This is a genomic window from Bacteroides congonensis, from assembly GCF_900130125.1.
GTDB classification, from domain to species: Bacteria; Bacteroidota; Bacteroidia; order Bacteroidales; family Bacteroidaceae; genus Bacteroides; species Bacteroides congonensis.
Genome location: NZ_FQXY01000010.1, coordinates 1,384,114 through 1,499,456, shown reverse-complemented (window position 1 = coordinate 1,499,456; position 115,343 = coordinate 1,384,114). Strand labels below are relative to the sequence as shown.

Annotated in this window: 75 protein-coding genes, 2 tRNA genes and 3 pseudogenes (2 of these 80 only partly in view); 38 read left to right on the top strand and 42 right to left on the bottom strand. The window is 42.4% G+C overall.

Translation table 11 applies throughout. The features are described from left to right. Together BQ7997_RS16805 and ahcY are read right to left on the bottom strand one after the other, a co-directional pair. Positions 1-2,067 carry the 5' portion of a YfhO family protein gene (locus BQ7997_RS16805; RefSeq protein WP_073347489.1) on the bottom strand. Its footprint begins 456 nt before the window's first position, so the window shows 2,067 of its 2,523 coding nt (coding positions 1-2,067); it begins with the start codon at positions 2,065-2,067; its stop codon lies off the left edge, out of view. A 106-nt stretch (positions 2,068-2,173) separates the two neighbouring features. Then, complete coding sequence (gene ahcY / locus BQ7997_RS16800) at positions 2,174-3,604, bottom strand: adenosylhomocysteinase (RefSeq protein ID WP_097677815.1); 1,431 nt, start codon at positions 3,602-3,604, stop codon at positions 2,174-2,176. Between the two features lie 268 nt (positions 3,605-3,872). Here ahcY and BQ7997_RS16795 point away from each other — a divergent pair. Next, a pseudogene (locus BQ7997_RS16795) lies at positions 3,873-4,589 on the top strand (sensor histidine kinase); the annotation flags it as partial. A gap of 76 nt (positions 4,590-4,665) precedes the next feature. Here BQ7997_RS16795 and BQ7997_RS16790 read toward each other — a convergent pair. Both BQ7997_RS16790 and BQ7997_RS16785 read right to left on the bottom strand, forming a co-directional pair. After that, positions 4,666-6,354, bottom strand: coding sequence for a S41 family peptidase (locus tag BQ7997_RS16790; RefSeq protein ID WP_073347314.1), 1,689 nt, complete (start codon positions 6,352-6,354; stop codon positions 4,666-4,668). Positions 6,355-6,399: 45 nt separating this feature from the next. After that, positions 6,400-7,389 carry an adenosine kinase gene (locus tag BQ7997_RS16785; RefSeq protein ID WP_044653745.1) on the bottom strand — a complete coding sequence of 330 codons (990 nt, stop codon included), beginning with the start codon at positions 7,387-7,389 and terminating at the stop codon, positions 6,400-6,402. Positions 7,390-7,466: 77 nt separating this feature from the next. Here BQ7997_RS16785 and BQ7997_RS16780 point away from each other — a divergent pair. Further along, positions 7,467-7,540: transfer RNA gene (locus BQ7997_RS16780), tRNA-Asn, on the top strand. A gap of 26 nt (positions 7,541-7,566) precedes the next feature. After that, positions 7,567-7,643, top strand: a tRNA-Asn gene (locus tag BQ7997_RS16775). Here the strand turns inward: BQ7997_RS16775 and BQ7997_RS16770 are convergent. Continuing rightward, positions 7,606-9,165: a recombinase family protein gene (locus BQ7997_RS16770; protein ID WP_073347313.1), complete on the bottom strand. Its 1,560-nt coding sequence runs from the start codon at positions 9,163-9,165 to the stop codon at positions 7,606-7,608. The genes BQ7997_RS16775 and BQ7997_RS16770 overlap by 38 nt on opposite strands. 307 nt (positions 9,166-9,472) lie before the next feature. Then, positions 9,473-10,093 (bottom strand): recombinase family protein, encoded by a 621-nt coding sequence (locus tag BQ7997_RS16765; RefSeq protein WP_073347312.1) that lies wholly within the window; start codon positions 10,091-10,093, stop codon positions 9,473-9,475. Between the two features lie 119 nt (positions 10,094-10,212). On the opposite strand from BQ7997_RS16765, the gene BQ7997_RS16760 reads away from it, so the two are divergent. Continuing rightward, on the top strand, positions 10,213-10,566 hold the full coding sequence (locus BQ7997_RS16760) for a helix-turn-helix domain-containing protein (protein ID WP_159436777.1): 354 nt from the start codon (positions 10,213-10,215) through the stop codon (positions 10,564-10,566). Positions 10,567-10,663: 97 nt separating this feature from the next. Here the strand turns inward: BQ7997_RS16760 and tnpC are convergent, their stop codons facing one another. The 4 genes from tnpC to BQ7997_RS16740 form a co-directional block, all read right to left on the bottom strand. Then, on the bottom strand, positions 10,664-12,229 hold the full coding sequence (gene tnpC, locus BQ7997_RS16755; protein WP_159436740.1) for an IS66 family transposase: 1,566 nt from the start codon (positions 12,227-12,229) through the stop codon (positions 10,664-10,666). 77 nt (positions 12,230-12,306) lie between these two features. Further along, positions 12,307-12,714: an IS66 family insertion sequence element accessory protein TnpB gene (tnpB, locus tag BQ7997_RS16750; RefSeq protein WP_235817251.1), complete on the bottom strand. Its 408-nt coding sequence runs from the start codon at positions 12,712-12,714 to the stop codon at positions 12,307-12,309. Next, complete coding sequence (locus tag BQ7997_RS16745; RefSeq protein ID WP_235817250.1) at positions 12,662-13,039, bottom strand: hypothetical protein; 378 nt, start codon at positions 13,037-13,039, stop codon at positions 12,662-12,664. The genes tnpB and BQ7997_RS16745 overlap by 53 nt, the downstream gene beginning before the upstream one ends. 74 nt (positions 13,040-13,113) lie before the next feature. Further along, complete coding sequence (locus BQ7997_RS16740; protein ID WP_007479969.1) at positions 13,114-13,332, bottom strand: helix-turn-helix domain-containing protein; 219 nt, start codon at positions 13,330-13,332, stop codon at positions 13,114-13,116. 106 nt (positions 13,333-13,438) lie between these two features. Between BQ7997_RS16740 and BQ7997_RS16735 the strand changes: the two genes are divergently transcribed. Beyond that, positions 13,439-13,978: a porin family protein gene (locus tag BQ7997_RS16735; protein ID WP_073347311.1), complete on the top strand. Its 540-nt coding sequence runs from the start codon at positions 13,439-13,441 to the stop codon at positions 13,976-13,978. A gap of 2 nt (positions 13,979-13,980) precedes the next feature. Further along, entirely contained in the window at positions 13,981-15,006 is a 1,026-nt protein-coding gene (locus tag BQ7997_RS16730) for a Kelch repeat-containing protein (protein WP_139260922.1), read from the top strand. A gap of 139 nt (positions 15,007-15,145) precedes the next feature. Here the strand turns inward: BQ7997_RS16730 and BQ7997_RS16725 are convergent, their stop codons facing one another. The 14 genes from BQ7997_RS16725 to BQ7997_RS16660 all read right to left on the bottom strand — a co-directional run bounded on the left by BQ7997_RS16725 (position 15,146) and on the right by BQ7997_RS16660 (position 40,398). Continuing rightward, on the bottom strand, positions 15,146-16,030 hold the full coding sequence (locus BQ7997_RS16725) for a phage/plasmid replication domain-containing protein (protein WP_139260920.1): 885 nt from the start codon (positions 16,028-16,030) through the stop codon (positions 15,146-15,148). Positions 16,031-16,168: 138 nt separating this feature from the next. Next, positions 16,169-16,351 (bottom strand): hypothetical protein, encoded by a 183-nt coding sequence (locus tag BQ7997_RS16720; protein ID WP_073347308.1) that lies wholly within the window; start codon positions 16,349-16,351, stop codon positions 16,169-16,171. Positions 16,352-16,744: 393 nt separating this feature from the next. Next, on the bottom strand, positions 16,745-17,452 hold the full coding sequence (locus BQ7997_RS16715) for a ComF family protein (RefSeq protein ID WP_022139996.1): 708 nt from the start codon (positions 17,450-17,452) through the stop codon (positions 16,745-16,747). Between the two features lie 36 nt (positions 17,453-17,488). Then, on the bottom strand, positions 17,489-18,292 hold the full coding sequence (locus tag BQ7997_RS16710; protein WP_022139997.1) for an inositol monophosphatase family protein: 804 nt from the start codon (positions 18,290-18,292) through the stop codon (positions 17,489-17,491). Between the two features lie 89 nt (positions 18,293-18,381). Beyond that, positions 18,382-19,407 carry a GntR family transcriptional regulator gene (locus BQ7997_RS16705; protein ID WP_073347307.1) on the bottom strand — a complete coding sequence of 342 codons (1,026 nt, stop codon included), beginning with the start codon at positions 19,405-19,407 and terminating at the stop codon, positions 18,382-18,384. A 132-nt stretch (positions 19,408-19,539) separates the two neighbouring features. Then, the gene (locus tag BQ7997_RS16700) at positions 19,540-21,792 is read right to left on the bottom strand and encodes an FAD-dependent oxidoreductase (protein ID WP_229127292.1); all 2,253 of its coding nucleotides are present in this window, start codon (positions 21,790-21,792) and stop codon (positions 19,540-19,542) included. Positions 21,793-21,865: 73 nt separating this feature from the next. Beyond that, a complete protein-coding gene (locus BQ7997_RS16695) occupies positions 21,866-24,361 on the bottom strand; it encodes a beta-glucosidase (protein ID WP_235817313.1) in 2,496 nt (831 codons plus the stop codon). Between the two features lie 16 nt (positions 24,362-24,377). Further along, positions 24,378-26,435, bottom strand: a complete 2,058-nt coding sequence (locus BQ7997_RS16690) for an SGNH/GDSL hydrolase family protein (protein ID WP_073347305.1) — start codon at positions 26,433-26,435, stop codon at positions 24,378-24,380. Positions 26,436-26,437: 2 nt separating this feature from the next. Then, positions 26,438-29,866, bottom strand: coding sequence for a hypothetical protein (locus BQ7997_RS16685; RefSeq protein WP_073347304.1), 3,429 nt, complete (start codon positions 29,864-29,866; stop codon positions 26,438-26,440). Positions 29,867-29,869: 3 nt separating this feature from the next. Beyond that, complete coding sequence (locus tag BQ7997_RS16680; protein ID WP_073347485.1) at positions 29,870-32,482, bottom strand: glycoside hydrolase family protein; 2,613 nt, start codon at positions 32,480-32,482, stop codon at positions 29,870-29,872. Positions 32,483-32,500: 18 nt separating this feature from the next. Further along, positions 32,501-34,207 (bottom strand): DUF5017 domain-containing protein, encoded by a 1,707-nt coding sequence (locus BQ7997_RS16675; RefSeq protein ID WP_083589274.1) that lies wholly within the window; start codon positions 34,205-34,207, stop codon positions 32,501-32,503. A gap of 30 nt (positions 34,208-34,237) precedes the next feature. Then, on the bottom strand, positions 34,238-35,845 hold the full coding sequence (locus BQ7997_RS16670; protein WP_073347302.1) for a RagB/SusD family nutrient uptake outer membrane protein: 1,608 nt from the start codon (positions 35,843-35,845) through the stop codon (positions 34,238-34,240). Positions 35,846-35,868: 23 nt separating this feature from the next. Further along, on the bottom strand, positions 35,869-39,063 hold the full coding sequence (locus tag BQ7997_RS16665) for a SusC/RagA family TonB-linked outer membrane protein (protein ID WP_083589273.1): 3,195 nt from the start codon (positions 39,061-39,063) through the stop codon (positions 35,869-35,871). Between the two features lie 297 nt (positions 39,064-39,360). Beyond that, complete coding sequence (locus BQ7997_RS16660) at positions 39,361-40,398, bottom strand: LacI family DNA-binding transcriptional regulator (protein WP_073347300.1); 1,038 nt, start codon at positions 40,396-40,398, stop codon at positions 39,361-39,363. 211 nt (positions 40,399-40,609) lie between these two features. Between BQ7997_RS16660 and BQ7997_RS16655 the strand changes: the two genes are divergently transcribed. The 3 genes from BQ7997_RS16655 (at position 40,610) to BQ7997_RS16645 (ending at position 44,772) form a co-directional block, all read left to right on the top strand. Beyond that, entirely contained in the window at positions 40,610-42,298 is a 1,689-nt protein-coding gene (locus BQ7997_RS16655) for a sodium:solute symporter family protein (protein WP_073347484.1), read from the top strand. A gap of 97 nt (positions 42,299-42,395) precedes the next feature. Beyond that, on the top strand, positions 42,396-43,955 hold the full coding sequence (locus tag BQ7997_RS16650) for an ATP-binding protein (RefSeq protein WP_073347483.1): 1,560 nt from the start codon (positions 42,396-42,398) through the stop codon (positions 43,953-43,955). Between the two features lie 214 nt (positions 43,956-44,169). After that, a complete protein-coding gene (locus BQ7997_RS16645) occupies positions 44,170-44,772 on the top strand; it encodes an HU family DNA-binding protein (RefSeq protein ID WP_044654245.1) in 603 nt (200 codons plus the stop codon). A 52-nt stretch (positions 44,773-44,824) separates the two neighbouring features. Here the strand turns inward: BQ7997_RS16645 and BQ7997_RS16640 are convergent, their stop codons facing one another. From BQ7997_RS16640 to BQ7997_RS25625, 3 genes are read right to left on the bottom strand one after another with little or no spacing between them, the layout of a single operon-like run. Continuing rightward, entirely contained in the window at positions 44,825-45,100 is a 276-nt protein-coding gene (locus BQ7997_RS16640; RefSeq protein ID WP_073347299.1) for a glycoside hydrolase domain-containing protein, read from the bottom strand. Continuing rightward, a complete protein-coding gene (locus tag BQ7997_RS26155) occupies positions 45,024-45,299 on the bottom strand; it encodes a glycoside hydrolase domain-containing protein (RefSeq protein WP_353935652.1) in 276 nt (91 codons plus the stop codon). Before BQ7997_RS26155 ends, BQ7997_RS16640 begins: the two co-directional genes overlap by 77 nt. Next, entirely contained in the window at positions 45,257-45,631 is a 375-nt protein-coding gene (locus BQ7997_RS25625) for a hypothetical protein (RefSeq protein WP_162494035.1), read from the bottom strand. The genes BQ7997_RS26155 and BQ7997_RS25625 overlap by 43 nt, the downstream gene beginning before the upstream one ends. Between BQ7997_RS25625 and BQ7997_RS26150 the strand changes: the two are divergent. The 20 genes and pseudogenes from BQ7997_RS26150 to BQ7997_RS16535 form a co-directional block, all read left to right on the top strand. Continuing rightward, positions 45,564-45,725, top strand: a pseudogene (locus BQ7997_RS26150) (response regulator); the annotation flags it as partial. The gene BQ7997_RS25625 and the pseudogene BQ7997_RS26150 sit on opposite strands and share 68 nt — an antisense overlap. Further along, entirely contained in the window at positions 45,718-45,864 is a 147-nt protein-coding gene (locus BQ7997_RS26145; RefSeq protein ID WP_394333743.1) for a helix-turn-helix domain-containing protein, read from the top strand. The pseudogene BQ7997_RS26150 and the gene BQ7997_RS26145, both read left to right, overlap by 8 nt. A gap of 193 nt (positions 45,865-46,057) precedes the next feature. Continuing rightward, the gene (locus BQ7997_RS16620) at positions 46,058-46,531 is read left to right on the top strand and encodes an HU family DNA-binding protein (protein WP_073347296.1); all 474 of its coding nucleotides are present in this window, start codon (positions 46,058-46,060) and stop codon (positions 46,529-46,531) included. Positions 46,532-46,667: 136 nt separating this feature from the next. Next, positions 46,668-48,209 (top strand): hypothetical protein, encoded by a 1,542-nt coding sequence (locus BQ7997_RS16615; protein WP_073347482.1) that lies wholly within the window; start codon positions 46,668-46,670, stop codon positions 48,207-48,209. Between the two features lie 227 nt (positions 48,210-48,436). Beyond that, complete coding sequence (rbsK, locus tag BQ7997_RS16610) at positions 48,437-49,360, top strand: ribokinase (protein WP_022140012.1); 924 nt, start codon at positions 48,437-48,439, stop codon at positions 49,358-49,360. Between the two features lie 41 nt (positions 49,361-49,401). Then, positions 49,402-50,337 carry a ribokinase gene (gene rbsK / locus BQ7997_RS16605; RefSeq protein WP_073347295.1) on the top strand — a complete coding sequence of 312 codons (936 nt, stop codon included), beginning with the start codon at positions 49,402-49,404 and terminating at the stop codon, positions 50,335-50,337. A gap of 12 nt (positions 50,338-50,349) precedes the next feature. Then, complete coding sequence (locus BQ7997_RS16600) at positions 50,350-51,528, top strand: hypothetical protein (protein ID WP_073347294.1); 1,179 nt, start codon at positions 50,350-50,352, stop codon at positions 51,526-51,528. A 25-nt stretch (positions 51,529-51,553) separates the two neighbouring features. After that, positions 51,554-54,499, top strand: a complete 2,946-nt coding sequence (locus BQ7997_RS16595; RefSeq protein ID WP_073347293.1) for a SusC/RagA family TonB-linked outer membrane protein — start codon at positions 51,554-51,556, stop codon at positions 54,497-54,499. Positions 54,500-54,512: 13 nt separating this feature from the next. Continuing rightward, complete coding sequence (locus BQ7997_RS16590; RefSeq protein WP_073347292.1) at positions 54,513-55,928, top strand: RagB/SusD family nutrient uptake outer membrane protein; 1,416 nt, start codon at positions 54,513-54,515, stop codon at positions 55,926-55,928. Positions 55,929-55,945: 17 nt separating this feature from the next. Beyond that, entirely contained in the window at positions 55,946-57,568 is a 1,623-nt protein-coding gene (locus BQ7997_RS16585; protein ID WP_073347291.1) for a DUF4832 domain-containing protein, read from the top strand. Between the two features lie 45 nt (positions 57,569-57,613). Continuing rightward, entirely contained in the window at positions 57,614-60,136 is a 2,523-nt protein-coding gene (locus BQ7997_RS25925; protein WP_235817312.1) for a nucleoside hydrolase, read from the top strand. A gap of 10 nt (positions 60,137-60,146) precedes the next feature. Beyond that, a complete protein-coding gene (locus tag BQ7997_RS16575; RefSeq protein WP_073347289.1) occupies positions 60,147-61,151 on the top strand; it encodes a GRP family sugar transporter in 1,005 nt (334 codons plus the stop codon). Between the two features lie 2 nt (positions 61,152-61,153). Next, positions 61,154-63,103, top strand: coding sequence for a glycoside hydrolase family 97 protein (locus BQ7997_RS16570; protein ID WP_073347288.1), 1,950 nt, complete (start codon positions 61,154-61,156; stop codon positions 63,101-63,103). 368 nt (positions 63,104-63,471) lie between these two features. Continuing rightward, the gene (locus BQ7997_RS16565; protein ID WP_073347481.1) at positions 63,472-64,026 is read left to right on the top strand and encodes a DUF3575 domain-containing protein; all 555 of its coding nucleotides are present in this window, start codon (positions 63,472-63,474) and stop codon (positions 64,024-64,026) included. Positions 64,027-64,053: 27 nt separating this feature from the next. Beyond that, positions 64,054-65,472, top strand: a complete 1,419-nt coding sequence (locus BQ7997_RS16560) for a tetratricopeptide repeat protein (protein ID WP_073347287.1) — start codon at positions 64,054-64,056, stop codon at positions 65,470-65,472. 40 nt (positions 65,473-65,512) lie between these two features. Beyond that, positions 65,513-66,649: a hypothetical protein gene (locus tag BQ7997_RS16555; protein ID WP_073347286.1), complete on the top strand. Its 1,137-nt coding sequence runs from the start codon at positions 65,513-65,515 to the stop codon at positions 66,647-66,649. A 17-nt stretch (positions 66,650-66,666) separates the two neighbouring features. After that, positions 66,667-67,626 (top strand): FimB/Mfa2 family fimbrial subunit, encoded by a 960-nt coding sequence (locus BQ7997_RS16550; protein ID WP_083589271.1) that lies wholly within the window; start codon positions 66,667-66,669, stop codon positions 67,624-67,626. Between the two features lie 26 nt (positions 67,627-67,652). Then, a complete protein-coding gene (locus BQ7997_RS16545; protein ID WP_073347284.1) occupies positions 67,653-68,756 on the top strand; it encodes a DUF5031 domain-containing protein in 1,104 nt (367 codons plus the stop codon). A 22-nt stretch (positions 68,757-68,778) separates the two neighbouring features. Continuing rightward, positions 68,779-69,978: a hypothetical protein gene (locus BQ7997_RS16540; protein ID WP_073347283.1), complete on the top strand. Its 1,200-nt coding sequence runs from the start codon at positions 68,779-68,781 to the stop codon at positions 69,976-69,978. An 11-nt stretch (positions 69,979-69,989) separates the two neighbouring features. After that, positions 69,990-70,883 (top strand): FimB/Mfa2 family fimbrial subunit, encoded by an 894-nt coding sequence (locus BQ7997_RS16535; RefSeq protein WP_073347282.1) that lies wholly within the window; start codon positions 69,990-69,992, stop codon positions 70,881-70,883. An 80-nt stretch (positions 70,884-70,963) separates the two neighbouring features. Here the strand turns inward: BQ7997_RS16535 and BQ7997_RS16530 are convergent, their stop codons facing one another. The 3 genes from BQ7997_RS16530 to ahpC all read right to left on the bottom strand — a co-directional run bounded on the left by BQ7997_RS16530 (position 70,964) and on the right by ahpC (position 75,126). Then, a complete protein-coding gene (locus BQ7997_RS16530) occupies positions 70,964-72,790 on the bottom strand; it encodes an endonuclease/exonuclease/phosphatase family protein (protein WP_073347281.1) in 1,827 nt (608 codons plus the stop codon). Between the two features lie 132 nt (positions 72,791-72,922). Further along, a complete protein-coding gene (gene ahpF / locus BQ7997_RS16525) occupies positions 72,923-74,473 on the bottom strand; it encodes an alkyl hydroperoxide reductase subunit F (RefSeq protein WP_073347280.1) in 1,551 nt (516 codons plus the stop codon). A gap of 86 nt (positions 74,474-74,559) precedes the next feature. Beyond that, positions 74,560-75,126, bottom strand: coding sequence for an alkyl hydroperoxide reductase subunit C (gene ahpC / locus BQ7997_RS16520; protein WP_022136546.1), 567 nt, complete (start codon positions 75,124-75,126; stop codon positions 74,560-74,562). Between the two features lie 896 nt (positions 75,127-76,022). Here ahpC and BQ7997_RS16515 point away from each other — a divergent pair. The 9 genes from BQ7997_RS16515 to BQ7997_RS16475 all read left to right on the top strand — a co-directional run bounded on the left by BQ7997_RS16515 (position 76,023) and on the right by BQ7997_RS16475 (position 94,857). Then, positions 76,023-79,094, top strand: a complete 3,072-nt coding sequence (locus BQ7997_RS16515; protein ID WP_073347279.1) for a SusC/RagA family TonB-linked outer membrane protein — start codon at positions 76,023-76,025, stop codon at positions 79,092-79,094. Positions 79,095-79,112: 18 nt separating this feature from the next. Next, positions 79,113-80,906 carry a RagB/SusD family nutrient uptake outer membrane protein gene (locus BQ7997_RS16510; RefSeq protein WP_073347278.1) on the top strand — a complete coding sequence of 598 codons (1,794 nt, stop codon included), beginning with the start codon at positions 79,113-79,115 and terminating at the stop codon, positions 80,904-80,906. A gap of 30 nt (positions 80,907-80,936) precedes the next feature. Further along, positions 80,937-82,040 (top strand): DUF5017 domain-containing protein, encoded by a 1,104-nt coding sequence (locus tag BQ7997_RS16505; RefSeq protein WP_073347277.1) that lies wholly within the window; start codon positions 80,937-80,939, stop codon positions 82,038-82,040. 18 nt (positions 82,041-82,058) lie between these two features. Further along, entirely contained in the window at positions 82,059-86,189 is a 4,131-nt protein-coding gene (locus BQ7997_RS16500; protein WP_073347276.1) for a hybrid sensor histidine kinase/response regulator transcription factor, read from the top strand. Positions 86,190-86,208: 19 nt separating this feature from the next. Then, complete coding sequence (locus tag BQ7997_RS16495; protein ID WP_073347275.1) at positions 86,209-87,795, top strand: glycoside hydrolase family 31 protein; 1,587 nt, start codon at positions 86,209-86,211, stop codon at positions 87,793-87,795. Positions 87,796-87,828: 33 nt separating this feature from the next. Beyond that, a complete protein-coding gene (locus BQ7997_RS16490; RefSeq protein ID WP_073347274.1) occupies positions 87,829-89,298 on the top strand; it encodes a DUF4832 domain-containing protein in 1,470 nt (489 codons plus the stop codon). Between the two features lie 133 nt (positions 89,299-89,431). Next, the gene (locus BQ7997_RS16485; protein WP_073347273.1) at positions 89,432-89,953 is read left to right on the top strand and encodes an NUDIX hydrolase; all 522 of its coding nucleotides are present in this window, start codon (positions 89,432-89,434) and stop codon (positions 89,951-89,953) included. A 132-nt stretch (positions 89,954-90,085) separates the two neighbouring features. Then, complete coding sequence (locus BQ7997_RS16480) at positions 90,086-93,103, top strand: tetratricopeptide repeat protein (protein ID WP_073347272.1); 3,018 nt, start codon at positions 90,086-90,088, stop codon at positions 93,101-93,103. A gap of 29 nt (positions 93,104-93,132) precedes the next feature. After that, complete coding sequence (locus BQ7997_RS16475) at positions 93,133-94,857, top strand: TonB-dependent receptor (protein ID WP_073347271.1); 1,725 nt, start codon at positions 93,133-93,135, stop codon at positions 94,855-94,857. 126 nt (positions 94,858-94,983) lie between these two features. Here BQ7997_RS16475 and BQ7997_RS16470 read toward each other — a convergent pair whose 3' ends face one another. From BQ7997_RS16470 to BQ7997_RS16415, 12 genes and pseudogenes are all read right to left on the bottom strand, one after another. Beyond that, on the bottom strand, positions 94,984-96,195 hold the full coding sequence (locus BQ7997_RS16470; RefSeq protein ID WP_073347270.1) for a hypothetical protein: 1,212 nt from the start codon (positions 96,193-96,195) through the stop codon (positions 94,984-94,986). Between the two features lie 25 nt (positions 96,196-96,220). Then, entirely contained in the window at positions 96,221-98,221 is a 2,001-nt protein-coding gene (locus BQ7997_RS16465) for a glycoside hydrolase family 97 protein (protein ID WP_073347269.1), read from the bottom strand. Between the two features lie 32 nt (positions 98,222-98,253). Next, positions 98,254-99,339, bottom strand: a complete 1,086-nt coding sequence (locus BQ7997_RS16460) for a hypothetical protein (protein WP_073347268.1) — start codon at positions 99,337-99,339, stop codon at positions 98,254-98,256. A 9-nt stretch (positions 99,340-99,348) separates the two neighbouring features. Then, complete coding sequence (locus BQ7997_RS16455; RefSeq protein WP_083589270.1) at positions 99,349-101,547, bottom strand: glycoside hydrolase family 3 N-terminal domain-containing protein; 2,199 nt, start codon at positions 101,545-101,547, stop codon at positions 99,349-99,351. Next, on the bottom strand, positions 101,544-102,980 hold the full coding sequence (locus tag BQ7997_RS16450) for an MGH1-like glycoside hydrolase domain-containing protein (protein WP_083589269.1): 1,437 nt from the start codon (positions 102,978-102,980) through the stop codon (positions 101,544-101,546). Before BQ7997_RS16450 ends, BQ7997_RS16455 begins: the two co-directional genes overlap by 4 nt. A gap of 244 nt (positions 102,981-103,224) precedes the next feature. Continuing rightward, a pseudogene (locus BQ7997_RS16445) lies at positions 103,225-104,670 on the bottom strand (alpha-L-fucosidase); the annotation flags it as partial. A 10-nt stretch (positions 104,671-104,680) separates the two neighbouring features. After that, positions 104,681-106,795: a GDSL-type esterase/lipase family protein gene (locus tag BQ7997_RS16440; protein WP_073347265.1), complete on the bottom strand. Its 2,115-nt coding sequence runs from the start codon at positions 106,793-106,795 to the stop codon at positions 104,681-104,683. A 52-nt stretch (positions 106,796-106,847) separates the two neighbouring features. Beyond that, entirely contained in the window at positions 106,848-108,881 is a 2,034-nt protein-coding gene (lacZ4, locus tag BQ7997_RS16435) for a beta-glucuronidase LacZ4 (RefSeq protein WP_073347480.1), read from the bottom strand. A gap of 129 nt (positions 108,882-109,010) precedes the next feature. Next, positions 109,011-110,681: a DUF6055 domain-containing protein gene (locus BQ7997_RS16430; protein WP_073347264.1), complete on the bottom strand. Its 1,671-nt coding sequence runs from the start codon at positions 110,679-110,681 to the stop codon at positions 109,011-109,013. A gap of 121 nt (positions 110,682-110,802) precedes the next feature. Further along, positions 110,803-112,926 carry a BT_3987 domain-containing protein gene (locus BQ7997_RS16425; protein WP_073347263.1) on the bottom strand — a complete coding sequence of 708 codons (2,124 nt, stop codon included), beginning with the start codon at positions 112,924-112,926 and terminating at the stop codon, positions 110,803-110,805. 65 nt (positions 112,927-112,991) lie between these two features. Further along, on the bottom strand, positions 112,992-114,425 hold the full coding sequence (locus tag BQ7997_RS16420; RefSeq protein ID WP_073347262.1) for a DUF1735 domain-containing protein: 1,434 nt from the start codon (positions 114,423-114,425) through the stop codon (positions 112,992-112,994). Positions 114,426-114,442: 17 nt separating this feature from the next. Then, positions 114,443-115,343, bottom strand: the 3' end of a protein-coding gene (locus BQ7997_RS16415; RefSeq protein WP_073347261.1) for a RagB/SusD family nutrient uptake outer membrane protein. It continues 1,082 nt past the right edge of the window; 901 of the gene's 1,983 nt are visible here — the last part of the coding sequence; its start codon lies beyond the right edge, outside the window; the stop codon is at positions 114,443-114,445.

Genomic DNA, 115,343 nt, shown 5'->3' with positions numbered 1-115,343 from the left:
GTATTGCACTTTATCCACAAACCAGGCATTGCCGTAAGCATACGGATTTTGAACAGGAACAGGTTGGCCTTGTTCTCCGGCGGGGAAGATAAAGTATTTCGTGTTCAACATATTCAGCACACGAAATTTGGAAGCATCCACGCTGTCCATCTCACCGCCGGCAGTCGCCACAGCCTGATAAGTCTCCTGCATTTCAGGAACGATATGATGGTCGATCATTTCCTGATAACGGCGCAGTTTGGCAGCATGGTAACCACCGACACTCTTATGCCAGTATGCCGTATTATTCTCATTAAATGTATTATTTGGGAAGCCTATAAAGTTCAGCACACGGTAATCCAAAGTAGTATCCTGAAGGATGATTTCATCCGCTTGTGTCTTGACAAACGCTTCCGCTTGTTTGGACCTCGGGACAAATTGTTCGTCATTCAAATAGCGTTTGTTGACCGTCCACATGTCTATCAGACATAGAAGTGCGATACCTGCCAAAGTAAAAGTAGCTTTCAACTTTCTCTGTTGATACAGGAATAAGAGGAAGCATCCCACAATGATAATGAAGAAGCTGCGCCATGCATCCGAAGAGATAATCGCTTCGCGCATTTCCGTCAGATTAGTAACGACCGGAGTAAGATGTTCTGCCGGAAGTCCCTGCTTCAATGCGCCCATCTCTTGTGCCGTGATGAAACTGGAGAAGAAAACGCCCGGAGCAACAGCCAAAATCAACGCAACACCAACCGTAAGGAATAATGTAACAATGATACCTGTGCGGTTCTCTTTCAGTTTCAGGATTTCCGGCTTACTGAATATTTCCTTCAACGCAAAAATCGCCAACAGAGGAATTGTAAATTCGGCAATCACCAGAATAGAAGATACGGCACGGAACTTATTATACATCGGGATATAATCTATGAAGAAATCCGTCAGTCCCATGAAATTCTTTCCCCAGGAAAGCAAAATCGAGAAAATGGTAGCTCCCAACAATGCCCATTTGAGCGGGCCTTTCACAATAAAGCAACCCAAGATAAACAGGAACATGACAAATGCGCCTACATATACCGGGCCGGCAGTCCACGGCTGGTCACCGAAATATTGCGGGAACTGCGAATAGATACTGCCATACATCGGGTTCGCCTTTGCCATAGCCGCTTCGCTCTGCGACATAGTAGCCGATGACGCCCCGCCTTTCACATTCGGGACCAGTAAGGTCAATGTTTCGCCAATTCCGTAACTCCAGTTCGTAATATAATCACGATCCAGCCCGCTACTGGTCTGATTGGCGGCTGGTCCTTCCTGCTTCAATTCGCTTTTGCCGCGCATCGTCTCTTTGCTATACTCATACGTGTGGTACAGGTTGGAAATATTGATACACACTCCCACTACGGCAGCCAATGCCAAAACCACGCTGGCTTTGAAGAAATGCGGCAGTTCTTTCTTCTTATAAGCATCTTCGAAGTAAGCCCCTACAATAAACAGGATGACAAACATGAAGTAATAGCTCATCTGAATGTGGTTGGACTGTATCTGAAGAGCGATAAACAAAGCCGTGATAATTCCTCCCAACAGGTATTTCTTTCGATAGGCCAGGACGACACCCGCAATCGTAGACGGTATATAAGCCAGTGTCACAAATTTCCAGATATGTCCCGCAGATATCAGGATAAAGAAGTAGGAAGAAAAAGCCCATATGACTCCGCCTAACGCCGCCAGCCAGGCCGATATGCCGAATGCCCGCAAGAGGATATAGAATCCGAGCATCATAATAAAAGTCAGCACCACATAGTCGGGCAGATAAAGCCGATAAACTTTTTCAACCCAATTCAGTGGTTTCGTCGAGTCGTAACTCGGAGACATCTGATAGGTAGGCATACCGCCGAAAATTGCATTTGTCCAGCGTGTACGTTCTCCGGTACGGTCGCGGTACTCTTTCGATTCCTGTCCGGCACCGACTCCGGCTACGGAATCATGCTGAAACAAAATACGGCCTTCAATATCAGCCGGGAAGAAATAAGCAAAAGAAAGAATAATAAAGGCCAGAATGGCGATTAAATCGGGAAGAAGTTTCTTCATATAATTAAGAATTGAGAATCGAGAATTAAGAACTGGAAATTGAGAACCACCACGCTTCATACCGCGCAGCGCATTCTCAATTTTCAATTCCCAATTCTCAATTTAATTAATATCTATAATGGTCGGCCTTATAAGGTCCGTCTACAGATACACCTATATAAGCAGCCTGTTCAGGAGTCAGCCTGGTCAGTTCCACACCAATCTTTTCGAGATGCAGGCGGGCAACTTCTTCGTCCAGATGCTTCGGCAAGCGATATACATCGACTTCATATTTCTTGTTGAACAACTCAATCTGAGCCAATGTCTGATTGGTAAATGAGTTACTCATAACGAATGACGGATGTCCCGTCGCGCAGCCGAGGTTTACAAGACGACCGTCAGCAAGCAGGATGATACTGTGTCCATCCGGGAAATAATAGCGGTCTACCTGTGGCTTGATGTTCACACATTTGATACCCGGATAATGCTTCAAGGCGTCCACCTGGATTTCGTTATCGAAGTGACCGATGTTGCAAACAATGGCCTGGTCTTTCATTTTCTCCATATGGTCGATACGGATAATGTCAATATTACCGGTGGTAGTCACGAAAATATTACCTTCAGCACAAGCATCTTCCATAGTTACCACTTCAAAGCCTTCCATAGCCGCCTGCAATGCACAGATAGGGTCTACTTCCGTCACCAACACACGTGCTCCGTAAGAACGCATGGAGTGGGAACAACCTTTACCTACATCACCATAACCACATACCACCACGACTTTTCCGGCAATCATCACGTCCGTTGCACGCTTGATACCGTCAGCCAATGATTCACGGCAACCATAAAGGTTATCAAACTTGGATTTCGTTACCGAGTCGTTCACATTGAATGCCGGGAACAGCAGTTTGCCTTCTTCCTGCATCTGATACAAACGGTGTACGCCTGTCGTTGTCTCTTCAGACACACCACGCATTTCTTCAGCTACACGATGCCAACGGGTATTATCTTCTGCCAATACTTTCTTCAGGATGGCATTCAGTTCGATTTCATCTTCGGCATGTACTTCCTTATCTAATACAGCCGCGTTATTCTCTGCGTCATAACCTACGTGAATCATCATCGTAGCGTCACCGCCATCGTCCACAATCACATTAGGGCCTTTACCATCAGCAAAGCTCAATGCCTGCAAAGTGCACCACCAGTAATCGGCCAGTGTTTCACCTTTCCATGCGAACACAGGCACACCTGAAGCGGCAATGGCGGCAGCAGCATGATCCTGCGTTGAATATATATTACAAGAGCACCAACGTACTTCAGCTCCTAAAGCAACCAGTGTTTCAATCAACACGGCTGTTTGAATAGTCATGTGCAACGAGCCCATAATGCGGGCACCTTTTAACGGTTTGGATTCTCCATACTTTTCGCGAAGAGCCATCAGGCCGGGCATTTCTTTTTCTGCCAAATCGATTTCCTTGCGTCCAAAATCTGCAAGCGTAATATCTGCCACCTTATAGGGCAGAGTAGAGAATAATTCTGTAGACATATTGTAAATCATTTAATATATAATGGTACAAAGATAGAACATTCTGATTAGTAGGGCAAAAGCTATCTGTTTTTTTTATATTATAATAACTTGGAAGGTCACCCGGTTTATCAATTTATTGTCTTATATTTGCAACAGATAAAACAGTTTATACAACATTTTAGTAAATAGCAGTAAGCCCTCTATGCGAAACTACGACAACAAAACAAAAGAAGAGTTATTAGAAATAATCGAACAATTAGAGAAGAAGGCAGAATCTCTTTCTTCTCAACATGTATACGCAAAACAACAAAAGGAACTGGATGCCGCCAGGATAAAAGCCGAAGAGTCCGACCGGCTCAAATCTGCCTTTCTTGCCAATATGAGCCATGAAATCCGTACTCCACTCAATGCCATAGTCGGATTCTCCAAATTGCTCGCATCTGCGGAATGTACAGAAGATAAAAAGCAATATTCCGAAATTATTGACAGAAACTCGGAGATACTATTGAACTTGTTTAATGATATCCTTGATTTATCATCGCTTGAAGCCGGATCGCTCAAGTTCAATATCCGCCCTATCAAGTTAATTGATATTTGCCGGCAACTGGAACAGCGATTCCATTATAAAACTCAAAGTAACGTCAAACTCATCCTGGATGATGTAAATACGGATATGTATGCTTCCGGCGACTGGAACCGTATCATACAGGTTATAAGTAATCTGCTTAGCAACGCTACCAAATTCACTCCCAAGGGAGAAATTCACTTCGGCTATCGTGAAAAAGAGGATTTTGTGGAATTCTATGTCAAGGACAGCGGCATCGGTATTGCCGCAGAAAGGGCAGCTACCATCTTCCGCCGTTTCGGTAAAGTGAATGATTTCATACAGGGAACCGGACTGGGACTGGCACTCTGCAGAATGTTAGTAGAAAAGATGGGCGGACGAATCTGGCTGCGTTCCCAAGAAGGCAAAGGAAGCAGATTCTACTTTACTCTCCCTCTGGTTCACGTCTAAAGGCACTTTGATAAATAAAAAACGGTGGATAGCTCTTGCAATATAGCTATCCACCGTTTTTCTTATCTATTCAATCTCATTTCTTTGCAACCGGCGCACTCAGCATTTCTTTATACTTCACCGGATCGTTCAGGACTTTCACTGCTTCCTTCAACCCGTCATCATCTTTCAACTGCTGGATGATATTACCGCGCTGATAGTAGTAACGCTTGATAATTTCAGAAGCAATCATTTTCTTTATATCACCGGAGAAATAATCCAAATCACGTTCCAAGTCATGGTTCAGCTTCTTTTCGAGTGCCTTGAACTCTTCCGAAGCATCCGTCATATACCCTTCAAACTCCGCAGCTTCCTTCAACGTTTTCAGAATCTTCTCGCTTTGCTGGTCATATTTGAAATCGGCTTTCTTCACCAATGCTTTAAAGGCATTATAATCAGCGTCCGTCACTTCAAACTTTTCAGGAGCAACGACGGTAGGATGATCCAGACAATATTGGGTTGCATAATCGAAAATCAGATTATCACGTACCAGATAGAACAGGATATTCGGCAATTTCTCCTGCTTGATGACAATATCCGGCATTACACCGCCGCCGTCACGGACTTCACGTCCGGCTGCCGTATGAAATACTTTAGTCAGACTATCGGGAATAGTCCCTACACTTCCGTCTTCATTGCGATGCTTGTAGTCGATGGCCTGCACGCAGCGTCCGCTAGGAATATAATATTTGGAAGTAGTCACCTTCATCGTTCCGCCATAAGGCAGCGAACGGGGAACCTGTACCAACCCTTTTCCGAAAGTACGGCTGCCAATGACTACCGCACGGTCAAGGTCTTGCAAAGAACCTGACAGAATTTCGGAAGCGGAAGCTGTCCCGCTATTAACCAACACTGCAATTGGAATATCCAAATCCAGCGGTTCGCGCAATGTCTTATACGTATTGCTGGCTTGCTTGATTTTTCCCTTAGTCGTCACAATCACCTTTCCACGCGGCAAGAAATAGTTGGCAATTTCCACCGCTTCATCCAGCAGGCCGCCGCCGTTTCCACGAAGGTCGATAACCAGCGAAGTGGCTCCCTGTTTCTTCAAATCCAAAAATGCTTTCTTGAAATCTTTGGAAGGATTACCGGAAAAAGTACTCAAGTTGATGTACCCTACCTGATTATCGAGTACGGCAGCATAAGGAATGGAAGGATTCTGAATAGATTCACGCACAATCGTGAATTCCATCGGAGTGCGTCCGCCTTTGGCGTTCGGACGTTCCACTTTCAGCTTGAAACTGGTACCCGCCTGTCCGCGCAACATCTGGCTGACTTCCGCATTGTTCTTGCCTGCAAGGTCTGTCCCGTCAATCTCCATCAGAATATCTCCGGCTTTCAATCCGGCTTTCGCTGCCGGTGTGCCTTCGAACGGTTCGGAAATCATCGAGCATTTCAGTTTGGTATTATAAGCAATGTAGGAGCCTATACCACCGAATGAGCCCTTAATCATCTGTTCCAGTTCGCTCTGGTCTTCTTCGGGGAAATATTCCGTATAAGGATCCAGCGTGAAAAGCATATTGTCGATTCCTTCCCTGATTGTCTTATTCGGGTCGATCGTATCTACATAGAACATATCCAGTTCCTTCACAATCGCGTTAAATATATCCAGATTCTTTGCAATCTGGAAATTGCGGTCGTCGCCACTCTTGAAACTAAAGAAAGCTACGGCAGCCATTACAGCCACTATAACGACAGCTACCCGCCCATTCAGCAATTTTTTCATACTTCTTTCAATATAAATGAGTTGTAAAAGTAACTCAATCCTTGGTTATTCCGCTAGAATCCTGTTAATATTTAACTTAATTTCATCCCAGCGTTCTTCCGGTATTGTTGTTCCAATTACCTGAATAACATTTCCCGAGAGAATGGAACCTATTTTAGCACACTTCTCCAATGAATATCCGCAAGTCAAACCGTATAAGAAACCGGCAGCAAAATAGTCACCCGCTCCGGTTGTATCTATCACTTTCCCTACCGGGATAGCGGAAACTTTGATTTCTTCCGTTCCTTTACGAATATAAGAACCGTTTGCTCCTACTTTCACAATGGCAATGCTGCACTTCTTGGCAATAATTCCCAAAGCTTCTTCCGGCTCTTTGCCTGTAAATGCTTTCGCTTCTTCTTCATTCGCAAAAACAATATCCACATACTTATTTATTAATAAGGAGAAGAATTCCAGATCATTGGCTACAATATTATAACTTGCCATGTCAAGACAAATCTGCAAGCCTGCTTCTTTTGCCAATTCAATGGCATGGAGAATCATTTCGTGATCCTGAACCAAATATCCTTCAATAAACAAGTATGCATACCCTTTAAACATATCGAGCGTGAGTTCTTCCGCTTTCAAGGAAGCGGCTGCTCCCAGGTAAGTACCGAAAGTACGTTCCCCATCCGGTGAAATAAAAGTGGATGCGACGCCGGAAGGAAGTTGTTCTGAGGTCAATAATGAGTCCTCAATCTTATTTTTCTGAAGATTTTTGCGAAAATATTCTCCATAATGATCATTTCCTACTTTTCCAATAAAACCTGTTCCGGCACCCAAACAGGCCAGTCCGAGGATGGTATTTCCAGCCGATCCCCCCGTTGCCAAATGGGTTTTCATTTGCGAAAATCGTGTGTTAATCTGCTGTAACTTAGCGTCATCAATGAGTTGCATGCTTCCTTTGGGTAATCCCATTTCATCCAGGAGCGTATCATCCTTTAGGGTTGCAAGTACGTCTACCAGGGCGTTGCCCAATCCTATTATTTTGTCCATTTCAAATATTTTTTTTGCAAAGATATTGCATATTTCAAAAAAACCTAGTACTTTTGCATCGCAATTGAGAAAAACATTCTTCCTTAGCTCAGTCGGTTAGAGCATCTGACTGTTAATCAGAGGGTCCTTGGTTCAAGTCCAAGAGGAAGAGCAAAGTTAAAAATCTCGGTTGCACATTCTTCCTTAGCTCAGTCGGTTAGAGCATCTGACTGTTAATCAGAGGGTCCTTGGTTCAAGTCCAAGAGGAAGAGCCAGATTAGACAAGCCACCTATTTGGGTGGCTTTTTCTTTTTCAAGCCTTTGTAATTCACTGGAAATCATACCTATTTTATTAAGAACTTCATTCATTTCAGCGGTTCGATAACTATTTTCCAAAAATTGCATTTTTCCAACTATTATCGAACCAACCAACTTTATTTTAGTTTCCGCATCTGCTTTTTCAAAATAATCTCCTAAATGAGTTAAAATATTAGTAGAGTATTCTATCTTTTCTTGCACCTCTTTTATATCACTATTTTTTAAAAGGTTTTGTTTGTCTCGTAATTCAATAATACACTGTTTGTGGCGAGCGATTATTCTTTTATGTGTATCTATATCAATCGCCTTCTCTATCAACATATCATCAGTCTCATTTATTTTATTCTCCAATTCCACTATCTCATCATCCATACATTGAATCTGTTTGTTTATATCCGATTTTAAAACCTGCTTTAAATCAGCAATAACCAATTTGAATAATTCCAAGATAGCCTCATCAGGAATAAAACTATTAAGAAATTGAACAAACGTCCTATTCGCCTCCTCTGCTTTTATCCGTTGATGACCTGAATGGTTGCAATGGTAATACGGATAACGACTTCCATTACGGCTTCTTGAAAAACTACCTGTCAAATTGCCATTGCAAACAGGACAAACCAAAAAGTTACGTAGAAAAAGTTCGGGCACGACTTTTGCTTTTGCTTTAGGATGGTTTCTCTTCTTACCATCTAACAAAGTTTGTACCGCATTAAACAACTCTCTATCTATCAATGGTTCATGAATCCCTTTTACCCATTCATCCTTGCTACCATTATAGCTCGGCACATGTACCTCACCAATGTACAACCTATTTCGGAGCATGTTAAGAAAGCTCTGCTTTTGCATTTTCAGCCCCTTTTCAGCCATCATTTGCCGCACTCTGTCGGCTGAATACAGACCTGTCGCAAACAAGTTGAAACTTTCTACTATAAGATTAGCCACAGGTCTGTCAATCAGCAATTCCGATTCTTCGTTCTTTGCGTGCTTCTTCCAGCAATATCCTTTAGCTGGATGTCCATTCGTATATTTCCCATTTTTCCTTGCTGCAAAATTACATTCTTTCACTCGTCGAGATATTTTCAATCTTTCCGAATGTGAAGTTGAAAGATACATGGAAAGCATAACAATATAATCAGGTTGCCCATAATCAATATGCTGCTCTACACTATTTACTTCAATCCCCTTTTCTTTAAACTTCTCAATCTGCACTAATGCCTGCGTCAAATTACGAGCAAATCTATCCCAACGAGTGACTAAAATCATATCCACATGATTTGTCTTTTTAAAAGCATAAGCCTTCATCTCTTTAAAACGTGGTCGATTGAAATTCTTTGCACTGCAATCCTCATCATAGATTGCTATTAGATTATTTTTCTTTACTTCACAATGTTGCCTTATATACCTGGTCTGAAATTCAAGACTAAAACCTTTCTCTGCTTGTTCGTCCGTACTTACGCGAACATATCCTAACACATTCATATCATTTAGCTATTTTACGTTCAACTTCTATTTGAATCTCACCTATTTTATACAGAAACTCTCTTATTCTTTCTATGTCTTTATCTGTATAGTCCTTTTTGCCATTCTTGTTTAAAATCTGTCTGCATAATTCCAATGTTATCATTAACATACATGGTATTTCCCTCTGCTCAAAAGGCAGTTATTTTTGTATTTCAGCCTCATCAGGATAAATCAACATTTCTTAAATGTATACAAATTAATTTATCCCGCCTCTCTCAATCTATATAAGAATAAGGTACACTCATGGATGAGGCCATAATCACTCTTACATAAGCGTTTTTATCTTTCTTAACGTATTGACACTTGTTCCCGTTAAAGCATAAATATTTCTGAGACTATAATTCTTTTTTAACAATTTGGTCTCTTCTTTGTATTCCTCCAACATGACATTTACATCTTTTCGATACCCTGCCTTACGCCCTACTTTGCCGCCATTGGCACGATAATTATGATAGCCACTTTGTACCCGTTCACGAATAGTCTTCCGCTCCATTCTTGCCACTTCTGATAAAATTGTAACTAAGAATTGACTCATAGGATTCACTTTGCCTTGTGCTGTAAGCGTTTCGATATGGTAATTCTGTATATACAAAGAAATCCCCTTATTATTTAACATCTCAATAACTTCAAGTACCTGCAAAGTATCACGTCCCAATCTTGATAATTCTGTAACTAAAACTTTATCTACATCATTCGCCTCAATATACTCCATCATACGTAAAAGTTCTTTTCTCTCTGAATTTGCTCTTGCCCCACTTACTTTTTCTGTAAAACAAGCACATACCTGCCAATTGTTATTAGCAGCTAAAGCTGTCAATTCATTCACTTGTCTATCATAATCTTGGATAGTTGTTGAAACTCTCGCAAATATTACTACTTTTTTCATATTATCTCTAAAATTGATTTATAATATCATTATTTACGATGCAAATATACGTATAATATCAATAAAAACAAAATGAAATTGATATTATATGATAATTATTGATGCAAATATTGATACTTATGAATATTTTGAGTATGTTTGTCGAAAAAAAGAAAAGTATGGAAGATGTTTTGGCTATTAATGTAAAGCGAATTTGCAAGGAAAAGGGATTATTAATGAAAGAATTAGCAGCTAAATTAAATATTACTCCTGAATCGCTTACAAGAGCTATCAAAGGACAAACGCAACTGTCTACAATACGTAATATAGCAGCAGCATTAAATGTGTCTGTTACTGAATTAGTGAAGGAAAGGGAAAGTACATCGCAAATATTACGAGGATATGTTGAAATAGGTAGTAATAATATATATTATTTTGATAGTCTTGCAAAACTGCGTAATATATTACATAGAGAAGGGATAGATTTAGGATGATATTAATTAGTCGTAAGCATTCGGTAAACCACGTTGCAAATATTGTGAATTAGTTCCGAATCGGTGCTATTCGTAGTTAATTCGGAACTAATAGTATCTATTCGGAACAAGTTTGATTGGATTTTGCCCAATTACGTGGTAGAAGTTCTGTCATATCCTTTTTATCCCTTTCATAATATGGGATTTTACTCAGGACATCTTCCATCCAGATTCTAGGGTCTACTTCTGCAGACTTGCAGGTGGCTATCAGAGAGTACACGATGGCAGCCCTGTATGCGGATGCGTCGTTGCCGCAGAACAGATAGTTCTTTCTTCCCAAAGCCAAAGGTCTTATGACATTTTCTATGCGGTTGTCATCAATTTCTATTCTTCCATCGTTTACGTATCTGGAAAGCCTGGGAAGAAGCGCGTACGTATATTCGATAGCTTTACCCATGCGGCTTTTAGGAAGCACTCTAAGATAAGCATCCTGCAGCCACTTTTCAAATTCAAGTATCAGCGGATAGGCCTCACGAATACGTTTTTCCTTACGCTCTTCAGCTGTGAGTCCGGCTTCACCGGCATCAGACTCTACCTTGTACAGCCTACCGATGTAATGAATCGCCTGTGTGGCCAGCGTCCTGTTTTCTTCCAGGGCATCCACGTACTTCCTTCTGACATGTGCCCAACAGCCGACCAGAGTGATTCCTTTCATCTGCTCAAACTGTTCGTAAGCTGCATAGCCATCGCATTGCACAATGCCATGGTAGCATCCCAGCAGTTCACGGGCTACCATACCCGAACGGCTGCCACGGTCATAATGGAACATGACGTCTCCCGTGATGCCGTCGCGCACGCACCACTCATACCCCTTTTTCGCTTTATGTTTCTCATTGTCCATCACAGGAATGACACTCTCGTCCACTTGTATATAATCACTGGAGAGTATCTTCTGTTTGAGCAGGTTGTACAGCAGCTTGAGTTTCTCCACCGCCATTTCATACCATCCGCACATGGTAGATTCGCTTATGCTAATTCCTGATTCGCGATACTGCTGTATCAAACGGTAGAACGGGAGATGATACATGAACTTGCCGATGATAATGTCTGTCAGAACCGAGGAGTCTGCCATACATTTGCTGACCGGAACAAGAGGTAGCGGGTGAATCAGAATCTGCCTTTCCTCGGGGTATTTCTCCATATCGGATTTACTTATCACTTTGTGACGGACGGTCTTCAGAATATATACTTTTGCCGGAACACGTTCCAGGCGTGAACTCTCTTCCTTTCCGATTTCAATGAAATCATCCTTAAGCCTGCCTTCCTCGTCTGTTGTCCCTTCGGGGTAAAGATCAATAATCTCTACAGGCAGTGAGGAAGTGTCCAGAGACTTGCGGACCGGTTTTTCCTTTACTTTTATAGTTCTGGTGATTTCTTCTTCACTCTTGCGGACTTCCTCCTCAAGCCGGGATATTTCCATGGAGGACATTGCTTCCTTTGAGAACAGAAACAGCTGGTTGGGATCAAGCGGAAGACTCTTCTCGCTCATCCGGCCAAAGACTTTTTTCCGGAGCCAGTACAGGGATTGTTCCAGCGAGGAAACCCTGCTGATAAGCGCCGCTTTATCCTGACGGAGCTTCTCAATTTCTTCCAATAAGGCTTTTTCCTGTTCTTCTGTAAGCATCTGCATCTCATTGTTTCACAATGTAAATATACTAAAATCCCATGGCATACAAAAGCGAACGGAGTAAAAAGCCGGTACTATTTTCGAAGCTTTTGCAGGTTTTCAAGTCTCGTGCGTCGCGAATCGCGGGCTTCCATGATACCCTCCACAATCATGACAAGTTCTCGCCATTCTATATTTGCACAGACCTCATTATCGCTGGCAGAATCAGGCTTACCTAAAGTGCCGGCTTCCAGAAGTTTGGAATACAGCACCATGCCGCCTGGCTCCCAATGCAGGAGTTTTATACGGTCACGGGTACGGTTTATGAAGATATACACGTTGCCGTTGCAGGGGTCCTGACCCATGGCGTCTGTGATGATACCGCTGAGGGTATGGAAGCTTTTGCGCATATCAGTCGGGCGGTTATACAACAGATAGCGCATACTGTCATTAAGGCTGAACATGGTTGCAGGACTGGATGATTGAAAACAGTTCCTTTTCATTTAGCTCACCGCAAATGCGTATGGCACTACCACCCGGTGTACGTATTTCTATCTCTTTCAATCCGCTTGGCGTAGCCGGTGTACTTTTCTGTTTCCGTCCGGTTGTACCGGCAAATGAAGGAACCGGAACAAAAGATCCACTGTGCGGGAGCTCGATAAACTCACCTTGAGCCGTTTTACCCGATGATTGCTCGCCGGCATAACGGGATTTGCTGTCATAAAACCGCCATACAGGGATGTTGAGTTCCTCTAATCTTGACTTATAAGTCACTTTGTGCTCTTTGCAGTAGTTCATTATCTCTACTACTTCTTCTCGTGTCATCATAACTTTGCTTTTTGGACGTAAAGTTAATGACGGAAGTTTGAGGAAAAAATACGTGGTTTACCGAATGCTTACAATTAGTCAATACTAACTAAATCTTTCAATGGAACTTTCAGTGCATTACTTATTTTGAATAATGTCTTAATTGTCAGATTGGTTCGACCTGCTTCAATTCGTGACATATTCGATTTCTCGAAATTGCATAAAGCGGCTAAATCTTGCTGACTAAGATTCTTTAATTCTCTTAACTCCTTTATTTTATCACCTATCTTAATAAAAAGTTGTTGTTCGTTCATCTTTTTTAAGTTATCATTTGTGATAACAAAGGAAAGTGATTACTTTTGCGATATGGTTATCATATATGATAACTGAAATAGTATTAATTTAAAAACTTAATGTATTATGAGAAAAGTATTATTGCTTGTTGTGACTTTAGTGTCTTTGTGTTCTTATGCACAAAAGGGAGAAAAAAGTGTAAACTTACAGTTGGGCTATGGAACTGAAATCAAAAATGTAGGTTTGGGAGCTAAATTTGCGTATAACGTAACTGATGCAATTCGTCTTGCTCCTTCTTTTGATTATTTCTTTAAGAAAGATTTTGTGAGTAACTGGGACATTAATGTAGATGCACATTATTTATTTCCAATAGCAGATAAGTTTAAAGTATATCCTTTGGTTGGTTTAACATATTCATCTTGGAAAGTCGATTTAGGTGGGGCTATAGAAGATGCTATTGAAGATATGGGTGGTTATATTGAAGATGACGGTGAAGATGATGGAGGAAGTTTGAATGTAACAGAGGGACGTTTTGGTATGAATATTGGTGCGGGTATTCAATATGATATTAATCAGACATGGGGTCTCAATTTTGAATTTAAATATCAAATAATCAAAGATTTCAACCAAGCGGTTTTCAATATTGGAGTAGCTTATAAATTTTAGAAATGATGAGGCTTTTAAAAATATTATATATATTCTTATGTAGTACTCTTTTTGCCTGCGGGGATGATGATGAAAATTCTAATTTAGGCGATTGGGAAAGAGTTGATTGTCCTTTTGCTGTGTCGGCTATATTGGATTTTGGGAATTATATCCATGTAGTAAGAACTGATGGCGTTCTTTTCTTATATGATGGCAAAAATTTTGAGCAGACAAATGTTAGGATGGATTTAGAAGGGAAGTATGCTTCCGTATTTCCTGAGTATGGTGTAAATATTTTCAAGACTTCTAATAAGCTATTTATTTTAGGTGAAGATAGTTATTATGTCAGGAGTAATGATAGTAAAGATTTTAAGAAGTCATTCCCGATACCTTCTGATTCAGAAAATATCGTTTGTTGTGCTGGAAAAGTTTTTACGTATTCTTTTGGAAGAGTTTATAATCATACTTCTGATAAATGGGAAGATATTACAGAGTTGAAAGTGTATGATGAAAACAGTCATTCTTGGATTTCCGTAGCAAATGAAAGTAAGCTTTTCTATGCTCTGTATACTGACGATAAATATCTGTATGGTGCAGAACTATATTATGATGAAGGATATAACAGATACACAGGAAAAATCTTAGTGTCAAAAGATGGAGGTAAAACTTTTGTTGATATGCCTCAACTTCCTTCTAACAACTACAATACATATATAGACTGTCATTCCACGAATGGGTATTTGTTCGTTAAAAGAGATAAGGATTCATATTATAAAGAAATCTATGTATATGATTCCAAAGCGAACAAATGGACATTAGTAAATCTTGGAACCCCTGAAATTGAATTTTCTGCTAGATTTCAGGCATGGAATGGAAAGGCTTACATAGATAAGGCTACAATGCCGTCTACAGGATTCGTATCTTCTGACGGGAAAAGTTGGCATGAAACAGATGTTGAGTATATAACGGATATTGGTGAACAGTATATCTATAATACATTCGTACGAACCTCTGATAATTGCTTTCTGAGATGTAAGATTACATGGTGATATGAATCTATATATCTGTTTGAAAATAACATTTCATTTACGGAATATTAGTTTAATCTTTTAGGTTAATTCAACACAAAATAGAATGTGTCAATATGGTCTATATCAGATTAAATTGACACATTTTATTTTTGATACACTAAGCTAACAAAGTTCTAATGTCAAAATCCGATTTTGAAGAGGAGCTTAAACGTTGACACAAATCCCGATAAGGTTGCATTATCCTCCTAATCGGAGTCTTTTTGGATATTAGTCCTCGGATAGTCATTTCAACTTTGGCTAAATCATAATCGCATAATTTTAGCAATAGTTCACGTTCAAAATCTCTCAATGTCCTAGAAACATGATTTTCCGCAGACGGTCTTTTTAGAGCCTCATCTATAATTGTAAGAATCGGGTTTGCTGTTGAGGCTAAAACGGATTTCAATCTATTATCTTCTACCAAAAGCAAAGTTCGTATTTGTACCATTGTACAAATATTTAGTTCAAAACGTACTTTCTTTTGAAAGTAATAAATAACTTTATCTTTATTCAATAGAGAATTTAAGAAGTGAGAATTAGTAGCCTTTTTAAGCTCCTTTTCTTTGTCATATATTACTAAACGCTTTTTATAACGATTAGTACTAACAACATTCTCTATAACAATTCCATCGTTGAACTCTCGGACTACCCACTTTTTAAAATTAGATAGGTTTTTCCTGATATTCCCAACAACATTTGCCAAATCATCCATAAAAATATCTTTAGTCACATCACACTTAACAACTTTAGCAGACATAAGAATGTCATCTATATCTAGTCGACAAATCCCTAAAGCATTTATATTTATAAGACATTGATGTATATTTGTCTGATTGATGAGACTTACACAATCATCTCTCAATATTTTAGACGTAAACTCTAACATCAACTCATTTTTCCTATAATCAATTAAAATTAATAATGAATATGGAGTAGTTTGTTGATACTTATAATAGAGCAACTCTTCTCCTCTATAATGGGATATAAATACATCTTCTTTCATTTCAGTTATATATTCTATGTTATCACATACTAATCTAAATTTATCAAAACATAACATTAAGATTTAAGTTCTTTAAAATATTATTCATCCTTGCCAAATGACAAGTTTTGTCACCTTTATAAGTGATAAGATAAAGGATTATTCATCCTCTACTCTATCCTCATTCTTAGGTTTGTTAGGAATCTCTTTCCAATACATAATCATCGACTCCGAAATAGCCTGTCTATGGGCTTCACTTTTGCTCTGATTTTTGAGCTTCCTACTAATTTTCTGCTTCGTAGCATCGCTTAACTCACGATATTGACGTTTACCTTTACTCATACTTTAGACCTCCTCTTTTTGTATATAAATAGTAGGAATAATAAGAAAGTAAAGTATAGTAAACTAATAATCCTTCCATTTCTTCATGAAGAAGTAAAAGGAACAGTATACCACATAACACGCCTATATCCCCACCTTACTGGAGAATAAAGTTACACAGCAAAAGCCTGATATATCAAGATATACAAAGAAAAAGAGGTTTATAACGTCTGTATTACTGGAGGTGTCTCCATTAAGAAATAGGAAGGAACTTTCTTAGTTCCCAAATCCTATCCAAATCTTTTAAAAAGCGGTGCGAGAAAAGTCCTGAACGGAGAGCAAAAGAAAGGTTCACTATTGAAGTGAACCTTTCTTTTTTGCAATATTATTCTATTGGAGCTGCTTTGCCCTACCCTACTCCGCCATCGCCAAAGTAAGAATACTAATCCGTATTCCCTCAATCTCTGCCAAGCAGGAAGCACATTCTACCGTAGTAGCCCCTGTAGTCAAAACATCGTCTACAATCAGCACATGCTTTCCGGCCAGAGATTCCGCATGATGCAGTTGAAAGATTCCTTCTACATTTTCCCAGCGTTCAAAAGAGGATTTGCGTGTTTGCGTTTCCGTGTTCTTCTGGCGCACTACGGATTCCGTATCAATAGAAATACCTGTTACGGCGGCAATTCCACGGGCTATCCACTCACTTTGGTTGTAACCACGAATCTGTTGTTTCTTTTTGTGCAACGGTACAGGAAGTATTACATCTACTCCCTCAAAGAAACCGGATGCCAGCAGTTCCGCCGCCATATATCGTCCCATTATCGCACCAATATCCTTTTGGCCGCCATATTTAAGTTGGTGGAGAATTTGCCGGAAGTCACTTCCTTTTCTATAAAAGAAGAAAGAGGTAGCGCGTTCCAGGGGAATCTTTCCCCAAAACAGTTTTTCTACCGGGTTATCTTTTCGAAGATGATAATCCGTGCGCGGGAGATTGATGTTGCACATAGTACAAAGGCATTCTTCACCTTTTGCCAACGGTCTGCCGCAAACAACGCAGCAACGGGGAAATAACAAGGACAAGAATGAACTAAGCCAGTCTTTTATAAGGAGTGTGTGTTTCATAATAGTAGTAAGGATTTAATAAACAGGCCGTTTCTTCTACATATCCAACGGAGGAACCTCCGCTAAAAGTCTCTGAAATAAAGGATGCAGATAACCGTTCGTGGCAATGATATGATGACCCTCAATAAAATGATCTTCGCCATAGAAATTGGTTACGCGACCGCCGGCTTGCTGGACAATCAAGGCAGCCGCGGAATAATCCCATTTGCCTAGAAATGCTTCCGCCCAGGCATCAAAACGACCGATAGCCACATAACAGATGGCGGCAGCGGCCGAGCCATTCATACGGATACCGCCAACCACACCATACAACTTATCTATCAAGTGGAGAGCAGTTTGCTTATATTGCAGATGATTATAAGGTAATTCTGTGATAACGAATGCATCTCTGGCATCCTGAACATTCGAAACATGAATTTCTTCACCATTCATAAAGGCTTTGCCACCTTTCCAGGCATAGAAACATTCATCCCGACAGACTTCATAAACGACGCCTAAAAGAAGCTCGGTGCGGTTGCGTAAAGCAATACATACACAGTAAGGAGCCTCATCATGAATATAGTTCGTGGTTCCATCCAACGGGTCAATCACCCAGCAGTAAGATTCATCCTGATAGGTGGCAGAACCTTCCTCCGTTATAAATCCCGCTTCCGGCAATAAAGCAGTAAGCGCCTTCACTATCCGCACTTCAGATTCTTTATCTACATAAGATACGTAATCATGCGCATGTTTCTCAATCACACGTTCACGACGAAAAGCTTTCCGCTCTTCTTTCAAAAAATGTCCGGCTTCAGTTGCAATGCGACATACCTCGGCTGTAAGTTGTTTCAAATCTAACATTTCTATCTATTGTAATTTAGGCTACCCACAAATCCATGCCAAAATTATTACTTTTTTTGATAGAAATAAGAGTTTTATCTAATTTTCTTCTAAAGAGAATTACGTATAATCACCTTCGTCGGATTGCGTTTATAAACCGTATTCCTGTCCAGGATAACAGAAGCAGCAGTTTTTCCCATCATCTCAAAGTCTGTAGAAATAACAGTAATTCCCCCTTCCAATATTTCCTTAACGGCAGTGTCATTATAAGAAATCAGGCCTATCTCCTTACCTAATTCATATCCCTTCTTTTTTGCTAATTTAATCAGCGCCACATCATCCGTATCATATCGGCTGAAAGTAATATAAGCATTCCCCTTACGAAAATTCTTCTCTTCTATATTTGATTCAATGGAATAAGGCAGTTCGCTTTTTACACAGTAGTGCAGAAAACCATTGATTACTTGTTGGGCATGAATGGCTTCCGGACGCGCTATTAAAATCAGCTTCTCATAATTCTTCAGCCTATCCTGCAATTGCATAAGGCTACAGAAAATATCATAGCCGTAATCCTGATAAATACAACTGTAATTACCGCTCAATCCTTGTTGATTATAATCTATGATGATTCTTTTTTCCGCCGGAATCAAGTTTAAAACATCCGTCACATCTTCTTTAAGAAAAGTAGCTATAATATAATGGGTATAATTACCCAGATTCTCTTTAATGAGCTTTTCAAAAACCTTATAGTTATGATGATGAAAGTAAATATCAATATCCCCGACATCTTTCAAGGAATTGAAAATCGAGCGATAAATCTGCTCGCGCATCACGTTCATCTTATCCAATAACAGAAACACATGATAAGAATGATCTATAGATACTTTTTTTACAAAATACCCCTTCCTGTAAATCGCCTCGATAACCCCCATCTCCAATAAGTAATTCAATCCTTTCAATAAAGTTTCCTTACTCATGTGCAACTGTGTCTGTAATTGGTTCAATGAAGGTATCTGGTCACCGATCTGAAGTGTACCATCTTCAATCAGCGAATTAATATAATCCACCAACTGAAGATACTTCATCCGTGAAGCAGGTTTCTTCTGTTCTGTTATATCAAGATTCTGGTTCTGCATTATTGGCAATACTAAATAAAATTTTAGCAAATATACTTAAATACCATTGATAAAGCAAACGATTGGACAGACAAAATATCAGACCTTTCCATTACTTTCGCAAGAATCCTATTTTATTCAAAATATATTGAACTATTCATAGCATTTTACAGCAAACAAGGCCGCCGGGATTAAACCTGATGGATGCTCCAAAACAATCTTAACCTCATCGGTCACGAGTTTCTCAGGAAAAACCAGTTCATTTATCGACTGATGATTGTCCACGCTCTCATAAATCAACTGATTCTCCCCGTCATATATTTTATATTTCTCCACACAAAAAGGCATTTTATTCTCCGGATGTGTCATCTGGACTGTCTCCATCGGTTGGTCATAATCCGTATCAAAAAAGAGAGACATCTTGCCGATATGCACAGCCGAATCCCATTTGATAGTCAAAGCCGGAGCCGGGTCATTCAACTCCGCAACCCAGGCATTCGGAGACTGGACGGGGCGGTCAATACCATTAGTTATAGTTGAAACAGAAAAAACATGAGAGTCTTTTTCTAACTGAACAGCAATATTATGTCCTCCGGGTCGCCGCTTCGGGCACCAAAATTCAAATTCCTCAATTCCTATATCTTCTTTAGGAGACTGCTTTCCAAAATTGGATACAGCTTCATTAATGGTGTTAAATACAGACAAGACTCCGGTTATCCTTTCCCGGGTATATCGCAATTGTATCAAAGGATTTTTCTTGAAAACAAGGAAAGCATACTGTTCTTCCGGCATCACCGCTTCGAAAACCAGTTCCAACAGTTGCTTGCCTTGACACAAGGAGACTGTTTTCGTTTCCAAAGTAACATCCGGAGTATGATTAAACGATTTACTGCTCACACGAAGCTCTACTTCCAACACCGTATCTTCAGAAACAAATAGTTCAACTTTCACCTTTCCTAATTCATCTCCTTTGCGTAAAGGTATCATTTGAGCTACAGACTCATCCAGAACCTGCATCTCCCCATCAGCCGGGAAGCCTTTAAAATGACATTCACTGGATGCAGCTAAAGTAGCTTTCGTTACTAGATTTTCTTCATCCCTGATAACCATATCAGGAATATACTGCCCCATCCGCGATAGTTTCACTTGTAATTCAGGTATTCTTCCTTGGGAATATACTTCTCTCGGAGAGATATTTTCTTTCAGACAGATCGCCGCAGCCATCGCAACAGCTTGGGCGCTATGAGCAGATGTAGCCATCACACGGGTAGAACCAAAAGCCACGTGCGAAGAACTAATGATTCTCCCGGCAAGGAAAAGATTCTCAATCCCCCGGCTATAAAGACAACGGTAAGGAATCTGATATACCCCCTTTGAATGCCACTGGTTACAAGCAGACTCCTCACCGAACACGCCGGCCGCCGGATGCAAGTCAATACTCCATCCACCATAAGAAACCGCATCCTCATGATGCCTTTGTTCTATGACATCCTGCTGAATCAGCATATAGTCGCCCTCAAACCTTCTGCTCTCCCGTTTTCCGGGAATACAGCCTACCCATTCCAGCGTCATTGTTTCCGCTTCCGGATATTTACCCGAGTTCTTGATATAATCCCAAGCTCCATAAATAACCTTCCACAGTTCCCATTTAATCTGTTCCGTATCATGTACCGTATCCAAATCGCCACCATATTCGACCCACCACAATTTACAGCCATGTTCTTTTGCATTGAAGCTACGAAATCGGGGAACAGTCTTCGTTACATCCATTGCATAAGAAGGAGCTACGTATTTCACCGGCTGACCGGTATCCTTTGTATAAAAATACAAGCTATGTCCCAAGAGCTCGCCATAATCCTCAGCCGGCGCAAACTTCTCGCCAAACTCCTCCCTGCTCTCAGCCCCCATACGGTAAGGAGCTCCGGCAAGGAAACCTACAACCCCGTCACCGGAAGCGTCACAAAACAAGGGAGCGGTTACTTCGTACATAGTGCTGTTCTGGCTACAAAACCCTCTGACACTTTCTATTTTATGACCGGTACTCTTTTTTACCTCATAGACACAAGTGTTCAGCAACAAGGTTATATTCGGTTCGCTCACCACCTTGTCAAGCATAACAGAATCGAAAATTACCGGATTTCCTTCCGGATTGCGGAACGTATTTTCCACCATAATTTCATCTATCACGCCGCCCTCACGTGCCCAGCGATTATTATTCCCCATGTGAGAAGTCGCTCCGAGCATCCACAGCCTTATTTCACTGGAACCATTCCCCCCCAATACCGGACGATCTTGTATAAGTACCACTTTCAGACCTTGGCGAGCTGCGGTTATAGCAGCGCAAACCCCTGAAATACCTCCGCCTACTATTACAAAATCAGCTTGCAGGATATCCGTATTAAACATTCTCACACTATTAAACTTATCAAGTACCATCTTCTCGTATCTAATTAATTTTACTTCTATTTTAGTTCCAAACCTACTTCTCTATCTGTATTACCTTACGTAACCGAATGTCGTCGGACGCACTTCCTACAAGCACTTCATAACTTCCCGCATCATAATCAAAATCTTTCAAGTCCGTCTTGTAATAAGAGAAAGCATCCTTATTCAATGTTATTTCCATTTCCTGCCCGGCATTTTTTCTGATAAAATGCTTGGCAAATCCTTTAAGCTCCTTATAAGGTCTCTCAACTTTCGGATTTACAGGTCGGATATATACCTGAGCCGTTTCCGCCCCGTCATACTCCCCTGTATTCTTAACAGTAAACCGGACCTTAACCGCCAAATCTTTGCCTTTTTCCCTGTTTATACGTAAGTCAGAGTATTTAAACGTGGTGTATGACAATCCGTATCCAAATGCAAACTGAGGTTTCGTGTCACTGATATCATAATGCCTGTACCCCATGAAAAGCCCCTCTTTATATTCCACCCGCTTATCACCGTCCGTATCGTAATAATATGGATAAGCCGGATTATCTTCCCATTTCTTTTCAAAAGAGACAGGTAGTTTTCCACTGGGGTTCACCTTCCCGAACAGCATTTCAGCGACAGCCGTTCCACCTTCCTGGCCGGCATACCACAAATGCAACAAAGCAGGAACCTTATCTATCCACTTTGACATATCCACATTTCCGCCTGCATTCAGCAACACAACCGTATTGGGATTAGCGGCAGTAATACACTGCACTAAACTATCCTGATATTGGGGCAACTCAAAAGGACGATCATTACTCTCACGTTCGCTGCTTTCATTAAAGCCAATGTTCACAATAGCCACATCAGATTTCCGGGCAATTTCCACAGCCTCATCAAAGAGTAACTTATCCTCTCTCCATCCGAAAGAAATATCAACTGGATGCACATTCGCAAAGTATTCAAGTACAACAGGATACTCTTTTCCGGCTTCCAGCGGTAATACAACTTCACGAGTCGTTATCCCCTGATCTCTCCACTCATTAATCACCATTTCCGTACCGACCTTCAAACGGAACCCGTCGAACCCTCTGACTATGAACCGATAATTAGCAGTCTTCTCCGGACGCACGACTCCACTCCAACGCACGGAACAATGGTCATACGGAATACCTTTATTTTCGGCAGCAATATGCCAGCCGTTACCGATATTAACAATCGTATCTATCACGGTTTTTGCCGGTGTCCCCTTTAAACGGATATTATCAAAATATTCAGCTTTAAGCCCTTTTGTGTGGCTTCCCGCTTCCGTATAAAAAGCAGCGTTAGCAACAGTCTCTGTCAAGGTAGGCACTCCGGGCGCATAAGAAATCTGAAGTTCCTGTCCGGCATTCTTCAATCCATCCAATACCGAAACAGAATGGAACGGGAATGTATAAGAACTTCCACCTCCCGATATATAAGAGTTTGCATTAGGCCCGATCACGGCAACCGACTTCACTTTTGACGGATTCAACGGAAGTAAACCTTTCTCATTCTTCAATAATACAATACCTTCCCTGGCCAGTTGCAATGCAACTTTCGCCGCTTCCGGATTATTGTATGGAATAGAAGTATCCAACTGTTCATTATCAAAAAAGCCGAACCGGAACATGATTCTCAGGATTCTCTTCACTTTCTCGTCAATAGTCGCTTCCTTCACTTTCCCGGCTTTTATCGCAGGAATCAGATTCTCCTTATTCATCCACTTGGCACGCGGCATTTCCAAGTCCAAGCCACCATTAGCCGCCCCCACAGCATCATAAGTAGCCGACCAGTCACTCATTACAATCCCGTCAAATCCCCATTGCTTTCTCAACACCTGATTGTTCAGATAATCATTCTGCGTGGCATGCACTCCATTTACCGGATTATAACTGTCCATAACAGCACCCGCACCCGCTTCCTGAATGGCAGCTTTATAGACAGGCAGATAAATTTCATGCAACACCCGTTCATCAATATCACTGCTTACATTGTTCCTGTCCCACTCCTGATTGTTCGCGGCGTAATGTTTCAAGGTAGCCACCACTTTCTGATCCTGCAATCCTTTTACGTAGCCTATGGCTACCTGAGAGTTCAAATACGGGTCTTCCGTGAAATACTCAAAATTTCTTCCACACAAAGGGGAACGAAGAATATTCACACCCGGGCCCAATAATATATGTACGCCACGCGCCTTGGAGTCTCTCCCCAATTGTTTTCCCAATTCATATACCAGTTCCCTGTTCCAAGTCGAAGCTGTGAGTACCCCTGCCGGATAAGCCGTAGATTTACCATCCTTATGCGTACCGACAGGCCCATCCGTCAACTTTATCTCAGGCACGCCCAGACGTTCGATTCCCCTTATATAAAAGCCTTTATAACCTCCTATATAATCTATTTTTTCTTCCAATGTCATGCGGTGGAGCAAATCATTCGTCCTGTCCTCCACAGAAGCTGTTTTATCTTTGTATATCTGAGCAAAGCCGCTCATAGAAAAACAACTCAAAATCCCAACGATCACTAAATGCTTCATCATTCTATTCTACTATTTGTTATTTAATATACCTGGAGATAACCTCTTTCCACACTGCGTAACCTTCAGCCGTCAGATGCAACCCATCCTCCCGATAATGCTCCGGATATAATTCCCCCTTTGCTGTAAACATCGGATGATATACATCAGCATAAGCAGCATTCGTTTGTTGTTCTGCAAACTCCTTTATCAATGCATTTGCCTGCTCAATCCTCTCTTTGTCCTTCAACCTCCGCACGGAAGGTTTGATAGAAATGAAAATAATCTCCGCTTCCGGTTTTTCTTTCCGGAGAATAAGGAACAATCTCTTGATCTGCGCCAGTATTTCAGCCGGAGTCCATTGGTAGCCAATATCATTATCCCCTTCATAAACAAAAATCTGTTTAGGATGATAAGGGCTTATCAGACGGTCTTTGTAGTTAATCAAATCTATCGTTTTCGTACCGGAGACTCCCCGGTTCAGAACCGGCTTTCCGGGAAAATCATCCGCTAAGGATTTCCAGTTCTCCATTGTCGAACTGCCCACAAAAAGAATCAAATCCTTTTCCGGCGGATTGATGGAATCCGCTTTTTCATACCGCCTCATCTTCTGATCCCACTTCAGTTGTTGTGCCAGTTTAGGCACTCCCTTTATGCGTTCGCACGGAACCGGTTTTCCACGTAAAAGTATCCTTCCCAAATAAATTGTAGACTGATCATACTTTTCAGGATGGGCTGTTATATCCTCCTGTTGTTTATTTCCGAGTATTTTCTTCTTGTCAGCTTTCTCCGAAGAGATCCGGATTGTTACTTGATGAACACCTTTTTCCAACTTTATTACGTCATATTGTCCCCGGTAACGATTGTTACACCAGGAGTTAAAACGATTCAAAGTGTAATTTCCTATACGGTCATTCGCTTCATACAGATGAAAACCTTTAGTACTAACCTCTTTCAACTGAACAAATTTTCCGTCAACCAAAACTTCCACCTGCCCCACTTCCGGGCCGCCAATATCAAACAACCCGAGCATATCTCCCTCAAAACCAAAAGAAAATGATGCACCTTCCTTACTACTGGTCATCACCGTATCAAACCAGCCGGAAAACTTCTTTAAAGAAGGGTTCTCTGATGTATCAACCTCTTTCCATGACTTGTCAAAAGAAGCAATCCGTGAAGGGATATACATTTCCGCTTCGTCCCATTCCGAACCGATAAGCGGTTCAGGAAGTGTATGTGCCTGCGACAAGCTCTGCGAAGCACTATTCCCTTTCCGTATCTTCTCCAGTCCGCGTGCAATGGCGGAAGCATATAAGTTTCCTCCATCGGCACCAGGATGCACTCCGTCATTGGAAAACAAAATCTTTCCGGCAGCAGCCGCTTTAGTTCCTTTCCAAAGTAGCTTGCCATCCTTCTCAAGTGCTGCCGCTTCCATACCCAGATGAATAGAAGGGAGCTGGTAATGTGCGGCAATGTCTTCCAGTCTTTTAATCACCTGCGAGACATCCCCTTTCTGATAGGCAGCAGTCTGATTCGTATAAATCGTGTAAATCAAACAAATATCCGTATGAGGGTTCTCTTTTATAATCTTTCGGATCATCCCCTCCATACCGTCCGGATAGCCGCCATTTACCGCAAATTCAATAAAAACGAGATCCGGTTTGTACTGCAATACCTGTTCCCGAATCCGGAAAGCGCCCAAATCCGTACCCGTGCCGGACACTCCGGCATTAATCCATTTAAAACGGGTATCAGAAAACGTATTTTCCATGTATCGGGTAGTTTGCAAACGATAGCAATAATCTCCTTGTGTAATACTACCACCAATAAAAGCAACCGTAATTTCCTGCCCTTTCCTTATTTTTGAATAAAAGACAGGAAGCCCCTTTCTTACTGTACATTCTTTCTCATTATAATAACTTCCGGGCTGTATCAGTGGAATTTCCTTATCTGCCGTTGTGTACACCAAAGGCGAAGCCCCTCCCTGCGAAGCCGCAATCTTATCCAAATCGGCACAGCTTTGCCCATAAGCGCAGGGAAGCACTGTCATCAGTACCATTCCCGCAATTACAGCTCCCAATTGTCGTATCTGTATCATTGTCATTTTGAATTAAGTATGATTTCCTTCGTTTTATCTGTCTGTCCTTTCGAACTCACCGTTACTTTAACAACGGCTTTCTCGTCCATTCCCAACTTATAGAAACTCCATTCAAAGGGATAAGAAGCGACCCTGCAGGATTTTCCATTACATTCCACCGATACGGACATTTCTTTATCCCTAGCCGGTGCAGTTTCTGCAAACCCATATACAGAATCCCATCCGAATGGTGAACGGATACGGAATAAGAATACCTTGCCGAAAGGTTCTCCCATATCAACCACTTTCATTCCATTCTTTAGTACAGGATAGCGGTTCTCCTTGCGAGGTTCAGCCAAAGGAAACGCCAAAGCCCTGAAACCTTTTCCCGGAACAGACACCCTGACCGTATTTCCAGTCCGGTTTATTTTCATCGTTTTACCTTTTTCGGTGTATTGTACGATATCCCCTTGCCCGACCAACCCGGCAGCCTCATCCAAGCGGATAGTAAGGGATTCTTCCTGTTCGGACTCACCGGATAAAATCACCCAGAAATATTTGTCGGAAACCGCAGTCAGATAGTTTATCGTCGGATTATCCACCTGTACCAACCCTCTCTTTGTCCAAAGTTTCGCCTTGCTGTCTCCGAATATTTTTCCTTTCTCATTCCCGTAGATACGGTTGGTAAACCAGACAAAGCCTTCTTGTTTGCAGAATGGAAAATAAATATTCCCATTGGAACGTTCTATGGCTTCAGACACCAGATAATCCCATGTAAACGCCAGATGGGGCGGAATATGATGATAATAGATAGAACTCACATCCGGGCCCTTATAAGGGAAATCCGGCGACAGGGTTATATCCGTATATCCCGTAGCATAATAGCCCGGATAGTTTGTAAACCGCCCGATCACTCCATTCCGGGCATAAGTCTCGTAAATAGGCTTATGAGTATATTGGTAGAGGCGGAGAAGATGAGGAGTCCAGTTACTCATAAAGACCGGACGCACCTGTTTTCCCTTTGTCCGCAGGAAATAAGTCGATGGCTGTTCAAAACCCAGTCCGACCGGTGAGACAAGCCATTCAGACACTTGCTTCTCTTTCGCATCGTTCGCCACGCGGGGAAATCCCAGACGGTATTTCTCTTTCCCTTTCCACCACAGGTTTGTATTCCCGTCAAAACGGTTTCCCGGATGAATCGTCTGTAAATTCTCTGTTACGGCAGGGAAAGACCTGATTCCCGCAATGGTATTGGAAGCCCCATATTGTGCCGCTTTCAAATATTTCTCGTCTTTTGTCAACTCATACAAGTCGATCAAGTCCCACCACGGAGCATACACGTTCGTATTATAAAAAGCCATCAGTCCTACCGGTTGAGATGAGTTCTTATATATCTGCAAATCTATATACCGGTCGGCTGTGGAAGTGGCCAGCCGTTTCCATTTCTCATCTCCGGTCAGGTTATAAGCGGAGATAGCCTGCACCCAGGAGAGAACTTGCGTAGAATATCCTTTTGTTCTCCTCAATGTATCCCCCGGCAAAGCAATAGAAGACAGCCACGGGTTCAGTCCTCCCAAAAGGCGATGCAAACCTTCATAGTAAGAAGTGTTGAACTGCGAATTAAAAGGGTTGAGCCGGAGTGTTTCAAGCGTTTTGTTGTATCCGCCCGGAACCAGATCCGTAGCCCATCTGTATCCACTCCGGGACAATGTATATTCTATCGTCGGCAAAGAGCGTGACAGATAGAACTCTTCATCTTCCGAAAAGACAGAAGCTGCGATAATAGCCAAAGGGGCAGCGTGCACTACCGTCGGAGCCGTCGCCGGATCTCCTTCAATATCATAGAACCCTTTAAGACCGGCATCCCATCCGCCATACTCTTCATTACGCATCAAATCCAGAATATTGAACATTGCCTCAGTCAGTGATACATCTTTTTGTTTCCTGTAATCTTTCACCTTATATACTTGATCCGAAATATATTCCACCACCTCATTCCAGCCTGCCGGAAGTATGCCCACCACAAACTTGCGTTCAATCACCTGTCCTGCCTTCACGTGGGAGTCCTTCATCCCCATAACGGGAGCAAAGGCCACAGGCTGAACCACATTCTGCTCATTCTTGACAGAAAATCCCATCGGAGAAAAATCCACACTTCCCCATTCTTGCGGGAAAGTCGTATCATCCCCACATATAAATGATGACATTACCCCACCCAAAGGGGTAGTAGACTCCGCAATAGCCAACGGTTGTTGCATCATTGATGAAAGCATCATCACCGGATGCGGAGAAATCCGCTTATACTGAAACATCGGCGGGAGAAGTATATTACTCACATTGGGCTGGGGGACAGGCTGAAAAGCTGAAAGCCCCATACTATACATTCCGTCGGTAGCCGGACGGCAGGACAATCTCACCTCAACATGATTACCTTCGGCGGGCAACGTCCAGTATCCCGTGATAGCAGAACCGTTCTTCGTGATATATTGTACTTCAATACTCCTATTGTCCTTGTTCACCGCTTTCACCGGAATAGCTTCACTGAGCACTCCTGCCACATAAGGATTCAAATAATCCTCGTCAGACTGTACCGTATATTCTTTTCCACCGACAGTAAACGAACGTTTTGACACTGCATTCTTCCAGGAAGGGAAGAACTTATCATTATCTACCGGACTTTGTTCCGCAGTGACAAGAAATACCTTATGGTCTTCCATGGTAGACAAGAAACGACGCCAGATTCCCTTCACCTTGATTTCTGTCCGGCAGGCAATCGCCTGATTGTTCGCTCCGGCTTTTACAAAGCTCACGCGGATATTCGGATTCTCCATATCAGCCACCACCTCCGCATCGGGCGATAATAAAAGCGGGGTAGACACATTATCAAAGCCCGAACCTTTCGTCTCTATCTTAACGGGATTTTTTCTCCACTTTCCCACTTCTTTCCTATCTATCTCATTGGGGTTGATAGAATGATCTTTCACCAACAGGATTGCGTCACATCGACCGAAATTCCTTTTCGTATCATGCAACCGCAATAACACCTGCTTTTTCGCCAGTTGCACACTGCCTGCATTTTCCCAATAAAATCCGACTTTTCCATGTTTTCCGGATTCCTTCATCGGTTTCTCGTCTACACTTAAACGGAACAGACGTGTCCCCGGCAATTTCTCATAATCCGCCGACCTCACCCATACATTATAGTTTCCTTCTTCCATTATATTGACGACCGTAAGCGCGTCAAACTGTCCGTCAAGACTTCCGCCACCGTTCAAACGAAGCATGGCACTCCCCATGCAATCAGCCGACCTGTCCGTTGACCATTTTCCCTTGAATTGAAAAGCCTCGGCCTCAATCAAATATTTATCTTTCTGCGCATACATATCCAATCCTCCAACCGCAAAAAGAAGGGTGCAAACAAGACTCTTTACTATCCAGTGATTTATGTTCATATCCTATTTATATTTTATCTTTAAAACAGTCAATCCATACGCATCAGTCGTTACATTCCAGTTCTCCACCCCGTCTATGGGTGTGGAATAACCTTGATTATCCAGGCAAGCCACGTTTTTCACCCAGATCTTTTTTCCGGGGAACAAACATTCCGTATCCATTTCAATCTGTGAAGTCTGCTTTTCATCATCATTGTTCAGCAAGATAAGGAAAACAGTTTTCTCCTTCCCGTTCACAGCAGTCATATACTCCATAGCCGGATTATCCAGTTTAAATAATCCCGGACGCATTATCAAATCCGCCTTTGTACCAAACACAGTGCCGGGCGCAAAGCCATAAGTCTGATGAGGTCCTACTTTAGGAGTAATAAATCCCCCCGGATAAGTTATCCTGCCATTGGAACGCAGGGATATTTCAGACAATAAATAGTCGGTGATCCATCCCACCTGCCACCAGGCATGATGCGGATAAGGCCCTGCCCCATTATTCATCGAATCCCAATAATAGGAAGCGACTCCCGTTTTCAAATCCACAAACGCATCTCTTCCTATGGCGGCCGCACGTGCCATGTTCAGGAATAACGAGTCTTTTGTCAACCCATACATCCGTACGAACATTCCGGCATGACTGGCCAATAATATCGGTCCGCGATGATTGGCAGAACCAGCCACTCCACCATGCTCGAAACTCAGTCCTACCTGACTGATTTCCCAATCTTTCCGTTCTACCCCTTTCACCCGCTTTACTGCTGACGTCGGTATAGGATGCGTATAAACCGATGCTGTATAAATCTTGGCTGCCGAGACAGCGGCTTCTTTATATTTGTCGTTTTTCGTCACGTTATACAGCTCCAATAAAGCTTGTACACTTTGGGCTGTTGCAAAATCCGGCACAAAACGGGTATCACCGCAAACACCCAGGAAATGTCCTTTCTTCACAGCGTTCTCCACGTACCAGTCTGCTCCTTGTATAGCTGCTTGCAGATATTTTTTGTCTTTCAATATCTCGTAAGCAATCAACAATCCATAAAACGTCGGTCGTAAATCCGCAATATCGGTAAAAGTGGGTTCCAACGTTTTGTTCTCATAAGCCACTTCCCATTGTCCGTTAGGTTTCATCCATTCCAACAAGCGGTCGGCAGCCAGTCTGACGTGCTGTTTCAATTCCTTCTGTTCCGGTTCAAAAAGCAGGATATTACCCATATCCATCAACATATAATAAGTAGTTGCAATGGGTTCGGTATAAGGCCCCCACTCTTCGGTAAACCGTTTGCTTTTATACAAATAATACTGTCCGGCAGAGGAACCATAAAGAAAATCTTTCTCCGCGTGCTGCTGCATCAGTTTAAAGTTCAACGCATACGGCAGTCTTTTCTGTGTCAGGCGAGGATCATCCGTCAATTTTGCCAGCATCCACATAGCTCCGTAATCGGAGTTCTTCATGGCATCTTTCTCCGAATCATACACGCCGCCCAGATAGTCCTGTGCTCCAATCGTCACTCCTTTATATACATGGTTGTGCCATTTGGAAGTGCTGTCATTAGTAAGATATGCGTGCATATCATAAAGCCTTTGTGTCAATGAATACTTTGTCTGTTTCAACTTCAGGAAGTCCGTGAAACGATAAATATCATTTATCGCATGTTTCAATACAGCATACCAATCCGCTTTCTGAATAGTATAGCGGAAAGAGAAAGAAAGGCTGTCCCCTACATTCGCCAATGAATTCTTCTCTCCCAATACAGGATGGTAAAGCGTGGGCGAAAACTCCCCTTCACGATTCATGACCGACAATCCGAGCAACCATTCCGCATGCATCTTTTTATCCTCCGGCCAAGGATCTCTACCTGTACCCGGCTCGGCGGTGACGGCAACGGACACCCCCTTTTTGTCCGTTACCAGTGAGGATAATGTAGAAGCGGTACGTTCTCTTGCCACTACCGGAACGTCAGGGATTCCCTGACCATAGCCATACGCTTGTACAAAGTCCGTGTTTATAGCATTCCCCTGAAATATTCCGGGGACAGTAGCCCATTGGAAATTATATTTGTCTATTGAAACCAGCGAAGGAGTTGCCAAAGAATAATAACCTGCCTTCCTGGGATATACAATAAAATCAACCTTGATATCATTCTGATGAAACGAATCCAGACACCACTTTTCTGTAATCCGCATCGTTTCATTTTCATAGTAGAAACAGATTTCCGTATCGGAAATACGTTTCACGGCAGAAGGTTGATAAACCAGATTCTCCCCTGCTTTATTCATGGCAACAGCGTTAGTGTTCTGCTGCCATGAAGGGATAATGTAACGATATTGCGGAGCCGGGAAAAGAATTTCTTTTCCCGTTTTATCATATAGTTTCTGTGGTGTCGTTTCAGGTTTGGATGAAGCATATAAAACATTGTGCTGATACTTGGCTGTTTCCATAACATCCCAACCGTCCGTTCCCTTCACTTTCAGCGTTTCCAATGCATATCCGCCGGCACCCTTTTTCCATCCGAGCTCAAGTTGGTCGTTAGCCAATCGTACAACGGACTGTTCCTGGGCTGATAAAGCGACAGATAAGCTTAGTGCTAGGCCTGTAGAAAAATATTTAATGAAATTCTTTGGCATCCCTTTCATTTTTACCGGTTATTCTTTAACTACAATATTTAATTTCACTTGCGAATAATTACTTCCGTCATACCAGTCAAATACAGCTTTATAAGTGCCGGGAGTATTGTAAGTATATATGTAATCTCTGGAAGTAACACTATTTAAAGAGACTCCTTTATCGGGAGTGCCTTTTCTGATATAAACAGGCTTGGAGATAACCCAGTCATCATTAGCCGATTTATTAGCACCTCCAGTCAACACTAATTGTTGAAGAGTGACAGTCCAGTTCCGGTTTGTATTTAAACAATCAACCGCTGTCCACCAATCCTTTGTAGCCATCTTCGCTAAATTACTCCTAAATCCTTCCGGAGAAATCAAGTCCATTTCAAACGTTCTGACAATCCAATCATTCCGTTTCTCTACGACTTCCTCTTCATCTTTATGATGAAAAGCTACAAATATGCGGGCATTAGGATCATCACCGGCAGCTTCTTTCAAACTAACTTCACCTGAAGGAGTTTTATCCGCTCCTGTCGAGAAAATGAATTTATCTGATAAATCAATCCATGTAGCAGCTTCTACATGTTCCTTTTCATACACGCCATTAAAATCTGTTGACATTTTAAACCTTAAAAGCTGATCCACATCATAACGCACCCATGTTGAAAAATTCACCACCATGTCATTATCCGCATAGAACCTTTCCCTGAAATCAAAGTTATGTCCGCTTTCCCCTGAATAGAAAACTACATTGTTGGCATTATTCCCCGTCAAACTAAATGTTATAGGCTCTCCCGCCTTACATTCCACCTTATCCGGCAAGACGCTCAACGAAGCGGGAATCTCTTCTTCAACCGTACCTTGTACCTCCACAGTAACTCTCGTCAATCCATGGTCACTGCCATTATACCAGTCGGATGTGGTTTCGAATACAACCTCATAGGTTCCCGGTTTCGTATAAACATACTGGTATTCATCCATCGTGGTACTGATATTCTTCAACGCAACACCCGTATCAGGAGTTGTTTTCCGAACATCAAAAGCCTGTGAAATCACCCAATCGACATTCTTCGGCTGATTAGTTCCCCCATCAATCAATATCTGACTGGTAGAAGAAACATTCCATGTCACTGCCGGATTTTCAAAATCAACCACCTTCCAACCCATAGTAGGCATCGTGGCCAGACTGCTCCGTACCCCTTCGGCAGAAACACAATCAAGCGCAATGGAACGAATAATCCAGTTGTTCTGGCGTGCTTTCTCTTCATCCTCATAACGGAAGGCAACAAACAACCTGGCATCCTCTGCCGCACCGACATACTCTTTCAGATTCACCTCTCCGGAAGGAGTCTGATCATCCCCTACCGAAAAGCGGAACTTGTCAGACAGGTCAATCCATGTAGCAGCTTCCACATTCTCCTTGTCATAAATTCCACTAAAATCAGAAGAAACCAGGAATTTCAGGTTATGATAAATATCTCCATAACGCACCCAAGAATTGAATTTAACCAACAGGTCACCATCCGCATGATATCTTTCCTTATAAGCATAATTATGCCCGACCTCTCCCGAATAGAACACTATATTATCCGGATTTCCGTTCAGTTTGAATGTTACAGGCTCACCCACCTGATAAACCTGTTTATCCAGTGCCACATTCAGCTTCACACTTGGAGCTTCGTCTTCCATGCAGGCAGCCAGCCCCACAAGTAACAAACCGCAATATCTTATTATATTTTTCATGTTCGATTATTTTAAAAAGATAAGAATCAATTACCAGCCCTCATTCTGAGTCATTAGTTTGTTGACGGTAATCTCTGTATTCGGAATCGGGAAGAGGACATTACGGTCTGTCGTATTCTGTCCTACCCTGCTTGCATATTTAAATTCCGATGGAGCAGTCGTTGAAATTTCCGTTCCAAAGGCCTTCATGGTAGCTACATATTCCCCCCAACGAAGCAAGTCAAGCTTACGCTGCCCTTCAAAACACAGTTCTCTAAACCGTTCTTTCTTTACTTCTTCCAGAAAATCCGTCTTTGCCAGATCTGCCGGAAGATCCACTGTGGCATCAGCAGTATGAACCGGCTTCCCATAGGCTCTTCTCCTCACCTGATTGATTGCGTCATACGCTTCATCGGTAGGCCCGTTAACCGCATTCTCCGCCTCAGCTTTCATCAGCAGGACATCACTGTAACGGATAACAGGGAAATTGGTGGAATTGAAGAGCCGCGCTTTCTGTCCTGTTTCATACTCCCTTCTCCATTTTCCCGGATTACGGTTATATATCTGAGTAGCCGAGAACATTACTTTCTTAGTAACCTGAACCACTTCCGTCTCCTGAGTTTCCTCATTGACCTTTGTTTCTTCCACTACATTATAGTAATAAGGGGCAACATTCCAATCCTTGCGCAAATCACCTTCTCCATACGAATCATAAAGCCTTTTAGAAGCCTTCATCGGACCGCCTGAATAACCTATCGACTCGTCACGGCACAGAATACCATTCTCCACTCCTACGGAACCGGCCAAATCTACTGTACCTATTTTGTTGCCATACATACCTATCTCCCAAATACACTCTCCGCTTTCATTGATATCTTGTGAATGATTGATAAAGATTTGCGCATAATCCGGATTCAACTCATGCCTTGCGGAAGTAATCACCTTGTCGGCATATTCCAAAGCATCCGCATAGCGTGTCTCGTCTTTCAACGGTTCACCCGCCATTTTCAGGAACACTCTTGCCAGAACAGCCTGAACACCCGTTTTGCTAATCCGCTCGTTATAACCAAGCGCGTCAATATCAAATACCAGTTTTTCCGCCTCCTGCATATCCTTTACAATCTGCTTGTAAATATCCGCCAACGGCGATTTCGCCAGATAGTTATCATTGGCAGACATTGTAGGAGTAAGTTTCAAGGGCACTTCACCAAAGAAAGAGGTCAGCAGATAATAGAAATATCCTCTCAGGAAAAGAGCCTCTCCCTTCGCCGCTTTCATCACATCCGTCTCCAGTTCTTTACCTTCGACGCTGTATAGCAGAAGATTGGCCCTGTTCACTCCTTCATACAGCACTTCCCAAAAACGTCCGACATCCAGGTCTGCGGCGTCCATTACACCCGCACGGATATTAGTGTTATTGAAGTTATTGGTATAAAAAGACTCGTCACTCAGTACGAATAAGCTGAAAAGCCCCTTACTGTACATTCTTCCGTTTGTGTCAATCAGACGGTTATACACTCCGTTCAACGCCTGCAACAGTTCACTTTCCGTATTATAATAATAATCAGGAGAAACGAAATCAGGTTCTTTATCCAGTATGTTCGAGCAGGAAGTTGCCAGCAGACATACGGTCATCCATAACAATATATTATGCTTCATATATACGGTTTGATTTTAAAGGTTTAAAAAGAAATGTCAACTCCTAATGTCAAAGTTCGCGGTCTTGGATAAGGAGACCAGTCGAAAGAGGGCGTCAAAGCCGTGGGACGAGTGGAAACTTCCGGATCCGGCCCTGAATATTTAGTCCATGTAATCAAGTTCTGCGCAGAGGCATACACTCTCAATGACTTGATGTTTATCTTTTTCAGCCATGCGTTCGGCAGCCTGTATCCTAATGATACCGTTTTCAGGCGCAGGAAAGAACCGTCTTCAATGGTGCGCGACGAATATACGGCCGGCCCTTGTCCACCTATCCGGTAGAGCTCGTTCGTCTGGTTCTCGGGAGTCCAACGGTTTGCAAACGAGGCAAACATGTTAAGTGAAGTACGGGCATTGGGATCGCCCCCTTCAAACTCAATACGGTTGGCATTCAGCACATCACCGCCATAGCTCCATTGGAAGAATACGTTCAAATCAAAATTCTTATACTGGAAGTTGTTGCCAAAACCACCGATATGCTTTGGATTCGGGTTACCGATAATAGTCAGGTCATAGTCGTTCACCACTCCGTCGCGATTGATATCCTTGAATTTGATATCTCCCGGCTGAATCTTCTCACGTGCATTTCCATTATTGGGAACACCGTCTTTCAATATATACGATTCTCCTACCTTATCGAAATCCGTGTACTGGTAAACCCCGTCAAAGATATGTCCGTAGAACATAGCAATCGGATGTCCCGGAATGGCAATATAAGGATAAGCATTATTGAAATTACCCCAGTTCACACGGCTTGCCAGACTCGGTTCATCATCGTTCAATGATAATACCTTGTTACGGTTGAACGAGATATTGAAACTGGAAGTCCAGGAGAATTCTTTCGTCTGTATGTTTTTTGTGTCGATGGTCAATTCAAGTCCTGAATTGGAAACCGATCCTACATTTCTGTAAGCTGACAAATATCCCATGCTCGGCGCTAATGTAGCATTCAGCAGCAGGTCTTTCGTTTTCTTATAGTAGTAATCCGCCGTTAACGAAATCCGGTTGTCCAGGAAAGACATATCCAATCCGATGTTGGTTTGTACGGTAGTTTCCCATTTCAGTTTGGGATTTCCCAACGTTTTCGGCACCACCCCTTTGCCCGGCGTATTACCTGTGCTGTATCCGGAGTCTGCCGTTATCTGCAAGGCTGTCAACGCCGCATAGTCCGTCACGCGGTTGTTACCCGTCGTACCGATACCTGCCCTCAACTTGCCACTACTAATCCATTTTATATTTTTTACGAATTTCTCTTCACCAAATCCCCAAGCAGCGGAAGCGGACGGGAAATAAGCCCAACGGTTATCTTTCGGGAATTTCGACGAACCGTCCGCACGGAATGAAACGGTCAGCAGGTATTTGGACTTATAATTATAATCTGCTCTTCCCAAATAAGAGACCAAGCCGTTGGCTGTCTTGCTGATAGTAGCGGAAGTCAGTTCACCTTCATCTATTCCGGCAATCCCCAGTGCCTCGTTAGGAACATTGATCGCCCTGATTTCATCAATAAACGTACCGTTATCCTGCACGGTAAAACCACCAAGTACTTTCAGGCGATGTCCTTTCTTTAAAGGGACGTCATAAGTCAGCGTATTTTCGTTCAACAGGCTTGTCCGCTCCGTGTTAGTAATCCAACCGTTCACCTTATTGTTACTATAGCGATGTCCACCCCGCGAGTTGGAGTTGAAAAAGACTTCTTTCCGTTGATGTATCTTGTTATATCCACCGGTAATCTTAAGAGTCAGATTCTTCAAAATCTTATATTCAAGATAAGCGTTGCCGATGAAGTTGTAAGTGAATAACGGGTTATACTCGTTCTCGGCTGCCATCAGGGGATTGATACGAAGGTCGGTAGTCGGGTCGGTTGACTCATCATACAAATCGTTCAACAAGTCACTATCGTTGACACCTGCTACCGGACGATATCCCCACAATGCATACATCAAGCTCGCCGTCGGACTGGTCTGCGATTCGGATACAATAGTGCCATATTTCTTTGAATACGTATAGTTGGCATTAATACCCACTTTCATTTTCTTATTGATTGTCTGATCGAGCACAAAACGACCTTGATATTTTTTATAACCGCTGTTCAACATAATACCTTGCTGATCCACCAACGACCCTGAAACAGAATATCTTGTCTTCTCAGTACCGCCTCTGACAGCTAAATTGTGGCTATGTACCAAAGCATCCCTGTACACCTTGTCCTGCCAGTTGATACCTTCGATATTGCGATAATCTTCCAATGTCCTTTCACCAGCCAGATAACGCTTGCTGTAAACGTTGTAGTCCGCTTCCAACTGATAACGTACAAACTCATAAGGGTCAAGCATTTCCTGCTTCTTGATAATCTGCTGTACACCTACCCAGCCACTATATGTCACGGTAGGCGAACTGACCTTTCCTTTCTTTGTAGTCACCAGAATTACCCCATTCGCACCTCTCGCACCATAGATAGCCGTAGCCGACGCGTCTTTCAAAATTTCAATAGACTCGATTTCTTCGGGATTCAGCATATTTCCCACTGCCATCTCCAGTGGAAAGCCGTCCACTACATATAACGGGGAATTATCCTGAGTCACCGAGTTATTACCACGGATGACAATCTGCAAGTCACTGCCCGGCTGTCCGTCGGACGAAGTAACCTGTACACCTGCCACACGCCCTGCAAGACTTTCTTCAAAGTTAAAAACCGGCGCTTTGCGCATATCTTGCACATTCGCCTTCGCGATAGCTCCCGTCAAGTCCTTACGAGGGCCGGAACCATATGCAGTAATCACTACCTCATCCAGCAATTCTGAGACGGCACGCAAGCGAACAGTCAGCTTCTTTCCATCCGCTACCGTCACTGTCTGCTTTTCGTATCCAATAAAAGAAATCTCCAAGTTTATATTATCCCCATCTACCCGGATAGAAAAATTCCCATCCAAGTCACTGATAGTACCCACACTTTTCCCGGCGACCGCCACAGAAGCCCCGATAATAGGCTCTCCTGTTTCAAAATCAATCACCGATCCAACTACCGTCCGCGTTTTTGCCTGTTGGGCAATCGCCACACTGTTCATTTTTGAAACATCCTCTGCCGAATATACTACAGAAGAAAAGGAAACAGATAAATACACAAGACTACAGCATCTAATGTACCACTTCGCTTTTGAAATAATTGCGTTCTTCATGGTGCAATACTTAATTTCTCGTTAACAATTTAAATGGTATATCTAAGTTTTCAATCTTAGCAACTGGTCTACTCTGGTCTGCTAGACTTTGCAAACATAGCGATTATTTATTAAACTCCAAATAAATTTAAAGAAAAAAGTATAATCATTCTTGCCGGATGCCCTGGGAAGCCCATAAACAAAGGAAAGTACAGTTTTATTTTTTTTCAGAAGTAGAAATAAAGAAAAGCGGGACACACCTCTTTAATATAGAAAAGGCTATGTCCCGCAAATAATCCGATACGAGAAAACGAGGTTTCAACTCGTCTTTCTAAGAGAAGATTCCCTGATATTCAGTTTGGCATCCAGAATGATTGACTTCGAAAGCATTTTATCTTCATTATTGATATTATGCTTGATTTGCTCCAGTAATAATTGCGCGGCATTCCGCCCCATCTCAAAAGTAGGCTGCTCCACACTAGTCAGATTGGGTTCCACAATAAATGCCGCTTTCGATTCGGAAAAACCGACTACCGCCATATCCTCCGGTATTCTGATTCTGTTTTTCTGAAGAGTTTTCATCGCCCCTATCGCCACCGGATCGTTCACCGCAAAGATTCCATCCGGCATTTTCTCCATTTCAAGAATCTGGTGAGCCGCCATTATTCCTTTCTCCATCATTATTCCGCAGTCGATAATCAAAGATTCATCAACCGCCAAGCCATACTTCCGCAAGGCATCCATATATCCACTCTTGCGTTTCTGCGCGATAAGCAAATCCTCAGAGCCTGCCAAATGGACAATCCGGCTACACCCCTGCCGGATCAAATGTTCGACTGCAGCAAAAGCCCACTTATAATCGTCAATAACCACATGGGGGGCATTCAACCCCGCACAAATCCGGTTGAAGAAAACCACCGGAAAATTATTCCGGATCAAATCAGAGAAGTAACTGGTGTTTTCCGATTCCTGAGTAACCGAAATCAGAAAGCCATCTACCATCTGCGCTTCCAATGCCTTCATATTCCGCAATTCATTCTCATGCGATTCATTAGACTGCATTATCAGCACATGATACCCTTCGGGATTCAGCACACTCTGAATGCCCATAATCACTTCAGAGAAGAAAGAATTGACAAATTCAGGGACAATCACTCCGATAAACATGGACTGGCTTTGTTTCAGGCTCAGAGAAATCGGATTCGGCTTATAATTCCACTTTTCCGCAAGCTCCAGAACAGCTTTGCGTGTCTCAGGATTCACATCCCATTTATCACACAAGGCTCTGGAAACAGTAGAAGTCGAAATCTTCAATTCCTTGGCCAAATCCTTGATAGTCACTCTTGGTTTACTCATAAACTGCTCCTCATTCTAAAAAATTTCCCGAATATAATCAAATTCCGGTAATTGGAAGGTTAAAACTCCAAGAGTTTAATTTCGGGAACGTTTGCGGTAACGTTCCCGATGATTTATATTCCGAATTGCTTGTTTATCTGTAGAATCGAAAATATATTTGCTGCCGGCTTAGATGTTTTTCAAGCCTGTTTTGTTAACTAAATCATTTGATATGACTACTCTTGACATCATTACTATCGTACTATTTTCCCTTGGAGTTGTTTTAGTCGGACTGGCTTTCTCCAGAAAAGGTAAAAGTATGCAATCTTTCTTCGCCGCCAACGGAACCATGCCGTGGTACATGAGCGGCCTCTCACTGTTTATGGGATTTTTCTCTGCCGGCACATTCGTCGTATGGGGTTCTATTGCTTATTCCATGGGCTGGGTGTCAATCACTATCCAATGGACAATGGCAGTTGCCGGTTTCATTGTAGGGTTACTCATCGCGCCCAAATGGCATAAAACGGGAGCGCTCACAGCAGCAGAATACATACATAAGAGACTGGGCAAGTCCACGCAGAAGATATATACCTACCTGTTCTTGTTTATCTCTGTGTTTCTTACCGCTTCTTTCCTCTATCCGGTAGCCAAAATATTAGAGGTTTCCACCGGACTGCCTTTAAATACCTGCATTTTATTATTAGGCGGGCTATGCATTTTGTATGTGTCCGCAGGCGGATTATGGGCAGTAATCTCAACGGACGTACTTCAGTTCGTCATCCTGACAGCGGCGGTTATCATCGTGGTTCCTTTATCTTTCGATAAAATCGACGGAGTCACTGCCTTGATAGAGCAGGTGCCCGACACATTCTATAATCTTCTGAACGATGAATATACGTTCGGCTTTCTGATAGCCTTCGGTATCTACAACACTATATTCCTGGGCGGCAACTGGGCATACGTGCAGCGATATACCTGTGTCAAGACGCAGAAGGACTCCCGGAAAGTAGGTTACCTGTTCGGAGCTTTATATATAATCAGTCCGGTGTTATGGATGCTCCCGCCAATGGTTTACAGAGTATATGACCCTTCGCTCTCATTGCTTGACGCAGAAGGCGCATATCTGATGATGTGCAAGGAAGTACTTCCCAACGGGCTTTTGGGCTTAATGATCGGCGGCATGATTTTCGCGACCACCAGTGCGCTGAATTCAAAACTGAACATTGCTTCGGGGGTCATCACCAATGATATATTCAGAAACCTGAGACCGAAAAGTTCCGACCGTACCCTTATGTACGTTGCGAGGATTTCGACTATTCTCTTCGGGGTATTCAGCATATTGATAGCTATGCTCATTCCTAAAATGGGGGGAGTCGTCAACGTTGTTATCAGCCTGGCGGCATTGACAGGTGTCCCTTTATATCTGCCCATCGTCTGGACACTCTTTTCTAAAAGGCAGACCGCAGTCTCTAATATCACTACCACTTTACTAAGTCTGGCTGTCAATGGTTTATTCAAATTCATCACTCCGTCAATGGGCTTCTCCCTCAATCGTGCCGAAGAAATGATTCTCGGAGTTACTTTCCCAATCCTATGCCTGGCTATTTTTGAGGTATATTATAAAGCAAAGAACAAGGAATCGGAAAGGTATCAATCTTACTTAATATGGAATAAGGAGAACAATGCCCGGAAGTTGAAAGAAATCGAAGAAAATGAATCGGCAGAGAAAGCGGGCAATAATTTCAGCAAACGGGTAATCGGTTATGGTATCTTCGCTTCCGGAGCCGGCATTGCCATATTGGGTGGCATGGCAGATAACGGACAGCAACTTATCATCACAACGGGTGTCGTTTTTGCCTTACTCGGATTAGTGATGACAAAAAAGCCAAAATCATTCATAAAAAGGGGAACTCCTGAATAAATCCATTCCATGTAAAAGAAAATACAGGCTGATATATTCATATTCTCATATAATGCTTATCTTTGTCTATGTTTCATTCACAAAACAGCCGTATATTATGGATATGAATTTCAGAAGATACCCGATAGGAATACAGAATTTCGAACAGTTGCGTAATGATAATTACGTATATGTAGATAAAACGCCCTTAGTTTATAAATTGGCGAATACCAATACGACTTATTTTCTGAGCCGCCCCCGACGTTTTGGAAAAAGTCTGCTGGTATCCACACTCGAAGCTTATTTTCAGGGAAAGAAAGAATTGTTCACCGGGCTGGCAATGGAAACTCTGGAAAAAGAATGGACAGTATATCCGGTGTTGCATATAGATTTCAGTATAAGCAAATATGTAGTTGCCAGCAGTTTACGTGCATATCTTCATTATCAATTAGCCCTTTGGGAAAAGGTCTATGGAAAATCTGAAGATGAAGGAACATTCAGCCTTCGCTTCGGTGGCGTCATCCGCCGTGCTTATGAACAGACAGGAAAGCGGGTTGTGATATTGATTGACGAATACGATTCACCGATGCTAGACAGCAACAATAACGAAGAAGTTCAATCGGAAATCCGGAATATTATGCGGGACTTTTTCAGCCCTCTCAAAAGTCAAGGGCAATATTTACGCTTCCTATTCTTAACAGGTATCAGTAAATTCAGCCAGATGAGTATTTTCAGCGAACTGAATAATCTGCAAAATATCAGTATGTGGGATGAATATAGTGCGATTTGCGGCATCACAGAAGAAGAGTTGCGTTCTCAAATGCAAATTGATATCGAACAGATAGCACAGGCTAACAGCGAAACATATGAAGAAGCCTGCGCGCATTTAAAACAACAATATGACGGTTATCATTTCAGTAAAAATTGTGCAGACATTTACAATCCTTTTAGTTTAATCAATGCATTTACTCAGAAGAGTTATGAGAATTTCTGGTTCTCAACCGGAACCCCTACATTCCTGATAGACCTTCTGCAAGAAAGCGACTTTGATATACGCGATTTGGATGCCACTACTGCCACAGCGGAACAGTTTGACGCCCCCAGTAATAGAATTACCGACCCGCTTCCGGTGCTCTACCAGAGCGGTTATCTCACCATAAAAGGTTACGACCCGAATTTTCAAGCCTATACATTGGGATATCCCAACAAAGAGGTAAGGAAAGGGTTTATCGAATCTCTCATGCCTGCCTATGTACATTTGCCTGCACGCGAAAATACATTCTATGTCATATCGTTTATCAAAGACTTACGTGCCGGGAAATTGAACGAATGCCTGGAAAGGATGAAATCTTTCTTCGCTTCCATCCCTAACAAACTAAACAATAAAGAAGAGAAACATTATCAGACTATCTTCTATCTGTTTTTCCGCTTGATGGGACAATATATAGATGTGGAAGTAGACACAGCTATCGGTAGAGCCGATGCAGTCGTCAAGATGCAAGATGCCATTTACGTCTTTGAATTCAAGGTGGACGGGACACCGGAAGAGGCGTTGGCACAGATTAACAGTAAGGGGTATGCCATTCCTTATCATGCTGGAAACTTGAAAATAATAAAGATAGGCGTGAACTTTGACAGTGCAACAAGAACCATAGGCGACTGGAAGATTGAAGAATAATATTCTTGTTTGATGCACCAATCAGTTTCTTTCTCCGAAAAAAGTAATAACTTTGAGTGCATAAACTAATCCGTCCGGCTATAGGCAACCTTTCGTCCGCCTATAGGCAAACGCAAGATTACCTATAGGCGAATTTTCGTATGGCTATAGGCGGACGAATTAGTCTATGAAGAAAAAAGAATTACTTATAGAACAAAAAACAACAAATTTAGCTATGAGCGTCTATTACGATTTATACACAAGCGGAAATCCGCAAAAACACGATGAACAGCAACCACTTTACGCGCGGGTCATTCCCTCAGGAACCATCGACGCCAAAAAGTTTGTCGAAATGGTATCAAAAGCAAACGGGTTCAGCGAGGCAACCATAGAAGGCTGTCTGCAAGCAGTCACGAATGAACTGCAACATTGGCTCTCCCAAGGTTGGACAGTAGAAGTTGGTGAACTAGGACATTTCTCCTTATCACTGAAATGTGAACGTCCGGTAATGGAGAAAAAGGAAATCCGTTCTCCTTCTATCCATTTAAATAAGGTAAACTTACGTATCAACAAAAAGTTCCGCGAAAGTCTGGAGCCTTTACAACTGGAACGTATGGAATCACCTTATCGGTCTAATAATAATCTTACCGAAAATGAATGCCGTACACGATTGATACAACATATAAACGAACAAGGTTGCATCACCCGCTCCGATTTCATGAGATTAACAGGAATCAGCCGGAACAAGGCTATCGAATTACTCAAAGAGTATCAGGAAGAGGGGATTATCCGGAAATATGGCGGTGGCAAGACAGTGGTATATCTGAAAATACAATAATTTTGCAGCCACTATTCACTAGCGGCTGCAAAATATCAGTTACATTTTTTCATCAATTTGCTGAGATTTGTTTAAGGATATGTTGTGTGTTAAGTATTGTCTTTTCTGCTGTCCGGCCACTGGCTATATCTACGCTCTTTAGCGCAGCATCCAAAGCCGGAGCAGATACTATTTTAATTTTCTCATAATCCTGGATACCTTCGCGAAGCATCTCAAAACGTATACTGGCTACTGCCTTGCTTGATGCCGTGTTATCCGTACGGTATATCATATGGAAATCTCCGGCAGTATTGGTTCCATCCTGTATATTCAGGGGGGCAGAACTCAACGGTTTTATCAAACCAGCCTTTAGCAGTCAGATGTGCACGGAATGAGGTGAGAAATGTTGTCCAGACTTCATTATATTCATCCGTTCCTATCGGTAGCTCTTTGGTCTTGCAACTTGAAGCCGTTCTATCAAAATACCCTATTGAGTTGTTCCAACCTACTTGACAGCCAGACGACAAGCACGGGCTCTGGATAGCCATTTATGCTCAGGGGCTGCACCGTTTCTATCCGGACATACAAAATACCTGCGATGAAACGGGGAAGTCCATTCCCCGGCATTTCGTTTCCCACAATGTGTCTCACTGGCTTCAAACTGTTCAGCAAGCCTGTAGCCATAAATGCCCGAAGTGTGCTGAAACAACAGATATGTTTCGAGAAGAAAATAACTCTCAAACATAACCAGACCGTATTTTCCATAGAATATGCCGCTTTGGACTATTCTTTCTCCAAAAATATAAACTATGAGTTCAAACGGGCAGGAAGGTTTCGAAAGGGCATTGGAGCTTGTTCCCGACATTATTATAAGTGACATTATGATGCCCGTCATGGACGGCATTACTTTTTACCGAAAACTAAAAAGTGATATGAGAATCAGTCATATTCCTGTTATTCTATTAACTGCCAGAACTCCAAAACCAACTGAATGTTACCGAAATCGCCTATATGGTAGGTTATTCGGAACGACGCTATTTCAGCGATGATTTTAAAAAGAGATTCGGGCAGAGTCCTAAAGAGTATATGGAGAAACATAAAATCACGAATTAACATAAGGAAACATAGTGATGTAAGTATAAGAGAACGGATAAATATGTATAGTTCAATTCATTACACCAATATTCACGATTTTATTCACGCACTTCTTCAAAATTACTTGCCTGGTAAATTCAGTTACCCTATCTTTGCATCGTGATCACAAAATAAGAACTAGAATTACTAACGATTAAAACTATTAAAGATTATGGCACTGAAATATGTAGTCAAGAAAACAACCTTTGGCTTTGATGAGAATAAAGCCGAAAAATATGTAGCACGCCCGTTCAATGTGGTAACTGTGGATTTTAAAATGTTATGCGACCAGGTAACCAAAGTCGGGTTCGTTCCACGCGGTACAGTAAAGTCTGTGCTCGACGGATTGATTGATTCCCTGAAAACATACATGGAAATCGGGGCATCCGTCAGCCTTGGAGAATTTGGTACTTTCCGCCCTTCCTTTGGATGTAAAAGCCAAAATAATGCAAAAGGGGTAACTACGGAAACATTGAAAAACCGTAAAATCATTTTCACTCCGGGCAGTCTATTGAAAGGGATGATAAAAACTGTCAGTATTCAAAAACTAGAGCTACCGGATAGTGAGACTTCTACTCCGCCTAGTGGCGGCGGAAATGAAGGTGACGGTGAGAATGGCGGTGAAACGCCAGACCCGGCAGCATAAACATTCTCTTGTTTATTAATATTTAAAAGAATCCGGTTTGGGAGTACTCAAGCCGGATTTTTTAATATACCTGAAATTTGCTTATTTCACAGAATTTCCCGAATATTGCAGCATAAATACTAATCGAAAGGGCTTCATGAAAAGAGTCGACTCCGTTATTTCCCTGGTATACTCACTATCGAAATCAGAAAAGAAACACTTCTCCTTGCAGGTCGTCAAAGACAAGGAAGAGAAGGATTATCTGGTGATTTACGATATTATAACAAAGAGTAAGCAGCCTGACGGAAATGCGGTGAAAGAAGAGTTTTATAAGCGCAGGCCGAAAGGTTCTTTTGAAGTGTCCATTCAATACTTATATGAGAAACTGGTAGATACATTACTCACATTAAGAAAGAAGAAAGATATCTACTATGATTTGTTGAACGACCTGTGCAAAGCCCGTATGCTATATGAGCGTTCCTTGTTTGAAGAGTGTTTCGAGATACTGTCCAACACAATAAAGCAGGCGCAATTCTACGAAAACAATGAGATTCTGACTATTGCACAGAAACAGGAACTGGAATATCTGCTACGGCTGAATTTCCCCAATATGACAGAGCAGGAACTGTTTCACAAACATTTTATCCAAAATGAATCTTTAAAAAAAATTCGGAAGATAACGGAGCAATCTTCTCTGCACAATTTATTGAAATACCGTCTCTCTCATATCGGAGCCATACGTACTGCGAAGCAAAAACAAGATATGAACGACCTTATGGTCAACGAGCTGTATATAGCCGCTTCTTCAGACGCGGAAGGGAATTTCGAATTGACACGAAATCATAAACTTTTTCAAGCAAACTATTTAATGGGAGCGGGAGATTACAGAGCTGCTCTGAACTCATACAAAGAGCTGAATTCTCTGTTTGAACAGAACCAACAATTCTGGTCGAATCCACCTATTTATTATTTGTCAGTGCTCGAAGGGGTACTCGGCAGTTTACGTTCAGTGGGCAACTACAACGAAATGCCGTATTTCCTGGAGAAATTAAAGAAACTAATCGTAGCGGACTCTTCACTGGAGTTTAAAGTGAACGCCACCTGCCTGCTCTTTCAATACGAGCTGTTCCCGTATTTGGATAAAGGTGATTTTTCCAGTTGCACAGAGCTCATGAATCATTATCAGGAATTACTATACGACAAAGAAGCATGGTTGAGTCCTATACGCAAAAGCGAGCTATTACTCTACACAACTCTTATACACATCGGCAATCAGAACTACAAGGCAGCGAAGAAATATATAAGCAACGCCATTATAGATCATAATATCAAATACTTGCCGCTAATGAGGACGATTCGTCTGGTTCGTCTTATAGCATACTATGAAACACAGGAATTTGAACTGATAAAGCACGAATCACGCTCCATTACGCGCAGTCTGTCTTCACCGAAAGAGCAGACATTCAAGACTGAACACACGGTTTTATGGTTCTTGAATAAAAGTAATCTGCCTATTCTAAGAAAAGACCGGGAAGCTTTCTGGGAAAAGTTATCTCCGGAAGTTCAGGAATTATATAATGATAAATACGAAAACCAGTTATTACGCATTTTCGATTTTACTGCATGGATAGAATCAAAAATACGAAAAGAAAAACTGTCTGAGGTTCTTAAACGGCACACAAATGCTAAAGAAATCTAAAAATGGAAAGCAGTTCATCTGAATTCACAGCACAAAAACATTCTCTTTATTTCTAGTTTATTCATTTGAAATTATATAATTCTACACAACAATACAATCCAAATTTTATTTTTAAACAGGATATTTTATTCTGAATATATAATTTGAAATTATATAAATGAAATATTAATGTAAAAAACGAAGCATTATTATTTCTTTTATTTGCATCATCTTAAATTATTGATATTATGGAAACTATATCTAGCAATCGACCCAAAATCGTAGTTATCGGAAGCTGTAATACCGATATGGTTGTGAAAGCCAACAGACTACCTGTCCCCGGAGAAACCATTCTAGGTGGAACTTTCTATATGAACCCCGGAGGCAAAGGAGCCAATCAAGCTATCGCAGCGGCCCGGTTGGGAGCGGAAGTCACCTTTATCTCTAAAATCGGGTACGATCTATTCGGCTTGCAAGCTTTGGAAATATACAGATCTGAGAAAATCAATACTGAATTTATATTCACCGATCAGAAAAGTCCGTCAGGAGTAGCGCTTATTTCCGTCGATTCGTTTGGTGAAAACAGTATTATTGTGGCACCGGGTGCCAGCCGTTCGCTTTCAACAGAAGAAATCAACAAAGCTGAAGAAAAAATCAAGGAAGCTGATATTATACTCATGCAACTTGAAGTTCCAATCGATACAGTAGAGTACGCAGCTACTATTGCCAACCGATACGGCAAGAAAGTAATACTCAACCCGGCGCCTGCTTCTACGTTAAGCAACTCTTTTTTAAATAATGTACATACTATATTGCCTAATCGTATAGAAGCAGAAATGTTATCTGGAATAAAGGTAATGGATGTTGAAAGTGCGCACCGGGCAGCTGAAGCTATCGGAGAGAAAGGAATAGAAAATGTAGTTATCACTTTGGGAAAAGACGGAGCTTACGTGAAAGAAAAGAACGAATATACCATGATTCCTGCCAAAGAAGTAGAAACGATCGACACAACCGGAGCAGGAGATGTATTCTGCGGAGCATTCAGTGTTTATCTATCCCAAGGACATTCGTTGGCCGAATCCGTAAAATTCGCAAATGCAGCGGCGGCTATTGCCGTCACGCGTATTGGTGCCCAGAGTGCTATCCCATACAAAAGGGAAGTCAACTTATAAAATAAAGAAAAGCCTAGGTCAATCACATAAATCTGATTCAAATGAAAGTAGTTGTTATTGGAAGTTCAAACATCGACATGGTTGCGCAAGTCAGCCATCTCCCGGCACCCGGCGAAACAGTCGGAGATGCAAATTTCATGCAGTCCCTCGGAGGCAAAGGAGCCAACCAAGCTGTGGCGGCAGCCAGGCTTGGCGGCTCCGTGACATTTGTCACCTCTTTGGGGAATGACATGTATGCGGATATTTTAAAAAATCACTTTAAGAAAGAAGGTATCACCACCGATTACATTATTGATGATGTCAATCATCCCACAGGAACCGCACTGATTTTTGTGGCTAACAGTGGTGAGAACTGCATTGCAGTAGCTCCCGGAGCTAACTATTCTTTACTGCCCGGTTCAATCATCCATTTCTCAGAAGTAATTGACGAAGCCGATATCATCGTCATGCAGGCTGAGATACCCTACGAAACAATTAAAAAAATAGCTCTATCGGCAAAGCAAAAAGGTAAAAAGGTATTGTTCAATCCTGCACCCGCCTGCCTGATTGATGAAGAACTGATGAAAGCCATTGATATACTAGTCGTCAATGAACTGGAAGCTTCATTCATCTCAGGAATTGAGTATACAGACAACAATCTCGAGGAAATTGCCGAAACATTGCTGAAAGCGGGTACAAGCAATGTCGTAATCACACTGGGAAGCCAAGGTGTATATATGAAAAATGCTAAAGCAACCATCCAACTTCCCGGATGTAAAGTAAATGCAATCGATACGATCGCCGCAGGTGACACTTTTTGCGGCGCATTGGCGGTCGTTTGTGCAAAGAAAGAAATAGATCAGGAAGCGCTCAACTTTGCCAACACTGCGGCAGCCATTGCAGTCACACGTTCGGGTGCACAACCGTCTATTCCTACTCTCGATGAAGTGAAATGCTTCATGCAAGAAAAAGAATTAGCCTTATCGTTCAACTTTTAAATTTAATGAGCCATGAAAACCTATTTGAAACAACTACTCATCCCTATTTTATCGGGATTGATAGTATGCAACTTTTATAGCTGTGATAGCGACGATGAACACACCGCTATTCCTATAGCTCCCATTCTAAAGGAAATAAAATTACCTTCGGAAAATGACATCATTCCCGGTCAGGTTGCACAAATCAACGGACTCGGTTTTGCAAAAGAAGATATAGTTTATTTAAGTAACGCTACCAATCAGAAGGAAAAAGTAGAAGTCACGGAAGTCACAGATAGCTACTTAAAATTCATTGTTCCGGTGGAAGCAGGCGGTGAGTATAGCATAACAATTGAAAGAGCCGGTAAACAAACCGTTTTAAACGGGACGTTGAAAGTACCGTTCATTGTTCCAATTATTGATGTTGTTCTTCCTTCCGGCAATGTGCAGCCCAAGAGCAAAGTCGAAATTCAAGGAAAGGGATTTGAAGCAGGAGACGTTGCCGTACTATATGCTTCCTTCTACCCGACCGGCATCGAATATAATTTGCCATTAACCCTTAATGAGGAAGGAGTGGAATTTACACTTCCTGAAGGGTTATACGGAGTAAACTCCATTATGATTGTCAGGGGAGAACGAAAAAGTAATCTCGGAACAATCACTATCGAGACAAATGTAGGAGATAAACTGGGCGGAGGTGTTGTATTCTGGGTAGATGCAACAAAAGCACACGGATATATCGTAAATATGAGTAATGTCGGTACGAATACGGAGCAATTCGGCCCGGAAAGAGAAGCATCAGATGCAGCCGGAACCAGCCAAAGTATGGGAAGCGGCTACACGAATACTCAGAATATTGTGAAAAAGTTCAATGCATTACAAAGTGCCAACAATTGGCCGGAGTGGCAAGCAGTCAAAATCGCTGCCCAACTCTGTCTTGACAATAGCGTTACAGTCGGGCAGATTACATACACAGACTGGTTTCTTCCTTCCCGAGAAGAATTGATTGAAATCTTCAAAGTGAAGAACTTATTGGCTGAGAAGGGAGTGAATATCCCCGCCAACAATTATTGGTCTTCAAGTGAAGGCGACGGCAATGATCCGGGTTGGTCTGCTTTCTATGTAAATTTCTACGAAGAAAGCAAGCTGATTTCCGAGAAGTGCTCAAAAAGCGGTTGGAAAATTGGTGTTCTTCCAATCCGGGCCTATTAACTAACAATTCTATAAAATAAGCGTCATGAAAAAACACATCATATTATTTATAGCTATCTTTTTTGTCAGTGTATTACACGCACAGACAATCAACATTAGAGGAACCGTAACCGACACGAGTAATGAAACATTGCCAGGTGTATCTATAACCATAAAAGGGACTCAAACAGGAACTGTAAGTGATGCAAACGGAAACTACAGTATCAAAGCCCAAAGAGGAAATGTTCTGGAGTTTACTTTCGTGGGCATGGTAAAACAATCTGTTACCATAGGAAAGCAAAATATCATTAATATACAAATGGCAGCAGACGCCATTAACTTGGATGAAGTAGTGGCAATCGGTTATGGTATTGCCAAAAAGAGCGACTTGACGGGGGCCGTTGCCTCTATCAAATCAGAGAATCTTACAAACTCCAAAGTAGGAACAGTGACAACTGCCTTACAAGGACTTGCCGCCGGTGTGCAAGTGACTACCGGCTCCGTAAAACCCGGTGGAGACGCTTCTGTCGTTATTCGTGGAGTAGGATCACTCCGGGCTGGCAGCGAACCGTTATATATCGTCGACGGTATTCCCGTACAAGGAGGTTTGCAGGATTTATCTTCCGGTGATATTGAATCTATCGAAATTCTAAAAGATGCTTCTTCTGCATCTATCTATGGTTCGAGAGGTTCTAATGGCGTAGTACTCGTGACTACCAAGAAGGGTACAAGTGGAAAGGCCAAAATCTCCCTGAATGCCTCTTTCGGTACGCAAAAAATGCTCAACAAGCAAGATCTGATGAACGCACAACAATATTACGAATTAGTATCCATTGCCCAGCCCAACTACAAATGGACATCAGAAGAACTACGTTTGCTAAGCCGTGGCGAATCGACCGACTGGCAGGACGCAGTGACCCAAAACGGACAATATCAGAACTATAACTTCTCGATCTCCGGAGGAAAGAACGATATACAACACTTTTTAGGAGTAGACTGGTACGATCAGAAAGGCACGGTCAAGAACTCGTCTTTTAATAAGCTGACTGTTCGATATAATATGGATGCCAAATTAAACAAGTGGTTAAGATACGGTGTACGTTTCAATGTCATCGAGTCTAAACTAATGAATATCAACGAAGAGGCAGATTCGGGATACGGAACCATGTTCAGTGCCATTAGTTCACAACCAACAGCTCCTGTTTATACCGAAGACGGTGAATATTTCGACGGCTTCCTCAACACGAAAGCAAATCCGGTAGCCATAGTCGACTTGCTTGACAAAGCCACACTCAAGTCCAGATTCGTAGGTTCCGCCTACATTGAGATAGAACCGATAAAGAACCTGAAATTACGTTCCGACAACGGTGGAGAACTTGTCTTTTACAAAGTAAATACGTATGAGGACGGACGTATGGGACAACATTATACGGCCGGCGGCCATGCCAATGTAATGTCGAATAAAAAAAGATACTGGCAAACTGAAAACACTGCCACTTATTCATTTGACATTAACAAAGAGCATCAATTCTCTGCAATGGCAGGTTTCTCCGCTTCCAAAACAGAGTATGAAGAAGTAACCGCCGACTCCAAAAAGTTGTCATCCATTCTCAAGTACTACAATTTGCAAGGAGCGGAAGAACATGGACCGAACTCTTCGTATGCAGTCCCTTCTTCCCTGGTGTCTTTCTACGGACGATTCAATTATAATTTCAGCAATCGCTATCTGGCAACATTAACCATGCGCGGCGACGGTTCTTCCCGTTTTGCACCGGGACACAGGTGGGGATTCTTCCCGTCACTAGCACTTGCATGGCGTGCCTCTGAAGAAAGTTTCATTAAAGAAAACGCTCCGATCATCAGCAACCTGAAGTTAAGAATCAGTGCCGGAAAATTGGGTAACCAGAATATCGGAGATTTCGCCTATGCTCCGACAATCGCCCTAGGAAGTGCTTCCGCCAATTACGTTTTAGGCAATAACCTGGTAACCGGTTCCGTACAAACTTCTATTTCGAATCCGGAACTGACTTGGGAAAAAGCCAACCAATTAGACTTAGGTATTGACTTCGGGTTATTCAACAACCGGATAGCTGGTACAATCGAGGCTTATTACAAGCGTACGACTGACTTGCTATGGGAAGTACCCCTTCCGTTGGAATCCGGCTTCGGCACTTCACTTACCAATATCGGTAAAATTGATAATAAAGGTATAGAATTTACGCTGAACACAGTCAATATCAGTACTAAAGACTTCTTATGGACAACAGCCTTCATGATTTCTTATAATAACAATAAAATCAAAGAACTTTATGACGGCAAACAAGATGTCAATAAATCATTGTTTGTAGGGCGTCCTATCGGTCAGTTCTACTTACTGAAATCCGAAGGTATCTGGCAAACGAACGAAGCAGCCGAAGCTGCCAAATATAACGCTCAACCCGGTGACCGCAAGATTCTGGATTCTAAAAAAGACTATGTCATCAACGGAGAAGACCGTGATTTCTGCGGAGTTTCCACGCCCAAATATTACGGTAGCTTTACCAATACGTTCTCATACAAAGGTATTGACCTTACTGCATTCTTCACTTTTGCAGGAGGACATAAAATCAATAATTCACTGAACCGTTACCTCAATTCTTTCAATGTATGGGGAAACATGAGTGAAAACTATTACAAATATTATTGGAGACAAGACAGGCCGAATAACAAATATCCTGCCCCACGAGTTAGCAGTGCTTATGCAAATGGAGACGGAACGGATGCCAATCTACAAAAAGGGGATTACCTGCGTCTCCGTAATCTGGAAATTGGTTATAGCTTGCCGAAAAGTGTCATCAGAAATATCAAAGCTTCAAATATCAGGGTTTATTTCTCTGTACAGAATCTATTCACAGCTACAGAGTTTACAGGATTTGACGTAGAGTCCAGCGACAATACCAATCCTTACCCGAATGCCCGTAGCTTTATCGGTGGTATTTCTCTTAACTTCTAAAAACAGAAACATTATGAAAAAATATTTATCAATATTAGCCTTCAGTTGCCTGACATTATGCAGTTGCGACAACTTTCTTGATTTGACTCCTCAAAGTGTATTAACTCCGGAAAATGCTTATGAGAAACCGGAAGACTGGCAACAAACTCTTTATGCTGCTTACGGCACACTTCAGGAAGTATTTGTCGGAAAATATACCATCACCCTTACTGAATTCGGAACTGATGAAGTTATTCCGTTTGATATGGGATGGGCGGCTTATTCAGAGTTACATTATTATACATTCTCCGCTTCACACGGATTCCTGGATAATCACTACCGACTCTGCTATGAAGGTATCAAACGCTGTAATGCAGTAATCGACATGCCTTCGGATGCAGTAAGTTCGGATCTCCACAGTTCCATGATTATGCAAGCCCGTTTCTTAAGAGCGATCTACTATTTCGACTTGGTCAGAATGTATGGCGGTGTTCCTTTATGGACAAAGTCATCCATTGACAGAAGTGAAATCATGAGACCCCGTGCCACGGTTGACGAAGTATATACGCTGATTACCCAGGATATGGAAGCTGCCCTCGGACTTCCGGGTTCCTGGCCGGATGCACAAGATAAAGGAAGAGCTACGTCTTACGCAGCCCAAGCTTTGCTGGCACGCATTTACCTTCAGTGGGGAAAACCTGCCGAAGCATTAAAATACTGCCGGATGCTCGAAGGAAAATTCAAGCTGTACGATAATCTTAAAGATATATTTGATCCCCAAAACAAGAATCAGGAATATGAAAATATATTTGAAATACAATTTAAGCATTCTGGCTCGTGGGGGTTGGAAGGCAGTATCCAACATTCTTACTGGGGACCTCGCAATGTAGGCGGTCCAACTAACTTCGGCGGTTGGGGAGGATTTGGTCCGACACAATATTTATACGATTCTTATGATAACGCTGATAAACGTAAAAAGGCATTCTTCATCACAGAATATGCAGGTGTTACCCAAACCCCTCCTTCCTCCGGCAAATTTTGGGACGCCGAGACTGGTAATGTGATTGAAGATGATAATCTGAATTTTACTATGATTCGTTATGCGGATGTACTTTTGATGAAAGCTGAAGCACTGAACAGCATAGATGACACAAGTAATGATAAATATAATGCCTTGAATGAAGTACGAAACAGAGCGGGACTGACTTCCATTACAGCAGCCGACAACCTGAATAAAGAGCAGTTTGCCGAAGTCGTACTGGAAGAAAGATTGCACGAATTATGTTGTGAACACCTGCGTCGTTGGGACCTGATCCGCTTCGGAAAACTGGCCGAATACATGAAAGACCACGCCGGAGTCACCATTCAGCCCTATCATGTTCTATACCCGATTCCACAGGCCGCCGTTGATGCCAATGACGCTATCACAGAAAATAACGAAGGATATTAACATAAATCATTTAGCACATGAAAAAATTTATTTTTATCACAGGACTATTGATGAGTATCTTCTTTTATTCATGCAAAGAAGAAGACCATGGCATACTTCCTCCCATTGAAGGAGGAGGAACAGTAGAAGTTAAAGACGGAAGAGTTACAATCAATCCGGCAGAATATCTTCATGCGATCCGGAATCCGATGAAAGGATTACGCGAATTCTTCGGCCCGGGATATGATAAAGTAAGAGATGAATATCCATACCCATACGGCTCTATCATTAAAGAATATATGCAATGGAATATGCTGGAAGACAACGAAAGCGACGGTGTCAACAAGATTATAGCTTACAGCAACCACAGGTGGCAAGGAGTAGAAGATATAAATGTCAAGGTTATCCCACGCATTTACATCGTATGGATGGAGCCCTGGCATGGCGGATATGCCAAGAATACTCATACCAATAACCCCGACGATTTGAACGGTTGGCACTGGCCCAGCGATATTCCGGGAGAGACATATGACGAGAACGATCTTAATGCCCCTATTATCGGGGGCTACTGCCACCCTACCTTTCAGGAAAGAGTGAAGAAACTGGTAGAGAAAGCCGGACAGGCATGGGACAATGACCCTAGGGTAGCCTATGTAGAAATGGGAATTATCGGTGAGTTCGGGGAACATCACGACCCGGATATCACCACAGTATGGGCACCTCATGATCAACCCAATCATGTAGAGAACCGTACTTGGCTGCCGGGTATTGAAAAAGTATTGGGAGATGCCTTTACCGCCGCTTTCAAGAACAAAAAGGTAATGGTGCGCTATGCTTATGAATTTAAAGATTATGAATTCGGAATCTATTGGGATTCATGGGCTATCGATGAAGAAATAAAGCGCGGCTACGAAGAAATGAAAAAGTTAGGCGATCGCTGGAAAACCCAGCCCATAGGTGGAGAAATCACCTGGAACTGGGGAAGTCTCTATAAATTCAAATCTTTTGAAGAAGTAGTGGCAGATGCCAAAACGCAAGACCTTATCATTCAGCAAATACGTGATCTGCATTGTAACCACTTGGGAGGTATCACTTGGGCTAATTTCAATGACCCGACTTTCGAACCCAATGCAGAATTACTTCAAAAGACAATGGGTTACCGCTTTCTTTTGTCCAATTTCAACTATCCGACAAATATCAAACCGGATGAGCCATTCAAAATATCATTTGATGTGATTAACACAGGCTCGTCACCTTTTTATTATGACTGGCCGGTAGAAATTTCCTTACTAAACTCCCAGACTCAAGAAGTTGTATGGAGCAAAACATTGAAAACTCCTAAAATATCACAATGGATGCCGGGAGACAACTGGAATAATTCAGCAAAAGTCTATACTCAACCGGCCGAAACGAATCATATTGAAGAAGAACTGACTTTAGACAAGAAACTGGACACAGGAGATTATATCATCTCAATTTCCATATTAGACCCGTCCGGCATGCTTCCTTCATTAAGATTTGCCATTCAGAATTATTTTGAAGGAGGACGTCACCCCATGGGACATATCGGTGTCAATACGGAACCCGTATATTTTGAAATCCCAACCGAAGATTTCGATGACATGAGGCAGGATAAAACTCTAAAATATAAAATCCAATAATAAGTAAACTTAATGAAATCAAGCATCAGAAACATATTACTCCTAATGCTATTTGGAACGATATCTGCTTGCAGTGAGAAAACCGTGACGGTTTCTTATCAGGAGTATCCGAATGCATTCAGGAATCCAATGAAAGGATTCAGGGAATTCTTCGCTCCCGGCATCGACCGGATTAGGGAAGAATATCCCTACCCTTACGGTTCACTGACAAAAGAATATATGCAGTGGAATATGATCGAAGACGACGCCAATGACGGAGTAGACAAGATTATCGCTTACAGCAATCATCGCTGGAAAGGAGTAGAAGACATAAACGTCAAAGTAATTCCCCGGGTTTTTCTTGTATGGCTGGAACCCTGGCATGGCGGAAAACCTAAAGACCCTACGAATCCGGATGACTTGACCGGTTGGCACTGGCCCAAAGGAATAGCTCCGGAAACAGGTCCTTACAAGCAAAGGCCGAACTCCGTAGCCGCCTATGTAGAAGAAAAAGACAAAAATACCCCCATTGCCGGGGGATACTTTGACCCTTCTTTTCCTGAACGCGTAAAAAAACTTGTAGAGAAACTCGGACAGGCATGGGACAACGATCCGCGGGTGGCATATGTAGAAATGGGGATTATCGGCGAATGGGGAGAACACCATGACCCGGATCTCTCAACTTACTGGGCTCCGCACGACGAACCGGATCACGTAGCTAACCGGACATGGATTCCGGGTATGGAGAAGATTCTGGGAGATGCCTTCGCCAAAGCATTCAAGAACAAAAAAGTAATGGTTCGTTATGCCTATGAATTTAAAGATTATGAATTCGGGATTTACTGGGATTCATGGTCTCAACCCCAAGAGATTGTAAGAGGTTATGAGGAAATGAAAAAATTAGGCGACCGCTGGAAAACCCAGCCCATAGGCGGAGAAATTACCTGGAACTGGGGAGACCTTGCCCGATTCAAGTCTTTTGAAGAAGTGGTGGCAGATAAGGATACCCGAGAATATGTCATGGAACAGATCCGGAACCTGCACTGTAATCATTTAGGCGGAATCACCTGGGCAGACTTCAACGACCCGGAATTTCAGAAAAATGCAGAGACACTGCAAAAAGCTATGGGATACCGGTTCGTCATCAATGAGTTCTCTTATCCGAAAGAAATAAAAGAGGGAGAACAATTCCCTGTTTCTTTCAAGGTCATCAACACCGGCTCATCGCCATTCTATTATAACTGGCCGGTAGAAATAGCTTTACTAGACCCTGAAAGTCATCAAAAAGTGTGGGGGAAAATATTGGAGGGAGTAAACATCTCCGAATGGATGCCGGGAGATAATTGGTCTGTAGATGAACATAAATACCAAACGGCTCCGGAAACTTACCACATCCGAAAGAATATTTCTATTGACGCCCCCATTGCCAAGGGAAAATATATCCTGGCTTTAACGGTGCTCGATCCGGCCGGCATGCAACCTTCACTCCGATTTGCCAATGAAAATTATTTCGAAGGCGGTTATCACCCAATGGGTTATATCGGTATTGATGAATCAGTGTCCGATACCCGTCTGAATCCGGATTTATTCTTCGACATTCAAAGTGACAAGTCTTTAAAATATCAACTCAAACAACCTGTTCCTGTGATATTCGACACAGATGTCGGCAATGACATTGACGACGTGCTAGCTATGCAAATGCTATTCAACTATGAGAAAGCCGGGAAAATAGATCTGCTAGGTATCACAATCAGCAAGTCCAATCCTTATTCAATTGAATATATTGACGGATATTGCCGCCTCAACGAGAGGGGAGACATTCCATTGGGATATGCATACAACGGAGCTACTCCCGAAGACGGAGGTTATCTCCGCCAGACCTTGGATACCATTATTGAAGGCAATAAAATACTGTATCCTCAAAGAAGTATCAAAGACAATCTGCCGGAAGGATATAAGTTATTACGGAAATTGCTGGCTTCACAACCAGATAATTCCGTGGTATTTATTGCCGTAGGACCGGAAACGAATCTTTCACGCCTGCTACACTCGGAAGCCGATGAGTACAGTCCTTTGGACGGCAAATCACTCGTTGCCCAAAAAGTGAAGCTATTGTCCGTAATGGGAGGACTCTATGGGAACGAGTTCGATTTCCCAGAATGGAATCTAGTGCAGGATATAAATGCCGCACAAACCGTATTCAGTGAGTGGCCTACTCCGGTCATTGCAAGCGGTTGGGAACTAGGCAACAAATTATTGTATCCACATCAGAGTATCCTGAATGATTTTCCGGATGGTTACAAACATCCTCTTTGTGTATCTTACCAGATATATGACAAAATGCCATACGACAGGCAAACTTGGGATTTGACCTCTGTCCTACAAGCCATAGAACCGGAAAAAGACTACTTTGAACTGTCAACAAAGGGAACGATTACAATAGACAGTGTAGGACACAGTCTATTTAATGCGTCAGACAAAGGACAACATCAATATCTTATGATTCAAGGAAAAGAAAATATTCAAAGAACATTAGATGCCATTGTCCGCCAGGTGACAGGGAAAGAAGAAAAGAATATAAATCAATAAAGAAAAAGCCATGTTTATAGTCAATAGTTATACACTAGCCATTATCTTTTGCTTCATAACCATGATATGTTGGGGTTCCTGGGGTAATACCCAGAAACTGGCCAGCAAGAACTGGCGTTATGAGCTTTATTACTGGGATTATACGATCGGTATCTTATTATTTGCCTTACTTCTGGTTTTCACCCTCGGAAGTTTCGGAGATTCGGGAAGAGGTTTTCTGGAAGATATCCGGCAAGTAGATGCCAGATACATAGTCAGTGCCTTGATCGGAGGAGTTATTTTCAATGCTTCCAACATCTTACTTTCAGCTTCGGTCTCCATTGCCGGAATGGCGGTTGCTTTTCCGTTAGGTGTAGGACTTGCCTTGGTCCTGGGTGTGTTCATCAACTATTTCAGCACTCCTAAAGGAGACCCGTTCTGGTTGTTTACAGGAGTAATCCTGATTGTTATCGCTATCATCTGTAATGGGATAGCGGCAGGCAGGCAACAGAAAGAGGGGAATAATAATAGCAAGAAAGGGATTATTCTTGCGGCTATTGCCGGCATACTTATGTCCTTCTTCTACCGTTTTGTAGCTGCTGCCATGGACCTTAACAATTTTGACTCTCCTACTCCGGGCATGGCTACTCCATACACCGCTTTCTTTATATTCTCAATCGGTATCTTCCTGAGCAACTTCCTGTTCAATACAATTGTTATGAAACGTCCGTTTGTAGGAACTCCGGTAAGCTATAAAGAATATTTTGGAGGAAAAGCAGGCACACATCTGGTAGGAATCCTCGGAGGATGTATATGGGGATTGGGAACAGCTTTAAGCTATATAGCCGCAGGAAAAGCGGGAGCTGCCATCTCCTACGCTCTCGGTCAGGGAGCACCTATGATTGCCGCCTTATGGGGGGTATTTATATGGAAAGAGTTCACCGGTAGTTCCAAATCAACCGACAGGCTTTTAGGAATCATGTTTATTCTGTTCATCACAGGATTATCATTCATCGTTTTATCCGGAGGAAACTAATTATGAAGATAAACTATATTCTTTTTTTACTGACGGCAGCCTTTTGTTATCCTTCGATAACAGTCGCCAAAATAATTGAAACCAGTTCGCCGGACAAGAAAAATGTGATAACTATCGAGACTGACAACCAGGTTAGTTACAGCTTATCCCGGAATGGAACAAAGATTCTTGATACTTGCCCGCTTTCACTTACAGTCGGAAACGACACTTGGGGAACAGACAAATGTAGAAAGGTAACCCGCAAGAGCGTTTCGGAGAAGGTGGAATTTATTGTGCCGCGTAAATATAAAGAGGCAGTGGATAATTATAACCAGATTGAGCTTATTTACAAAGACTATAAGATCGAATTCAGAGTCTATAATGACGGAGTGGCCTATCGTTTCGTAAGTACTGCGAACAATAAACAGCCTGTAAAGAAAGAGTCTGTATCTTACTGCTTCGAACAGGATCATACCTCGTATACTCTTTTAACCGACCAGCTACAAAACTGGTTTGAGCAGGATTATACGGTAAAGCCAATCAATGCATTACCCAAAGACAGTTTCTCCGTAGCTCCTGTAATGGTTGAAGTAGACAAATACAAAGTATTATTAGCAGAAGCCAATCTCTATAATTATCCGGGAATATACTTACAACCTGCCAAAGAATCCTTCCATGGCATTTTTGCCAATTATCCGGATAAGGAAGTGCCATACGAAGGGGATAATAAAATCTATGTCTCCACACGCAAAGACTATCTTATTCCCAACTGTGGGAAACGGGTCTTTCCATGGCGGGTGACCGGTATCTTCGACAACGCCTCTTCCATATTACAAAGCGAGCTTATATATTTACTCTCCGAAGAGAAAGAACAAGCCGCCGACTATACTTGGGTTAAACCCGGTAAGGTTTTATGGGATTGGTGGAATGACCGTAATATCTATCATATAAATTTCAAGAGCGGCATTAACACCGATACATATCTCTATTTGGTAGACTATGCAGCCAAACATCACATCGAATATGTCCTGATCGACGAAGGATGGTCGGCACGTAATGACCTGTTAACCCTCAACCCCGATGTTGACATTCCGCATATCTGTGAATATGCAACAGAAAAAGGAGTAGGTATCCAACTATGGTCGAAATGGGTGAACATCATGCGGCAAATGGATGAGGCTTTTGTACAATTCAGCAAATGGGGAGTGAAAGGAGTCAAAATAGACTTTATGGATCGTAATGATGCAAAAATGGTTAACTTCTACGAGCAAGTAGCTGTAAAAGCTACTCAATACAAATTGCTGGTAGACTTTCACGGTTCCTACCCCAATGAAGGAATGAGACGCAAATACCCGAACCTGATGACACGTGAAGGAGTGATAGGGTTGGAGTATAATAAATGGAGCAAGAGAGCCACAGTTACACATGATGTAATCATCCCATACCTGCGTATGTGGGTAGGGCCAATGGACTATACTCCCGGAGCTATGCTTAACGCACATCCGGAAACATTCTATGAAAATCAACATGAGCCTATGAGTCAGGGCACACGTAGTCACCAGTTAGCCATGTATGTAGTCTACGAAAGCCCATTGCAAATGATTTCGGACAGTCCGACTAAGTATGACGAGAATCTCCGGAGTTTCGAATTTATCAAAAGCATTCCTACGACTTGGGATGAGACAGTTCCTTTAGAAGGAGAAGTGGGCGAATATATCGCTCTTGCACGCCGGCGTGGTAATACATGGTATATCGGAGTAATAAACGGAAGTACTCCTCGTAGCCTTGAACTCGATCTTTCTTTCATAGGAAAAGGCAAAAAAAATATAAAAGCCCATTATGACGGTGTAAATGCTGACCAGCAAGCAAAAGATTCACAACTTATACAATATACTTTACCGGAGAACTCTAATAAACTCTCTATCAATCTATGTAGAGGTGGTGGATATATAGGTATTATCAATATAGAATAAAAAACTCTTCCAATTTTAAGAAAGCCCCTATTTGCATATCCCTTGAAACAAACAATATGTTTCAAGGGATATTTGCATCTGATAAACTACATAAAACACCCTGTCCCTATCAACTCCGATGTAGTAAAATCTGTTTTTTCTACCCCCTAAGTTCAGTTATTTTTAGAAGTAGGCCCTAAAAGCAGCTATTTTTTTTAAATCGTTAAGATATTCATCTGAAACTTTTATCAGAACTTTTGTTCTTGAATGGTATCATTTATATGACATTCGGAACGATATGAGCCATAAAAACTCATCTATAAACTTGAAACGATTAAAAAATTATATCTATGGTTTACTTAAAATTCTTTAGTATTACAAAGAACAGAATTAATAAACTGGCGGTAACCCTTATGTTGGCAGCAGGAACCTGGATTACCGGTCAAGCTCAAGAGGTAGCCGTGAAAACCAATTTGCTGTATGATGCTACAACGACCCTGAACCTTGGGGTAGAAATAGGTCTGGGAACTAAAATGACGCTGGATATATCGGGCAACTATAATCCATGGCGGTTTCATGATTACCGGCTGAAGCACGGATTGATTCAACCGGAACTACGTTATTGGACTTGCGAAAAGTTCAACGGACATTTCTTCGGACTTCACGGTTTCTACGGAAAATACAATGTCGGCGGACTGCCTTTCAACAGCAATATGAGACACAACCGTTATCAGGGGCATTTGTATGGCGGTGGCATTTCTTATGGATATCAATGGATCCTTAATGACCACTGGAATCTGGAACTCTCACTGGGAATAGGTTATGCACACCTGCAAGACAAAAAATATCCTTGTGCCGATTGCGGTGATATGATAAAGAAAGGACATCATAATTACTTTGGTCCTACCAAAGCCGCCGTCAGCATTATATATGTCATCAAATAATTACATATCACATTTATACTGAAAACCATGGGAAGAATACTACTTTACACTCTCTTTGCCCTACTATCCCTTTCTGCCTATGCAGCAGAAAAGTCCGGACTGAAAGTCATTGACTGTACCGCCCTCCATAAAGGCGATCTCATAGAACTGAACATTCTATTCGAATGTGACGGCATCGCTATTTCCCCTAACGAACAACTCACAGTGCACCCGGTTCTCATTGGGAAAAGCGACACTCTCCGCCTGCCTCCTCTCCTGTTCACAGGAAACGTCCGGAATAAAGTTAATCATCGACTCGCCCGTTTCAACGGAGAAGCAACAAGCGAGTTCCCTGACTATAATATGAAACAACTGATAGAATCGGGTCATACCCAAATAGCTTATTCACGCCGGATTCCTTTCCATTCCTGGATGTATGGCAGCCGATTAGTATTGGAGAGCACAGTCACAGGTTGTGCCGATTGTCAGCATGACCTGGAAGACATATCTCTGGCATACATTCCCAAGAAGTTGAATGTAAGCTACATTATCCCCAAAGCCGAACAGAAAGTTCTTCACAAGAATGTCTCCCTTTACCTCAACTTTCATCAGGCCAAATGGGATATTCTGCCTGACTTCATGAACAATCATCTTGAACTGGCCAAAGCGGACAGCCTCATTTCCGAGCTGGCAAATGACCCGTATATCACAGTCGATTCAATCAGCATTGTCGGTTACGCCTCTCCGGAAGGGAAATATGACTATAACACCCGTCTTTCCGGCAACCGTGCGCAAGCATTGAAGGTGTTTCTGGAAAAAAGATACACTCCGAAAAGATATATATTGAACACCGTCGCCGCTTCCGAGGACTGGGACGGACTACGCAGAAGTATCACGAAAGAAAATCCTCCTTACCGTGACCAACTGCTAGCGATCATCGACAGCATCTCAAATCCGGATGTACGTGACAGTTATATCCGCGGGCTTGACAACGGTGCCGTCTACGCCAGCCTGTTACACAACATTTACCCGTCTTTACGCCGCGTGGTATGTGATGCCGGCTATACAGTGAAACCTTTCACCAGAGAACAAGCCGAAGAGCGGCTTGCCACTCATCCGGAACAGGTAAGCCTGAACGAAATGTATATCATCGCACAAGGCTATCCGGCAGGTTCACCGAAGTTTAATGAACTGTTCGGCGAAATGCTCACCCTTTATCCCGATAACATTGCCGCCCGGAACAATCTGGCTGCCGTAGCCATTGAAATGGGGGACGTGGGACGCGCCCGGTCCTGCCTCGAGAAAATCAGCCACTCACCGGAAGTACAGAATAATCTTGGCATCCTGCTCTACCGGGAAGGAAAAATAAATGATGCCAAACACTGCTTCGAGAAAGCATGTGCCTGCGGCTGTAAGGAAGCAGTAGCGAACTTACAGGAAATCAACACACTTATGGCTATTCAATAGCACCAATTATATTAATTATTAATCCTAAACCTTTTTAAAAATGGAAATTAAAAAGACCAATTTGTTAGTGGCTATGTTTGCATGCCTGGCCGCTTGTTCGGACGACGCAACGGTAGACAACACCCTGTTACCGGACAACAGTGAAACAACCACCGTCAAATTTGAGATGAATGCGAATACGGGGAATTACTATTCACCGCTTTCGCGCAGTGTTAACCCGGCAGCCATCACGAAGGATAACTTCCGCATCATGGCATTCAAGAAAACACCCGCCGGCGAAGGGTACTTCTACGCACAGGACATCCCGACTGCCGGTATGAATTACGAGAATAACGTTTTGTCCGGAACCGTCCGCCTGCCCATAGGCGAATACAAGTTTGTCTCCACCTACGGACTGGCAAAAGACGGCGGGTTTGCTCTCCCTTCCCTTACTCCGGTGACAACAGAACTGACCGACGACCTCAACATTAGCCATGGAACGGTAGACGGTTCATCTGTGTTCTTCCTGGAGAAAGGTACGATCGAAGATCTGCATTCCTACACATTAGGCATTAATCCTACAGCCAACGAATCTGTCAGTGCATCATTAAGCCGCGCTGTGTCACGTGTGGACATCATGTTCATCCAAGCCAAGAAAAACGATGACGGAACTTATACCGAAGTTTCCGACAGCGCAGATGTATTTGGAGTGTCACAACTTGCCGACATCGAAATGCAGTTTACCGGACTGAACAGGAATGTCAACCTGCTCGGTACCAAAACAACAACGGACGAAGGCTCTTTGTTTAATGAGAATTTCACTGTTCCCGACCTGGGAAATACAGTCACCCGCGGTACCTCTACTGACGATACCAAGGTAGGTACCACCGGTTTTCTGAATTACGATAATATCAAGACGGATGACATCAAGACCGGTTCCGCGCATGTGCATGGAGCTTACTTGTTACCATACGATGAGGCTATCAATACCACAAACCTTACCTTAGTACTAACAAACGGCTTAGGAGACAAACGCACCATTGTTGCTCCGAAAAATCTCCCGTTGGAACGTAACAAGGTGACTCTCGTCAAAATTTATGTTTTAAGCGGAACCGTATTCAACACGGATGTCAAATTCAACGTAACAATTGATACGGCTTGGTTGGAAGCCAATTCTGTTGACGGTGAGATAAACTAAAAAACAGCGTTATACTTATGTGTATGCGGTTAATTATCGTTTCTCTAGCATTCCTGCCGTTGTTATTCTCCTGTTCCGGACAAGAGGAACTGACAACCAGTTCCGGCATGCCGGAAGAGAATATCCCGGCAGGGATTACAAGGGTCGCTTTCAAAAGCGGCCCCCAACCACAGTGTGTGTACATATTCCGTAAGGAAGGAAACAGCTTCCGGTATGATTCGACGATAACCGACGGCTGGTCGGCAGAAGGAACAATGACTGCCCGGCTTCTGGTAGGCGATTATAAGTTCCTATTTACCGGTCTGTTAGACAATCAGACAAATGTGCTTCCGGCTTCCTTGGATCATACAGTCACCTTCGAGCAACTTTGCTTCGCCACCCTCACAGACAGCGAACATCCCGGGAATATTCTTCCCGCCGGTGAACTTTTTCTTCCGGAACCTACCGTTGCTGATTCTGTTTATACCATTGCCGGCGGCGATGAGATTGAATGTACGTTAAAAAGAAGAGTCGCCCAATTGACATTCATATTGAAAAGAGGATACAAAGAAGGGGATGACTACATTCCCCAACCTTATAGTGAAGGACATCATGTACTGGAGAATATCCGCGAACTTCGGGTCGAGCTAACAGGCATTGCCCGGCAATGCAACTATCTGAATACTTCAGGAGAAGGTACACTTATCCGCAACTACTCCGCTGCCGAATATGAAAGTATCGACACGCAAGGATTCGCAACGTTTACAGGCCCTTTTGTCTTTCCCGCCGCCACCGGGACAGATGCCGGCCTGAACATCACACTCGTCCCCGTATCGGGAGAGCCCTATCCGCCCCTTCAACTGTCCGGCAAGCTTGAGGCCAACCGTAAACTGGAAGTCAGCCTATGGCTCACCTCTTCCTACTTTGATATAGGAGTAACTATCCAAAACCTTCCCATTTCCGGACGAACCAATGGAGATGAAGGAATATGGGAATAATAAAAATCATATAAACCAAACATCCTATGAAGAAAATACCCGTAAAATACATCGTCTTTTCCGGTTTGGCAACTATCATTGGAGGATTTTTCCACGCTTGCACGGAATCACAGTCGTTCACACCGGATTGGGTGGATAGCAAACCGGACATATCACTCCGGACGGACTTCCGGCAAGGAATCTCCGACAACGGCTTGCTAACCAGACTTTATGTGTTCAGCAGTGAAAGCGGCAACAACTATCGTCTTTCCGACTCCCTGCCACAAGTTATCAGCAGTTCTACCAGACTGAAGATCAGTCTGGCCGACCTGAATAAAAAAAACTACCGGTTCCTTTTTATCGCCACTCCGGAACAAACTCCCGAAATACACGTGAGACATTCCGGCAATTCTCCTTTCGCTTTTGGTACCGAATGGGAAAAGGTGGCGATAGAAATGGCAAATGACAGCCTGTCAGTAGACAATTACTACGGGATTAAAGACCTCACAGGCAACGAAATTCTACAAACCGGAACCATTCACGGAGAACTGACACGGCTAGTGGGTCAGATGTTGTTTTGTTTTTATAAAGCAGGTCCGGGGGGCGTCAGTGACCCGGTTCCGGTGAATGATAAAACAGTGGCATCGGTCATGGACAGGATTTCTTCTATTGACATTACTTATGAAGGAGTGCCGCGTCTGATAACATTTGACTCCGGCAATCACCCGGTTGTCTTGCCAGGTTCGGAAATTACGTTGAACCATACCATTCATTTCTCCCTGACCCCGGAAGGACAAAAGGTTCCGCTTCCCCAAACAAATGTTCCGGTAGAAGTGGCAGACTCTATTCCCGGTGGGGCTATACTAAAAGGTACCTGCCTACTGCCCACCCGACAAGAGGTTCGGGTATCAATGTTTTTTCATTATTACGATACCACTCCGATATGTAACCACACGGAAACCGCCCATATCCACGGGACAGAATGTTTCACAACCGGACTTCTGTCACTCCGTCTACCTCAAAATTCCGAATCACCCGGACTGGACATACTACCGGATCACTTCACCGTCAACAATGCCGGACTCCCGTGCAACCGGATAATAGATATCGACCACACATCGGGCATAGATGTAAATACCGTATGGAATTAACTTATAAAGATATAGAAAGAATATGATAAAGGAAAAGATAATCGGAATGCTGGTCTGCATTTTCATCCTGTTGCTGGCATGCTCGGAACCGGACGAAAATGATAGTCTGATAAACAGAAACATTATGGGAAAAGACAAGGTGAATGTCTCCCTCAGCCTGTCATTACCGGAAATGCAGCTGGAAGGTAATACGGACTATCGCCCAATGTCCTCACGGGCAGCAGGGAATATCCGTTCTATTATTGCCAACTCCTACAAATGCCTGGTAATAAAAGAAATTGGCGATAAATGGTATGTGGATACACTGACCCAACGGAAATTAACGACAGCCGGAACATATGCCCAAGTATCCATCACAGACGATACCCGTTTCAATGACCTTCAATTGACATTACGTCCGGGACACTATCGGGTATTGGTAGTACTAAATCCCCGCTCAACTGTTTGGAATCCCAACTTGATTCCGGGAGCAATCGTCAAGGGTGCGGCTGATACTATTGCTCATGCCTATACATACAGTTACCAGACAGATCCCTTTTATGCGAATATCGGCAAACGGGAGGTACGCTATGAGGTCTTTGCAGGAACAGCGGAATTTACAGTGGAAAAAACATCCGGACTACACTCAAATCCCGTGAACGGAAATACCCACATCGCTTTCGCACGCAAAGTGGCACAACTGCGTTTCTTATTGAAAGACGAGGAATCTAAAGAAAATAAATTCAACTTTGTAACAACCCAGCATACCGTATATGCCACATTAAAAGCCACCCAGACGGGAAATCCTTTTTGTGACGGTCTGGATTGCTGGGGAGACGCTTATTACAATCATCGCACTCCGACCACGGAGATCGAGATATGTACCAATATTGACCCGAATTGGCGGGTTGCCAAAACAGGAATACAATACAAAATGATTTCCGGTCATGTGACAATTTATTCTCCTTTTGTTTTTACGGATGACACCCGGCAAGTTGACTACCAACTGGAAGCGTTCAAGATTGCCGGACAATCCGGTCAGGGTGGTTTCACCTATGTATATTCGCAGCCGATTTCCGGTTTAAAATTGAAAAACAACGCCATCCGGCAATTCGTTTTCCGAACAACGGATGAAGTCGACCCGGATACCGCTTCCCCACAATTGCAAGTGGGATTAGAATATTTGGAGGATGAAAGCAACCAAGATTTGTTCGATTCTAATTATGAATGTAACATACCCTAATTTCTTTTGATATGAATACCAGATTATTATTCTTGCTGTCCATAATACTGCTTGCAGGATGTGTTCATGAGACATTGGATCCATGTCCTACGGGAGACGTGAAAATCAACATTTACGTAGAAAAGTTCCAGGCAGTCACCCATGATTACCGGACAGACATGGAAGTTTCTTTCAATACCCGCATCAAAGACATTCATTATTTCCTGTTCAAAGACAACGCCCTGGCAGAAGAAGGACGTATCCCGGACTGCACAACCTACGTAGCTTCACCCTATACTTTTCAGCGTAAAGGACTTGCCTTTGGAGACTATTGCCTGGCCCTTGTGAGTAATTGTAGTGCTTACGTAGGCGGGAATGTACCTACCGACCTATTCTTTACCTATGCAGGTGTAGAAAATAAAGAAGATTATTTCGCTGTCTGTTTTCCCTTCCGGGTAGATTGCGATTGCCAAAGCGAATATAACGCTTATATGGAGCGTGCACATGGAGTAATTCGTTATACATTCAGCGATATACCCGAAGACTTGACGGGAATCGAGATGACGATGACCAATTTAGGAAACAAAAAAATGATTGACGGAGATTACTCCGGACAAATGGAAGTAACCAAATTTATCCCGATAGAGAAACTCATGCGTGCAGCAAATGAAGATGAAGATATCTCTGTTGTGCTAGGAACTTTTCCGACAACGGTTGGAATGCGTTCTGTTTATCGGTTAAGCCTGTACAGAAATGGAGAGACAAAACCTTCGTATAACGAAACCGTCACAGATACGCTGACAATCCGGAGAAATCAACTGTTGGATATCTCCACCCGGTTTACAGGAGATATCCCCTCTTTCGAAATACGGGTCAATACAACGTGGGACGGAACAAATTCGGGAGGAGAAACCGATATCAATTAACAGCATCTTATATGCAAAAAAGCCACAAGGATAACCGGACTAGTTTTCTCTTGTGGCTTTTATTTTTTATATAGTTAAGATTAGACTGTAATATCCAGCAAAACTTCCCCTTCGACATTCAGCACCTTAATCCGCAACTTATCTTTCTTCTTCTCCAGAATCATCACAGTAGCACTGTCCATCTTATACCCGCCACCAATAATGACCGGATAATTATTGCCCAACTCACCCTTCGGATGAAAAGCATATTTATGGGTATGTGCATTCAAACTCACATTGAAAGGTGCTTTCTCTAATAAATTAGTCCATAAATCGGCACAAAGATTCTTTTCATAATTACCATAAAGCGGAATATGATGAATAAGGATACGTTTCTTCGCTTTCTTGAATTCTTTGGCGGACAGTTCCTTTTTCAGGAAATCGACCTGTTCATTACGCAGTTGAGTAAAATCATTCAAGCCATAATATACCCAGTGGGAATCCAGTTTGTCTTCTCCGCAGTCGAGCATGACAATACGGGAATCTCCCCAGTTGAAAGAGCCGTAAGTCTTGTCTCCTACATAGTCGTAATGATTGCGCAAACCAATAGAATATGCATTGCGGATTTCATGATTACCGCGCATAAAGAAAGTCGGTATACGGTCGCCATGAACACCTTCGGTCAGTTCGCTGATAAAAGTAGTAGCTTGTTCATGATCGACAGGGTCGTCCACACAATCACCGTTGAAAACTACGAAGTCATAATTGATATTCTGTATTTGCTTGCACAAGGCACGGAAAGTTTGCGTATGCTGATGCAGGTCATTAAAAACAATGGCAGTGAAAGAGTCTGTATCCGTTCCCGGAAGGGTGAACTCACTGAAAAACGACTGTGCTGTATTGCCGAACACCTTTTTATATGCCTGATAAAGCAGCATTTCCTGTGAGCATACACGATAATAATACTTCTGACCGGGTTGCAAACCATCTATACGTATTTTGTGCAAGTAGTTATTGCAAACCACCTGTCCGTCTACAATGGTACGTGCACGTTTCAGTCGGGTAGTGTCTGTACCATATTCCACCCAACAATATGCAGGGACGGTAGTTTCCCACATTACTGTAATGCCATTGCCTACCGGATTCTGTAAATAGGGTTTCGTGCGGAATATCTTGTCTGCTTTTTCGGCAGTACGCAGTTCTACAAGTATAGGACGGTGGTCGGAAGCCACAGGCTCATTCAATACCCGGGCAGATATAAGAGCAAAGCCGTTCGCGTTTGATTTTAATGCTGTAATATAGTCTATCGTTTCCTTAGGTTCAGGGGCCGGATAAGTATGCTGTTTGGGATTGGAAAGTATCTGAAAATCCTTTTGCAGTTCTTTAATAAAGCCGGATTCAGGTTCGGCATTCATGTCTCCGGCCAGGAAAAGAGGCTTTTTATAAGGAACAGTAAACGATTTCACCATCTTCAATGATTCCATTCGGTCTTCTTCCGTCAACGACATATGGGTACAACAGTAAATATAATCCTCAAACTCCGCGAGAATCAGGGCACGTTCCTCTTCCCTTCCCGGTAAAGGTATAGTTTGCAGACGTATGGGAACTTGTTTCGTCAACAGTCCAATTCCATATTTTCCACCATCAAAATTAATGGCGGGTGCAAAGTAGGCATGCATTTGTGTGCGGTCGGCAATTTCTCCTAATACATACTTCTGTCCGCTTCGACTTGTCATACTATCCACTTCCTGTATAGCCACCACATCAGGAGAAGCGTTGTTTATCACATTCGCTACACGCTGGAAATCACAGACATTATCCATGCCATTTGCATTTTTGATATTGTAGGTCATCAGCTTTAATGTATTCTGAGCCTGTAACGGAAAAATAAATAGAGTAGCAATAATTAATAAAAGATTCTTTTTCATGTTTCTCATTTTTGGGGTTAATGTTAAGCGGCTCAAAGGTAGTGAAAAAACAAAAGGCCGCAAAGATATGTGTCCATACCTTTGCAGCTTTTACCATGAATTGTTTGTGTGTGACTATTATATCTGCAAGTTTCAAATAATACCCCGCACCCTATCATCAAATGCGGAAAGCGCAGCTTTCGCTCCTTCTCCCATAGAGATAATGATTTGCTTATATGGTACGGTCGAAACATCTCCGGCTGCATAGATACCCGTCACATTAGTACGGCAATGTGCATCAATCACAATTTCACCCGGGCGATTGGTTTCCACCACTTCACGGAATACACTGCTATTCGCAGAAAGTCCGATTTGTACAAACACACCATCCAGTTCAAAGAGACGTTCTTCTTCTGTTTTACGGTCTTTGATGCGCAGGGCAGTCAGTTTATCACCGTTTCCTATCACTTCCGTAGTTTGAGAACTTACAAAAACCTCTACGTTCGGCAATGATTTTAGTCGTTCCTGAAGTACATTATCAGCTTTCAGTTCATCCATAAACTCAAAGACAGTAACTTTAGAGCAGATACCTGCCAAATCTATAGCTGCTTCGATACCGGAATTTCCTCCGCCGACTACCGCTACATGTTTTCCTTTATAAAACGGCCCGTCACAGTGAGGGCAGAAAGCAACGCCGCGACCTATATATTCCGCTTCTCCCGGAACGTTCAGTTTGCGCCAACTCGCACCGGTTGCAATAATCAAGGCCGGAGTCAGGAACTTTTCGCCGACAGAAGTAGTGACCAGCTTTTGTTTTCCCATAACTTCCACCTTTTCCACTTTACGATGTTCAAGTAAATCTACGGGATAACGCAATAAATGAGTTTTCAGATTGTCGGCAAGCTCGTTTCCTGTTGTCTCGGGTACAGAGATTAAGTTCTCGATGCCAACTGTTTCCTTCACCTGTCCGCCAACACGCTCGGCTACAATAGCCACACGCAATCCTTTACGGGCAGAATAAATAGCTGCCGATACTCCTGCGGGGCCTCCACCGGCTACAATCACATCATATTCCTTTACTTCCGTTTCTGCTTTGGTTTCATCAATACCGTATTGTTCTTCCAGTTTCGCAAGTAGCTCACCAAATTCGCCACGACCTACATGAAGCAGTTTGCCATCTGCAAAGACAGAAGGAACTCCCTGTATCTTCAATGCATCCACTTCATCCTGATAAAGCGCACCGTCTACCATCTCATGGGTGATGGAAGGATTCAGCGTAGTCATAGCATTGAGAGCCTGTACTACGTCAGGACAGTTCGTACAAGTCAGTGAGACGTAAGTCACCAAATGTATCGGGCCTTTCAGTGCTTTCACCCGGTTGCAGACAGCCTCATCGGGGAAGTTCTTCCCTTTGCCGTCCAAGTTTAGGATAGCCAGTAACAGCGAAGTGAACTCATGTCCGTTGGGAATCCCACGGAAGGTTATTCCTGTACGGTCGCCGTTCTTCAACAAAGTAAATTTCAGCCCGCCTCCTTCATTCACCTCACAAGTGATGTGGTCGGAACAATCCGCTACATCTCCCAGCAGTTCTAACAATTCAGTTCTATTCTCATGACTGGATGATACCGATATATCAAAAGTAAAATTCGCCTCCAGTCCGGCAAATATACCCTTCAGTTGTTCTTTTAATGCAGATTCTAACATACCTGTTCTCCTTTCGTTTTTTGAAAAGAAAGGCCGGCAGCGTTTCCCGTTACCGGCCTTCCATCATCATCATTATCAAAGATCTATCAAATCTTACCTACCAGGTCGATGCTTGGTTTCAGGGTAGATTCACCCTTCTTCCATTTGGCCGGACAAACTTCCCCGTCATGGCTGGCTACAAACTGTGCAGCTTCTACCTTACGAAGCAGTTCGCTCGCATCACGGCCAATGTTGTTATCATTCAATTCCACCACTTTAATCTTTCCTTCCGGGTTGACAACAAATGTACCACGGTAAGCCATACCTTCTTCTTCGATATAGACACCCAACGCACGGCTCAAAGCGCCGGTCGGGTCTGCCAACATCGGGTATTGGATCTTGCGGATACTTTCAGAAGCATCATGCCAAGCTTTGTGTACGAAGTGAGAGTCAGTGCTTACCGAATAGATTTCTACGCCCATCGATTTGAACTGATCGTACTTTTCAGCCATATCCACCAATTCGGTAGGACATACGAAAGTAAAGTCGGCAGGATAGAAGAACAGAATCGCCCATTTACCTTTCAGGTCATTGTTGGTTACAGTCTTGAAAGCTCCGTTGTGAAAAGCCTGAACACTGAATTCAGGAAGTTGAGAATTTAAAATTGGTTCCATAATCTTTATTGCTTTTATTGTTATTAATTGATTTGACTTATAACATCAGAAACTTCGTTTTGTTTCTTGTTTCTGATGCAAAGATAAAAGCAGAAGTCCCGCCTTGCAAAAAATGTCCAATCGAATAATTCTATGCGGTGATAGATGAAACCGATAAGTCCGTAAAAAGTTCTATTTTTAAGATTCTCATCACAACCGGGATTGTAAAATTCTCACTAAGAGAAGAAATAGTGTATAAAACAACGAATATATATACTATTACTTAGCCTTTTATGCATATAAACAAGACGGATATGCATAAAACAGCCGTTTTCCGGATTGTTTCCCAGTGAGGTACAAAGTGTTTCCCGTAATGAAACGAAGTGTTCCCCGGTGAGGAACAAAATGTTTCAAGGCAAGAAACAATCCGGACACGATAAAGAAGGGTTTCAAACACCTATTTGAAGCATTATTTACCCTAGTTGGCATAAGAGCAAGAAATAACCGGCATCATCATTTTCAAACAGAACCCTCAATATTCCTTTCCACAAGCACCAATAACCAGCAAAAGAGCGACACATTAACAGGAAACAATCCAATATAGCAACATCTGCAAACTTATCAGTGCCAAATCCTTCGATTTTTTTCCTTCAGGCCTATTCCGGATCGTATATTTCAGAAAATAGAATGATTGAATATACAATTTTTCATATCTGGTCTTTTTCCGGACTATTTATAAATCAGCACTCCTCTCCCCTAATTTTAAGGCGTACGCAGATAATTTAAAAGAGAAGTTTGTAATTTGGTAAAGAGAAAAGTACTATAAGTCAAAGCCCGAATATTATAAATCGCTTTATTTGCATCACCATTTAAGTCTATTTGTATTTATTCTTATTATAAACTTTAATATCTGCACTATGAAGAGAAAGGTACTATTAAGCACATTGTTCCTAATGCTCCACATGACAGTAGTATTAGCACAGCAAGTAACTATTTCAGGGCAAGTGTTGGATGAGAAGAGCGAACCTCTGATCGGTGCTACGGTAAATATCGAAGGCACTACCAACGCCGTAATTACAGATTTAGAAGGAAAGTTCACAATAAAAGCGCTTCCTTCCGAAAAGATTGTCATCGGTTATCTGGGATATAAGCCCAAAACCGTGGCTATCGGAAAAAACCGCAGGTTCAATATAGTTCTTGACCCGTCGGTGACAGAGATGGACGAGGTAGTTGTCGTAGGATACGGCAGCCAGCGAAAAAGCGATATCGCAACCGCCGTAGCATCAGTCAACATAAAGGATATTGCCCAAAGCAGTTCGGCACAGACCCTGCAAGCACTGCAAGGCAAAATCAGCGGTGTACAGATTATCCCGACAGACGGCTCACTATCAAGCGGAATGACTTTCAGAATCAGAGGTGTCAACTCCATCACAGGCGGAACCCAACCTCTGTTTGTAATCGACGGCGTCTCTATGCCAACCCAACAAATTACGAATGAAGATACCGAAACGGTAAACAACCCTTTGTTAGGACTGAATCCGAACGATATCGAATCAATGGAAATATTGAAGGACGCAGCGGCAGCAGCCATTTATGGAGCTAAAGGAGCCAATGGCGTTGTCATCATCACCACCAAACGGGGAGCAGCCTCTACCAAACCTAAATTCTCGTTCAGCCTGACAGGAGGTTTGGATATGAATCCCAATATTCCGCTGGAAGTATTATCTCCGGAAGAGTACGCAAAGAAAATGCTTGATTACGGAACATACGATAGTCCGAACCTCATCAATTTCTGGCAAAACGTGATTGACAACAAAGGTTGGAGCGACCCGTCCGTACACAATTGGATGGATGAAATTACCCGGACAGCCAGGAAATATGAAGCAAACGCAAGTATATCCGGCGGAACAAAAGGGACAACTTACATGCTCTCCCTCGGATACCTGAACAATACGGGAATTATCAAACGCTCCGCATTCGACCGTTTCACCTCACGCCTGAACTTGAATCAGGAGGTCAATTCCAAAATCAATATCGGAATTAATTTATCTTATTCTACGTCCAAGGACAAGAATCCGGTCAGCGACTGGTCACAGTCGGGAGTTATCCTCAATGCCTTGCAAATTTCCCCTTTCCTGTTTTATCCGGGACTGGCAGATATCATGAATTACAGCAACGTCAATATCATGAGCCCACTGGTAGCAGTGGAGCAGGTCGACATAAATAACCGATACAGTGAACTAAACGGCAATATCTACTTCAACTACAAGATATTGAAAGACCTGACGTTCAGCACCAGTGCTTCCTACCGCCAATATTCTATGAACCAAGACAAGCTCTGGGGCTCGGACACATGGTACGGGCAATCGGAAAGGGGCCGTATGGAAATCAGCAACCGGGAAGAAAACAGTTGGGTGTACGAAGCACGCCTGCAATATGCCAAAAACATAAAGAAGCACTCTTTCTCATTAATGGGAGCCTTCGAAGCCAGCAAATGGTCGATGAAAGACATCTACAACAAATCGACAAACTTTGAGGATATGGCTGTCGGTATATGGGGAATAGACAAAGGGCTGGTTACTTACGCTCCCAAATATACGTATGACAGCAACCAGATGATTTCATATATCAGTAGAGGAACCTATACCTTCGACAATAAGTATGTATTAAATGCCTCCTTGCGTGTCGATGGTTCATCCAAGTTCGGAATCAATAACAAATACGGATATTTCCCTGCCGTCAGTGTGGCATGGCGCGCTTCCGAAGAAGAATTCATCAAGAAGTTTGATTTTATATCCAATTTAAGGGTACGTACCAGTTTCGGTATGACAGGCAACAATCAGATACCCTCTTACCAATCTCTGTCTCAGTTGGAGAATAACAAAGTAGTAATGAACGGAAGCTCGATAGAAATCGGTCGCTACCCTTCCAATGTCACCAATGACGACCTGAAATGGGAAAGCCAGAAACAGTACAACATCGGATTTGATTTCGGAGTATTGGACAACCGTTTCTCCATCACAGCAGACTTTTACTACAAAAGGATTGACGACATGTTACTGCAAGTAAATATACCTTCCACCTCCGGTTATACCAAAGCCTGGAAAAACGCAGGTTCGATGGAGAACAAAGGTATGGAATTCGCCATCAACGCAAACTGGCTGAAAGGCGCTTTCAACTGGTCGACGGACTTCAACATCTCCTTCTACAAGAATAAGATTCTGTCATTGGACAAAGGGCAGTACCAACAATTCTATGACAGGGGGATTAATGCCAAAATCACCAGTGACGTCTTGCTCAGAGTGGGCATGCCGGTAGGTATATACTACGGTTATATCAGCGACGGAACCTACAACAATGACGCCGAAGTCATCAACGGTTATCCCGGTCCTAACCTCGGGTTGGGACAGCTCAAAGTGGTCGACGTAAATAAGGACGGTGTGATTGACTCGAACGACCGCACCCCCATTGCGGACGTTAACCCCAAGCATACAGGAGGAATCGGAAATACATTCTCTTATAAAGGTTTTGATTTGTATGCCTTCTTCCGATGGTCATACGGCAATGACGTGGTTAACGGCAACGCATATTACCTCGTAGGCACGACCAGCATCAATAATGTACTGAAAAGTGTCTATAAAGATGTATGGTCTGCCAACACTCCTGATCACAATTATCCTTTGTACGGCAGAGGTACATGGGGAGAAAGCGTACTTAGAAGCGACCTTGTAGAAGACGGTTCATTCTTACGGTTGCAAACCCTGACTCTGGGCTATAACTTCCCTGCCAAACTAACCGGCAAAATGGGACTCTCCAAAATGCGCATAGCACTGACCGGAACGAACTTATGGCTCTGGACCCGTTACTCCGGCTTCGACCCCGAAGCAAATACCGGTTACGGAACAGTAGCCCGTCTGGCTCCCGGACTCGACATGAGCCCGTACCCGAGACCACGCTCCTTCTCGCTTTCAATCGAACTAGGGTTTTAATCATAAAAGAACAAGTACATGAATAAGTTTAACATATTAATTGCAATGCTTGTATGCCTGAACATTTGTGGCTGCTCCGATTTTCTGGAAGAAGACCCCAAAGGCAGACTGACAACAGGTAATTTCTACAACAGTGAATCCGATGCGCGACAAGCCATCAACGGTGTTTACCGCAGATTATCCGACTCGTGGGTGACGGGATATAATATCAAGCAAATCCCCAACGACCTGCTGAAACGCGCAAGCTGGGACGAAGCAAGCGGACTAAGTAACTTCACATACGGTTCTGAAAACACTTATATCGCCGGTATGTGGCAAAATCACTATGCAGTGATTAAAGACTGCAACTCGGTGATAGACAACGTGACTGCCAATAAAGAGAAAATCAACAACTGGGAAAGATATGTCGGACAGGCACATGGCATCCGTGCTTTCCTGTATTTCGACCTTGTCAGGTGGTTTGGTGATGTACCGCTGGTATTGACCGATACCAAATCTCTTGACGGACTGGAGGTGACACGCACTCCGCAGAAAGAAGTATTCCGGCAAATCATAGAGGATTTCGAATACTGTATCAGTCACACAATGGATAAGGGCGACACTTCAAAAGGCTATCAATACGGCAGATTGACCAAAGACGCCTGTCATGGTTTCCTGGCTAAAGTATATTTATGGTTGGGTAGCGTAGCTCAACGCGACGGAAAGGAAATATCAGGCAATGCAGCCGACAATTTCGAGAAGTCACTCGAACATTCAAGTGCTGTTATTCAGGGCGGACGTTACAAACTGGTAGACTATTATCCGGATGTATTCAATGCCAAGACCCGGGACAAGGCACCGGATGAAGTTTTGTGGTGTGTTCAGGGATTGACAGGTGACGATACGGGAACATGGACAGGCATGATGTTCGGTATCAGAGGCAACCAGAACCTCGGAGGTTCGTGGGATAACATTTCAAGTTCGGACTACCACCGCATGATGTATGAACCGAGCGACTCTATCCGCCGTTTATGGAACTGCCCACGAATGACCATACAAGACGACGGAACGTTATGGGGCTGGGACTACAAGATGTATTGGGACACAAGGGGCGACCAGAAGCTGAGCGAGGCCACGGAGAACAATAACTGGCTGCAATGGAGTATCGGCAAATTCAGACGATATCCGTTGGCAGACCCTTCATCATACAATTACACCAACTTCGGTATGGATGAACCTCTGCTCCGCTATGCGGACGTGTTACTGATGTATGCGGAAGCATACAACGAAGTCAACCATGGTCCCGGCGACTACCGACCTTCTTCTGGAATGGACATGAGCGGAATCTCCATACAGTCTGCTTACGACGCTGTCAACCTTGTGCGCAAACGTTCGCGAATCGCCAATGAAGGCATTATGCACCAGGATGTACTGCCCCGTAAATTAATTACCGACTATGCCACCGAAGTAGACGAATGTGTACCCGACTGGAAACCCGGAGCATACGGTTATATCTACGATGGAGTAAGAACTGCCTGGGAGTATAACAGATACGGCGATGATTATACAGCCTTCAGAACTGAAATACTTAACGAACGGGCACGCGAACTAGTAGCCGAGTCGACCGACAGGTGGTGCGACCTCGTCCGCCGCGGTATCCTGGTAAAGCAGATGCAGGCATGGCGGCAATACAACCCGTTCATCAGTAATACGGAACGGGAAATCACAACTCCCGGAGCTCCAGAGAATATCCAATCCCGCAATATGTTATTGCCCGTGCCCTTGAGTGAAATAGATGTGAACAAGAACCTGACTCAGAACCCGGGATATTAATCTTTTGTGTCAACTTAAAACGATAAGAGAATGAAAACAACCTATACTAAATTCATACTTCTGCTCGCAGCAACTACATTTATTGCGTGCAATGAAGAGGAAGCCCCCAGCTTACATATCTCCGCCAGCGCAGACAAGACAGAGGTAAAGGTAGGAGACCCCGTTACATTCAGTATCCGGCATAATGCAATGGCCGTATCCATTTACACCGGAGACGACGGGCACGACTACAAGAGCAGTGCCTACTATCTACTGCAAGGAAAAACCAACAATGATTTACAAAACAACAATTATCGCCCTATCGATCCGGAAATTACACCGTATAATTGTAACTTTGCCGATACACCCGCCGGTTCCACTTCCATTAAGGACAATCTCGCAGAAGTTGTGAACGCAGGCAGTGGCGATAACCTGATAGGTTCGGAAGCCGAAATCGAGTATGACGAGTCCATTCAGCAAAATGTACTGAAAATCACATCCGTTCATCCCGAATGGTGGTATCAGGCACTCCGCCTGCATACGGACGCCAAGCTGGGAACAAACAAAAAGCTGAATTTACGGATGAGATTCGACAAAGACATTCTGGAAGATGTCAGTTCGGGAGAGCAGCGTCCGGACATCACAACCTTTCAGGTAGTCATCCGCCTCGGCGGCATTGGAGTCGGTGAAACGGAGGTTATATTCAGAGATGAAACCGTCTGGGACATATACTGGAATCCCAATACCGCGTTTACGGACTACTCCGTTGATTTGTCAAGTGTTATAGACGCCTGGCAGGGAGCTACGGGAAAAACTATGGGTACATTGTCATACATACAGATCTTATTTACTCCTAGTAATAATGCCGGATATTTAGGCGATTACTACATAGCTTCCGCAAGTTATGGCGATATAGACTATATTCCGTTCTCCACAGGCCAGTCTCTGAACATCAATGACAACTCCGGAATATTGAAATATCAATATACGTATACGCAACCGGGTAATTATCAGGTAGTCGTAATAGGCACCAATACAAGTATGAAAAACTATTCGGATAGCGGGTATAAAGACAATGTAGGAAACAATATTCATGCAAGTGAATATGATTACAACACTCAGTTCTCTACCATTGACATAACCGTTCGTCCATAACACAGACGTTTTTTGCTTATGAGATATTATAAACAAATCATTCTGTCACTTATCGTTCTTTCCTGTGCATTCATAACCGGCAATGCACAGGAAGAACTCCTGTTCCGTCATCTGACCAGAAACGAGGGACTGCTACACGATAACGTGACCTGTATCGTACAAGACTCCTTAGGATATATGTGGTTCGGAAGCCATAGAGGGCTTAATCGGTACGACGGATATTCCATTGATTCCTACAAGTACGAAAACGGTATTATAAATTCAGTCTATTATAACAGAGTTTATAGTATTCAGATAGTAGGCCGCTATATCTGGCTGGCTACAGAAGCCGGACTGGCTTGTTTTGATATCAGAACCAAGCAATTTGTCAGTTACCGGACAGAGGCTCAACCCGATCCCGCCTTTTATTCCAAAGTCAGGGTGCTCAAGCAGGGCATTGGTAATCAGTTATGGCTCATATCGGATAACCAAATCAGATTGGTAAAGATTGAATCTTCCGGAAAAGATAACGGGGAACCGGTCATTTCTGCCAGAAAGATAGGAGACACTTACAATTATATTTCCGACGAGTTGAACCCGAAGGTAGCAACAGACAGCTTGGGAAATGCCTGGATTTCGGGAAAAAGGTATCTGTCTGCCTACAAGGTTGACGCTAAGGGAGAACTGAAGTTTTCCGGCAATATCAATAATAACATAGGATCGGGAGTCAGGGATATTTGTTATGATAACGGAGATTTATGGATCATCTATCAGGAACATCTGGCTAAATATAAAATCGAAAACGACGGCAGTTATACACTAGCCAAGCAGGTCATGTTCCATACTCCGGGTGGAGTACTGTCCTTATGTGTTGACCCCGAATATGTATGGATAGGAGCAAACGAAGGGCTTTTCCAAGTATGGAAAAGCAATGAGTCCACCTCTGTCATGGAACATAAGCACTCACCGTCCAATCCCTATTCGGTAGGAAGTGACATCAACAATATCTTCCTCGACAGGGACAATAATCTATGGGTATCCGCCTGGACCGCAGGCGTGTCTTATGCCAATACAAGGACCCGTTTTTTCAAGACAGTCAGATACAGTCCTTTCAGAACGTCCGATACAAGTATCGGTTCCGAGTTTATCAGTTCCGTACATTACAGCAAGGATGGCCATGTATATATGGGAAGCAAGTTTGGCGGATTGAGCTGTTTCGATATCAGAACTAAAGAGGTGATATGGGATTATTGTCACCTTCCCCAGTTATTTCCGAGTATCACAAGTATGCAGTCGGATAACAGGAATGTCTATGCAGCTGTCAGAGATAATATCGTCATTATCAATAAAAAGACAAGAGAAGTTACCCACTCACTGCGGACAATCAACGGCGGTTATATTTTCTGGCTGGATTTCGACAAGTTCAACCGTTTGTGGGTCACGACGTATGCCGGACTGGAGTGTTTCGAAGAGATCAACGGTCTATGGAAAAACACGATGACCTATACCAGCCGGACACCCGCTCCCTGTAATCTGTCCACCGACTTGCTTCACAACATATATAGCGACACAACTAAAAATGAACTCATTATCACATCGGCAATGGGTATCAACCGTGTCATATTCGATAATGAAGGCAAAGTAGTCCGTATCGTCAAATATCTGGCGAGAGAGAACGACAAGAACAGTTTAAACAGTAACTACATCTGGCCTATCGACAAGGGAAGTGACTCTACTTACTGGATAGGCACCATGGGCAACGGGCTTAACAAAGTGACACTGATAGACAGGCCTAACGGGATTTATGACTACTCAGCCGAAAGTTACGGGATAGAAGCCGGAGCGACGTCCAACGACATAGAGAGTATCGAAGTCGACAAGTTCGGGCGTGTATGGTGCGGAGGCTTTAACCTGAACTACTTCGACGACGGGATAAAACGCTTCAATGTATTCGACACAAACGATGGCTTACAAAGTTATGTGTTCGGTACTTCCTCTTCCGCCAAGGATGACGAAGGAAACTTATACTTCGGAGGAGCCCACGGCCTGAACTACTTCACTCCTATTGCCGAAACTCCGCATAACACCTCATATCGTGTTTACTTTACCGGTTGCCATATCAACGGAAAACCTGTAGACTCGGACATCGAATTTTCCAACAGTCTTGAACTCAAGTATCCTGATAATAATTTCTCCGTCAACTTCACCTCATTATCTTACAGAAACCAGCACCACATACGCTACCGCTACAAACTGGAAGGATATGATAATGAATGGCGACATATAGAAGCAGGCAAGGAACCAGCCGTAGCTTATCAGAAAATTCCGTTCGGTTCGCATACCTTACTGGTGGAAGCAGGCGACTGGCAAACATGGAGTAATGAACAATATGCATTGCAGATTTACTCCCACCCCCCTTTCTGGATGACTTGGTGGGCTTATACCCTATATATCCTCGCCATTCTGGGACTGTTCTACGTAGGTTTCCGTTACTTCATCAAGTGGACTCAGATGAAGAATACGATTTCCATGCAGAAAGAACAGGAACGACAGAAAGAGGAAATGATGCAAATGAAAATGAGATTCTTCACGGATGTTTCTCATGAGTTCCGGACCCCGCTGACCTTGATAAGCCACGCTATCAATGAGATTGCTGAAGACGAGGACATTTGCACAAACAAATATGTAAATATCATAAAGCATAATACAGGCAAACTGTCAAACATGGTCAACGAACTGCTTGATTTTCACCGGGCAGAAGTGAAGTCCGCCCAACTCAGGACGGCCTATACTTCTATTCCTGAATACGTGAGCGATATTTACGAAGAATTCAAAGGTTGGGCGGAAGCCTCCGACATCCATGTGAACTTACAAATTGACAATCCGGAGATCGGGATGTGGATAGACCCGGAGCATTTCGGTAAAATACTGTCGAATATCCTTTCCAACAGTATACGCTATTCTCATGCCGGCAGCGAAATCAACATTCAGGTTGCTAAAGGATACATGAATGACATTGTTCCCCGCTATAAGGATTCTTTCTGGAATACCAAAGAAATGATTCCCGGCGAACAGGCGATAATAAGAGTGAGCGATACTGGGATTGGCATAGAGAAAGCCGTACTGCCTACCATTTTCAAACGTTTTCATCAGGTGCAAAATAATACAGGTAAACAGCATACCGGTTCGGGCATCGGGTTATCTCTGGTCAAGTCCCTTATCGAACTCCACCACGGCGGAATTATCATCAGCAGCAAGCCGGATACAGGAACCGAAGTTATCATAGCCCTGCCGATATCGGACACCTATCTGGCCAAAGAGGAAAAAATAGAAGAAAGTACTTTCGTACTAAAAGACTATTTATCAAACTATGCAGTAGAGTACGAACCATTGGAGATAGAAGAAACCACAGCCATCTATATGGAAGGCAAACCTACGATTCTGCTGGTAGACGACAACCACGAAATACTTATGATATTAAGGGAGTATTTCGTAAAAGACTATAATATCATCATGGCTATTGATGGACAGGAAGCCTTGGACAAATGCAACCGCAGCCTTCCGGACATTATCATTTCAGACGTAATGATGCCCAGAATGAACGGTATAGAACTGTGTGCAACTCTAAAGAAGAACTTACAGACTTGTTTTATTCCTATCATTCTGCTTACTGCAAAATCGCAGGTTGAGGACCAGATTGAAGGGATTGAAATGGGAGCGGATGCGTACATCCCCAAACCCTTCAACCCCAGACTTCTCAAAGCAAATGTCCGCAATCTTCTCAATAAGAGTCATCAGACACGGAATCTGTCTACCGCCAACAACGTCCGGCAGGAGATTCAAGACAAGAAACAGAGAGAAGTGTTTGACAAACTAGTAGAGTTGGTTAATGCCAATCTAACCGACCGGCAATTCTCTGTCGACCACCTCTGCCTCGAACTTGGGATGAACAGAACCAAATTATATAGCTTTATCAAATCGACAACCGGAATGTCTTTGGGAAATTACATCCGTAAGATTCGGTTGGACAAGGCAGCAGAATTGTTAAGAACCACCGATATGTCAATCAGTGAAGTCGGTTATGCCGTCGGAATCGAAAGTCCGTCTTATTTCACGAGAACATTTAAAGAACAATTCGGCAGTTCACCTTCCGAATTTATCAAGCATTAGTCACATTAATATTTATATTATGAAGAAATTAATCCTCAGTATCCTGGTATTCAGCCTCGCTACAACCGCTTTGCCACAACAGGTAAAAGAAATAGAAATCCTTCCCAATGAAAAATGGTGGGGAGGAGCTACCGACCTCGGCAATAAAATGCCTTTCTGCGATAACACAATAGAAGCCGACCTGCAAACCCAGAATTTTAATAACCAGACTACCCCGTTACTTATCTCGAATAAGGGACGTTATATCTGGTGTGACGGTCCATTCCGGTTTCAACTGAGAGACGGCAAAATCCGCATAGAATCCGCCAGAGGAACAATAGAGTGCGCTACCGCGGGAAACACATTAAAAGAGGCTTACCTAGCCGCTTCCGGAAAGTATCTCCCACCCGCCGGTATATTGCCGCCCGAACTGTTCTTCTCAAAACCGCAATACAATACCTGGATAGAGCTTATATATAATCAGAATCAAAAGGATATCCTGGAATATGCAAGAAGTATTATCGACAACGGATTTCCTACCGGCATACTGATGATTGACGATAACTGGCAAAAAGATTACGGAAACTTCAACTTCCGCCCGGACAAGTTTCCGAACCCCCAAGCAATGGTTGACGAACTTCATGCCATGGGATTTAAAGTGATGTTATGGGTAAGTCCGTTTGTATCACCCGATAGCGAAGAATTCAGGTATCTAAAGACAAAGGGATATCTGGTAAAAAGAAAAGGCAGTGACCAGCCGGCAATTCTCGATTGGTGGAACGGTTCCAGTGCCTGCTATGACCTGAGCAATCCCGACGCTTATAACCATTTACGGAGTACGCTCAAGAAAATGCAGCAAGACTATCATATCGACGGTTTCAAATTCGATGCGGGAGACCCAGAAAGATATCCGGAAAAAGAGGTGGATGTTTTCGACCGCCAATCGTATGATACCGAACAGACTTATTTATGGGCTAAGTTGGGGCTAGAATTTCCTTATAACGAATTCCGAGCCTGTTGGAAATTAGGCGGCCAGCCTTTAGTGCAGCGCCTGGGTGACAAGAAATACTCATGGAACGGAGTGGCAAGCCTGGTTCCCTCAATGATAGCTGCGGGTCTGTTGGGATATTCGTATGCCTGTCCCGACATGATTGGCGGTGGAGAATATTCCAGTTTTCAGGGTATTGATGCGTCCGGTTTTGACCAGACATTGATTGTACGCTCCTGCCAGATACATTCCATGATGCCGATGATGCAGTTTTCAGTAGCCCCCTGGCGGATTCTAAGCAAAGAGAACCTGGAAACGTGCATCAAGTATGCCAAATGGCATGAGCAACTAGGTGATTATATACTCTCACAGGCAAAAAATGCCTCTATTACAGGAGAACCTATTGTACGTCACATGGATTATGCCTTCCCTAATCAGGGATTTGAAGAATGCAGGGACCAGTATATGTTGGGGGATAAATACCTGATAGCCCCCATTATGTCCAGCGACAATACACGTACAGTAAAACTCCCCAAAGGTAAATGGAAAGATGATCTGGGAAAAGTCTATAAAGGAGGTAAAACGTATACCCTCGATGTCCCTCTTTCACGGCTTCCCTGGTTTGTAGAAGTTAAATAATCCCGAATATTCACACTTCATATATAGTATCCCATGAAAAGACTCTTGTTATCTCTTTTTTGTATTCCGGCTCTGTTATTGACTTTCTGCAATGACAAAGTAAACTCCAAAGAAGAAACAGAATCTCCCGCTTTCAGTGCACCGGATCAACTGGAGAAAGTAACATACCAACCCTCGGAGGAAATAATTTGTAACCCGGAGAGAGGATTCTTCACTCATCAGGAATATGCCACGGACAATAACCACTCCATTACCCCTGCCTTCTTGAAAGAATGTCGGGAGAAAGGCATGAGCCTTATATTCACCGCCTACTACATGAGAGATTTCAAAGATAAGTTGATTTCCGAAGAATATCTGCAACGGATACGCAACAATATGTTGGTTCTCAGAAAAGGAGGAGCAAAATCTGTATTACGCTTTGCATATACTTCCTCTGAAAACGAAAAACCATGGGATGCTCCCTGGGAACTCACGGAACAGCATATCCAACAACTAAAACCCATTCTGGAAGAATTTTCGGATGTAATATGTGTACTCGAAGCCGGATTTGTCGGGGTATGGGGAGAATGGTACTATACCGACCATTATAACTACCAGCCTAAAAAGGGAGAGTACGCTCCCCGCCGTAAGGTACTGGACGCCCTTCTGAAAGTGATGCCTAAAGATAGGATGATAAGTGTACGGTATCCGGTAGCCAAGTTATTTACTTTCAATATTAACTACACCGACACCATTACCAGGAAAACGGCTTATAATGAATCCGACTTATCTCGTATAGCTTTTCACAACGACTGTTTTCTGGCCGACATAGACGATATGGGCACTTTCGGAGAGAATCCCGATTACAGAAAATTCTGGGAATGGGAAACAAAGTATGTAGCGATGGGCGGTGAGACTTGTAAACTGTCGGAGTATTCAAACTGTGAGAATGCGGTAGTTGACTTCGCCAAATATCATTGGTCTTATATCAATATTGATTATCATCCTGGTGTCATCAATCAATGGGAAGACGAACAATGTATGAACGAAATACAAAAGCGTCTGGGGTATCGCTTCACTCTCTCCGAAGGGTACTTTACTCCCAAAGGAGAAATAGGTTGTCCTTATGAGGTGGTGATAAAGTTACAGAATACAGGTTGGGCTGCCCCATTTAATCCGAGAGATGTCGAGATTGTATTTGTCCACAAAAAGAAGAAAGAGAACAAGTATAAGAGCAAGCTTAAAGAAGACCCGCGTTTCTGGTTTCCGAATGAGCAGATTACCATTCAGGCTCGATTCGGACTGCCGGAATCAATGCCAAGCGGTGAATATGATATTTATTTGAATCTTCCCGACCCCAGACCAACCATTTCGGCACGTTGGGAATACAGTATACAATTAGCTAACAAAGATGTATGGAACAAACAATACGGATATAATAAAATACACAGTACAATGTTGGTTACTAATTCAAATAAAGCACCTTTCGTTGGAGAAAGTTTAGAAAAGTTCCAGGTAAAATAATTCAAAGAAAAGTCTTCTTTGAGGGAAAAAGGAAAGGCAGGCAAAAGCGATACACCTACAAAGTTTGTCGTTTTTGTTTTTTTAGGTACTTTTGTAATCGAAAAAACCAAAATGCAGTATCTGCCCAAGAATTATGAAGCATCCCCTATCCCAATTCCTATACTGTCCCGAATGTGGTTCATCTCATTTCGAAGTTAACAACGAGAAGTCCAAAAGATGTGCCGACTGCGGTTTTGTCTATTACTTTAATCCCTCTGCTGCTACCGTGGCACTTATCTTGAATGAAAAGAACGAGCTGCTCGTTTGCCGACGTGCCAAAGAGCCTGCTAAAGGGACGCTTGACCTGCCCGGCGGATTTATAGATATGAATGAAACAGGCGAAGAAGGTGTTGCCCGCGAAGTGCTCGAAGAAACGGGATTGAAAGTAAAAAAAGCTGTTTATCAGTTCACACTGCCTAATATTTACATCTATTCCGGTTTTCCTGTTCATACGCTCGACCTATTTTTTCTCTGCACGGTAGAAGATATGAGCCACTTTTCCGCTATGGATGATGTAGCAGATTCTTTCTTCCTGCCTCTCACTGAAATCAATCCGGAAGATTTCGGGTTGGATTCTATACAACGGGGACTTAAAAAGTTCTTATCAAGTAGATAATTCGTTAAAATATAACAAATTAGAGAAACATATCCCATTCTATTCTGTCTAATATTTTAATGAGCTTTAAATTAATAGCTATTAAAATACGTCATTGAAAGATATGTAGTACTTTTGCATAAATACCCGATTATGAAAAAAGAAATTACCAGACTCATTTGCGCGGCTATCTGCTGCGCACCCATTATAGGATTTGCCCAGACAGGTGACAAGTTCACTTCGACTGACAACCTTTATAAAGAAGGGAAAGAACTTTTCCAGGAAAAGAATTATGCGGCTGCCCTGCCGGCACTGAAAGCATTTGTAAAGCAAAAGCCGACAGCCAGTCTGCTTCAGGAAGCAGAATATATGCTGGTTAGTTCGGCGTACGAGTTGAATGATAAGAATCGGATCGAATTGCTCCGCAAATATCTCGACCGCTATCCCGATACTCCGTTTGCCAATCGTATCTATTCATTACTGGCTTCCTGCTATTTCTACGAAGGAAAGTATAATGAAGCGATGGCGCTTTTCAATTCTACCGACCTCGACTTGCTCAGTAGCGAAGAACGCGACGACCGCACGTATCAATTAGCTACCTGCTATCTGAAAACTGATAATCTGAGAGAAGCGGCTATTTGGTTTGAGACGCTGCGCGCCAACAGTCCCAAATATGCAAAAGATTGCGATTACTACATTTCTTATATCCGCTATACACAGAAACGTTATAACGAAGCGTTGAAAGGGTTCCTTCCGCTGCAAGACGATCCGAAATACAAGGCTCTCGTACCTTATTATATCGCTGAAATCTATGCACAACTCAAAAACTATGATAAGGCACAGATTGTAGCGCAGAATTATCTATCGGCTTATCCGAACAATGAACATGCAGCGGAAATGTACCGTATTCTCGGAGATGCTTATTATCACTTCGGAGAATACCATAAAGCGGTAGAATCATTCAATGAATATTTGAACAAAGACCATTCGGCTCCCCGCCGCGATGCCCTTTATATGCTGGGACTTTCTTACTACCAAACGAAAGTGTATTCCAAAGCAGCCGAGACACTCGGTAAAGTGACAACTACCAATGACGCGCTTACACAGAATGCTTATCTGCATATGGGACTCTCCTATCTGCAACTGGCAGAAAAGAACAAAGCCCGCATGGCTTTCGAACAGGCAGCAGCATCCAATGCCAATATGCAAATCAAGGAGCAGGCAGCTTATAATTATGCTCTCTGCCTGCATGAGACTTCTTTCTCCGCTTTTGGTGAATCGGTCACTGCTTTCGAAAAGTTCCTGAACGAATTTCCGACTTCACCTTATGCTGAAAAAGTCAGCAGCTATCTGGTAGAAGTCTATATGAATACGCGCAGCTACGATGCTGCATTGAAATCAATTGACCGGATTGCCAAACCGAGTGCACAGATATTGGAAGCCAAACAGAAGATATTGTTCCAATTAGGAACGCAGTCCTTTGCCAATGCTGATTTCGAACAGGCTCTGAAATACCTGAATCAGTCCATCGCCATCGGACAATACAACCGCCAGACCAAAGCAGATGCTTACTATTGGTGTGGAGAATCTTACTACCGTCTCAACCGGATGATGGAAGCCGCACGCGACTTCAACGCTTATCTGCAACTGACTACCCAGCCCAATAACGAGATGTATGCGCTTGCCAATTATAACCTAGGATACATCGCTTTCCACCGGAAAGACTATACGCAAGCAAGCAATTATTTCCAAAAGTATGTCCAACTGGAGAAAGGCGAAAACGCAACGGCTTTAGCCGATGCATACAACCGTATCGGTGACTGTCACTTGAATGTACGCAACTTCGAGGAAGCCAAGCATTACTATTCACAAGCCGAACAAATGAATACTCCTTCTGGAGACTATTCTTTCTATCAACTGGCTCTTGTATCCGGTCTACAAAAAGATTATACTGGTAAGATTACCTTGCTGAACCGTCTCGTAGGAAAGTATCCGGCTTCTCCTTATGCCGTAAATGCTATTTACGAGAAAGGACGGTCTTATGTATTGATGGATAATAACAGCCAGGCAATCACTTCTTTCAAGGAGTTGCTGAATAAATATCCCGAAAGCCCGGTCAGCCGGAAAGCTGCGGCGGAAATCGGTCTGCTCTATTATCAGAAGGGGGATTACAATCAGGCTATCGAAGCCTATAAGCAAGTCATCGAGAAATATCCGGGCAGTGAAGAAGCCCGCCTTGCTATGCGTGATTTAAAGTCAATTTATGTAGACTTGAACCGTATAGATGAATTCGCGGCTTTAGCGAATGCCATGCCGGGACATATCCGCTTCGATGCCAACGAACAGGATTCACTGACATATGCTGCCGCAGAAAAGATTTATATGCGTGGACGGATGGAAGAAGCCAAGACAAGTCTCAACAAATATTTGCAGACTTTCCCGGAAGGAGCATTCAGCCTGAATGCACATTACTATCTATGCCTGATTGGAAACGAGCAGAAAAACTATGATATGATTCTTCTCCACTCCGGTAAATTGCTGGAATATCCGAATAATCCGTTTGCGGAAGAAGCCCTTATCCTGCGTGCCGAAGTGCAGTTCAACCAACAACAGACAGCAGAAGCACTGGCGAGCTACAAGATGCTGAAAGAGAAAGCGACCAACGTAGAACGTCGCCAGCTTGCCGAAACGGGGATACTTCGCTGCGCCTTCCTGTTGAGGGATGATATTGAGACCATCCATGCAGCTACCGATTTATTGGCTGAACCTAAACTGAGTCCTGAACTGCGGAATGAAGCTCTTTATTATCGGGCTAAAGCTTATGTCAAACAAAAGGCGGATAAAAAAGCCATGGATGATTTCCGCGAACTGGCAAAAGACACCCGTAATCCATACGGAGCGGAAGCTAAATATCTGGTTGCACAATCTTTGTTTGGCGCTAAAGAGTATGCTGCCGCAGAAAAAGAACTGCTCAACTACATAGAACAAAGTACACCGCACGCTTATTGGCTGGCACGTAGTTTCGTCCTTTTGTCCGATGTATATGCCGCTACGGGTAAAGACCTCGACGCACGCCAATATCTGCTGAGCCTGCAACAGAATTACCAAGGCAACGATGACATAGAAAGTATGATCGAAAGCAGGCTTGCCAAGTTGAAAGGTGCAAATTAAAAGTTGAAAATAAAAAAGTAAAGAATAAGATGAAACATTCTCTATCTATAATAGGCGGACTTGCATTGGCAATTTCCATGCCATCCGTCCTTCAAGCCCAAACTACCCAGCCCAAAGATACGACCATGAATCGTACCGTTGTTGTGGAACAAGAATATAATCCGGATATTATGGACGCATCAAAAGTAAACGTCCTGCCCAAAGTGGAAGAGCCGACAGTGAGCAAGAAAGAGGTGGAATATGCCACGACTTTCTTTCCGGCAACTTCTGTTCCGGCAGGTTTGATGAATCCTTATACCGGAAAAGAAATCCAACCCGGAACAACTCCCGGATATGTGCGTGCCGGATACGGTAATTTAGGTAATCTGGATGTTCTTGCCAATTATTTATTCCGTCTGTCGAAAAAAGACAGGCTGAACGTACGTTTCCAAATGGATGGAATGGATGGTAAGTTGACTCTTCCTTTCACAGATGGTGAAAAATGGAATGCTTTTTATTACCGCACACGTGCTAATGTGGATTATACGCATCAATTCGCCAAATTGGATCTGAATATTGCCGGAAACTTCGGCCTGAGCAACTTCAACTTCAGACCGGGAAGTGTAAACAGCAAACAGAAATTTACTTCCGGTGACTTCCATGCCGGCATCCATTTCATTGATGAAACAGCACCGCTTCGTTTCAATGCCGAAACGAATCTGCTGATGTATGAACGTCAGCATAATATGTTCAATGAGAATGATGCCAATACAGCCCTTAAAGAGACAATTGTACGCACCAAAGGCGATGTCACGGGAGCTATCGGTGACCAACAATCCGTAACCATCGCTTTAGAAATGAATAATCTCCTATACAGTGGATATACAAAAAATATTTCTACCGGAGACGAGTATTTCAAGAACTATACAACGCTTCTTCTGAATCCTTATTATGAACTGGATAATGATGACTGGAAATTACACATCGGTGCCAATGTAGACCTCTCTTTTGGATTCGACAAGTCTTTCCGTGTTTCACCAGACGTAACTGCACAATATATTTTCTCCGACAGCTATGTGCTTTATGCAAAAGCAACGGGTGGCAAGCTATTGAATGATTTCCGCAGGCTGGAAAGTATCTGTCCTTATGGCGAATTGCCAGATGTAAATCCCACTGCAACTTTGGGATATGTACAGCGTCCTTATGATACTTATGAGCAAATCAATGGTACAATCGGGTTTAAAGCGAGCCCCTATCCGGGACTTTGGTTTAATGTGTATGGCGGTTATCAGAATCTTAAAAACGACTTATCGTATTTGGGATTTGACCCAAGCAAGACAAATCATTCCGGTTCTTATCTCACTTTTGCTCAAGACAATACGGATAACTTCTACCTCGGCGGTGAAATCAGCTATGATTACAAAGACATTTTGGGAATATCAGCCAAATATACTTATCGTAATTGGGACAGCAAAAATGGAAAGGAATTATTGGCTGTAAAGCCTCTCAGCGAAATGTCTTTCAATGTACGTATTCATCCGATTTCCGCCTTAAATATAAATCTCGGTTATGATTATGTGAACCGAAAAGAAGTGGAAGGATATTCAAAGATGATTGCCATCAACGATTTGCATATCGGAGCAAGTTACAATGTATTCAAAGGAGTATCTGTTTATGCACAGGTACATAATCTGTTAAATAAGAAGTATCAATATTATTTGGATTATCCTGCCCAAGGATTCAATTTCTTAGGGGGATTGAGTTTCCGGTTCTAATAAATAAAGGGGCGTTTCCATTTTCGGATAACGCCCCTTTGTCAAACCAAAGTTTAAACTTCAACTATTTTGTTATTCCCGGTTACAAAACTACCAGTAATCCTTTTTGTCACACAACTTAGAACATTAATTACCCACTTTAAAGCTCATTACCACCCCCGGGGCGCTGATATCAGTAATATTGAGACTGGGCATAGAGCCATCCAACCAACACAGCATTGGATTTATTCTACCATTAACCGTTTTTACTTTTTTACCAAAAAGAACACGGTTATCATTACCGGTTGCTACAGGCGGTCTTGTTGAAGTATCATTCATCAAATCCTTCCCGTCAGCCTGCACTAGACGGAACCAAGGAGACATGGGTGCTTTATCATCTTCCACCACATGCCAAATAGCCAATCCTGTATCCATTGGATGACCTGCTACATTATGTGTAGGATACCATTTACTATGATTAAGTGCCTGGATAACAAAATATTCTTTCGGATTTCTACGATTCACGTAGCGATACAATGTATCTCTTGCATTCGACTTAATGGATATTTCTCCTTTAAAATTAGATGAAATATCAACCACTTCTGCTGTTTTCAAAGTAAGCAATATAGGTGCACAATAATCAATGGGCGCATTCTTACTACCAGCATTCCATCCCATCATACAAAAAGAACCGGCACTTCCTTTGATAGATAGATCATCCCCCTTTTGATATCCTACATCGGGAAGGCGAAAAATTGCATGAGAGGATTCATGAGCCATTATCCTTACCATATGATCCGGTCCTTTTCCTATGTCACACAATCCAATATGGTTCATTGGAATATACTCATTACCACTTTTAAATGGAATGGCTGAATGAACCCCATACGCAGAATATCCAAAAGGCACTAATACTAACCATGAACCAATTCCATTGTCAGGTTTTCCTTTGTATCGGGTTAATCCGGAAATACCATCAGGATACTTCTCTTGTACTTTCAGAATCACCGAGTCGGCAAATGCCTGTCCCCAATCCCACGGTTTATTCGTGTCCGGGTTTTTGCCTGTAGAGTTTCTAAAGTAACTCATATTTTTATTAAAGCGAATGCGAACAACCGTATGGGTGATTTCATATTTCCCATTTGTCTGATCCTTAAAAAACTCATACAACGATCCGACATTATCCGACTTATTATAGCCACTCTTTTGATTGAGTAAACTATCAATAGCAGCGTCGGATGCCTCATATTGAAAATCATCAAATTCAGCAATAACAGCCAGACCGTGAATTTTTTCCTGGGCGTATATGCCTAAGGAGAAGATTAGGAACAAAATTATAAAAAAAGTATTTTTTCTCATGCGAAAACTCATTTTTAAAATATACCTATTTTGTTATCTTCACTACAAATCCTCCACCGGGAGCCATGTGCAAATTCAATTTCTTATCTGACGAAACTTGTATCACTTCCCGCTTATAGTCTTTTCCTACACGGTCGGCATTGATACCGTCCTTGAAAATCTCAGCATTAAATTCACCATCTCCCAAGAAAGACAAGTCAACTTCCATATCACGGGCTTTCCAATCGGTCAATCCACCTATATACCACGTATCTTCTTTCTGACGAGCCATAACAATATACTCTCCTATTTTACCGCTGATAGGAAGAGTCTGATCCCATACGGTAGGAATAGAAGCGATAAACTTCGTGCACTCCTCCTCTTTCATATAGTTGGTAGGAGCATCACACAACATATTGATAGGAGAATCGAAAATTGTGTAAAGTGCCAACTGACGGCAACGGGTTCCCTGGCTCATTGGTTCTGTATATACCGCATGGAAGTTCTTCATAATCACGTTATTCATTGCTCCCTGTGTATAGTCCATCGGGCCGGCTACCATACGGATGAAGGGTACAGTCACATCATAGAGCACCTGATCAGTTCCCGGTTCAGCCCATTTCAGTTCTTCCAACCCGTGAACTCCTTCAAAATTGATTGTATTCGGATAGGTGCGTTGAAGCCCTGTCGGCTTGGACGTACCGTGGAGATCAATCAGCAGTTTATATTTTGCTCCTGTTTCGGCTGCTTTACGATTGAAGTCAATGACACATTGGTCGTCACGGTCCATAAAATCAATCTTGAAGCCCTTAATTCCCATAGCTGCATAATGCTTGCATACACGGTCCATATCCTTCTCGAAAGCACGATAACCCGCCCATAATATCAAATCCACATTCTTACTTTTCGCATAGCTGACCAATTCTTCCAAATCAATTTCAGGAATAACCTGGAACAAATCAGCTTTACCGGGAACTGCCCAACCTTCATCCAATATCACATATTCGATGCCGAATCTGGAAGCGAAATCAATGTAATATTTATAGGTTTCGTTATTGATTCCCGCACGGAAATCCACATTATAGATATTCCAGTCATTCCACCAGTCCCAAGCAACTTTACCCGGCTTAATCCATGAGAAATCGGTGAATTGAGCCGGAGTAGCCAGTTTATATACCATATCATTACACAACAAGTCTGTGTCGTTCTTTGAAATGACCATTACACGCCAGGGAAAAGCGGTAGCTCCCTCTACTTTGGCAATATAAGGTTCACGGGATTTCACTACGCCTTTAAGTCCGCGTACTTCATCCACCACTTTCTTAGGATAAGCGGCAAATGTGCCTTCCAAAGAGAAACCGGAATCACCATGCTTCACATACATGCCCGGATAATCCAGCAAATCGGCTTCGGTGATACAGATCTTCTTTTGGTTCTTTCCCTCTACCAGAACCGGCAAGAAAGCAAGCTGTTCTTTATCCCATGCAGATAAAGCGGTCTCCAGATACGTATTTTGAAAGGAACTATAAAATGGGTCCTTTTTGCCTTCGTTCATTCTTCCTTTTGGAGAAGCCACGAATATTTTCGGCTCATCAGGGAAACAGAATGCGACTTGTTCACTTTCTACCATAAAAGGCTTTTTCAAATCAGACACAAAACGATAGGCTGCACCATCCTCGTAAGCCCTAAATACCAGACTGTATCCACCCTTAAAATCAATTTTCAGTTCATTGAACTTGTCTTCAATCGATTTCTTCTTATAAACCGGAGGGTAAATTGTTTCATTCACTGTCCGCCTGCTGACCTTCCTGACCTTTGGTTCCAATCCGAAAGCTGTGCCGTCGGTCAGCTTCATGGAAATGGGAGACGGAGCTACCATCACATCCCCTTCATGAAGAACGGAGTATTCCACATTCTTATCACTCACATTCACATTCACTTGCACCTTACCGGACAGATCCTTCAATTCATACATTTTTTGTGCACAAACAGTCAAAGGCGCGACAGCCATTAGAACCGGCAAAAGTCTTCTCATCATACGTCTCATAAACTAATACTTTTTGTATTTTATACTGTTTTTTAAAAATCAATTGTTACCTGATAAGTATCCTTCTTTTCAAAGAATGTCTGTTGCACTTCATATTCAGGCAGCCACACATATTTCTTTTTTCCTTTATATTCAGCTTCCAGCAAAAAAGTGAACCAACGGTTATACGGCAGATTGTCCACATGCCTCGGTTCAGACGGATTATCGTACAAGCCCGGAACTCCGGTTATCATACATTCCCCCTTCCTATCTGTCTGATAAGTACGATAAGGAGTAGCTATCAGGTCATTGAATCCTGCCCTTGAACCATACATATTCAATACCACACCTTTTGCTTTCTTCCCTTTCACCTTCACCGATACATGAATGTTCTCCGGGAACATCTTCCTGAAGAATCCCTGAAAATCACGTCCCGGCCGTTTGGACTTCGCTGTATAATTAATAACATTTACTGCATACGAACTCCATTTATACGTTTTATAATGATTGTTCATCACACATGAATCAGGCTCATATTGAAGATGGTTCACAGGATTCTTCTGTGCCAGTATTTTATCAGCATACAAATCCGTCACTCCACGATAGTGTCCGAACTCATGAGCCACTCCCCTATGGAAATAATCGATACCAAACAAGTCTTCATGCTCTGTCTTGCTACGGCTACGACAAACAACCATACTCAGGTTATCTGCTCCTCCACCGCAATACCAGCCTTTCGCACTTTCCTCATCATCAAAATCAAGTATGGAATCAATGATCAACAGTACGTCATGCTCAGGAAAGCCTGCACTTTTCTTATAGATATTCTCCAACTGTCGTGAAGAGCAATCATAAACCACCTGCAAGTCGGGTACATAACGGAAATAATACTTGAAGCGCCCGTCTCCGGCTTTGTTCCAGAAGTCATTCACCTGTCTGAAAAAAACATTCAGTTTTTCCTGATAAGCTTCTTTTCCGCCCCAATGCTCCACTCCGGCTTTGTCCACTGCTACAAACACCCGATATTCAATTGTATCCAATGGTTGTGCTATGTTTTTTTCCACTATTTTAGCATTCGTCCAAGAAAAGACAGGCAGTAATACAAAAAGGAACATCCATTTTTTCCAGCCGTTTTTCATATTTATTATTTAGTTTAGCGTGTATTTAATCTCTTGCAAGTCACGGCTATTTCCACCGACCATAAAGGTGAAATCACCTTTCTCAACCACAAACTTCATCTGATTATTATAGAACCCCAATTGTTCGTCTTTTACATCAAATGTCACTGTCTTGCTTTCACCCGCTTTCAGCTTAATCTTGTCAAAGCCTTTCAGTTCCTTGATAGGACGGGTAATTGAGGCCACTTCATCACGGATATATAATTGAATAACTTCTTCACCATCATATTTTCCTGTATTCTTTACGGTTACGGCGACACGCGCATACGTATCTTTCCCATTACCCGGAAGCAGTTTCACATCCGAATACTCGAAAGTGGTATACGACAAACCAAAGCCGAAAGGATAAGCAGGTTCGGTAGGGATATCAATATACTTGGCACACCATGCACCATTTGTGGTAGGACGTCCCGTACTCTTATACTGATAATACAAAGGAATCTGTCCGAGATGTTGAGGGAAAGTCATCGGCAGCTTGCCCGAAGGATTATAATCTCCCCACAATACATTACAGATAGCATTACCGGCTTCGCTTCCCAGCCACCAGGTACACAAGATGGCAGGCGCATCCCGACGCACCTCGTTGAAAATAACAGGACGGCCGCACATCATCAGCACAACCACAGGTTTGCCTGTTTTCACTAATTCTGAAACAAGTTTCTGTTGTTCGGAAGAAATGGAGATGTCTCCTTTTGAACGCATTTCCCCACTTTCCCAAGCCTGCTCGCCCATAGCAATAATAACGACATCCGACTGGCGTGCAGCAGCCAATGTCTGGTCCAGGTTCACTATCTGATTTTTCTTCAAGTCATATCCGTCATTATAATTAACAGTTACTCCCCGCTTTTCCATTGCTTCATACAAGGTTACCACCTTGCTTACATTGGCACATGACCATGCGCCACACATGTCTTTCTGTGATTTTGCCAATGCTCCAACCAAGGCTACTTTTTTAATAGAAGGAGAAAGCGGAAGAATAGAACCTGCATTCTTTAAAAGGACAATGGAACGTTCAGCTACATAACACGCTTCCTTGCGCGATTCTTTCGAACCGATCACCGTACGTTCTCTTTCCTCATCACAATAACGGAATGGATCATCAAATAATCCAAGCTTATATTTCTGTTCCAGAATGCGTCTGACGGCATCGTCTACCAATTTTACCGGTACCTTGCCCTCTTTCACCAACGCAACCAGCGTCTTGGCGTAACATCCACTCTCCATTTCCATATCCAAACCTGCTTTAATCGCTTTATAGGCAGCTTCTTTATCATCCTTCGCATAGCGATGATTCATCATTTCTCCCACCGATCCCCAATCGGATACAACGAAGCCTTTGAAACCCCATTGTTTTTTCAGCAATTCTTTCAACAAAAAGCTATTTCCGGTAGCCGGTTCATTATTGAAATCATTAAATGCACTCATAAACGTAGCGGCACCCGCTTCAGCCCCAGCCTTATAAGGCGGCATATAAAAATTAGCAAACTGTCCCATAGACATATCCACACTATTGTAGTCTTTTCCCGCAGCGGGAGCTCCATAACCTGCAAAATGCTTGATACAAGAAAGAATTGTATTTTCCTTCGACAAGTCATCTCCCTGGAATCCGCGTACACGGGCCTTAGCGACCAACGAACCATAATAAGGATCTTCTCCCGCACCTTCCATCACACGTCCCCAACGGGCATCCCAGCTAATATCCACCATCGGAGCAAAAGTCCAGTGCAATCCGGCAGCCGACGCTTCCTTCGCCGCACATCTTGAACCTCTTTCTATGGCATCCAGATCGAAACTTGCAGCCTCGGCCAAAGGCAGAGGAAAGCCAGTACGGAAACCGTGGATAACATCCAATCCAAAAATCAGAGGAATCTGCAAGCGTGATTTCATTGCAGCCTCCTGGTATTTACGTGTATTGGCAGCACCCGACACATTCAATAAAGAACCTACTAATCCTTTACTTATATCTTCCGTCCTACTAACACGGGTATTATTGGGTCCCGTGGCAAAACCACCGGCATATTGATTTAGCTGTCCCACTTTTTCTTCCAGTGTCATTTTCTTCATCAAGCCGGACACGAAACGGTTCATTTTACCCTCGTCAGTTTGACTCTGCGCAATACCGGAAAACGCAAAAATCATCACACATAAACATGTTATCAGTTTTTTCATGGTTTTATAGTTATAATTTGTTCACCTTCTTTTATTCTATATTTCTTGTCGTTTATTTTCAGCATATAAGGCTTATTGCTTTTTACGCACACCTGTTGTCCATTGGCTACAATATCAGTAATCACATGCCCGAATCTAAGGTTGCGCAATCCCTGCTCGCCCAATCCCTTCTTATGCCATTCTACCAGATTCTTTGTTGCATCTATATTATAAAAGCCTAATACATTTTCAATAAAAAGAGAAATAGGACCTAATGCAGACCAACCGCAGAAATCATGCCTCACCAATTCCCGCCTGTCTTTATACTGCCGCTCGGACGGCCGGGGAGCCGAAGGAGAATAACATTCCCAAACGGTTGCCGGCTCAAAAGTCCGGTAAGTCTCGGACATTTGGGATAATAATTTATAAGAATTATCATAAGCCAAGTCATAATATCCATAGGTCTCAAGCGCTTTGGTAGACATATAGGCAAGCGGAAGCCACACAGCCCCTCGCCAATAATCTCCAATCTCATGATTGTAGTCTTCATCACTTCGGGCAACAGACGGCCAGGGATATTTTCCACCGAATTCATTCGGGGCGGCAGCATATTTCACCAAACGTTCCGCCTGTTTCTTATCAGGAATCTCGGCGAGCATCGACCAATACACCGTCGGAGTCCTGACTTTCACAAATGACGTATCCTTCTCGGATAGATCATAATAAAATCCATCCTTCTCATCCCAGTAATATTTATTCAATAGAGTTTTGTTCTCTTTATACAAAGTTACAAACTCTTTAGCAATCTTCTTATCTCCGAGCTCCTTAGCCAGACGATTGATATACAAAGCTGAAAGAGCTTGCTGGGATACCGCATCCATCCACAGCAATTCCCCCTTACGGCCTCTGCCACGGGGCGTATTATCCATACCACTCTGTACCCATCCCCATCTATACCCGATGTCACTCTTCTCCAGAGCAATCCACGCATGTCTGAAATGTAGTTTAGTCCCGCGTTTCAAAGAGTCAAACCAATAATAGTGACGTTGAAGAAACTGCTTATCCTGCAACACTTTTCTGATACGTTCCTTATTGCCTGTCATCTTATAATATTCATATTCCACCCACGAATAGAAAGGCGGGTTATCCGGATGTTGTATTCTAAGTGAAGAAGATTTTTTATTCAGGATAGACTCATAAAAATTATCCAGACTCTCTATTCCGGGGAAAATATCAGGAGCATACCGACAGAACAGAACCATAAACTCCGTATCCCAAATCCAAATCGTATCATCCCAGAGATTCTCGTCCATATAAGGAGACTGAAATACACCTTCCTGATATTTCACCCTGCCCCAAGCAAGTTCCCACGTTTTCCAATAAAGGTCTACAAAGTGAGGATTCTCTGAAAAAACCGGCTGCGGCAACAACTCCTTCTTTAATTCCTCCTTCATGAAATCCCGCGCTTCCAGTTGAAAGGGAATAAATAATAGAATGTATATTATTAATCTACTCACAATAGGTATTGATTTAAAAGTTAATGCTTATTCTAAACTGGATGAACAATCTGTTCCAGTTTTACATCGCAAAGATAGCTGCCTCGCAGATTCATTAAGGCGAATTACGTACAAAAGGACAATAATATTGTAAAGTACAAAAGAATTTGTACCAATAAATGACCTTTTAACAAGTCCACTAATATGCTTCGATAGTATTGATGCAAAGACAAGCACGAGAATCAATAAATCTAATCCGAATTTTATTGGTTAGTATCTCTTCAAAACCTATAATACGTTTATAACCAATAGTAGTAGTTTCCTCCTTAGTTTTCACAGGAAGCCAATTCCCCTGTTGTTCATATTCTATAACAAATGACTTTACCCGTTGTCCCAAAGGAATGTATTCCTGCAAAACGAGTTTATTGATTTTCTCCGCCTGCAATAGCTCAAATTCAATTGTAGCAGAAGTTACACTGTCATCTGTTGCCCAATAAGTGTCATAACTCCCATCCGTTACAGCCTTTGCCGAAAAACGTCTTCCTCTCTCATTTGAAGCTTTAGGAGATAAGCCGGCTAATATGTTCCGCCCCAGCTGTTTTTGTATATTACGGTAAAAAGTAACAGCATTGGCTGAATCCACCGGATGAATCAAGCCTTCACGATTTACCGGGAAATTGAGCAACAGTGTTGCATTGCGTCCCACACTGCAATAATAAAGTTTAGTCAGTTCTTCCGCACTTTTCACCCGGTTGTCTTCTTCCGGATGATAAAACCATCCGGGACGGGTGGAAACATCACACTCTGCCGCAGACCATTGATCACCGTTCTCATGACCGCCCGGTAGCTCCTGCGGATATGGATATCCGGGATAAGCTTTGCCAGCCTGTAAGAAAGCCCAATTGGTCTCTGCTGCAATCCCTCTTTCGTTTCCGACCCAGCGACATCCGGGACCTCCATCTGAAAATATAACTGCACCCGGTTGGAGTTTCTCAACCATTTGAAAAGCCTTCGGATAGTTATAGTATTTCTCACGATCAATTGTGCGTTTTTCTTTTGCTCCGCCATACCAGCCATCCCCTCCATTGGCACCATCGAACCACACCTCAAACAAATCGCCATAATTGGTAAGTAATTCACGAAGTTGTTTATGATAGTAATCCACATATTCCCGGGTACCATAGCCGGCATGATTTCTATCCCAGGGAGACAAATAAATCCCGAACTTAATCCCATGTTTTTTACATGCTTCAGATAATTCACGGACAATATCACCCTTACCGTTTTTATAAGGAGTATTCCGGATACAATACTCCGTCAAACGGGTAGGCCAAAGACAAAATCCATCATGGTGTTTAGCTGTAAGAATAACACCTTTCATCCCTGCCTTTACAAAAGTTTGGACCCATTGTTCACAATCTAAACGAGTAGGGTTAAACGTACCCGGTTCTGAATCTCCAAATCCCCATTCACGGTCATTAAACGTATTCAATCCGAAATGCACAAAAGCATACGTTTCCATCTTCTGCCATTCCACTTGTTTTGGAGCAGGAGCCGGTAAAATAGCTACGGGAGCTTCTACAGACTTACATGCACTTAAGCCAAGCACAATACCGGCAAATAAAGTAAAAGAATATTTTTTCTTCATATACAAGCTATTATTGAGTTAATATTTTTTTCAATTCAGTTGCCCATACCTTATAGCCCTGTTGAGTCAAATGGATATAATCTCCGACATAGAGTTCAGGTCTGATATCTCCTTTCTCATCTACAAACCAAAGGGTAGGATTCACATAATGTACACCTTGTGTTTTTCTCTTAGAAAGAATATGGTGTACTTCATCACATTTCATGCGAATCTCATCTCCCAGTCCTTTACCGGCAGGCAAAACTCCTAAGAATACAATTTTCGTATTCGGTAATCGCTTCCTTGTTTCATCCACTACTGCCATAATACCGTCCACCACCTGTTCCGGAGAATCACCGGCCATCAAATTATTTATTCCAATAGTGATAACGGCATTCTGCGGATAGCATGTTTCATAATTACCATATCGAATGCGCCATAACAGATTTTGTATGCGGTCGCCAGAAATACCGGCACTTTCCCAAAGCGTATCACCTAACACTTCATCTAAGATTCTTTTACCCGGTTTATTCACTACTCCCAGACGGCTTCCACCCCAACCTTGAGTGATAGAATTTCCCAGCAATAAAAGCCTCAAGTGCCTTCCTCTTACTTTCTCTATAATTTCGTCAGCCACTTTGTGCCAATCCCAACCGTTAGCCCATCCTGCCGCCGAACGATACTCATTCCCCGGAACAGCATGTGTACAGGCGTTGAAAGTTGGGCATGTAGCCTTCAATATAAAATTTACAATTCTCCTGGGATTACTCAATGAATGAGGATGATGTCCCACTCCCGGCTTATGTATGACAGTAATAGGAGCATGTAACGTTTTCATGCGATATTCGAAAACAGAAGTATTCTCACACACAGGTACGACCTTATCTTCATCTCCCACAACATGAAGTATAGGAATGCCGGCTTTAGCCAGAATGTTAACATGATCTATCGGATTCTTATTCCAACTTAGAGCCTCCTTTTCATCGGAAAATCCATAAGCCGCAAATAGCTGTTGAGTATCCAACAACGAACCTTTTGATTTACCTTTTCCCAATGGCCAACTTTTAAAATCCATCACAGGAGCATCGGCATAAATACATGCCACCTTTCCCGGGTTTCGAGATGCCCAGTTATAGACAATCAGCCCTCCTCTACTCATACCTTCCAAAACAACCTTATTTGAAAACCCTGCTTTGACCATTCGTTTATAGAAATGATTCCAACGCTCAATTGCCTCATCAGAGCCATACTTGTTTGCCACATCACAGTAAGCTATATGAAATCCGTTTTCCAACAGTGCAATATCCGTTTGTGGCTCATGATCCCAGAAGCGAGCCCTAAGAAGCCAAGGTTTTCCGACAGCTGTTCGTGAAGGTTGCACTAAAAAACACTTCACTCCTTTATCAAAGAACTCAATACCTTTATATCCATGAAAATTGAACTCTTTCCCCTCCTTTATTTTCAAACCTTCTTTCAATTCTTTACAGGCATACTCAACTGGTAGACTCAGATAACGATAGATTTGTTCCGCAATCATACCGGCTCCGATGGAAGAAGGGTGCAGGCGATCAGGCATTAAGTACGATTCCCATTTTTCACCCAAAAGATTGAATAAATTAATTATCTCCAGACCATTTGCTCTGGCTATTTTTTCTATAACAGGACGAATTTCCTTTTCTATAATCTGATTATTGATCTCAACAGAATTTGCAGGTAAATAACAACGCAGTGGTGTCAATAGGATGACACGGGGTTTAGAGTCCAGCCCTTGATAAGCATCTATCAAAGTCTGATAATCCGACTGAAAATCAGAACTGTATTTCCAATTTATACCTTTGGAGTCAAAGGTACCTAACTTAATCAAAACAATATCAGGTTGAAATTTAAGAGACTCCTTAAATTCATGACTTTGGAGATAGGGATTATTACCTTTATAAAGGCAAGTAGAACCATTCAGTCCAAAATTCCGGACCACATACCCATCACCCAAATAAGCCTGCAGCTGTGTAGGATAAGAGTTTTTCTCCCGATTCTGTATACCTGCTCCATAAGTAATGCTATTGCCTATACAAGCTACCCGAACAGGCTTCGCATACAAGCTGATAGAAAGTACTAAGTGTATTAATAAAAAGTTTAATCTTTTCATAACTGGTTACAATTAAAATCTTATTGCTACTTCACCAGATATCATATACCCTTTATAAAATGCAATAGTACATATCTGTCAGTGGTTGTTTCTTATTTGTAGTCTTTACTTCTATTTTGTTCTCTCCGGGCTTTAGCATCACATTCTCCCACTCCAAGATAGAATATCGGTCTGTTTTCATTTTACCATAACTCTTTCCGTTAACAAACAGTTCTGCTTCGGGTTGATTGGAAAAGGCTATAATAGTTTGTTGCTGCCGTCTACGTATTCTATTACGTTTGCCAGCCAGATAAATCATAGGCTCCTCCTTGTTCCAATTCGCTTTATAAAAATAAAAAGCATCCTTACGCACTTTCCTGTCAAACGTGACCAAACCTTTGTCATTAATGCCGGGGCGATCCCCTTCGGTACGGTGCGCCGCACCAAAATCGAACATGTTCCATACAAAACTTCCCCATACAAAAGGACGTTCGGATATCGCTTTCCAATTTTCTAGATGATAATAAGTTTGCCAGTTTTCCGGATGCCACCAACTTGTAGGATTCGTTTTCACTAACGAATCTTGTTGATGATAGATACTTGCTCCGGCGCCATATTCACTAATAGCAATACGAATTTCGGGATGTTCTTTATGCATCCGGTCCAGCCATTTTCCCAAACTTTGCGGAGTACCGCCATACCATCCGTCATAGCGGTTCCATGCAATAAGATCGGTCACGAAGTTTATTTTCCCTGATTGGTTACTGGCAGAAGTGGTGGGACGGGTAGCATCTTCCTGATGCGCCAGCACATTCAACTCTTTAATGTATTCCACCGGATTATCTCCATCTTCTGTCAGCTCATTAAACAATCCCCAAACACAAATAGAAGGGTGATTATAATGCTGGCGAATCAATTCTTTAAGCTGTTCTTTTCCATTGTCACGAAAAGACGGAGAATCTACAAAACCTGTATCGTCGTATCCGCCGGGACCGACAAAAGGTATTTCAGCCCATACCACGATACCTAGCCTATCCATCAAATTATAAAAATAAGTAGATTGCGGATAATGGGCCAAGCGCACGGCATTCACTCCCATTTCCAACATTAATGCCGCATCTTCGTCGTGGTGCTCCCGACGTAAAGCATTACCAACCTCACTCCTATCCTGATGACGGCACACTCCCCGAAGCGGTAAATGTTTTCCGTTCAAAATAAATCCTTCATCAGGATCTATCCGATAAAAACGAAGTCCTAAAGGCTGTATTACCTGGTCCAGTATCTTTCCATCATGCAAAAGAGAAATTTCTACCTGATATAAAAACGGATCCTGCCGTCCATTCCATAAATGCGGATTTTCCAATTCTATTTTCATTTCCTTTTGCAAAGTAGAACCAGGAAGGAGCATAATATTTTCGCTCATTTCTTTTATTACTTTACCTGCATCCAACAAAACAATATTAAGTTCCACCTCCCGTTGCTTACCATTTCCATTGGACAAATCAACAAGAGCACTAACACGAGCGTACTTATGACTTACACTATCTTGAATCAGTCGAACACCGAAAGAAGCATAATTCAAAGGAGAAATACAAGATTCATCAGTAATTAATAAATGTACATCCCGATAAATTCCGCCATAAAAGTTAAAATCTCCCACCAAAGGCATTACGTCCAACTGTTCACCATTATTCACCCGTACTAAAATAGAATTATCTTTTCCATACTCCACTTTATCTGTAATTTCGAACACAAAAGCGCCGTATCCTCCTCTATGCTCACCGATATGTTTGCGGTTAATAAAAACATTGGCTATACTATTCACACCTTCAAAGCGTAAGAAAAGACGCTTTCCTTTCCATTCCGAACGAACAAACAGCTTCCTCTCGTAATTACCGATTCCGCGTTTATAATCTAGCTTACCGGATAAAGCATCCTGTGCATTCCAGGTATGAGGTAAATCCACTCGAAGTTCCGTACCCCTTTGTACTTGATGAGAAAAACGGAATTTCCAATGATTATTCAACAGGATATCTTGCCTTTCAGCAAAAACGGTTAAACTATAATACAAAAAGATGGTAACAAAAGTCCAAAAATGATGTTTCATATCTACTAGCCTTAATTTATCCGGTTTCAATTTTATAACGATGCACATTGACAAAAGCAACAAATGATTATCTTTAAAATAGCATTTTGAAACAGCTTCTCCAAAGATAATCATTCGTTCACTGAGATTTTACTTCTTAATTACTCTACATTTGTCACCGTCCGGCTCCGTATTATCCAATGTAAATTGGTAAGGCCATTGGTTTTCAGCTCCTGTATCATAAATTTCTTTGGGAGTGGCAGTCACTACTAACCAAAGATGCTCCGTATTCTCGGGAACTTGAAGACTTGCAGATCCGATGTCTTCCTTACTCGGTTCTCCATATACACGTGAACCATCTTTTAATACTGCCAAAAATCCATATCTCCATTCAGCATTATTGGGTTTGGAAATATTATAATCCCCACTCTGTATAATGCCTCTAAAATTAACCTTAACTGTAGTTCCCGCTTCCGGTACAGTCAATTTAATACCGTTATATCCATAGTTACTCGGACAGCGTTCAGGCGCAATTCGATAAGTTACCCCCAATTGAATCAATTGACAAGTGTGCACATTTGCCCCTCTGGCAGCATACGCCATCTCTATACGAGGCAGATCCCAAGTAATGAAACGGGATGCCGCATCATACATTTCCTCATTGAGTTGTTCTTGACTTATGTGAGTCAAACGTTTATAGGTTTTAATAAAGTTGAGCTGTCCATCTTCTGTCTTATCATCCAAAGTTGTCTCTTGAAATATTCTGCTCATAATTTCTACCCCATGTTTATTCGCCCAATATTCAAACATATATGGATTATTGTATGCATTGTCACTATGCCCCAACGAACGATGCGTACCACTGATATAATTCGTAAAATGATTAAATTCCTGATCAATCCATTCCGGTGAACGGCGAAGCAATGTCCACTGAGAAGTCATCTCAAACAATGGGCCGGGAAACCAAGCATTCTTAATACCAGAATCCCATAAAGCCATATATTGGAAACTATGAGATACTTCATGATACACCATATTGGTGTTTTTTGCATGTCCCGGACGAATAGCCAACTCACCCACGGGATAATTTCCTCCACCGGTAGCACCGCCTCCATCATCATTTATCACATATACAATAAGTTTATATTTATTCGTGACTGATTCCTCCTTACTCCCAAAGTATAAGTCATATTTCATAAAATCATATACTTCTTCCGCCATTTTCAGCAAATCATCCGGATTGAACTTTCGCTCTGCATTTTGTGGGTTGGTACCAAATGATTTTTCCCAAAAGAGAGCCACATTGTCACTTTCTTTCATGTAATGTTTATTAAACTTGCTATTTTCATTTTCAAAAAGCTCCGGTCCATTTTGTCCGATCATAGTATATTCCGGAATAAGAAGAACTTTTTCTACCTGTGTAAATACAAACCTATAGATATCCTCGTTGGCACTGTTAGTTATCATTACCTCACTTTTTTTCCCGGAGTCTTTATCGGGATTTGCAGCCACCGTGAGAGTAATCTCACCATTGCCACTTTGTTCGCCCGAAGGAGTGGCGGTAACCAAGTCTCCGCTTACCACTTCCACTTTCCATGTTACCTCTGGGGAAGCTGTAACCGTCAAGTGATAATCCTTTCCTGTAAAAGGAGCATTAACAATGACCGGACGGGTATAATTACAAACCAAACTCAAAGAATTTACCTCAAAAGAGAGTGGCATCTCTCTCTTACCTTTATCATCGTCATCACTACAGCTAGTTGCTGTAACAGCCAATAACATTATAGGAAGAATCTTCCATATCCATTTCAAAATATTCATATTTGTTTCTCTTTTATGATTTAACTTTAAAAACTTTTTATATCACCTCCATTTTACTAAAAAACAAGCAAAAAGGAGATGATACGTATTGTTACAGTCTACAGCGCAAATAATTAATTCATTATTTACCATACACCTTCAGCTGTTGGAGAGCGACACATGGATAGTCTCCACTCGTCCATTTCCCCCAATCAAAACCGACTATATCTTTTACAGTATTATTGCTACCGGTCTTGTCACGATTGGATAAAAACGACAATCGGATCAAAGAAAGTCCACTTTCTTCCAATCTAAAGAGTAACATTTTTGATTTATCTTCGAAGCTAGAGCGCCCTATCCAAGTATCTTTTTCGAACGGTAATATATTGTCATCAAACTTCAGTCCTCCAATTTTCTTTAAATCATCCTCAGATGTTCCTGCATAAACCACTATCTCATTAGGTACTGCATTAGGCCAATTTCTTGGTTGATAATTAAAAGAGAATGCTTGTGAAAGAAGTTGCTTAGAAAAATCAATATCAAGATATACACCATATTTCGAATCAATCTTAGGATCTGTTTGACCATTATTAGTATACCAAATAGACTGCCAATAGCTACCATCACCCTTTAGCAAATTGCCAACCACATTTCCTCCATCCGTACCACTTGCCTTTAGCATGTCAGTAGTTAAGGGTATTGGAAGCAAATCGTCAATTGAATTGACTTTATTTTCTACAATCACATGAACGTAAGCTACTTTTTCTTGCACTCTAAAGGGACTATCATCACTACATTTTGTTGGACTAATCGGATATAAATAATTTTTACCCAATTCCAAGCCATCACCGGATAACGTAGCAGTAACCAATTTATAATTATCTTCTTTTGTAAATTCAGAAGACGACAAACTACAGTTAGTTATAGGCAATAACTCATAAGAAACGCCATTAGCTTGGTTATATTTCTCAACCAAGCTCTGTAGAATTGTTTCATCTTCTTCAAATTCTACAGCGAACTCCCACTGATTGATTACATCAAGAGAAAGTTTAAAATCATAAGATGCCTTTTTCTCTCCTTCATTCAAAATAAGTACATGCTTATACTCCTTTGAATCCATTGTTACAACAGGAGTGGTTATATGAGGCTTCATAAAAACTTCTTTAAAAGGAAGCCCGTCTACATAAACACGAATGCCACTGACATACTCCTTATCTTCAACTCCTAATTCTCCTACTTCTTTTGTAAATACAATTTCTATATCCTTCGACAATTCCGATTCTTCAAAATCAACGGTACCAGAAGGTATAATAATATATTCTGCAGGAATAGACATGTATGTTGTTCCAAACTCAGAATTATGCATATCCAAATCTTCTTGTGTGAATGGAACAAGAGTAAGTTCTCCCTCTTCTTTATCAATAGTTAGCAGAGTAGTAATATCTTGATTAGCATTATAGAAATCGAATTCTTTCACATCTCTGGAAATGTCCCGTTTATGTACGTCTACCACCAACCAAATCAGTTCTACCTTTCTATCACCGACAGAAATACTTATTGGCAACATATACTCCTTGTTCTGATCTAATTTACCAATCTCCTTATTGATGAATTCAACCTCTACCTTTCCATCAACATTTATCCCATTCGGCAATGAATAACATTCTATGGGAAGAAGTTCATATGCAGTAAGATTATCATCATTATACTTGTCCAAATCCTCTTGACTCAATGCAGTTATAGAAACATTTCCTTCTACCTTATTTATGGGAATAGCATAAACCGTTTTTTCCTTGTTATACCTATCTTCATTATAATAAATACAAGTATACCGATCTTCTTTTTGCACCATTTGATTTGGATCATATTGCTGTGTAAATGCATACTTATAAACCTCGTCATTAATACTATTCTTAATAGTCACTGTAGCTGTCCGGTTTTTTATATTAGTCGGATTACTTGATGCGACAATCAAAATTTCTCCATCGCCACTTTGCGCAGTTACAGGTGTAGCTACCAACCAACTTTCGCCTTCATACTTAGTTGTCCAAGTTACATCCACAGAAGATTTTACTATTAACTTATATGTTTGACCGTCCATAGGTACTACAACATCAACAACATTACTACTGTTACATTCCAAATCTGTAGAAGATAGTTCGAAGAATGACGACATAGCATCATCATCGTCGTTACAACTTCCCATTGCAACAGATAACAGTAGCATAGGAATGATTCTCCATATATTTTTTACCAAAATTTTCATATGTTTTTGTTTTTCATTTTATGATATGTTAAACAATCACTTTACTAACCACAATTTTCACACAATTATTGGCCATACAATTTAAATCCAGACAATGCCACCGAATTTTGGTCTCCACTCACAGCTCCCGTTTGTGTCAGGTTTTTAACTTGTGTACCATTAGCACTAGACATAAAGGATACTCGAACCAAAGATATCTCTTGGCGTCCTACCGAGAATTGCGGCATATCTACATTTTGTTCCGGATCATCCGTCCATACCCCGCCCTTTTTAGGCAAATTGTTTTTCGTTACACTCAATTCGCCCACTTTTCTCAAATTATCCTTATCTGTTCCTACATATAGTATAATCTGATTCGGCACGGCATTAGCATACTCTCTAGTCGAATAATCAATCTTAATCTGCTTCTGTATCATAGGAGTGATATTGGATACATCTATATCAATATACACACCATATTTTGGATCATGCTTAGGATCTGTATTACTGGTCCAAATTGATTCATAATATGTTTTAATATCAGGATCAAGCATATTCTTGAGTGGATTTCCCGACTGGATACTATTTGAAGTTAACATATCTTCGGTCAAAGAAATAAGTTTCAGTTCACCTGTAACCATTACATGAATATAACAAATTGCTTCCCTTACATCAAATGGCATACCTACCACTTTCTTCGGAATGATTGGAATCAAATAATCATCCATCGTTAAATTGTCATTACTCACCTCCACGAAAGAAGAAGCAAGAGCCTCCCCTGCCGGAAACAATATCGTAGACTCAAACGTTCGGTTCTCCTTGGGCAATAAGATATAATCAACTCCCATTGTCTCATTATACCGTTGCACTGCTTTATTTAACTCATCCTCATTGTTCTCTATTCTTAATTTAAGATCCCATTCGTTTCTCACGTCCAGATAAAAAGAAAGCTCAAAATTCTGTTTTTCCCTTTTGCCCTCTTCCATTCTAATCACATGAACCCCTGTGGGCTCCATAATAATGCTGGGTACAATTATATTCGGCTTGAAATAAACGATACTTTTATTATCGTTTACCGTCCCATAATCAGCCTCCAAACGAATAGGCAACATGTACTCGCCTGTTTTTGCCAACTCGCTCATATTTCCCTTGAACACCACATCTACATTCCTATATTCTACCCCTTCTTCGAAAACTACCGATGTAGGCATATCATAATATTGAGAGGCTAAAAGCTTATAGTTACCATCAATTGATTGATTATACTCATCCATCTCTACTTGCGTAAAAGGAATCAGATTTATAGTGGAAGTTCCACTCAAACCGTGCCCTCCTCTTCCAATAGTGATGGTTTGAACTTTTGCATTATTCACACTATAAAAGTCAAATTCATTGACACCTTCCTTCTGATAATAGTAAACAGAATCAAATTCTTCCGTGAAGTTTTTATTACCGTCTTCACAGGAAAGAAAAGTCACAGTCACTCCAAGAAGAAATAAAATAATATATTTTGTTTTCATACAGCACATATTTATAATTAATTACTATAACCGGGAGCTTGAACCAACTGCGGATTAGAATTGACGTCAACATAATAAATGGGGAGTATATACTGCCTGTTATTCCAGTCATAAGGTTGATTTACCTTAATGCGCTGTCTGAATTCATCATATTCCAACCCTTTTTCTTCTGCTCTCAACCCTTCACGCTTTCCGGCAGCCAGATATTTGCCACCTTCCACCCAACGACGTACGTCAAAGTAACGCTGGCCTTCTCCATAGAATTCTACATAACGTTCGTTCTTGATCCACTCCATCAATGGCAGATCCGTCAAATCCTCTTTTGTAATTGCCTTCAAACCGGCACGCTGATGTACAGCATTAAGATTCTTAAGTGCATCAGTTGCATAAGCGTCCGACTTACCATCTGAAGACAAATTGGCCTGACATTCTGCCAACATCAAATAAAGATCTGCCATACGAATCAACGGATAGGCAGGATTTGGAATGCCTCCACCACCAGACGTATTAAGTTGTGTATTCGGATCTAAGAATTTTTGAATAGCAAAACCTGTTACCAAATGGTTTCGGTTGTATTTAGCCGGATTATATCCTTGTCTATCCGGATCACGCGTATCTATTTGAACCGGTTGTCCATCAGCAAGACGAGAAGAATAATCACCTTGATGGAATCCTAACCATGCATAAAATCTAGGCTCACGCCCTACACAAATATTGAACAGCTCCGAACGACCGGTTACCCCTGCCGGGTCCAGCCATTTGCTTTCAGCAGGATATTCATTTTTTGACGCAGCAATTTTAGGCAACGTTCCTTTATCGGTATAAAAATGTTCTACTGCATACAAATAAGGAGAAGTTGAACTCCAACCACCATATTCAGAACCATTATTAAGTTTCATCATATTGTTAGGTATACTT

Bases quoted from the DNA above. Each gene is read 5' to 3' on its own strand.
- BQ7997_RS16440 (WP_073347265.1), bottom strand. From the start codon at position 106,795: ATGAAAAGATTAAACTTTTTATTAATACACTTAGTACTTTCTATCAGC.
- BQ7997_RS16460 (WP_073347268.1), bottom strand. From the start codon at position 99,339: ATGAAAAACGGCTGGAAAAAATGGATGTTCCTTTTTGTATTACTGCCT.
- BQ7997_RS16585 (WP_073347291.1), top strand. From the start codon at position 55,946: ATGAAAAAATTTATTTTTATCACAGGACTATTGATGAGTATCTTCTTT.
- BQ7997_RS16495 (WP_073347275.1), top strand. From the start codon at position 86,209: ATGAAGAAATTAATCCTCAGTATCCTGGTATTCAGCCTCGCTACAACC.
- BQ7997_RS16670 (WP_073347302.1), bottom strand. From the start codon at position 35,845: ATGAAGCATAATATATTGTTATGGATGACCGTATGTCTGCTGGCAACT.
- BQ7997_RS16730 (WP_139260922.1), top strand. From the start codon at position 13,981: ATGATGAGGCTTTTAAAAATATTATATATATTCTTATGTAGTACTCTT.
- BQ7997_RS16455 (WP_083589270.1), bottom strand. From the start codon at position 101,547: ATGAAAAAACTGATAACATGTTTATGTGTGATGATTTTTGCGTTTTCC.
- BQ7997_RS16570 (WP_073347288.1), top strand. From the start codon at position 61,154: ATGAAGATAAACTATATTCTTTTTTTACTGACGGCAGCCTTTTGTTAT.
- BQ7997_RS16490 (WP_073347274.1), top strand. From the start codon at position 87,829: ATGAAAAGACTCTTGTTATCTCTTTTTTGTATTCCGGCTCTGTTATTG.
- BQ7997_RS16545 (WP_073347284.1), top strand. From the start codon at position 67,653: ATGAAGAAAATACCCGTAAAATACATCGTCTTTTCCGGTTTGGCAACT.
- BQ7997_RS16620 (WP_073347296.1), top strand. From the start codon at position 46,058: ATGGCACTGAAATATGTAGTCAAGAAAACAACCTTTGGCTTTGATGAG.
- BQ7997_RS16760 (WP_159436777.1), top strand. From the start codon at position 10,213: ATGAATATTTTGAGTATGTTTGTCGAAAAAAAGAAAAGTATGGAAGAT.
- BQ7997_RS16430 (WP_073347264.1), bottom strand. From the start codon at position 110,681: ATGAATATTTTGAAATGGATATGGAAGATTCTTCCTATAATGTTATTG.
- BQ7997_RS16700 (WP_229127292.1), bottom strand. From the start codon at position 21,792: ATGTTTAATACGGATATCCTGCAAGCTGATTTTGTAATAGTAGGCGGA.
- BQ7997_RS16725 (WP_139260920.1), bottom strand. From the start codon at position 16,030: ATGAAAGAAGATGTATTTATATCCCATTATAGAGGAGAAGAGTTGCTC.
- BQ7997_RS16765 (WP_073347312.1), bottom strand. From the start codon at position 10,093: ATGAAAAAAGTAGTAATATTTGCGAGAGTTTCAACAACTATCCAAGAT.
- BQ7997_RS25625 (WP_162494035.1), bottom strand. From the start codon at position 45,631: ATGTCACTTATAATAATGTCGGGAACAAGCTCCAATGCCCTTTCGAAA.
- BQ7997_RS16710 (WP_022139997.1), bottom strand. From the start codon at position 18,292: ATGTTAGATTTGAAACAACTTACAGCCGAGGTATGTCGCATTGCAACT.
- BQ7997_RS16535 (WP_073347282.1), top strand. From the start codon at position 69,990: ATGAATACCAGATTATTATTCTTGCTGTCCATAATACTGCTTGCAGGA.
- BQ7997_RS16550 (WP_083589271.1), top strand. From the start codon at position 66,667: ATGTGTATGCGGTTAATTATCGTTTCTCTAGCATTCCTGCCGTTGTTA.
- BQ7997_RS16600 (WP_073347294.1), top strand. From the start codon at position 50,350: ATGAAAACCTATTTGAAACAACTACTCATCCCTATTTTATCGGGATTG.
- BQ7997_RS16680 (WP_073347485.1), bottom strand. From the start codon at position 32,482: ATGCCAAAGAATTTCATTAAATATTTTTCTACAGGCCTAGCACTAAGC.
- BQ7997_RS16420 (WP_073347262.1), bottom strand. From the start codon at position 114,425: ATGAAAACAAAATATATTATTTTATTTCTTCTTGGAGTGACTGTGACT.
- BQ7997_RS16770 (WP_073347313.1), bottom strand. From the start codon at position 9,165: ATGAATGTGTTAGGATATGTTCGCGTAAGTACGGACGAACAAGCAGAG.
- BQ7997_RS16560 (WP_073347287.1), top strand. From the start codon at position 64,054: ATGGGAAGAATACTACTTTACACTCTCTTTGCCCTACTATCCCTTTCT.
- BQ7997_RS16790 (WP_073347314.1), bottom strand. From the start codon at position 6,354: ATGAAAAAATTGCTGAATGGGCGGGTAGCTGTCGTTATAGTGGCTGTA.
- lacZ4 (WP_073347480.1), bottom strand. From the start codon at position 108,881: ATGAAACATCATTTTTGGACTTTTGTTACCATCTTTTTGTATTATAGT.
- ahpC (WP_022136546.1), bottom strand. From the start codon at position 75,126: ATGGAACCAATTTTAAATTCTCAACTTCCTGAATTCAGTGTTCAGGCT.
- rbsK (WP_022140012.1), top strand. From the start codon at position 48,437: ATGGAAACTATATCTAGCAATCGACCCAAAATCGTAGTTATCGGAAGC.
- BQ7997_RS16425 (WP_073347263.1), bottom strand. From the start codon at position 112,926: ATGAAAATTTTGGTAAAAAATATATGGAGAATCATTCCTATGCTACTG.
- tnpB (WP_235817251.1), bottom strand. From the start codon at position 12,714: ATGAAAAGGAACTGTTTTCAATCATCCAGTCCTGCAACCATGTTCAGC.
- ahpF (WP_073347280.1), bottom strand. From the start codon at position 74,473: ATGTTAGAATCTGCATTAAAAGAACAACTGAAGGGTATATTTGCCGGA.
- BQ7997_RS16650 (WP_073347483.1), top strand. From the start codon at position 42,396: ATGGATATGAATTTCAGAAGATACCCGATAGGAATACAGAATTTCGAA.
- BQ7997_RS16705 (WP_073347307.1), bottom strand. From the start codon at position 19,407: ATGCAGAACCAGAATCTTGATATAACAGAACAGAAGAAACCTGCTTCA.
- BQ7997_RS16470 (WP_073347270.1), bottom strand. From the start codon at position 96,195: ATGAGAAAAAATACTTTTTTTATAATTTTGTTCCTAATCTTCTCCTTA.
- BQ7997_RS16645 (WP_044654245.1), top strand. From the start codon at position 44,170: ATGAGCGTCTATTACGATTTATACACAAGCGGAAATCCGCAAAAACAC.
- BQ7997_RS16500 (WP_073347276.1), top strand. From the start codon at position 82,059: ATGAGATATTATAAACAAATCATTCTGTCACTTATCGTTCTTTCCTGT.
- BQ7997_RS16615 (WP_073347482.1), top strand. From the start codon at position 46,668: ATGAAAAGAGTCGACTCCGTTATTTCCCTGGTATACTCACTATCGAAA.
- BQ7997_RS16715 (WP_022139996.1), bottom strand. From the start codon at position 17,452: ATGAAACACACACTCCTTATAAAAGACTGGCTTAGTTCATTCTTGTCC.
- BQ7997_RS16690 (WP_073347305.1), bottom strand. From the start codon at position 26,435: ATGATACAGATACGACAATTGGGAGCTGTAATTGCGGGAATGGTACTG.
- BQ7997_RS16505 (WP_073347277.1), top strand. From the start codon at position 80,937: ATGAAAACAACCTATACTAAATTCATACTTCTGCTCGCAGCAACTACA.
- BQ7997_RS16485 (WP_073347273.1), top strand. From the start codon at position 89,432: ATGAAGCATCCCCTATCCCAATTCCTATACTGTCCCGAATGTGGTTCA.
- BQ7997_RS16450 (WP_083589269.1), bottom strand. From the start codon at position 102,980: ATGAAGGAGGAATTAAAGAAGGAGTTGTTGCCGCAGCCGGTTTTTTCA.
- BQ7997_RS16480 (WP_073347272.1), top strand. From the start codon at position 90,086: ATGAAAAAAGAAATTACCAGACTCATTTGCGCGGCTATCTGCTGCGCA.
- BQ7997_RS16515 (WP_073347279.1), top strand. From the start codon at position 76,023: ATGAAGAGAAAGGTACTATTAAGCACATTGTTCCTAATGCTCCACATG.
- rbsK (WP_073347295.1), top strand. From the start codon at position 49,402: ATGAAAGTAGTTGTTATTGGAAGTTCAAACATCGACATGGTTGCGCAA.
- BQ7997_RS16540 (WP_073347283.1), top strand. From the start codon at position 68,779: ATGATAAAGGAAAAGATAATCGGAATGCTGGTCTGCATTTTCATCCTG.
- BQ7997_RS16655 (WP_073347484.1), top strand. From the start codon at position 40,610: ATGACTACTCTTGACATCATTACTATCGTACTATTTTCCCTTGGAGTT.
- BQ7997_RS16590 (WP_073347292.1), top strand. From the start codon at position 54,513: ATGAAAAAATATTTATCAATATTAGCCTTCAGTTGCCTGACATTATGC.
- BQ7997_RS16740 (WP_007479969.1), bottom strand. From the start codon at position 13,332: ATGAACGAACAACAACTTTTTATTAAGATAGGTGATAAAATAAAGGAG.
- BQ7997_RS16685 (WP_073347304.1), bottom strand. From the start codon at position 29,866: ATGAACATAAATCACTGGATAGTAAAGAGTCTTGTTTGCACCCTTCTT.
- BQ7997_RS16555 (WP_073347286.1), top strand. From the start codon at position 65,513: ATGGAAATTAAAAAGACCAATTTGTTAGTGGCTATGTTTGCATGCCTG.
- BQ7997_RS16475 (WP_073347271.1), top strand. From the start codon at position 93,133: ATGAAACATTCTCTATCTATAATAGGCGGACTTGCATTGGCAATTTCC.
- BQ7997_RS16675 (WP_083589274.1), bottom strand. From the start codon at position 34,207: ATGAAAAATATAATAAGATATTGCGGTTTGTTACTTGTGGGGCTGGCT.
- BQ7997_RS16735 (WP_073347311.1), top strand. From the start codon at position 13,439: ATGAGAAAAGTATTATTGCTTGTTGTGACTTTAGTGTCTTTGTGTTCT.
- BQ7997_RS16465 (WP_073347269.1), bottom strand. From the start codon at position 98,221: ATGAGACGTATGATGAGAAGACTTTTGCCGGTTCTAATGGCTGTCGCG.
- BQ7997_RS25925 (WP_235817312.1), top strand. From the start codon at position 57,614: ATGCTATTTGGAACGATATCTGCTTGCAGTGAGAAAACCGTGACGGTT.
- BQ7997_RS16665 (WP_083589273.1), bottom strand. From the start codon at position 39,063: ATGAAGAACGCAATTATTTCAAAAGCGAAGTGGTACATTAGATGCTGT.
- tnpC (WP_159436740.1), bottom strand. From the start codon at position 12,229: ATGCTTACAGAAGAACAGGAAAAAGCCTTATTGGAAGAAATTGAGAAG.
- BQ7997_RS16745 (WP_235817250.1), bottom strand. From the start codon at position 13,039: ATGATGACACGAGAAGAAGTAGTAGAGATAATGAACTACTGCAAAGAG.
- BQ7997_RS16720 (WP_073347308.1), bottom strand. From the start codon at position 16,351: ATGAGTAAAGGTAAACGTCAATATCGTGAGTTAAGCGATGCTACGAAG.
- BQ7997_RS16510 (WP_073347278.1), top strand. From the start codon at position 79,113: ATGAATAAGTTTAACATATTAATTGCAATGCTTGTATGCCTGAACATT.
- BQ7997_RS16695 (WP_235817313.1), bottom strand. From the start codon at position 24,361: ATGATGAAGCATTTAGTGATCGTTGGGATTTTGAGTTGTTTTTCTATG.
- BQ7997_RS16530 (WP_073347281.1), bottom strand. From the start codon at position 72,790: ATGAAAAAGAATCTTTTATTAATTATTGCTACTCTATTTATTTTTCCG.
- ahcY (WP_097677815.1), bottom strand. From the start codon at position 3,604: ATGATTTACAATATGTCTACAGAATTATTCTCTACTCTGCCCTATAAG.
- BQ7997_RS16575 (WP_073347289.1), top strand. From the start codon at position 60,147: ATGTTTATAGTCAATAGTTATACACTAGCCATTATCTTTTGCTTCATA.
- BQ7997_RS16595 (WP_073347293.1), top strand. From the start codon at position 51,554: ATGAAAAAACACATCATATTATTTATAGCTATCTTTTTTGTCAGTGTA.
- BQ7997_RS16785 (WP_044653745.1), bottom strand. From the start codon at position 7,389: ATGGACAAAATAATAGGATTGGGCAACGCCCTGGTAGACGTACTTGCA.
- BQ7997_RS16660 (WP_073347300.1), bottom strand. From the start codon at position 40,398: ATGAGTAAACCAAGAGTGACTATCAAGGATTTGGCCAAGGAATTGAAG.
- BQ7997_RS26155 (WP_353935652.1), bottom strand. From the start codon at position 45,299: ATGGCTATCCAGAGCCCGTGCTTGTCGTCTGGCTGTCAAGTAGGTTGG.